General features: G+C 40.2%; 129 protein-coding genes and 5 tRNA genes (2 of these 134 only partly in view). 99 read left to right on the top strand and 35 right to left on the bottom strand.

Features of this window, described 5'->3' with window-relative positions:
- The 7 genes from BWD42_RS04340 to BWD42_RS04310 form a co-directional block, all read left to right on the top strand.
- Positions 1 to 412 carry the 3' portion of a (2Fe-2S)-binding protein gene (locus BWD42_RS04340; RefSeq protein WP_077433483.1) on the top strand. It extends 59 nt beyond the left edge of the window, so 412 of the gene's 471 nt are visible here — the last part of the coding sequence; its start codon lies off the left edge, out of view; its stop codon occupies positions 410 to 412.
- Positions 413 to 438: 26 nt separating this feature from the next.
- Complete coding sequence (locus BWD42_RS04335; RefSeq protein WP_077433481.1) at positions 439 to 2730, top strand: xanthine dehydrogenase family protein molybdopterin-binding subunit; 2292 nt, start codon at positions 439 to 441, stop codon at positions 2728 to 2730.
- Positions 2731 to 2891: 161 nt separating this feature from the next.
- On the top strand, positions 2892 to 3245 hold the full coding sequence (locus BWD42_RS04330; protein ID WP_139351015.1) for a hypothetical protein: 354 nt from the start codon (positions 2892 to 2894) through the stop codon (positions 3243 to 3245).
- 116 nt (positions 3246 to 3361) lie between these two features.
- Positions 3362 to 4009, top strand: a complete 648-nt coding sequence (locus BWD42_RS04325; protein WP_175991948.1) for a PoNe immunity protein domain-containing protein — start codon at positions 3362 to 3364, stop codon at positions 4007 to 4009.
- Positions 4010 to 4047: 38 nt separating this feature from the next.
- Complete coding sequence (gene fdhD / locus BWD42_RS04320) at positions 4048 to 4926, top strand: formate dehydrogenase accessory sulfurtransferase FdhD (RefSeq protein WP_077433475.1); 879 nt, start codon at positions 4048 to 4050, stop codon at positions 4924 to 4926.
- Positions 4927 to 5011: 85 nt separating this feature from the next.
- Positions 5012 to 5362, top strand: a complete 351-nt coding sequence (locus BWD42_RS04315) for a DUF7009 family protein (RefSeq protein WP_077433473.1) — start codon at positions 5012 to 5014, stop codon at positions 5360 to 5362.
- Between the two features lie 34 nt (positions 5363 to 5396).
- A complete protein-coding gene (locus BWD42_RS04310) occupies positions 5397 to 7799 on the top strand; it encodes an FdhF/YdeP family oxidoreductase (protein ID WP_077433471.1) in 2403 nt (800 codons plus the stop codon).
- Here the strand turns inward: BWD42_RS04310 and BWD42_RS04305 are convergent.
- Entirely contained in the window at positions 7787 to 8503 is a 717-nt protein-coding gene (locus tag BWD42_RS04305; protein WP_077433469.1) for an NTP transferase domain-containing protein, read from the bottom strand. The genes BWD42_RS04310 and BWD42_RS04305 overlap by 13 nt on opposite strands.
- A gap of 139 nt (positions 8504 to 8642) precedes the next feature.
- On the opposite strand from BWD42_RS04305, the gene BWD42_RS04300 reads away from it, so the two are divergent.
- From BWD42_RS04300 to BWD42_RS04290, 3 genes are read left to right on the top strand one after another with little or no spacing between them, the layout of a single operon-like run.
- Complete coding sequence (locus BWD42_RS04300) at positions 8643 to 9107, top strand: (2Fe-2S)-binding protein (RefSeq protein WP_077433467.1); 465 nt, start codon at positions 8643 to 8645, stop codon at positions 9105 to 9107.
- A gap of 14 nt (positions 9108 to 9121) precedes the next feature.
- Positions 9122 to 9763 (top strand): hypothetical protein, encoded by a 642-nt coding sequence (locus tag BWD42_RS04295; protein WP_077433465.1) that lies wholly within the window; start codon positions 9122 to 9124, stop codon positions 9761 to 9763.
- A 32-nt stretch (positions 9764 to 9795) separates the two neighbouring features.
- Positions 9796 to 12006: a xanthine dehydrogenase family protein molybdopterin-binding subunit gene (locus tag BWD42_RS04290; RefSeq protein WP_077433463.1), complete on the top strand. Its 2211-nt coding sequence runs from the start codon at positions 9796 to 9798 to the stop codon at positions 12004 to 12006.
- 183 nt (positions 12007 to 12189) lie between these two features.
- On the opposite strand, the gene BWD42_RS04285 is transcribed toward BWD42_RS04290, so the two are convergent.
- The 6 genes from BWD42_RS04285 to BWD42_RS04260 form a co-directional block, all read right to left on the bottom strand.
- Positions 12190 to 12519 carry a YegP family protein gene (locus BWD42_RS04285; protein ID WP_077433461.1) on the bottom strand — a complete coding sequence of 110 codons (330 nt, stop codon included), beginning with the start codon at positions 12517 to 12519 and terminating at the stop codon, positions 12190 to 12192.
- A gap of 356 nt (positions 12520 to 12875) precedes the next feature.
- Positions 12876 to 13118: a hypothetical protein gene (locus BWD42_RS04280; protein WP_077433459.1), complete on the bottom strand. Its 243-nt coding sequence runs from the start codon at positions 13116 to 13118 to the stop codon at positions 12876 to 12878.
- Positions 13111 to 13482: a hypothetical protein gene (locus BWD42_RS04275; protein ID WP_077433457.1), complete on the bottom strand. Its 372-nt coding sequence runs from the start codon at positions 13480 to 13482 to the stop codon at positions 13111 to 13113. The genes BWD42_RS04280 and BWD42_RS04275 overlap by 8 nt, the downstream gene beginning before the upstream one ends.
- Positions 13460 to 14344 (bottom strand): hypothetical protein, encoded by an 885-nt coding sequence (locus BWD42_RS04270; RefSeq protein ID WP_077433455.1) that lies wholly within the window; start codon positions 14342 to 14344, stop codon positions 13460 to 13462. The genes BWD42_RS04275 and BWD42_RS04270 overlap by 23 nt, the downstream gene beginning before the upstream one ends.
- Before the next feature lie 25 nt (positions 14345 to 14369).
- Positions 14370 to 14876: a hypothetical protein gene (locus BWD42_RS04265; protein WP_077433453.1), complete on the bottom strand. Its 507-nt coding sequence runs from the start codon at positions 14874 to 14876 to the stop codon at positions 14370 to 14372.
- 56 nt (positions 14877 to 14932) lie between these two features.
- Complete coding sequence (locus BWD42_RS04260) at positions 14933 to 15373, bottom strand: helix-turn-helix domain-containing protein (RefSeq protein WP_077433451.1); 441 nt, start codon at positions 15371 to 15373, stop codon at positions 14933 to 14935.
- A 94-nt stretch (positions 15374 to 15467) separates the two neighbouring features.
- Between BWD42_RS04260 and BWD42_RS24620 the strand changes: the two genes are divergently transcribed.
- From BWD42_RS24620 to BWD42_RS03985, 57 genes are all read left to right on the top strand, one after another.
- Positions 15468 to 15641 carry a hypothetical protein gene (locus tag BWD42_RS24620; RefSeq protein WP_175991947.1) on the top strand — a complete coding sequence of 58 codons (174 nt, stop codon included), beginning with the start codon at positions 15468 to 15470 and terminating at the stop codon, positions 15639 to 15641.
- A 22-nt stretch (positions 15642 to 15663) separates the two neighbouring features.
- Positions 15664 to 15891, top strand: a complete 228-nt coding sequence (locus tag BWD42_RS04255) for a hypothetical protein (protein ID WP_077433449.1) — start codon at positions 15664 to 15666, stop codon at positions 15889 to 15891.
- A 2-nt stretch (positions 15892 to 15893) separates the two neighbouring features.
- Positions 15894 to 16187: a hypothetical protein gene (locus BWD42_RS04250; RefSeq protein WP_077433447.1), complete on the top strand. Its 294-nt coding sequence runs from the start codon at positions 15894 to 15896 to the stop codon at positions 16185 to 16187.
- A gap of 57 nt (positions 16188 to 16244) precedes the next feature.
- Positions 16245 to 16619 (top strand): hypothetical protein, encoded by a 375-nt coding sequence (locus BWD42_RS04245; RefSeq protein ID WP_077433445.1) that lies wholly within the window; start codon positions 16245 to 16247, stop codon positions 16617 to 16619.
- A gap of 20 nt (positions 16620 to 16639) precedes the next feature.
- Positions 16640 to 16852: a hypothetical protein gene (locus BWD42_RS04240; protein ID WP_139351014.1), complete on the top strand. Its 213-nt coding sequence runs from the start codon at positions 16640 to 16642 to the stop codon at positions 16850 to 16852.
- A 107-nt stretch (positions 16853 to 16959) separates the two neighbouring features.
- The gene (locus BWD42_RS04235; protein ID WP_077433441.1) at positions 16960 to 17898 is read left to right on the top strand and encodes an ATP-binding protein; all 939 of its coding nucleotides are present in this window, start codon (positions 16960 to 16962) and stop codon (positions 17896 to 17898) included.
- Complete coding sequence (locus BWD42_RS04230) at positions 17891 to 18565, top strand: hypothetical protein (RefSeq protein ID WP_077433439.1); 675 nt, start codon at positions 17891 to 17893, stop codon at positions 18563 to 18565. The genes BWD42_RS04235 and BWD42_RS04230 overlap by 8 nt, the downstream gene beginning before the upstream one ends.
- Positions 18534 to 18968: a zinc-finger-containing protein gene (locus BWD42_RS04225; protein WP_077433437.1), complete on the top strand. Its 435-nt coding sequence runs from the start codon at positions 18534 to 18536 to the stop codon at positions 18966 to 18968. The genes BWD42_RS04230 and BWD42_RS04225 overlap by 32 nt, the downstream gene beginning before the upstream one ends.
- Before the next feature lies 1 nt (position 18969).
- Complete coding sequence (locus tag BWD42_RS04220; RefSeq protein WP_077433435.1) at positions 18970 to 19194, top strand: hypothetical protein; 225 nt, start codon at positions 18970 to 18972, stop codon at positions 19192 to 19194.
- Positions 19195 to 19367: 173 nt separating this feature from the next.
- Positions 19368 to 19442, top strand: a tRNA-Ile gene (locus BWD42_RS04215).
- Positions 19443 to 19537: 95 nt separating this feature from the next.
- Positions 19538 to 19666, top strand: a tRNA-OTHER gene (locus BWD42_RS24615).
- Between the two features lie 187 nt (positions 19667 to 19853).
- Positions 19854 to 20189, top strand: a complete 336-nt coding sequence (locus tag BWD42_RS04210) for a hypothetical protein (RefSeq protein WP_077433433.1) — start codon at positions 19854 to 19856, stop codon at positions 20187 to 20189.
- A 3-nt stretch (positions 20190 to 20192) separates the two neighbouring features.
- Positions 20193 to 20708, top strand: coding sequence for a hypothetical protein (locus BWD42_RS04205; protein ID WP_077433431.1), 516 nt, complete (start codon positions 20193 to 20195; stop codon positions 20706 to 20708).
- 26 nt (positions 20709 to 20734) lie between these two features.
- Positions 20735 to 22417: a DEAD/DEAH box helicase gene (locus BWD42_RS04200; RefSeq protein ID WP_077433429.1), complete on the top strand. Its 1683-nt coding sequence runs from the start codon at positions 20735 to 20737 to the stop codon at positions 22415 to 22417.
- Entirely contained in the window at positions 22398 to 22691 is a 294-nt protein-coding gene (locus BWD42_RS04195) for a hypothetical protein (protein ID WP_077433427.1), read from the top strand. The genes BWD42_RS04200 and BWD42_RS04195 overlap by 20 nt, the downstream gene beginning before the upstream one ends.
- Positions 22688 to 25201: a ParB/RepB/Spo0J family partition protein gene (locus BWD42_RS04190; RefSeq protein WP_077433425.1), complete on the top strand. Its 2514-nt coding sequence runs from the start codon at positions 22688 to 22690 to the stop codon at positions 25199 to 25201. The genes BWD42_RS04195 and BWD42_RS04190 overlap by 4 nt, the downstream gene beginning before the upstream one ends.
- Positions 25202 to 25213: 12 nt before the next feature.
- On the top strand, positions 25214 to 25912 hold the full coding sequence (locus BWD42_RS04185; RefSeq protein ID WP_077433423.1) for a ParB N-terminal domain-containing protein: 699 nt from the start codon (positions 25214 to 25216) through the stop codon (positions 25910 to 25912).
- Entirely contained in the window at positions 25909 to 26127 is a 219-nt protein-coding gene (locus BWD42_RS04180) for a hypothetical protein (RefSeq protein WP_077433421.1), read from the top strand. The genes BWD42_RS04185 and BWD42_RS04180 overlap by 4 nt, the downstream gene beginning before the upstream one ends.
- A gap of 1 nt (position 26128) precedes the next feature.
- Positions 26129 to 26884: a hypothetical protein gene (locus tag BWD42_RS04175; RefSeq protein ID WP_077433419.1), complete on the top strand. Its 756-nt coding sequence runs from the start codon at positions 26129 to 26131 to the stop codon at positions 26882 to 26884.
- On the top strand, positions 26805 to 27620 hold the full coding sequence (locus tag BWD42_RS04170; RefSeq protein WP_175991946.1) for an AAA family ATPase: 816 nt from the start codon (positions 26805 to 26807) through the stop codon (positions 27618 to 27620). The genes BWD42_RS04175 and BWD42_RS04170 overlap by 80 nt, the downstream gene beginning before the upstream one ends.
- Positions 27620 to 27985 carry a hypothetical protein gene (locus BWD42_RS04165; RefSeq protein ID WP_077433415.1) on the top strand — a complete coding sequence of 122 codons (366 nt, stop codon included), beginning with the start codon at positions 27620 to 27622 and terminating at the stop codon, positions 27983 to 27985. Before BWD42_RS04170 ends, BWD42_RS04165 begins: the two co-directional genes overlap by 1 nt.
- The gene (locus BWD42_RS04160; protein WP_217699987.1) at positions 27985 to 28470 is read left to right on the top strand and encodes an endonuclease domain-containing protein; all 486 of its coding nucleotides are present in this window, start codon (positions 27985 to 27987) and stop codon (positions 28468 to 28470) included. The genes BWD42_RS04165 and BWD42_RS04160 overlap by 1 nt, the downstream gene beginning before the upstream one ends.
- A 1-nt stretch (position 28471) precedes the next feature.
- On the top strand, positions 28472 to 28846 hold the full coding sequence (locus BWD42_RS04155) for a hypothetical protein (protein ID WP_077433413.1): 375 nt from the start codon (positions 28472 to 28474) through the stop codon (positions 28844 to 28846).
- 3 nt (positions 28847 to 28849) lie between these two features.
- Positions 28850 to 29299, top strand: a complete 450-nt coding sequence (locus BWD42_RS04150; RefSeq protein ID WP_077433411.1) for a hypothetical protein — start codon at positions 28850 to 28852, stop codon at positions 29297 to 29299.
- 8 nt (positions 29300 to 29307) lie between these two features.
- A complete protein-coding gene (locus BWD42_RS04145) occupies positions 29308 to 29628 on the top strand; it encodes a hypothetical protein (RefSeq protein WP_077433409.1) in 321 nt (106 codons plus the stop codon).
- A gap of 27 nt (positions 29629 to 29655) precedes the next feature.
- Positions 29656 to 29949: a hypothetical protein gene (locus tag BWD42_RS04140; protein WP_077433407.1), complete on the top strand. Its 294-nt coding sequence runs from the start codon at positions 29656 to 29658 to the stop codon at positions 29947 to 29949.
- Positions 29937 to 30410: an ASCH domain-containing protein gene (locus BWD42_RS04135; protein WP_217699986.1), complete on the top strand. Its 474-nt coding sequence runs from the start codon at positions 29937 to 29939 to the stop codon at positions 30408 to 30410. The genes BWD42_RS04140 and BWD42_RS04135 overlap by 13 nt, the downstream gene beginning before the upstream one ends.
- 3 nt (positions 30411 to 30413) lie before the next feature.
- Positions 30414 to 30779 (top strand): hypothetical protein, encoded by a 366-nt coding sequence (locus BWD42_RS04130; protein WP_077433405.1) that lies wholly within the window; start codon positions 30414 to 30416, stop codon positions 30777 to 30779.
- 70 nt (positions 30780 to 30849) lie between these two features.
- Positions 30850 to 31302, top strand: a complete 453-nt coding sequence (locus BWD42_RS04125; protein ID WP_139351012.1) for a hypothetical protein — start codon at positions 30850 to 30852, stop codon at positions 31300 to 31302.
- Positions 31289 to 31594, top strand: coding sequence for a hypothetical protein (locus tag BWD42_RS04120; protein WP_077433401.1), 306 nt, complete (start codon positions 31289 to 31291; stop codon positions 31592 to 31594). The genes BWD42_RS04125 and BWD42_RS04120 overlap by 14 nt, the downstream gene beginning before the upstream one ends.
- A gap of 483 nt (positions 31595 to 32077) precedes the next feature.
- Positions 32078 to 32947, top strand: a complete 870-nt coding sequence (locus BWD42_RS04110) for a hypothetical protein (protein ID WP_077433397.1) — start codon at positions 32078 to 32080, stop codon at positions 32945 to 32947.
- A 45-nt stretch (positions 32948 to 32992) separates the two neighbouring features.
- Positions 32993 to 34453 carry a site-specific DNA-methyltransferase gene (locus BWD42_RS04105; RefSeq protein ID WP_077433395.1) on the top strand — a complete coding sequence of 487 codons (1461 nt, stop codon included), beginning with the start codon at positions 32993 to 32995 and terminating at the stop codon, positions 34451 to 34453.
- Positions 34434 to 34670 carry a hypothetical protein gene (locus tag BWD42_RS04100; RefSeq protein WP_077433393.1) on the top strand — a complete coding sequence of 79 codons (237 nt, stop codon included), beginning with the start codon at positions 34434 to 34436 and terminating at the stop codon, positions 34668 to 34670. Before BWD42_RS04105 ends, BWD42_RS04100 begins: the two co-directional genes overlap by 20 nt.
- Positions 34670 to 35134: a hypothetical protein gene (locus BWD42_RS04095; RefSeq protein ID WP_077433391.1), complete on the top strand. Its 465-nt coding sequence runs from the start codon at positions 34670 to 34672 to the stop codon at positions 35132 to 35134. The genes BWD42_RS04100 and BWD42_RS04095 overlap by 1 nt, the downstream gene beginning before the upstream one ends.
- Entirely contained in the window at positions 35112 to 36665 is a 1554-nt protein-coding gene (locus BWD42_RS04090) for a terminase large subunit domain-containing protein (RefSeq protein ID WP_077433389.1), read from the top strand. The genes BWD42_RS04095 and BWD42_RS04090 overlap by 23 nt, the downstream gene beginning before the upstream one ends.
- A gap of 103 nt (positions 36666 to 36768) precedes the next feature.
- The gene (locus BWD42_RS04085; RefSeq protein WP_139351011.1) at positions 36769 to 37389 is read left to right on the top strand and encodes a hypothetical protein; all 621 of its coding nucleotides are present in this window, start codon (positions 36769 to 36771) and stop codon (positions 37387 to 37389) included.
- A gap of 4 nt (positions 37390 to 37393) precedes the next feature.
- Complete coding sequence (locus BWD42_RS24610; RefSeq protein ID WP_175991945.1) at positions 37394 to 37639, top strand: hypothetical protein; 246 nt, start codon at positions 37394 to 37396, stop codon at positions 37637 to 37639.
- Positions 37545 to 39290, top strand: a complete 1746-nt coding sequence (locus BWD42_RS04080; protein ID WP_077433385.1) for a hypothetical protein — start codon at positions 37545 to 37547, stop codon at positions 39288 to 39290. Before BWD42_RS24610 ends, BWD42_RS04080 begins: the two co-directional genes overlap by 95 nt.
- Positions 39214 to 39807 carry a hypothetical protein gene (locus BWD42_RS04075; protein WP_077433383.1) on the top strand — a complete coding sequence of 198 codons (594 nt, stop codon included), beginning with the start codon at positions 39214 to 39216 and terminating at the stop codon, positions 39805 to 39807. Before BWD42_RS04080 ends, BWD42_RS04075 begins: the two co-directional genes overlap by 77 nt.
- Before the next feature lie 71 nt (positions 39808 to 39878).
- Positions 39879 to 40751 carry a hypothetical protein gene (locus BWD42_RS04070; RefSeq protein ID WP_077433381.1) on the top strand — a complete coding sequence of 291 codons (873 nt, stop codon included), beginning with the start codon at positions 39879 to 39881 and terminating at the stop codon, positions 40749 to 40751.
- Between the two features lie 60 nt (positions 40752 to 40811).
- A complete protein-coding gene (locus tag BWD42_RS04065; RefSeq protein ID WP_077433379.1) occupies positions 40812 to 41834 on the top strand; it encodes a hypothetical protein in 1023 nt (340 codons plus the stop codon).
- Between the two features lie 68 nt (positions 41835 to 41902).
- Positions 41903 to 42142 (top strand): hypothetical protein, encoded by a 240-nt coding sequence (locus BWD42_RS04060; RefSeq protein ID WP_077433377.1) that lies wholly within the window; start codon positions 41903 to 41905, stop codon positions 42140 to 42142.
- Positions 42135 to 43283 carry a hypothetical protein gene (locus tag BWD42_RS04055; RefSeq protein WP_077433375.1) on the top strand — a complete coding sequence of 383 codons (1149 nt, stop codon included), beginning with the start codon at positions 42135 to 42137 and terminating at the stop codon, positions 43281 to 43283. The genes BWD42_RS04060 and BWD42_RS04055 overlap by 8 nt, the downstream gene beginning before the upstream one ends.
- A gap of 4 nt (positions 43284 to 43287) precedes the next feature.
- On the top strand, positions 43288 to 43713 hold the full coding sequence (locus BWD42_RS04050; RefSeq protein WP_077433373.1) for a hypothetical protein: 426 nt from the start codon (positions 43288 to 43290) through the stop codon (positions 43711 to 43713).
- Entirely contained in the window at positions 43710 to 44099 is a 390-nt protein-coding gene (locus tag BWD42_RS04045; RefSeq protein WP_077433371.1) for a hypothetical protein, read from the top strand. Before BWD42_RS04050 ends, BWD42_RS04045 begins: the two co-directional genes overlap by 4 nt.
- Positions 44086 to 44655, top strand: coding sequence for a hypothetical protein (locus BWD42_RS04040; RefSeq protein WP_077433369.1), 570 nt, complete (start codon positions 44086 to 44088; stop codon positions 44653 to 44655). The genes BWD42_RS04045 and BWD42_RS04040 overlap by 14 nt, the downstream gene beginning before the upstream one ends.
- Before the next feature lie 253 nt (positions 44656 to 44908).
- Positions 44909 to 45334 carry a hypothetical protein gene (locus BWD42_RS04035; protein WP_077433367.1) on the top strand — a complete coding sequence of 142 codons (426 nt, stop codon included), beginning with the start codon at positions 44909 to 44911 and terminating at the stop codon, positions 45332 to 45334.
- 53 nt (positions 45335 to 45387) lie between these two features.
- Positions 45388 to 45672, top strand: a complete 285-nt coding sequence (locus BWD42_RS04030) for a hypothetical protein (protein ID WP_139351010.1) — start codon at positions 45388 to 45390, stop codon at positions 45670 to 45672.
- Positions 45662 to 46564 carry a hypothetical protein gene (locus BWD42_RS04025; protein ID WP_077433363.1) on the top strand — a complete coding sequence of 301 codons (903 nt, stop codon included), beginning with the start codon at positions 45662 to 45664 and terminating at the stop codon, positions 46562 to 46564. The genes BWD42_RS04030 and BWD42_RS04025 overlap by 11 nt, the downstream gene beginning before the upstream one ends.
- Before the next feature lie 8 nt (positions 46565 to 46572).
- Positions 46573 to 50226, top strand: a complete 3654-nt coding sequence (locus tag BWD42_RS04020) for a hypothetical protein (protein ID WP_077433361.1) — start codon at positions 46573 to 46575, stop codon at positions 50224 to 50226.
- 53 nt (positions 50227 to 50279) lie between these two features.
- The gene (locus tag BWD42_RS04015) at positions 50280 to 50657 is read left to right on the top strand and encodes a hypothetical protein (RefSeq protein WP_077433359.1); all 378 of its coding nucleotides are present in this window, start codon (positions 50280 to 50282) and stop codon (positions 50655 to 50657) included.
- A gap of 94 nt (positions 50658 to 50751) precedes the next feature.
- Positions 50752 to 54852 (top strand): tape measure protein, encoded by a 4101-nt coding sequence (locus BWD42_RS04010; RefSeq protein WP_077433357.1) that lies wholly within the window; start codon positions 50752 to 50754, stop codon positions 54850 to 54852.
- Positions 54852 to 57164 (top strand): hypothetical protein, encoded by a 2313-nt coding sequence (locus BWD42_RS04005; RefSeq protein WP_077433355.1) that lies wholly within the window; start codon positions 54852 to 54854, stop codon positions 57162 to 57164. Before BWD42_RS04010 ends, BWD42_RS04005 begins: the two co-directional genes overlap by 1 nt.
- A gap of 8 nt (positions 57165 to 57172) precedes the next feature.
- Entirely contained in the window at positions 57173 to 57964 is a 792-nt protein-coding gene (locus BWD42_RS04000; RefSeq protein WP_077433353.1) for a hypothetical protein, read from the top strand.
- Positions 57965 to 57975: 11 nt separating this feature from the next.
- Complete coding sequence (locus BWD42_RS03995; protein ID WP_077433351.1) at positions 57976 to 58533, top strand: N-acetylmuramoyl-L-alanine amidase; 558 nt, start codon at positions 57976 to 57978, stop codon at positions 58531 to 58533.
- The gene (locus tag BWD42_RS03990; protein WP_077433349.1) at positions 58520 to 58828 is read left to right on the top strand and encodes a hypothetical protein; all 309 of its coding nucleotides are present in this window, start codon (positions 58520 to 58522) and stop codon (positions 58826 to 58828) included. Before BWD42_RS03995 ends, BWD42_RS03990 begins: the two co-directional genes overlap by 14 nt.
- Positions 58825 to 59583 carry a hypothetical protein gene (locus BWD42_RS03985; protein ID WP_077433347.1) on the top strand — a complete coding sequence of 253 codons (759 nt, stop codon included), beginning with the start codon at positions 58825 to 58827 and terminating at the stop codon, positions 59581 to 59583. Before BWD42_RS03990 ends, BWD42_RS03985 begins: the two co-directional genes overlap by 4 nt.
- 85 nt (positions 59584 to 59668) lie before the next feature.
- On the opposite strand, the gene BWD42_RS03980 is transcribed toward BWD42_RS03985, so the two are convergent.
- The 4 genes from BWD42_RS03980 to BWD42_RS24605 form a co-directional block, all read right to left on the bottom strand.
- Entirely contained in the window at positions 59669 to 60160 is a 492-nt protein-coding gene (locus BWD42_RS03980; protein WP_077433345.1) for a hypothetical protein, read from the bottom strand.
- Positions 60161 to 60236: 76 nt separating this feature from the next.
- Positions 60237 to 60464 carry a hypothetical protein gene (locus BWD42_RS03975; RefSeq protein ID WP_077433343.1) on the bottom strand — a complete coding sequence of 76 codons (228 nt, stop codon included), beginning with the start codon at positions 60462 to 60464 and terminating at the stop codon, positions 60237 to 60239.
- Between the two features lie 54 nt (positions 60465 to 60518).
- A complete protein-coding gene (locus BWD42_RS03970; RefSeq protein ID WP_139351008.1) occupies positions 60519 to 61721 on the bottom strand; it encodes a tyrosine-type recombinase/integrase in 1203 nt (400 codons plus the stop codon).
- Positions 61722 to 61825: 104 nt separating this feature from the next.
- Positions 61826 to 61913: transfer RNA gene (locus BWD42_RS24605), tRNA-Ser, on the bottom strand.
- A 145-nt stretch (positions 61914 to 62058) separates the two neighbouring features.
- On the opposite strand from BWD42_RS24605, the gene BWD42_RS03965 reads away from it, so the two are divergent.
- Both BWD42_RS03965 and BWD42_RS03960 read left to right on the top strand, forming a co-directional pair.
- Positions 62059 to 62529: a GreA/GreB family elongation factor gene (locus tag BWD42_RS03965; RefSeq protein ID WP_139351007.1), complete on the top strand. Its 471-nt coding sequence runs from the start codon at positions 62059 to 62061 to the stop codon at positions 62527 to 62529.
- Positions 62530 to 62603: 74 nt separating this feature from the next.
- Positions 62604 to 63116 (top strand): BON domain-containing protein, encoded by a 513-nt coding sequence (locus tag BWD42_RS03960; RefSeq protein ID WP_077433339.1) that lies wholly within the window; start codon positions 62604 to 62606, stop codon positions 63114 to 63116.
- Positions 63117 to 63203: 87 nt separating this feature from the next.
- On the opposite strand, the gene BWD42_RS03955 is transcribed toward BWD42_RS03960, so the two are convergent.
- From BWD42_RS03955 to BWD42_RS03930, 6 genes are all read right to left on the bottom strand, one after another.
- The gene (locus tag BWD42_RS03955; RefSeq protein ID WP_077433337.1) at positions 63204 to 63929 is read right to left on the bottom strand and encodes a ThiF family adenylyltransferase; all 726 of its coding nucleotides are present in this window, start codon (positions 63927 to 63929) and stop codon (positions 63204 to 63206) included.
- Entirely contained in the window at positions 63926 to 64585 is a 660-nt protein-coding gene (locus BWD42_RS03950; protein WP_077433335.1) for a TatD family hydrolase, read from the bottom strand. Before BWD42_RS03950 ends, BWD42_RS03955 begins: the two co-directional genes overlap by 4 nt.
- 66 nt (positions 64586 to 64651) lie before the next feature.
- Positions 64652 to 65941: an anthranilate synthase component I family protein gene (locus BWD42_RS03945; RefSeq protein WP_077433333.1), complete on the bottom strand. Its 1290-nt coding sequence runs from the start codon at positions 65939 to 65941 to the stop codon at positions 64652 to 64654.
- 3 nt (positions 65942 to 65944) lie between these two features.
- Positions 65945 to 67222 (bottom strand): adenylosuccinate synthase, encoded by a 1278-nt coding sequence (locus BWD42_RS03940; RefSeq protein WP_077433331.1) that lies wholly within the window; start codon positions 67220 to 67222, stop codon positions 65945 to 65947.
- Between the two features lie 129 nt (positions 67223 to 67351).
- A complete protein-coding gene (locus BWD42_RS03935; RefSeq protein ID WP_077433329.1) occupies positions 67352 to 67843 on the bottom strand; it encodes a Fur family transcriptional regulator in 492 nt (163 codons plus the stop codon).
- 77 nt (positions 67844 to 67920) lie between these two features.
- The gene (locus BWD42_RS03930) at positions 67921 to 70140 is read right to left on the bottom strand and encodes a RelA/SpoT family protein (RefSeq protein WP_077433327.1); all 2220 of its coding nucleotides are present in this window, start codon (positions 70138 to 70140) and stop codon (positions 67921 to 67923) included.
- Between the two features lie 150 nt (positions 70141 to 70290).
- Here BWD42_RS03930 and BWD42_RS03925 point away from each other — a divergent pair, with 150 nt between their 5' ends.
- The 3 genes from BWD42_RS03925 (at position 70291) to bshB1 (ending at position 72391) form a co-directional block, all read left to right on the top strand.
- Positions 70291 to 70926 carry a DUF4294 domain-containing protein gene (locus tag BWD42_RS03925; RefSeq protein WP_077433325.1) on the top strand — a complete coding sequence of 212 codons (636 nt, stop codon included), beginning with the start codon at positions 70291 to 70293 and terminating at the stop codon, positions 70924 to 70926.
- Positions 70927 to 71014: 88 nt separating this feature from the next.
- Entirely contained in the window at positions 71015 to 71506 is a 492-nt protein-coding gene (locus BWD42_RS03920) for a glutathione peroxidase (RefSeq protein ID WP_077433323.1), read from the top strand.
- 153 nt (positions 71507 to 71659) lie between these two features.
- A complete protein-coding gene (gene bshB1 / locus BWD42_RS03915; RefSeq protein WP_077433321.1) occupies positions 71660 to 72391 on the top strand; it encodes a bacillithiol biosynthesis deacetylase BshB1 in 732 nt (243 codons plus the stop codon).
- 90 nt (positions 72392 to 72481) lie between these two features.
- Here the strand turns inward: bshB1 and BWD42_RS03910 are convergent, their stop codons facing one another.
- From BWD42_RS03910 to BWD42_RS03895, 4 genes are read right to left on the bottom strand one after another with little or no spacing between them, the layout of a single operon-like run.
- Complete coding sequence (locus BWD42_RS03910; protein ID WP_077433319.1) at positions 72482 to 73291, bottom strand: phosphate ABC transporter ATP-binding protein; 810 nt, start codon at positions 73289 to 73291, stop codon at positions 72482 to 72484.
- Positions 73249 to 74100 carry a PstA family ABC transporter permease gene (locus tag BWD42_RS03905; RefSeq protein WP_077433317.1) on the bottom strand — a complete coding sequence of 284 codons (852 nt, stop codon included), beginning with the start codon at positions 74098 to 74100 and terminating at the stop codon, positions 73249 to 73251. The genes BWD42_RS03910 and BWD42_RS03905 overlap by 43 nt, the downstream gene beginning before the upstream one ends.
- Positions 74093 to 74989, bottom strand: a complete 897-nt coding sequence (gene pstC / locus BWD42_RS03900) for a phosphate ABC transporter permease subunit PstC (RefSeq protein ID WP_077433315.1) — start codon at positions 74987 to 74989, stop codon at positions 74093 to 74095. The genes BWD42_RS03905 and pstC overlap by 8 nt, the downstream gene beginning before the upstream one ends.
- A gap of 1 nt (position 74990) precedes the next feature.
- Positions 74991 to 75971 (bottom strand): PstS family phosphate ABC transporter substrate-binding protein, encoded by a 981-nt coding sequence (locus tag BWD42_RS03895; protein ID WP_077433313.1) that lies wholly within the window; start codon positions 75969 to 75971, stop codon positions 74991 to 74993.
- Between the two features lie 136 nt (positions 75972 to 76107).
- On the opposite strand from BWD42_RS03895, the gene BWD42_RS03890 reads away from it, so the two are divergent.
- The 9 genes from BWD42_RS03890 (at position 76108) to BWD42_RS03850 (ending at position 85101) form a co-directional block, all read left to right on the top strand.
- Positions 76108 to 78213, top strand: a complete 2106-nt coding sequence (locus BWD42_RS03890; RefSeq protein ID WP_077433311.1) for a HEPN domain-containing protein — start codon at positions 76108 to 76110, stop codon at positions 78211 to 78213.
- An 11-nt stretch (positions 78214 to 78224) separates the two neighbouring features.
- A complete protein-coding gene (gene cobA, locus BWD42_RS03885; protein WP_077433309.1) occupies positions 78225 to 78983 on the top strand; it encodes a uroporphyrinogen-III C-methyltransferase in 759 nt (252 codons plus the stop codon).
- A gap of 2 nt (positions 78984 to 78985) precedes the next feature.
- The gene (locus BWD42_RS03880) at positions 78986 to 79564 is read left to right on the top strand and encodes a bifunctional precorrin-2 dehydrogenase/sirohydrochlorin ferrochelatase (RefSeq protein WP_077433307.1); all 579 of its coding nucleotides are present in this window, start codon (positions 78986 to 78988) and stop codon (positions 79562 to 79564) included.
- Positions 79554 to 80255, top strand: a complete 702-nt coding sequence (locus BWD42_RS03875; RefSeq protein ID WP_077433305.1) for a phosphoadenylyl-sulfate reductase — start codon at positions 79554 to 79556, stop codon at positions 80253 to 80255. The genes BWD42_RS03880 and BWD42_RS03875 overlap by 11 nt, the downstream gene beginning before the upstream one ends.
- A gap of 53 nt (positions 80256 to 80308) precedes the next feature.
- Entirely contained in the window at positions 80309 to 81199 is an 891-nt protein-coding gene (cysD, locus tag BWD42_RS03870) for a sulfate adenylyltransferase subunit CysD (protein WP_077435745.1), read from the top strand.
- A 37-nt stretch (positions 81200 to 81236) separates the two neighbouring features.
- Positions 81237 to 82481: a sulfate adenylyltransferase subunit 1 gene (locus BWD42_RS03865; RefSeq protein ID WP_077433303.1), complete on the top strand. Its 1245-nt coding sequence runs from the start codon at positions 81237 to 81239 to the stop codon at positions 82479 to 82481.
- 596 nt (positions 82482 to 83077) lie between these two features.
- On the top strand, positions 83078 to 84409 hold the full coding sequence (gdhA, locus tag BWD42_RS03860) for an NADP-specific glutamate dehydrogenase (protein ID WP_077433301.1): 1332 nt from the start codon (positions 83078 to 83080) through the stop codon (positions 84407 to 84409).
- Positions 84410 to 84508: 99 nt separating this feature from the next.
- Positions 84509 to 84754, top strand: a complete 246-nt coding sequence (locus BWD42_RS03855; RefSeq protein WP_077433299.1) for a hypothetical protein — start codon at positions 84509 to 84511, stop codon at positions 84752 to 84754.
- Positions 84755 to 84762: 8 nt separating this feature from the next.
- Positions 84763 to 85101, top strand: a complete 339-nt coding sequence (locus BWD42_RS03850) for a hypothetical protein (RefSeq protein WP_077433297.1) — start codon at positions 84763 to 84765, stop codon at positions 85099 to 85101.
- Positions 85102 to 85135: 34 nt separating this feature from the next.
- On the opposite strand, the gene BWD42_RS03845 is transcribed toward BWD42_RS03850, so the two are convergent.
- From BWD42_RS03845 to BWD42_RS03835, 3 genes are all read right to left on the bottom strand, one after another.
- A complete protein-coding gene (locus BWD42_RS03845; RefSeq protein ID WP_077433295.1) occupies positions 85136 to 85792 on the bottom strand; it encodes an MgtC/SapB family protein in 657 nt (218 codons plus the stop codon).
- A 62-nt stretch (positions 85793 to 85854) separates the two neighbouring features.
- A complete protein-coding gene (locus tag BWD42_RS03840; protein WP_077433293.1) occupies positions 85855 to 88227 on the bottom strand; it encodes an endonuclease MutS2 in 2373 nt (790 codons plus the stop codon).
- A gap of 20 nt (positions 88228 to 88247) precedes the next feature.
- Positions 88248 to 89006, bottom strand: coding sequence for a DUF4296 domain-containing protein (locus BWD42_RS03835; protein WP_077433291.1), 759 nt, complete (start codon positions 89004 to 89006; stop codon positions 88248 to 88250).
- A gap of 72 nt (positions 89007 to 89078) precedes the next feature.
- Between BWD42_RS03835 and BWD42_RS03830 the strand changes: the two genes are divergently transcribed.
- From BWD42_RS03830 to BWD42_RS03785, 10 genes are all read left to right on the top strand, one after another.
- Positions 89079 to 89771 (top strand): YggS family pyridoxal phosphate-dependent enzyme, encoded by a 693-nt coding sequence (locus BWD42_RS03830; protein ID WP_077433289.1) that lies wholly within the window; start codon positions 89079 to 89081, stop codon positions 89769 to 89771.
- Positions 89764 to 90216 carry a GNAT family N-acetyltransferase gene (locus BWD42_RS03825; protein WP_077433287.1) on the top strand — a complete coding sequence of 151 codons (453 nt, stop codon included), beginning with the start codon at positions 89764 to 89766 and terminating at the stop codon, positions 90214 to 90216. Before BWD42_RS03830 ends, BWD42_RS03825 begins: the two co-directional genes overlap by 8 nt.
- Positions 90217 to 90242: 26 nt before the next feature.
- Positions 90243 to 91034, top strand: coding sequence for a DUF3298 and DUF4163 domain-containing protein (locus tag BWD42_RS03820; RefSeq protein WP_077433285.1), 792 nt, complete (start codon positions 90243 to 90245; stop codon positions 91032 to 91034).
- Positions 91035 to 91059: 25 nt separating this feature from the next.
- Positions 91060 to 92322: an aspartate kinase gene (locus tag BWD42_RS03815; protein ID WP_077433284.1), complete on the top strand. Its 1263-nt coding sequence runs from the start codon at positions 91060 to 91062 to the stop codon at positions 92320 to 92322.
- Entirely contained in the window at positions 92323 to 93510 is a 1188-nt protein-coding gene (locus tag BWD42_RS03810) for a class I SAM-dependent methyltransferase (RefSeq protein ID WP_077433282.1), read from the top strand.
- Positions 93511 to 93556: 46 nt separating this feature from the next.
- On the top strand, positions 93557 to 94546 hold the full coding sequence (locus tag BWD42_RS03805; RefSeq protein WP_077433280.1) for an LLM class flavin-dependent oxidoreductase: 990 nt from the start codon (positions 93557 to 93559) through the stop codon (positions 94544 to 94546).
- 58 nt (positions 94547 to 94604) lie between these two features.
- Positions 94605 to 95414 (top strand): hypothetical protein, encoded by an 810-nt coding sequence (locus BWD42_RS03800; protein WP_077433278.1) that lies wholly within the window; start codon positions 94605 to 94607, stop codon positions 95412 to 95414.
- Positions 95415 to 95417: 3 nt separating this feature from the next.
- Entirely contained in the window at positions 95418 to 96080 is a 663-nt protein-coding gene (locus BWD42_RS03795; RefSeq protein WP_317041790.1) for a DUF1345 domain-containing protein, read from the top strand.
- A gap of 43 nt (positions 96081 to 96123) precedes the next feature.
- Positions 96124 to 96513, top strand: a complete 390-nt coding sequence (locus BWD42_RS03790; RefSeq protein ID WP_077433276.1) for a hypothetical protein — start codon at positions 96124 to 96126, stop codon at positions 96511 to 96513.
- Between the two features lie 90 nt (positions 96514 to 96603).
- Positions 96604 to 97023, top strand: a complete 420-nt coding sequence (locus BWD42_RS03785) for a c-type cytochrome (protein WP_077433274.1) — start codon at positions 96604 to 96606, stop codon at positions 97021 to 97023.
- A 193-nt stretch (positions 97024 to 97216) separates the two neighbouring features.
- On the opposite strand, the gene BWD42_RS03780 is transcribed toward BWD42_RS03785, so the two are convergent.
- Positions 97217 to 97296, bottom strand: a tRNA-Leu gene (locus BWD42_RS03780).
- 182 nt (positions 97297 to 97478) lie between these two features.
- Here BWD42_RS03780 and BWD42_RS03775 point away from each other — a divergent pair.
- The gene (locus BWD42_RS03775; RefSeq protein WP_077433272.1) at positions 97479 to 98435 is read left to right on the top strand and encodes an aldo/keto reductase; all 957 of its coding nucleotides are present in this window, start codon (positions 97479 to 97481) and stop codon (positions 98433 to 98435) included.
- 243 nt (positions 98436 to 98678) lie between these two features.
- On the opposite strand, the gene coaD is transcribed toward BWD42_RS03775, so the two are convergent.
- The 3 genes from coaD to BWD42_RS03760 are packed head-to-tail and all read right to left on the bottom strand — an operon-like array spanning position 98679 to position 100484.
- Complete coding sequence (gene coaD, locus BWD42_RS03770) at positions 98679 to 99155, bottom strand: pantetheine-phosphate adenylyltransferase (RefSeq protein ID WP_077433270.1); 477 nt, start codon at positions 99153 to 99155, stop codon at positions 98679 to 98681.
- 1 nt (position 99156) lies between these two features.
- Positions 99157 to 99696 (bottom strand): 16S rRNA (guanine(966)-N(2))-methyltransferase RsmD, encoded by a 540-nt coding sequence (gene rsmD / locus BWD42_RS03765; RefSeq protein ID WP_077433268.1) that lies wholly within the window; start codon positions 99694 to 99696, stop codon positions 99157 to 99159.
- Positions 99687 to 100484: a DUF3822 family protein gene (locus BWD42_RS03760; protein WP_077433266.1), complete on the bottom strand. Its 798-nt coding sequence runs from the start codon at positions 100482 to 100484 to the stop codon at positions 99687 to 99689. The genes rsmD and BWD42_RS03760 overlap by 10 nt, the downstream gene beginning before the upstream one ends.
- Positions 100485 to 100569: 85 nt before the next feature.
- Here BWD42_RS03760 and BWD42_RS03755 point away from each other — a divergent pair, with 85 nt between their 5' ends.
- The 3 genes from BWD42_RS03755 (at position 100570) to BWD42_RS03745 (ending at position 105118) form a co-directional block, all read left to right on the top strand.
- The gene (locus BWD42_RS03755) at positions 100570 to 101994 is read left to right on the top strand and encodes an ATP-dependent RecD-like DNA helicase (RefSeq protein WP_077433264.1); all 1425 of its coding nucleotides are present in this window, start codon (positions 100570 to 100572) and stop codon (positions 101992 to 101994) included.
- 89 nt (positions 101995 to 102083) lie between these two features.
- Entirely contained in the window at positions 102084 to 104570 is a 2487-nt protein-coding gene (locus BWD42_RS03750; protein ID WP_077433262.1) for a S9 family peptidase, read from the top strand.
- A gap of 8 nt (positions 104571 to 104578) precedes the next feature.
- Positions 104579 to 105118: a hypothetical protein gene (locus tag BWD42_RS03745; RefSeq protein WP_139351006.1), complete on the top strand. Its 540-nt coding sequence runs from the start codon at positions 104579 to 104581 to the stop codon at positions 105116 to 105118.
- A gap of 30 nt (positions 105119 to 105148) precedes the next feature.
- Here BWD42_RS03745 and ruvB read toward each other — a convergent pair whose 3' ends face one another.
- The 5 genes from ruvB to pdxH form a co-directional block, all read right to left on the bottom strand.
- Positions 105149 to 106171, bottom strand: a complete 1023-nt coding sequence (gene ruvB / locus BWD42_RS03740; protein ID WP_077433258.1) for a Holliday junction branch migration DNA helicase RuvB — start codon at positions 106169 to 106171, stop codon at positions 105149 to 105151.
- 12 nt (positions 106172 to 106183) lie between these two features.
- Positions 106184 to 106921 carry a polyprenol monophosphomannose synthase gene (locus tag BWD42_RS03735; RefSeq protein ID WP_077435741.1) on the bottom strand — a complete coding sequence of 246 codons (738 nt, stop codon included), beginning with the start codon at positions 106919 to 106921 and terminating at the stop codon, positions 106184 to 106186.
- A 346-nt stretch (positions 106922 to 107267) separates the two neighbouring features.
- The gene (locus BWD42_RS03730; RefSeq protein WP_077433256.1) at positions 107268 to 108464 is read right to left on the bottom strand and encodes an NADH-quinone oxidoreductase subunit D; all 1197 of its coding nucleotides are present in this window, start codon (positions 108462 to 108464) and stop codon (positions 107268 to 107270) included.
- Between the two features lie 5 nt (positions 108465 to 108469).
- Positions 108470 to 108958 (bottom strand): NADH-quinone oxidoreductase subunit C, encoded by a 489-nt coding sequence (locus BWD42_RS03725; RefSeq protein WP_077433254.1) that lies wholly within the window; start codon positions 108956 to 108958, stop codon positions 108470 to 108472.
- A 1-nt stretch (position 108959) separates the two neighbouring features.
- On the bottom strand, positions 108960 to 109613 hold the full coding sequence (pdxH, locus tag BWD42_RS03720) for a pyridoxamine 5'-phosphate oxidase (protein ID WP_077433252.1): 654 nt from the start codon (positions 109611 to 109613) through the stop codon (positions 108960 to 108962).
- A 156-nt stretch (positions 109614 to 109769) separates the two neighbouring features.
- Between pdxH and BWD42_RS03715 the strand changes: the two genes are divergently transcribed.
- The 3 genes from BWD42_RS03715 to BWD42_RS03700 all read left to right on the top strand — a co-directional run bounded on the left by BWD42_RS03715 (position 109770) and on the right by BWD42_RS03700 (position 112809).
- Positions 109770 to 110333: a YqgE/AlgH family protein gene (locus BWD42_RS03715; protein WP_077433250.1), complete on the top strand. Its 564-nt coding sequence runs from the start codon at positions 109770 to 109772 to the stop codon at positions 110331 to 110333.
- Positions 110334 to 110584: 251 nt separating this feature from the next.
- The gene (htpG, locus tag BWD42_RS03705; RefSeq protein ID WP_077433246.1) at positions 110585 to 112474 is read left to right on the top strand and encodes a molecular chaperone HtpG; all 1890 of its coding nucleotides are present in this window, start codon (positions 110585 to 110587) and stop codon (positions 112472 to 112474) included.
- Positions 112475 to 112735: 261 nt separating this feature from the next.
- Positions 112736 to 112809 (top strand) — tRNA-His (locus tag BWD42_RS03700).
- Positions 112810 to 112912: 103 nt separating this feature from the next.
- On the opposite strand, the gene BWD42_RS03695 is transcribed toward BWD42_RS03700, so the two are convergent.
- On the bottom strand, positions 112913 to 113149 hold the full coding sequence (locus tag BWD42_RS03695; protein WP_077433244.1) for a hypothetical protein: 237 nt from the start codon (positions 113147 to 113149) through the stop codon (positions 112913 to 112915).
- A gap of 122 nt (positions 113150 to 113271) precedes the next feature.
- Here BWD42_RS03695 and BWD42_RS03690 point away from each other — a divergent pair, with 122 nt between their 5' ends.
- Positions 113272 to 114303, top strand: a complete 1032-nt coding sequence (locus BWD42_RS03690; RefSeq protein ID WP_077433242.1) for a Gfo/Idh/MocA family oxidoreductase — start codon at positions 113272 to 113274, stop codon at positions 114301 to 114303.
- Between the two features lie 128 nt (positions 114304 to 114431).
- On the opposite strand, the gene BWD42_RS03685 is transcribed toward BWD42_RS03690, so the two are convergent.
- Positions 114432 to 114496, bottom strand: partial view of a cation diffusion facilitator family transporter gene (locus BWD42_RS03685; protein ID WP_077433240.1) — the 3' end only. It continues 820 nt past the right edge of the window; 65 of the gene's 885 nt are visible here — the last part of the coding sequence; its start codon lies off the right edge, out of view; its stop codon occupies positions 114432 to 114434.

Below are 114496 nucleotides of genomic sequence, written 5' to 3'. Positions count from 1 at the left end.
TATGCCCTTGCTTTGGGTACTCCGTGATATCATTGGTCTGAAGGGGACTAAATTTGGCTGTGGCAAAGCCCTATGCGGAGCCTGTACCGTTCACCTTAATGATACCGCAATCCGATCCTGCTCTTTTCCCATTTCCGCCATCGGGGACGGCAAAGTGACTACGATCGAAGGACTCTCGGAAGCGGGCGACCATCCGGTACAGGAGGCTTGGGAGAAACATGTGGTCCCCCAGTGTGGCTACTGTCAAACGGGACAGATTATGAATGCTGCTGCGTTATTGAAAAAAAATGCCAAACCTTCGGAACAGGATATTGAGCAGGCCATGCAGGGCAATCTATGCCGCTGTGGCACCTATAACAGAATTAAAGCAGCCATCCTGGAAGCGGCCGGTACAACGGTCACGACTGGTTAACCCTTCACCAAAAAAGTAGAGATCGCATGAAAATATTAGCTCCTTTTCAAGAAAGAAAATCCCAAAAGGTAGATTCGGAGGTTTTTAGTGTTTCCCGGAGAGACTTTTTAAAAGCCAGTGGGCTGCTTACGGGCGGACTGGTACTCGGTGTCAGCTTTTTCAGCTGTGACGATAAAGGTAAAAAAGTGACCACAGTGGCCCCTAATGTCTACCTGAGCATTGCTTCGGACGGCAAAGTAACCATTGTTGCCCACCGTTCGGAAATGGGACAGGGTATCCGCACTTCACTGCCGCTGATCGTCGCAGACGAACTGGGTGCCGACTGGAGTAAGGTCGAAATCGTACAGGCCGAAGGGGATGAAAAGAAATATGGCAACCAAAATACGGATGGTTCATTCTCGGTGCGCATGTTTTATAAACCCATGCGTGAGGCGGGCGCCATCGCACGTTTGTTACTGTTACGAGCTGCGGCTAAAGAATGGCAGGTAGGCATCACCGAGCTGGACACCCAAAATGGCCAAGTCATTCAACGTGGGTCGGGCAAGAAGAAAGATTTCGGCGATCTGGTGCAAACAGCCTTATCCCTGCCTATTCCAAAGGCGAATGAAGTCAAACTTAAAGACAAAAAGCATTTTAAGATGATCGGCAAGGAGACGCCAATTATTGACCTACATAATATTGTCACAGGTAAAGCGGTTTTCGGGATCGATGCGGTTGCCGAGGGGATGAAAATCGCTGTCATCAAGCGCTGCCCGGTGGTTGGAGGTACCGTAAAATCCGTCAACGACAGTAAAGCGTTAGCAGTACCCGGTGTGATCAAAGTACTTACGATCAAAGGTGCAGGCTTACCGGCAACCTTATCCCGGCCACTCAGTGGGGTAGCGGTGATTGCCGAAAATACCTGGGCAGCGATCAAGGCCCGCGATCTGCTGGAGGTGGAATGGGAATTCGGGCCCAATGCAGGCTATGACTCGGCCAAGCAGATCGAGGAACTCAAGCAGGTGGTGGCGCAGGAAGGCACGCTACGCCGTAAACGCGGCGATTTCAAAGCGGCCAAAGCCAATGCAAAAAAGGTCATTGAACATACTTATATCGCGCCCTACCTGGCGCACGCTACCATAGAACCACCCTGCGCCCTCGCTATGGTGAAAAACGGGAACTGTGAAATATGGGCATGTACGCAAAACCCTCAGGGCGCCCGTGATGCAGTAGCCAAGGAACTGGGAATTGCGGTGGAAAAGGTAAAAATGAATGTCACACTGCTGGGCGGTGGATTCGGACGGAAGTCCAAACCAGATTTTATCCTCGAAGCGGCGGTACTGGCCAAAGAGTCTGGGCTGCCGATCAAGGTACAGTGGACCCGGGAGGATGATATCCGCCATGATTATTATCATGCACTGAGCGTACAACGTATTGTGGCAACCATCGACAGCCAAAATAAACTAAGCGGCTGGGCGCATCATATTGCCAATCCGTCGATCTCGGCAACCGAAGACCAGGCTGTGGTACAACCCAGCGATGGCGAGCTTATGCTGGGGGCTTCGGATTTCCCCTACAATGTACCGGCCATCAATATTGCAACACATGATGCCAAAGCACATCTGCGTATCGGCTGGCTGAGATCGGTACGCAATATCCCACAGGTATTTGCTGCGGCCACCATGCTGGATGAAATTGCTGAAGCCAGAGGTATCGATCCCATTGCCAATGCCTTGGAACTGCTTGGAGAAGACCGTCATATTACCTTTGACCAAGAACTGATCAAAACCAGCTATCCCAACTATGGTGAGAAGATCAGCGACTATCCATGGGATACAGGCCGCATGAAAAAGGTGATCGAACGGGTAGCCAAGGAGTCGGGCTGGGGAAAAGTAATGCCTGCAGGCAGCGCACTGGGTTTTGCAGCACATAAGAGCTTCCTGACCTATGTGGCCTGTGTGGTAGAGGTACGTGTGGATCAGAACAAGAAAATCAGCATTCCGAATGTATATTATGCGGTCGACTGTGGCTTGGCTGTCAATGTAGACCGAATCAAATCGCAATTTGAAGGCGGCGCGCAATTTTCAGCAAGCCTGGCACTCAAAAGTACCATTACCGTAAAAGATGGTCAGGTGGAACAGGGCAATTTTGATGGTTATCAGATTATCCGGATGCCCGATTCTCCCAAACAGATCCATGTGCATATTGTGGACAGTGATGCCAAACCGACGGGGGTGGGCGAGCCACCGGTACCGCCATTTACACCGGCGCTCTGCAATGCCATTTATGCAGCAACGGGAAAACGGATCTATACCCTGCCTATTGATCTGACGGTATAAGTGTCATGAAAATTGTTTTATCAGACAATTATTCAGGTTTTGAGGTGTTATATTTTATGTCTTTAAAATGAATAAAGCGGATATTTCTTTATTAAATGAAATAATGACACTAATTTAGGCGTACTGAAGCGATATAAATTTGAAAGTTCAATAAAATTTAAATGAAGCAAATATTATTTGTTGTGAGTTGTCTTTTAGTAATGAGCTGCAATTCACAAAAACAGGAAGATCCAAGACTTATCGGTAAGTGGAACGGAGCAGTGAAAGATTCGGAAACAGGCGGTTCCATGGAGAAGATCTCGCTGGAATTCACAAAGGATGGAAAACTCATTCAGCAGTTGGGGCAAGGTGAAACGCAACTTATAATTACATCGACCTACGAAACCGAGCAGGATAAGCTAATCACGGTGGAGACTGCTACAAAAGAGAAAACTGAAGGTATTTTTAGCATAAAGAATGACACATTAACGATTAGTTATGAAGGTGTTGAGAATAAATATATGAAACTTAAGTAAACATGGGCTTTTTCAGCAAAATTTTTGGAAGCGCAGAACCTAACAGTTCATCGCAACCAGTAAGGGCGCAACATAAAAATTTAAAATACTTCGAGAGCGAACTTGAAAGAATTGATTTGTGGATACAAGATGACGATGAAGACTTTCAGTCCTATAAAGAAAAAAATGGCTGTCTGGAAAATCACCATTACATTGAAGCCTGTAGTATCAGGCTTCAAAAAATCCAGCTTATTTATTCCAAAGGCGGGGAACTAGAAGCAATACTTCCTATGCTGGACGAAGCGATGAGCTTTCTCCTTCAGGCAGATCCAAAGGAGTTCAAAAATAACTACCTATTTCTTAAGTGCTGTTCTTTGCTATTTCTGCTGAACAAACTTCAGGATCATTATCCGGGAATACAAACTTTCATAAACATTTGGGAGAACAGCGATACCGAACCGGTTTTTAAACCGCATCGCTTGATATACTTTATCGTGGGTCTTGAGAGCGAGGGCAAAAGTACGAATGATTATCGCCCATTTGTGATATTACAGGACATCATCAACCTTCCTGACAAAGAAGCAGAGGTAGCCATCAAGCAATACCTGAAAAACTGGTATGAGATGCACAAGGAGGAAGCCTGGTACAATTCCCATTTGAGAGAATGGGGCTACAGTGGTTATTGGGCATGGGAAGTGGCTGCTGTTGCCAAAAGAATGGGCCTGGACAACGATACCTTTAAGGACAATGCTTATTATCCGTACGACATGACACATTGGGAATAAGGAGCTTTAACAGTTAGGACGTATAAAAAATCTGCACAATGAAATCTACCGCATTACAGCGTACCACAATAAAACAAATTGACCTCGTCAAAGTAAGCGGTAGGTCGCAGGAACGAATATCAGATAGTATCTCGATAGAGGAGCCCCTGGAGATCCGGATACAAACGACAGTGGCAGGAATAACAGCGCATAAGAATATTTCCGTCACGATGCGTACCCCAGGGCATGATGCCGAACTCGCCACTGGATTTCTCTTTACCGAGGGGCTTATTTCGGAAGCGGGTCAAATCAGGTCGGTGGATCATGTCGATGCATTGTGTGCCCGAAATAGCCATAATATTATTGTGGTAGAACTTTGTGAGGGATTTGCCCCCGAAACAAACAGCCTGGACCGGAATTTCTACAGCAGCTCCAGTTGTGGCGTATGTGGAAAAGGATCAATTGGGGCAATCAAAACAGTCAGTATTTTTAAGGAGCTTATTCCTGAAGCTTTCACGCTGGACTACGAAGTGCTCTACACATTATCAGACCAGCTCCGCGCTGCACAGGGAAACTTTTCCGCGACCGGCGGCATACATGCCGCAGGGCTATTTGACAGGAATGGGCAACTTATCGCCCTGCGGGAAGATGTAGGTCGCCATAATGCACTCGATAAGCTCGTGGGACATGCGCTGATGAACAGTTTATTGCCCTTGCAGAAAACGATATTGCTATTGAGTGGCCGTGCCAGTTTTGAACTTGTACAAAAAGCGGCCATGGCCGGTATATCCTGCATCGCGGCAATCGGTGCCCCCTCCAGCCTGGCAATCGAATTGGCCAAGGAATTTGACATAAGCTTATTGGGCTTTTTGCGGGATCACAGATTCAATATCTATCATCAGGGAAACAATATGACGATTGGCGGGTTAATACCATAGGTTCAGTATGATCTGAAAAGCCCATGTCGGTCGACAAAAAATTAAAAGATAAAATCAGGCAGCAAATTGATAAATAGCTAGAAAGATGAAAATAAGAATCAAGGATAATACAGTCAGGCTTCGGTTGACCAGGTCTGAAATTGATCAGTTAGGTACCCAGGGGGAAGTATCCGGGCGGACCGAATTTATCCAGCAGGATCTTGTTTACAACATTGTCCAGTCAGCTACCGAATCACTTGTAGCCTCTTTTGTGGGCCATAAAATCACGGTCGGTTTATCAGCTGAGATGATCAGGGAATTGGTCCAAACGGAACGGATAGGCTTCGAGGGGCAATCGGGAAAAGTAAAATTGCTCGTGGAAAAAGATTTTGCCTGTATTGACAATACGACGGAAGATCAAAGTGACAATTATCCGAACCCCAATCTCGCATGCTGACTTTAAAAAAATAAGTATCCCAATACCTATCGTCATGGAAGAAAACAACAGAAAGCAAGAACTGGAGCATGATATTCAGGCCGAGCCACAGGCAGAAAACCCTTATAAGCTTCTTGACCTTAAGCTGACCCCCGTGGAAAAATCGGCGGCGGGTATTCCGGCAGTTTTGGCTGCCTTTGCAGATCTTATTGAAGAAAAGACGCTTTTTAGGGGCACCAAAGCCTTATTCAAAATGAATCAGATGGGCGGATTTGACTGTCCGAGCTGTGCCTGGCCCGATCCGGACGATGAACGCTCGCCCATAGGTGAATATTGTGAAAATGGCGCAAAGGCCCTGGCCGAAGAGGCAACCACAAAACGGGTGACGCCAGAATTTTTCAAAAATAATTCCGTCTATGAGCTGGCACAGCTCAACGACTATGAGATTGGAAAAATGGGACGCCTGACGGACCCGATGTACCTAGCCCCGGGGGCAACGCATTACGAACCGATCAGCTGGGAGGGGGCCTTTCAGAAAATTGCCACCCAACTTAATTCCTTGGCCTCACCGCATGAAGCGGCTTTTTATACCTCTGGCCGTACCAGCAACGAAGCTTCTTTTGTCTATCAGCTATTTGCCAAAGAATTTGGCACCAATAATATGCCCGACTGTTCCAACATGTGCCACGAGACTTCGGGTTCGGCACTGCGCCCAACGATCGGCATAGGAAAGGGCACTGTCAAACTCGCAGACTTTTATGAAAGCGAACTGATTGTGATCATCGGACATAATCCGGGGACGAATGCCCTCCGCATGATGAGCGCGCTGGAAAAGGCCAAAAAAAATGGCGCTAAAATTATTGCCATCAACCCCTTACCGGAAGCTGGCCTGATGGGTTTCCACAACCCGCAACAGATCAATGGCATTATCGGCAAGGGCGTAAGTCTGGCCGATCTCTACTTGCCGGTAAAGATCAATGGGGATATGGCGCTCCTAAAAGCACTGGAAATGATCTTGCTGGATCTGGAGCATAAAAATCCCGGAAAAGTACTCCATACCGACTTTATCAAGAATAAGACTACGGGTTTTGAAGCCTTTAGGCAGCAATTTGATGAATCCAAATATACACTTGAACAGCTGGGCCAACTGAGCGGTGTGGCTGTAGCCGACATCCAACAGGCAGCGGAACTGCTGGCTTTCAAAAATAAGATTATTTTCTGCTGGGGAATGGGACTGACGCAACAGCCCAATGGGGTGGATATGATCCGCGAGATCCTGAACATCCTGCTGCTGAAAGGAAGCATCGGGATCAAAGGTGGTGGCGTATGCCCAGTACGTGGGCACAGTAATGTGCAAGGCAACCGTACCATGCTCATTGACGAGAAACCCACGGATGAACAGCTGGATAGGCTGCGACAGTATTTCGGATTCGAACCGCCCCGCGAACACGGCTACGATGTGGTACGCGCTATCAAGGCCATGCACGCCGAAAAGATTAAATTTCTCTTCTGTATGGGCGGCAATTTTCTGTCAGCGACACCTGATACCACATTTACGGCAAATGCATTGCGAAAGCTCGATCTATTGGTCTGCGTATCCACGAAGTTAAACCGCGGGCACCTGATCCACGGCAAAGCAGCCCTTATTTTGCCCACCTATGGCCGTAGCGACAAAGATATTGTCAATGGGAAGGTCCAGATCGTCAGCACAGAAAATTCCATGGGCGTGGTACAGGCTTCCAAAGGTGTGCTGGACGCGGTATCCAAAAACCTTATCAATGAAACGCAGATTGTATGCCGGATGGCGATGGCAACCCTAGGCAACCGCTCCGTTATCGATTGGCAGCGTTATCACGATAGCTATGACGCGGTACGTGATGCGATCGAGCACTGTATTCCGGGTTTTGAAAACTATAATGTCAGGGTACGGCAGAAGGAAGGCTTCTATCTACCCAATGAAGCCCGTGATTCCCAGTCTTTTGTTCGGCAACTGGGTGGTTTAGCACCTTTTACACAAACTGAGCTACCACATAACCAGCTCGCAGATGATGAATATATGATGGCGACAACTCGTACCCATGATCAATTCAACACGACCATCTATGGGTTGGACGACCGCTATCGGGGAATCAAAAATGAGCGTCGCGTGATTTTTATGAATCCGCAAGATATAGCCAAGGCGGGTTTTAAAGCCGGAGACAAAGTGGACCTTTATAACTATGATGATGGAATAGAGCGCGTAGCACCTTTATTCCTGATCGTGTCCTACGCCATTCCGGAGAAGAATACAGTCACTTACTTCCCCGAAACAAATGTCCTTGTACCGGTCAATAATGTGGTCAGGGAAAGCAATATGCCTGCGTCCAAATATGTAAAGATCAAGATCAAAAAACATGATCCGGAGGTGTATAAGAAAGTGGATGAAATGCTTTACCGTGGCGCCCTTCAGCGGCCCTGAATTTTGGCAGCAATCATCGCTTTTACCCTGCTGGCTTCGGCGGGGGTATTGACGTTGGTAAGTACTTTTCCGTCAGGCGCATCGATCCCTGTGACCTGCTGCTGTATCAATAGCTGACGTGGCGATAGTTTATGCGCGCCAACCATCTGCTGAAGGAGGGGATAGGAGGCGGGCTCCCAAATGGCAAACAATGGCTCGGGAAACTGGAGTCGGGGCCCTGTAAAGGCCGTAGCTATTTGTAATGGATCCCGCTGTTGAACCAGATACCCAATCGCGGCACGATCCACCAAGGGTAAATCACAGGCAATGACAAGCCAGGCCTGCTCGGGATGCGCGTCAAATGCGGTCAGTATACCACCCATAGGGCCAATATCCGGATAGTTATCGGGCAGTAGCTCATAGCTGTATACAGCTGCTTCATCCATCATTTCGGACAGCTGCTCCGGGCGACAGGAGATATAAACCTTTTCGCAATAAGCCCGCAACAGATCAACCAGGTGGTAACATTGTTGTTTACCATGCCATTGGATCGTCTCTTTGGGCTTTCCCATCCGTAGGCTTCTGCCACCGATGAGCACAAGGCCATTTAATCTGGGGTATATCGTGTCATTGAAAATCATTGCTGTCGCTGCTAAGTATATCAATTGTATTGAAGTTACGGAATTTAGTTTAATCGTGAAAATGCCGTATTGCTGCAGTAGCATGTGTTGCCCTTTGACGCTGATCTACTTACAGCCTATATGGGCAATATTACCTATTTGTATAATATTTTATCCAAGCTATGGCTCAAATGCTTATTTTTATTGAAGGATCCTGTACGGAGTAACTAAGAATAAACAAATTATGAATAGCATACGAATCAATAAAAAGGAATATACGGTAGACGTAGATAAGGAAATGCCTTTATTGTGGTTCCTGAGAGATTATGTGGGATTAACGGGTGCAAAATATGGTTGCGGAGTTGCCCAATGTGGGGCCTGCGTCGTCCATCTCGACGGGGAGGCTGTACGTGCCTGTGTGACGAAGATGAAACGTGCGATCGGCAAAGAAGTCACCACCATTGAAGGCCTTTCGGAAAATGGCGATCATCCTTTGCAGCTTGCATGGAAAGATGTCGATGTTCCACAATGTGGTTATTGCCATGCCGGACAGATTATGTCAGCAGCCGTACTGCTACGTGAGCGTCCGACCCCCACAGATCAGGATATTGACGATGCCATGGCCGGAAATATCTGTCGTTGCGGCACCTACTCCCGCATCCGTAAGGCAATTCACCAGGCTGCGGAACTCCAGAAACAAAAGGGTTAACCTTAAAAATCGTTATGAAAATAGATAAAGAAAAAAAAGAGATAACTAAGTTTAGGCTTCCTGTAACACTTAGTGTTATCGGGTTATTTCTGATCGGTATCGTCTCCGCATTTTCGGATGATGCGCACTATACAGAAAATAAAGAAATAGCTGTCTTAGTGAAAAAAGATAGTGCGCGATCTGTCCATGCTTTTAAAAAAGTATATGCGGTACTGCAGAGTCCGCGTTGCATGAACTGTCATCCCAGCGGTGATATTCCGTTGCAGGGTGACGACAGCAGGCTTCATGCCATGTTTCCCAAACGCGGTGCCGACGGGAAGGGAATACTGGCCATGAAATGTACGAACTGTCATCAGGCCGAAAATTCCGCAGGTTTAAAAACACCTCCGGGAAGTCCGGATTGGCATTTACCGCCCGCCAACATGAAAATGGTTTTCCAGGGACGTAGTGCCCCTGAACTCGCAAAACAATTGGTAGACCTAAAACAAAATGGAAACAAAGACCTCAAGGCATTGATTGCCCATGCCGATGATGGTCTGGTCAAATGGGGCTGGAATCCCGGAGAGGGCAGAACATTGCCGCCGATAAGCCATGCCGAATTTAAAGAGGCATGGATTACCTGGTTGACTAACGGGGCCTATGCGCCAGCGCAATAAGGATAGGATAAACCAATTTTGAAAAACGAACGATGAAAGCAGATAAAACAACCCTAGATAGAAGGTCTTTTCTAAAAGCCGCTTTGTTGGCTGGCGGTGGATTGATATTGCGGTTTAACTGGCCGGTAGGGAATGCAGTAGCCGCAGAAAAAGATCATACCGCACCCGCTACGTTGAACAGTTATATCAAGATCCACCCTGACGGAAGGGTGACACTTTTTAACCCCAATCCGGAATTTGGCCAAAACGTCAAAACTTCGCTGCCCATGATTTTGGCCGAGGAACTGGATGTTAGCTGGGACAGTGTGCAGGTGGAACAGGCTGATTTTTTTCCGGAACACTTCGAACGTCAATTTACCGGCGGCAGCCAGTCTATCCGAAGAGCCTGGCCCATATTACGGACAGCCGGTGCCACTGCGAGGCAGATGCTGATGCTTGCCGCCGCACAACGCTGGTCTGTTCCACTGGACGAAATCAGCACAGCTACCGGGAGCCTGTATCATAAGCAGAGTAACCTTAAGCTATCCTATGGTGAAGTTGCATCTGCGGCCGCCCAAATTCCGGTACCAAAAAATGTACGGCTCAAAACAGTCGCCGACTTCAAAATTATCGGCTCATCCAAACGCAATGTTGAAATCGACAATATTGTGACCGGCAAGCCTTTATTTACGAGCGATTACAAAAAGGAGGGCATGCTCATTGCGATGATTGTCCATCCGGCTAGTTTTGGAAGAGAAATTACCAGCATAGACGACAGAGCCGTCCGCCAAATGCCAGGAATAAAGGATGTATTTACCATAGAGCCCCTATTAAGGGATTATAAGAAAAATGGTTTCGATGTGTTTAGCTACGGACAGATCGCTGTCATCGTTGGCAATAGCACGTGGGAAGTGATGCAAGCGAAGAAAAAACTGATCCTGCAATTGAGCGGCCCAACAGGCAATGCGCAAAATGGGAAACCTGATTTTTTGGAAAGTACAGGCCGGCATTATGCAGCTATGGAACAGGCCTCGACACAGCCAGCGCAAGTGAAACGGCGCGATGGCGATCCCGAGTCGGCCTTTAAAACTGCGGCCCGCATTATCGAACGTACCTATACAGCGCCTTTTCTTGTGCACAATACGATGGAACCGGTAAGCTGTTTTGCTGATGTCAGGGCTGATCATGCGGAATTGTATGCCCCCATACAGGCACCGGAGTTTATCACCAAAACGCTGTCTGCCCGACTGGGACTACCGAAAGAGAAAATAAAAATTAACCTGGCGCGCATGGGTGGGGGTTTTGGCCTGCGCGCTTATGGACATCATGTGGTCGAAGCGGCAGTTATTTCCCAAAAAATCCAAGCCCCTGTCAAGCTGATGTATACGCGGGAGGATGAAACGACATATGGAATCTACCGACCTAGTTATAGCGCCACCTATAGAGCTGCTTTAGATGAAAACAACCAACTAATTGGTTTTCATATCAAAGCAGGCGGAATACCTGAAAGTCCGTTGCACGAAAACCGATTTCCGGCCGGGGCGATAGAAAATTACCTCGCAGAGACTTGGTCTATACCCTCTGCAATCACAGTCGGGGCTTTTCGTGCACCGGGGTCTAACTTTATTGCCTGTGCTGAACAGTCGTTTTTGGATGAACTGGCCTATGAAATGAAGAAGGATCCCTTGGATTTCAGATTAGAGCTGCTCAAACGTGCGAAGGAACGACCTGTTGGACAACGTAATGACTATGATGCCGACCGTTATGCAGGCGTCATCCAACTATTAAAAGACAAAGCTGCGAACCTGGCAAGACCAGCCAGAACAGGGCGGGGGACAGCGGCTTATTTTTGCCATAATACCTACGCTGCAGCACTGGTGGATATCGGCGTGAAGAACAATGAACCTTATGTCACACAGGCTCTAGCAGTCATGGACTGTGGGATTGTCATCAATAAAGATGCGGCTATCAATATGGCTGAAGGGGCACTCATCGACGGCATAGGGAATGCCCTGTATGGTGAGCAATTATTTAAGGATGGGGTACCCTTAAAAAGCAATTTTAATACCTATCGGATGATCCGCATGCATGAGGCTCCCGCAAAAATCGAAGTACATTTTGTGGAGAACCAGGACAATCCAACGGGTATGGGGGAACCGCTGTTTCCACCGACTTTTGGCGCCGTGGCCAATGCGCTGTTTGATCATACAGGAAAAAGATATTACAGACAGCCTTTTGTGAAACAATCCGGAGAAAAGAGCTAACTAAAAGCATATTCACGTTTGGTTCGTTGAATTGGGCTACCTTAAACCGACCTTCTCTGTGGTGGATTTTAAGATCATAGCTAGAACAATCCGTGCTAAGGATAGAAAGTAATCCTATGATTTAGACGAAGAAGCCCGATCATTGCTACCGGGCTTCTTCATGTAAATCCTCATTTTTAACGGCTAATCAAGATCTTCGATCGTAGCATCTGGCGCATTTGATTTTACAGATTCGATACCATTTTCCATACCACTTGCACTTTCATATAGTTCACTTGTACCGATAACTTGACCATTGGTCGCTTTTAAGTTGAAATAGTGTTTCCCGTTTGTTGAGGTCTTCCTTTCGAATTTATTGTTGTCCTGTGCATTTCTTTTAACTGATTCAATTCCATTTAAACAATTCGCCTTTGTTTTATAACCTTCACTGTTCAGAATGACCTGACCATTTCCGGACTTTAAATTAAACTGGAATTCACCGTCTTTTCTGGTTTTCACTACAAATTTTCCCATTTTTTCCTATTCTAATTTTTTATATGATAAATACAATTTACTTTGTTAATAAAGATAACGTATTAAATTGTTTTTATTGTGAAACAATGATTAAATTCTCCATTGAGCCCATAAGATATCAAAATAGTAGACAAAAGCTTACATCAGCATGAAGTCCCAATCATTAGCTCCCTTTCAAAAGCGGATTATAGTAGTAAAACAAAAATGCCATGAATAACAATTATTCATGGCATTTGTACAATTTGGCGGAAAGGGAGGGATTCGAATTCACGGAACTCTCCGTTTTTATTAGTTTCGACCCATTTTTATGCTTTTTCATGCGTTTTCCAGGAGGGATTTTGGTGCTGTTTTTTGTGCTAGTTAGTTTTGAAATAATGCTTGAACATGGCTCTAAGTCCAAAGCCTAAAGTGGCATTAACAATTGACAACCACCAAACTTGCCCGCATTTATCTTTAATGACACTATATACTATTATACCTAAAACACCCAAGAAAAGTATTGTTAATATGATTACCAATCCAAACTTCACAATTACATCGCCCATCAAACCATATACTTCAACTTTTTCTTTAGTAAGTTCCTTTTTTTCTCTAATCATTGCCCACAAGTTTATAGAAAATTATAGAATCTAAATTAGCCTTATCAAATTGAAAATTTTCTTCTCCTCGGATCTCACAATTTTGACATTCAACATCAAGGTGTTTAGTAGTGTTTCCGTATTCTTCTGAAAACATTATTTTTTTACAATTAGAGTTAGGGCAAATGTAACCGATATGTTTTGTGAGCTTCTTTTCCCTGACGGCCAAATCACAAAAAAATCTTGCAACCTTTGTAGACATACCAAAAAAGCTACGGATATTTTCCACATATATCTTTTTAGGATCTGTGTTTTCAATCGTGGATTGCTTCTTTTCAACCCATTTTCCAATAGAGGTCTTGTCAATTATTTCTAATAATTTCATCGATTACAGCGTTTATCTGATTCAAATTCTTTGGATATATATTGAACGAAAGAGTCCCATTTGTAGCATCACAGATAAAATGTTCCGGAAAATTCTCATCCTCACCAAGATATCTAAAGGTACAGTTCTCTAAAGGATTTCTCATTGTTTCGATGTATGCTTCTGGATATATCTCTTTGTATAAACTATTTTCATCCATTATTTCAGTTGCTCGTGAAGAATCTTTCCTATAAGCAACTTCTCTACTGTCTATAATATCATTTTCCCATAAATGTTTTACACCTCGATTTAAATCTGCCTTACCTGGCCGAACATGGTGATTTTGATCAAAATAAGTTAAAATACTATTTATTGCATCACTGTCATCCGAAAGTTTTTTCGATTTTAGAACCTCAACAGTATTACCTAAATATGCTCTCAGGTTACTTTCAACTTTAGTGAGTTTAATAACAATGTAATTTCCCTTAACGATCACCTGGTAAGGCTGTTTGATTATGAGATTGAGTTCCTGATAATTTCTATTTTCATCTAAAATTCTGATTTCTACTACAATAGAATGATAACCACCTAAAGTTAACACACCATCTACCAACTGTTGGCTTGTGATTTCCAAACCCAATTCGTCAGCAATAACATTATTCCTATGTCTATAAACATTTGCTGTATTATAAACATAAATTGATTGTTTTGTTATATTAACATGGTTGAAAACAAATTCAGATATTGCTTGATCATTAAATCTTGCAATTATATCATTTACTATTTCAGATTGAATTCTTTGTTCAGAATTAAAATTCTCTTTAATATAATGTACTGGGTAAAGACGCAGAAGTCTATTATTTATTGATTGCGGAGTATTCATTTATTATGGTTAATATTATATTTTTTTAATTGGCGTTTTCGGAATTCAAAACAACGAAATTGGTATCTAAATAGAATTTCATATCATTTAAGACCAATGCACCGTAAGAATTTTTTCCTCTCATCTTATGTTTAATCGAATATCCAACCAATACATTCGGTTTCATTGTATCACTCTTTGATAAAATGGTATCATACATTCTTTCAACATACTCAGCTCCTAATTTATAATTGATCTTCAAGACATCATTATTTGACTGTTGTTTGATAAGCTTACCAATACTGTCCACTTGTCGTTCAAATTTTTTGATTTTCTTTAGATACTCAGAGCCTTCTCTAGAGTATTCATACGATCCGAAAGTCGGTTCAAAGCTATGCCACTCAATAGATTCATAGCTTGAAGGATCATTCATATTCTTTTTAAGATATATGGTCGAAGCTTCTATAGCTAATTGCTCCTTGCTTTTGTTTTTGCAAGAAGAAAAAAATTGAGTGATACAAACCATCATCAGCATGACTAATATTCTTTTCATATCAATTAATTGGTCAATATAAATACTAATACTCTCTTATATAGACTATCCAAGCTCTACGCTGTGCCTCGTCTTTTAGTTTGGTTAAGTTCTAATTCTAACCCAGAAACTTTTGCCTTATACTCTTCCAATTCTTTGAGCAACCTTTTTTTATCTTCTCTGAGTTCGGCAACTTGAGTTTCAAGGTTCAATATTAGCTTGTCTTTATCTGCAAAAGAGGTGTTCGCAAAATCGAATTCACTACTATCCTTTGGCGTCAAATATACTGCGCCAACCCCCGTTTCCCACCAATCAATATTAACGTTTAAAAATTTCTCAAGTTTTAAACCTAAATATTTTGGGGGTTCTTTTTTTCCGTTAAGCACCTCAGAAAGGTAGCTAGGCGACATTTTTATCGCTTTTGCGAACAATGCATTTGTCTTAAATTCGCTTTCTTTTATGATTTTTAACAACCTATCAATTTTTTGCGAATTTTTATTTACCTGATTATATGTCATTTATATTTTATTATTCTCAAAATAGAATTATTATTATGATAATTCGCAAAAGAGAATTATATTTGTTTTATAATAATCAAAGATAGCAAAAGAGATGAAAAAGATAGTAAACATTCTAAAATCTCATGGGGTTCAAGTGATCCACAAAGCAGATGGTATTTACGCATTGGAACAGGTAGTTGATGTCAATACCAAGAATTCTACCATTGTTGAACACAAGATCAACGACTGGACCACTGGCGAGGCACTTATTTTCTTAGGCTATTAATCGGATAAAAAGTAAAGTAGATATGCAAGTATTAGAAACACCTGAAAAAATGTCCTGGAGAAAGCGAGTACTCGCTTGGAAGATTGGGCAAACTGCTCCTGTAGCAATAGAATCTGCGTCTGCGGTAAGATCAGAAATTTCAATCTGTAAAAAGAGATTCAATAAGAATCTACGCTTCAAAACTTGGAGTGATACGGTTGATGGCAAAGATGTCGTAATGGTTGAACGCTTACCTGACGCTGAAGCATAATAATGGACAACCAAGCATTGATCGAAATGGCAAAGCAGATTGCGATGCAGCAAGCGGAAATCGACCGTTTGCGATCCATGCTCGATGTTCCAAAGAAAAGCAAAAAGCAGAAGGAAGATGAAACAAAGCAGAGGAGATTGTCGCTCGTAACCAAACTTTATAGGCAGCAACTAGATAAAGCGATGATTAAATACGCTGATAGGATAGAGAAGCTGAATAAAGAAAAGAAGCAATTAGGCTTACCTCTTTTCGATACCAAAGCCATTCTCGAAGAATTGCTTGAACCATTTAAATAAAAAAAGCCTGAGTTCGTACCTCAGGCAAGTGACAACCATATAAAATAGTTGAACAAAATGAACTCGAAAGTAGGAATAATTATCGAAAAACCAAAATTGGAGCTGATCGAAGCTTTTCGCTTCGGGAACTCCCTAACGATCCAATATGGCTACGAAGGAAATGAAGACAGCTATATGGAGATCATGCTCGGCGAATCAGAGGTGAGAGCCTTGATCCCAGCTTCTGAATTAAAACATGAAGTACCGGTATGCTTTGACCCATACAATGGTAATACTGAATACAGCATTTGCCATATCAACATTTGGGATTATGTCTCGGAAAGAGCAGAGGAGGTTGCAGGAGCGTGGTTGGAGCAGAGAGAAAGGCAATTGCTTGCACAGGTAATTGAAAATTCAATTTACACAGTTCGTAAACGATCATTAAACGCATAGTTATGAAAACGGTAACAGTAATGAGAACAATTGAGGCTCCAGTCGATAGACCATCTTTCGCTGAGTGGTTCGCAGAAATCAAAAGAACGGCATTAACACCTCCTTTAAAGAAAGTTTTGACTGAGATGTATCAGTTGAGACAGCTTGGGGCAAATGTTCAGCTATTTACATCCAATAACGATTTAAACGAGAAAAAGATTCATGAAGGATTCTTCAAAACTGACGGTAAGTGAATGGATTTTCAGGATTCTAGTGATAGGAGGGATCCTTTTCAAACTGATCATACTAATCACTTACATAATGAGTAAATAATTTTTAAACCATATAAAGTAAAAACAAAATGAGCTTAATTAAAAAACCATCAGAGTTAACAACTCCAACAACATTGAAAGCACTTCTTTACGGTCAGCCTGGTATCGGTAAAACAACTTTAGCGTTGTCTGCTCCTGATCCTTTGTTATTAGATTTCGACGGTGGCGTCCACCGTGTGAAAGCACAGCATCAAACACCAACAGTACAGATTAAATCGTGGGAAGATGTGCAGCAGGTTCTTCAGGAAGACCTTAGCGACTTCAAAACGTTAGTGATCGATACAGCAGGCAAAATGTTGGATTTTATGTCAGTTTATCTGATCAAAACAAATCCGAAAAATGGTACAGCTGGAGGGCAATTGGCCATCGGTGGCTACGGCGCACGTAAAGCGATGTTCGTTCAATTCCTTTCCCAAGTTTCAATGCTTGGTCTGAATTTGATTTTCGTTGCACATGATGCTGAAGAAAAAGACGGTGAGCAAAAAATTATCCGTCCACTAATTGGTGGTTCTTCAGGCGGTGACCTTATTCGCGAACTGGATCTAGTTGGTTACATGGAGGCAAAAGGGAAACAAAGAACAATTTCTTTTGATGCCTGCGAGAGATTCTATGGAAAGAATACCTGTGATCTTGAGCCTCTGATCAACATTCCGGATGCTACGAATGATCCTAACAATTTAATGTCCCTTATTGTCAAACGCTATGCGGTTGCTGCCCACGAGCGTAAAAAACAAAATGATGAGTTCAATAATCTGATGCAAACCATCAAGGATAACATCGATTCATTCGTCACTGATGCGGGTACGGCCAATGATATGATCCCTTGGATCACTGATGAAGTAGAACACATTTGGAACAGCAAAATGCTAGCGTCACGCTATTTATCAGACAAAGCCAAATCGCTTGGATGTACTTTGAACGCTAAAACCAAATTATTTGAGAACAAAAAAATCGCTGAAAATGCCTAAGTATAAATTTTACGCCACTCTTTTGGATGCCTTCACTTGGTATCTAAAGAGTGAGCAGGAAAACGCCTTTCAGCAGTTTATCGACAAGCTGAACCGTGTACCATTCTATTCAGAAAAAGCAGAAAAAGGAACAGCTTTCAATGAATTGGTAGACAAAGTTGCACATGAAGGAGAGTTATATGTTGCCGATGCCAAAGGGATGGTGCATTATAAAACATTTTCCTTTAATCAACATGTTGTGGATCATTTTGTCTCACTTTGCAGATTCGCGGAACCACAAGTTTTTGTCAAGGCTATCCTGCCTACACGATTGGGAGACGTGGAATTGTACGGATATACTGATGAGGTTCTTGCTGGAGGATTGACGATTGATATTAAATGTACAGATAAATACGATTTTCCAAAGTTCTTACACCACTGGCAACATATAGTTTATCCATACTGCTTCAAAATGAATGGAATGGACATGCCCTACTTTACCTATGAGATAACGGATTACAAGTACGTGTATCATGAGGATTACAAATACAATCATGAACGTGATATGGCTAAGTTAAGATTGCATGTGGAGCACTTGATTCAATTCATAGAACAACATCGTCATCTAATCACTGACTTAAAACTTTTCGCTTTGGATGAACCGGCAATTGCAAGGGAATCTTCTTGATGGAATCAAGAGTGGAAAGGTTTGTCCTTACTGCCATATGAGCACAGAGCTCGTTGACAGTTCCTTGATATATGGCACAAGTTACGGGATGATTTACCTGTGTGCAAAATGTAGAGCATGGGTCGGAGTTCACAAAGGAACGGATGTAGCGCTGGGCAGATTAGCAAATGATGAACTGAGGGAATGGAAAAAATTGGCACACGGGTATTTCGACCCACTTTGGAAAAGAAAGATCGAAAAGGAAAACTGTAGTAAAAAAGAGGCGAGGGGAGCTGCCTATAAATGGCTCTCATCAAAAATGAGTTTATCTCCTGAAGATACACATATTGGTTTGTTCGATGTGGATCAGTGTAAAAAGGTTGTAGAAATCTGTAGGGAGTATCATAAGCGCAAACATTACTAAAATGGGAAAAGCAAAATTATATCACTTCGATAAATCGGGAACTAGACATAATGTTCACGAGGACAAAGATGGAAATTTCGTTATCGGATCCGGAGAAAAAGTAAACGGAAGGGTCACTTCCAATCCAAAAGGGTTTGTTAGTTCGGACTCGAAAAGTGACAATCCTTTTTATGGAAAAGGAAATGGAGAGTGGGATCATTACGCTCACTCTGCTGATGATCTCTAGGTCAATTATTGGTTAGGTTTGGCCAGCATCCGCAGTGAATGCGTGTGACTGGCAAAGTAGCAGGTTAGGTTAGTAATCTTATTCAAATCGTTCTTTATAGCTGCTACTCATTTAAAAACTAAGCAAATACAGGTTAGGGTTATTGGCATATTCGTTCTTTATACCTCTTTGCTTGGGGAAGTCGTCCAGCGGCCAGGACACCGGGGCTAATTACTCTGGAGACGACGGTTCGAATCCGTCCTTCTTAGCACTTTTCATAAATAGGTTAATATATGGCTACCGTGTGGGGATTCTCCCCGTTTCCTCCACGGTTATTTTATGAGAATATGGGGAAAAACAAAATGAGTGGATGGCGGAACTGGTAGACGCACTTATGTTGATAGACATCAGATTTGGAAGTAGGGAAGGACGCTTCTTGAAAAGTATCGAAAGATCAGTAACCCGAATGTCGGTTCGAATCCGGCTCCATTTACGACAGTTAGCGTCTAAGTACTTGGTAGTTCTTGTGCATTCGACTATACGTGAGGTGGTTTAATCCTTTCCACCAGTTTGGTCCAAATATAAAAGGAGGGATAGTTTCAAGACTGCTGGGCGAAAGCCTGACTAGCAAAGTAATCCAGCAGTCCTATTCTTTTTGGCAGCAAGCAATTTTAAACAATATGGAAAACGAGAAAGTAATTTTTGATTTATGGTGTGTGGTCGAGCTCTTCGGCCATAGCAAGATCGCCGGTCGATGTACTGAGCAAAGTGTGGCCGGAAAGAATATGCTAAGAGTTGACGTTCCGGAGACGAATGACAATCCATCGTACACACGACTTTTTAATCACGATGCAATCTATGCGATCAACCCGGTTACAGAGGAAGTGGCAAAATTCGTTGCTATCCAACTTAACGGAAAGCCTATCGACAGTTGGGATATCCGGAAGTTTCAGGAGAAGCTCCTTTCTCATTCGAACACTCCCAATTCAGCAAATGATGACGATTTACCTTATTAAGCTATGAATACAATAGAGATCACAAAAATAAAAATAAAAAATAGCCTCGCTGACGTATGGTACGACGAAATCTATGAGGACAACAATCGTGAGGGTAAGTATGTAAACGGCGCCTATCTGATCCATAAAGATTTTCAGAATGCGATTGATGCATTCAAACCTCATTTTGCTAAACTCCTCGATCTGCGTGAAGGTGATATCATCAAAAAGAAAATTGAAGATTATCACGAGGAGGCATTTGCCAACCTGGTGATATCAGGCATAACTTTCGGAGGCGTCGGTGATGACTTCGGCGTATGTATTGTCGGAACCAAAACAATCCGCGGTGGAAAAGTTATACCTCAAAATACGCCGTTTGAAAAGGTATTTGATGATAACAGCGACTACAAATTCAGAGATCATCTCAATGACTGTATTCTCCGCGCTAAATATGAAGCTGAAGAATATATAATCAACAAGAAGCACAGGATCGGCCAGATGTCTATCGACTATCAGGGACAAGCTGAGGACATGGAGTAATCATTTACCTGTAAAATCATAAAACAATGCAAATCACTGAACAAGGTAAATCTTTCAAGATCACTTTCAAGTATGATCCCAAGATGGTTGAAAACATTAAAAAGTTTCTCCCGGAAAGGAAATATGACCCAATTGACAAAAGCTGGATAGTTCCAGTTCTCTATAGATCTCAAGTGGAAATCTTTGGTAAAGCTTTTGGCTTCCGTTTTGGCGATGAGGAGGATGAGGAAATTCTTACACTTCCACCAATGCCTGAACTGACTATTGATATACCGTTAAAGATGAATCTATTCCCATATCAAAAAACTGGGGTAGCCTATAACATCTCAAGGAACGGATCGATCGTCGGAGATCTTCCTGGTCTGGGAAAAACTTGTCAAGCGATCGCAACTGTAGTAGCTAGAAATACCTTTCCTTGTTTGGTGGTTTGTCCTTCTTCCTTAAAGATCAACTGGCAACGCGAATGGCAGATGTGGACCAACAAGAAAGCTTTGATCTTGGATGATCGTATAAAGCATACATGGGACCAATATTTTCACGCCGGTATGACCGATGTTTTTATTGTGAACTACGAAAGCCTTAAGAAGTTTTTTGTAGCCAAGATCGATAACCCTGGAGTCAATGGTAAAACAGGCAAGAAGAATCCATTGCGGTTGAACCATATCCATTTCTCGAAAAAGAAAGAACTGTTTAAGGCCTTGATCGTGGATGAGGCACATCGAGTAAAGGAAATTACAACCCAGCAGACAAAATTTGTTAAAGGGATATCTACCACTGTAGAGCTAAAGCTTCTATTAACCGGTACGCCGATCGTAAACAAACCAAAAGATATGATATCGCTTTTGGGCATTATTGATCAGCTTCCAAATTTCGGAGGTTATCAAGGCTTCATCAAAAGGTATTGCAATGGACCTAATCAGGCAAGTAACCTGAGGGAGCTTGGGTATAAGCTAAAGTTGAATTGCTTTTACCAACGCAGTAAAAAAGAGGTGCTTGAAGATCTTCCGGACAAAACCCGTCAAGTAGTGCTTTGCGATATCACCAATCAAAATGAATATAAGGCTGCAGAACGTGATCTGATCAACTATCTGAAAAAATATAAAGATGCAGATGCGGAGAAGATCGATAGAGCGGTTCGTGGCGAGATCATGGTTAAAATTGGAATTCTCCGTAATATTTCCGCTCGAGGAAAACTAAAAGATGTATTTGATTATGTAGACGACTTCTTGGAAACTGGAGAAAAACTGATCCTTTTCGCACATCTTAAGGAAATTATTACAGCGGTTAAAGAACGATATCCGAACTGTGTATCGGTCACTGGTTCTGATAAAGCTGAGGCCCGTCAAAACGCTGTGGATAGCTTTCAGAATAATCCTGAAGTAAAATTGATCGTTTGCTCCTTGATGGCCGCTGGTGTTGGCTTGACTTTGACGGCATCCAGTACCGTTGGTTTTATTGAGTTCCCATGGACAGCTGCACTTTGTGATCAAGCTGAGGATAGAGCGCACCGTATTGGCGCACAGTTTAATGTTAGCTGTATATACTTCCAAGGCAGAAAAACGATAGATGAGAAGATCTATTCCATTATCCAACATAAAAGAAATATATCTACAACTGTAACGGGTACCGATGATCAGATCGAAGAGAGTACAGTGGATAATATCATTAACCTATTCAATCAACCGGCTTATGAAACAAATGAGTCTTAAAATCGGAAAACGCAGCACAGGAAAGAAAAAACTTTCCCTGGAGCATAGAAAAATGTTGGCCAAAGCTGAATTGAAAAAGCTTGAAAAAGAAGAGGAGAAACTGGCCAAAGATCGCAAACGATATTATCTCCATAGCAAAGCTCGTCAATTTGGTTTGATGGTATTTGCAACACGGAGACAAATATTGGTCACAGAGGATCTCTCTGAAAAGCAGGCTTACTACTGTCAAAAACTGATGCAGTTCGGATACAATATACAGGAAGCAATATCATGATCAAATCGAAAGAGAAAAACACGAAACCTAAATATTCAGACTTCGGACTGGATGATGTGAAGCGAAACAAAGATAAAGGGAGTGTGGGAACGTATTTCTGTGCCTTTGACGGATGGGATGAAAATTTCGGTGCTCCTGGCCACAACGTTTCTTCGGGCTTCAGCTTTTGCTTTTCCAATTTCTGTATCTGTCCGGATTGCGTGGGTAAATCATTTCTTCCGGAGAATGAAAGTCGCTGGTATGTGGACGATTGCTTTAAGTGCAAAAAGAAAGATGTCACATGCTATCATGATACAGGTGCCGGTGATATCGCCACGATCTGCGAGAGCTGTATGCAATGGGCAGCTGAAGTATTGAAAATTGAAACAAACAAAAAATCATATAATATGGCAAGAAGAAAAATAACAGATCCTGATGGGGCTTTAAAAGAAGCTGTATCCATAAATCAGGGGGACGCGGTTAGGATTCTAACTGGAAAACGGAAAAATAGTACTGGACTAATAAAAGAGATCCGTGAAGATGGGACCATATTCGTTGACATGGATGAAGTTGAAGACAGTGTTTCTTCTCACACCCACATGTGTAAGTCCAAGGATGTCGAAGTGATCGCTGATCCTAGAAGTAGTTTGAAAATAGGTGACACAGTTAAAATACTGAGAGGATCTCATAAAGGTGAATTTGGGACTATCACGGAAAATTACATTCCGGGAATGACTCAAATTGAAGTGGAGACAAATGGGAACAAAGAGAAAGTGTCAATATTCAATAATTGGATGTTACCCGTGTCGCAATTGGGCATAGCTATAGAGGAACTGTTGAGGGAGAAACCAAAAGATGAACATCAGGGTATTAAACTTTTACATATTCCTTTACTTCAGATTTCGGAGGACCCCAACCAGCCGCGTAAAACTTTCGACGATAAGGCTGTTCATGAATTAGCTGAGTCAATCAAAGAACAAGGGGTACTCCAGCCAATATTGGTTCGTCCTGATGCGGATGGTTATATGATCGTTTGCGGCGAGAGAAGATACCGTGCTTCTATAATTGCAGGTTTAGAAACTATTCCCGCTACTGTCCGGAATTTGACTGACAAGGAGGCCTTGGAAATTCAGATCACGGAAAACCTACAACGCAAGGATGTGGATCCGTTGGAAGAAGCAGCTTCTTTTCTGATAATGGCTGAAAAAATGGGATATCAAAATGCTGATATCGCTTCAAAAATCGGCAAGGATGAAAAATTTGTTATCCGGAGACTAAAACTGAATGGTCTTGTTGACGACCTAAAGGATTGGATGCGCAAAGGAGTTCTACCGGTGGGGCATGCAGAGAGATTAGCCACTCTCGAGGCAGTAATTCAGCAAGAATGGTATAGAGAAAGAACAAGGTGGTCAGACGACGTTCCTCGTTATAAAGAACTAGTCTCCTGGATAGAACATAACGTCCAAAAGAAACTGGCGAACGCCAATTTCGACCTCGATGCGGAAAACATTGTAGAAGGAATACCGGCGTGTAATAAATGCACGTCAAACTCTGCTGTCTACAGTTTATTCGGAGAGACTGAGATTGCTATCTGCTCCGACAGACAATGTTATACCAGAAAGGCGGAGGTAACTTATAATAGTTTGTTGGAAGAAGCTTTGGCTGATCCAAAAGTATTTTTTGTCAATGATGCCTATTCGGATAACGAACGGGTAAAATCATTGAGGAAAGATGGCCATGTAGTTTATGATCGGTATGAGATGACTTTATTAGAAGATAAACCTCTGCTTCCACAGTTGCCGAATTTAAATAGAAACGATTATGACTCGGATGAAGAATTTAGAGAGAATCTTGATGAAGCAAATATCGAATATGAAGAAGATCTGCAAGACTACGAGCACAATCTTAGTCTATATAATGAGTCATTATCAAAAGCAACAAAAGCGTTCGATCTGAGCTCAGGGAAGTTCGTCCTAGTAAAAAGCATACGTGTCAAAAGTAAAGATTCCAAAATTGGAGATAGTCGAAACAGCATAGCTGCTCGTGATTTAATTATTGACCTAGAGAATAAGAAAAAACGAGGGCTTGAGCTTGATCAGGAAAAGATCATGAAGAAGATTTTGGAGCATATGTCGGAGAATGTTCCCGATACTGATCTCTCTCCGGAAGAGCTTAAATGTATCTCTGTCGATTATCTAAGCAAAATAGGCTACGGTCAGACAGCTGAAAGCATCAAAAAGAAATTTGGCATTGACAAGTTCTATAGCTATTCAAACGGTAAGGAGTACTTGGATAGTCTTGATTCAGTAGGTAGTGGTGAGGTTGCGAAAATGGTTCGTATTTCTCTGCTCAGCAATCATTCGCAGATTGAACCTAAAAGTATCAACGGAGCGATCGTATTCCATCTTGCAAAATCGTGGTGCCCGGATATTCTCAAAACGATTGAGTTGGAACAAGAGGAGGCCAAGATCAAACGTGAAGCTCGCATAGATGCTCAAATTAAGGAATTGGAGAAAGAATTAGCAAACTAAACAATTACCGTCATGAAAAAGACAAAAGATTACGATCAGTTCTCTACAGTTGCTAGCAATAGGGAAGTTGACAATAAGCATGTTAAGCATCTGATTAAGGCTATTAGAAAGAAAAACCTATTGCATCTTAATCCGATCTTAGTAGATACTAATTTGAATGTCATCGATGGACAACATCGTCTTGAAGCTGCTAGAGCAATGGAAGTTGACATTTATTATATGGTAGATTCTTCCATCAGTAAATCGGATATAGCTGATCTAAACTCCAACAAAAAGAACTGGTCGGTAATGGACTATATAAATTATTATACGGTCGAAAAGAAACCGGGATTCGGAGTTCTTTCAAAATTCATCGCTAACCATCCGGCGATACCTGTGTCCGCTGTTATATCCCTACTGAATCCGTTTGGAATAAGAGATTCCGAAAACCTCAAAAAAGGATATGTCGATGTAAGTAACGAAGCCAAGGCGAATGAGATCGCTGGATTACTTAAATGGCTTAGGAACCATTATGATGGAGCCTATAATGGCTCTGTGATAAAAGTAATAAGAGAAATGTACGAACATCCGGACTTTAAAGTGGAGCTCTTTGAAAAGAAAATTTTGGACCAGCCTCGTAGTCTGGTAAAATGTGTGGGATTTAAGCAGTACAAAGAGATGTTCCTTGAAATCTATAATTATAAACTTTCAAAAAACAAGGTGGAGTTATGAACGAGCTATATTATGGAAGAATATATGAATTCAGGCCGTTCAGGAGATCTAAGCATGAACTTCACAACCATCATCAGCGGAGATTGCTGCTTGAGCTGTTCGTGGAGCAGGTAACGTTTATCGGCATGTATCAGGATAACGCCTTGATCATTGACGGCCAAGGCAGAAAGAGATTGTGTAACCCAAATGATTTAAAAGAACAGCAAGGAGAATAGAATGGCAGGTTATGAAGGTAACGGATATGTTTTGTCAAGATTGTGGTTTGACTTCTGCTTCGAAAATATGGCATTAGTTAATCCTAATCACTCAGCGATGTTCATGTGGTTTGTGGAGCTCAATAATCGTTTGGGATGGGTGGATAAGTTCGCTTCTCCAGCAACCCAAACGATGGCAGCCATAGGTATGAAATCTTATAATACCTATAAAAAAACATTCGATGATTTGGTGAATTGGGGATTCGTAAAATTGATAAAAGCTTCAAAAAATCAGTGGACAGCTTCAATAATTGCCCTATCAAAAAATGATAAGGCACGTAATAAAGCACTTGACAAAGCACTTACGATGCACTTGACAAAGCAGAGTGAAAGCACTTGCAAAAGCACAGATAGTATAAATAAACCAATAAACAAACAAACCAATAAACCAATAAACAATACTGTTGGTGAAAAAAGATTTTCACCACCATCACATGAACAGTTGATTTCTTATTTCACAGAAAAAAAATTGAAGCACTGGGATGAGAATCGATGTATTTCGGAAGCAGTTCGATTTTTTGATTTCTATGATTCAAAAAATTGGATGGTAGGAAAAAACAAAATGACGAAATGGAAGGCCGCCGTTTCGGGGTGGATAAATCGGTCAGTTGATAACAACGGAAAAAATGGAGGGAAGAATGGAAACAACGTTACGACAGGTCTTGGACCAGGAGGGGTCGAACCTGCAAGGAATATTGACACCTATGGAAAATTATAATCATATCACGCTGACTGAAGCTGAGACTTCCGAAGCGTTACGTTTGGCCCGTAAAGCCAAAGACCAGAAGCTGAGGAATGACCCATACTTTGCGAAAGTCAAGGAACCGGCTCACTACAAACAGCTGTCTTATGATGATCTAAAGGCTCAGGTATTGACATTTTTCCTCAATACTGTAGGAGAGGAGTTTGAAGAGGATGATGAAAATAGGGAAGTACTCGACCAGTTGCTATTGTATTTCACTGGAGATCCACTGTTTGAGTCAAAGTATGGATTGTCGCTTAAGAAAGGAATTCTGTTAATGGGGCCGATAGGTTGTGGTAAAACCAGTCTTATGCGAGCCATATCGCACAACGCAACGAATCCCTTTGCGATCAAACGCTGTGATGATATCGCTGGCCAGTTTCAAAAGTATGGCCAAGAAGTAATCACGGGCAATATTCAACCAATTATTGCTTATCCGGACAGAAATTTCGGACACAAGTTTATCGGTTGTTGCTTCGATGATTTGGGCACTGAGGATATCAGCAAGAATTTTGGCAATGCTGCCAATGTGATGGAGAAAATCATCAATGGCCGTTATGTGAATGATACTTTGAAGGCAAAAACCCATATCACGGCCAATCTTACCGCAGATCAGATCGAGGGCTTCTATGGAACACGTGTGAGATCGCGATTGCGCGAGATGTGTAACGTAATTTCTTATTCACCAAAAGCTAAAGACAGGAGAGGATAATGGCTAGTAAACAACACACTTATACAGCTATTGAGGTAGAGTATCTCAAAGCAAACCATAAGATAAAAACGATCCAGCAGCTTGCTGACCACTTGGGTCTTGGTTACAATTCCGTGAGAGGAAAGCTCCAATCTTTGGGGATTAAAGCATGCGCAGCGCTAACAAAGAAACTGAGCAAAAAGGACAAAAAGGTAGCAAGCCGTCCGAGCAAGTATGATGCATTGCACCAGATGCAGAATTACAAGCCTACAAAGCCGGTAAAGGATACAACGACGGGTAAGATCCCACTTAAGATCAGCGATAAACTAACGATTTACATTCGTCCGGATCAGGATCCTGAAGCGATCAAAGCAAAATATAGATAGTGGCAAAGAATAGTTCATTAACAAATTCAGATCTAGAAAAAATGGGATTGGTCGAAGTTGCTCCAAACGTGTTTAAACGAGTCGGAAATGCTGAAAAACGGGAGAAAATTTCCGGTACCCGGCATAAAATTTCCAAAAAGCGCAATAAAGTTGAAAGCAGTCGTGAAAAGATTGATCTATTCATCGAAAGCATCAAGCAGGAACTGGGACTCTTTGTTGTTCCGGAACTGCAGTTTCACGATGAGCGAAAATGGAGATTTGACTATGCCATTCCTGATCATAAGATCGCGATCGAAGTGGAGGGAGGAATTTGGATGAAGGGCGGGGGAGCTCATTCTCGTCCAAAGAACATTCTTCGCGATATGGAAAAATACAATGAAGCCACTGCTCTGGGCTGGAGATTGATTCGAGTCACTCCTCAGCAGCTGAACAAAAGATACACCATAAATCAGATCAAAAAATTATTAAAGTTTAAAACCATATAAAATGCAGTATAGTCCAAAATTAAAACGAGTTATGCAGGAGATCAAGGATATCCTATCTCGAGAAGACATTGCCGGTATTATCATGATTCATGAGCCTGGTTTTTCTGAATATCTAATGAAACTGGATCCGACTTATTCGTGTGCCAAGATTACTCAAGAGGGGATACGCTTGAAAGCAAAGAAGGAAGACCACAAACTGAATCCGAATCAGCAGAAGATACTTGTGGAAAATACTTTCAACATGATTCATAGTTTCAATGCGATATCTTGCCATATCGTACCGCCACTAATGGATACTGAGGATCTGCTAAAATCTAAATTCAAAATAGACATCTCCGGAAGTGGTTTTTCTGACCATTCCACACAAAACAACTAAGCCATGGAACATATCAAAATTACGTCATCGCCAGTCCAAAGGACTTGGGAACTGGACTTCGATTATATTCCAAATACGAAAGAACAGTTCCTTTCGACAATACAAAATGCCCCTGACGAAATACTTCAGGGGTTTGGATTCTGCAAATGGGATACATACAATACAATTGCTCGAGATAACCAAAAGAAGCCAGTTGAGCAAATGGTCAACATGAAATCTATTGGTGGCCCTGATATCTCTATCAATGTGGGACGTGGTAATTCTCCCACTGAAGAACTTGAGGTAGATATGCAGCTTTGGTTGATCCCTGGTGAATGGTACAATGTCATTCCTGAAGGATTCGAATTGACCACCATAACCGGCGAAAAGCATCTTTTCCAAAGGAACCGGACAGACAATGATACAAGGTTCGGTTGTCTTGCTTTTGGTATTCTTAGATCAATAATTAAATAGATTTTGTTATGGTCGAGAACAAAGTATATCACGCTATTATCCTTCGATTGGAGGAATTGGAACATAAGGGAGCTTACAAAGGTAATGCACATCATTTAGCTCAGGATCTTTCCAAGATGGTTGCGATTGAACTTTTGTCGAGTCAGCAAAGGAAGATTTACGACGAATTGGATAAGACACCATTTTGCGCTGTAGATGCAAAATACCTTTCGGATGCAACTGGGTTAAATTCAAAGAATATAGCAAGTCAGATCAAGCAAATTCAATCAAAATCGAATCTTATTGGGATAATTAAAGCAGGGAAGAATTGCAAGTATTATCAATTATAACGAATCAAAAATCTAATAACTTTTAATATGACAGACTTACAAAAAAAACTTAAGGATCGTTGGATAGAGAATGGTTATCCAGTAGAGAAAATTCAAGAGGTATTCAAGTTTATGGAAGATATAAATGAGAATGATCATTCTAACAAATGGGTAGTGGTTCCCAGTATGCATTTTCTGACCTGTGTAAGCGACTTAACCCATAGTTCGCTAAAGTATAGCTTCGAAGAGAAAACAGCTCAAGCAAACCTTGAGTACGATATCGAGTCTGACGTAACATTCGCCTTTTATGAAAAGGAAGGAGTACTGGCATGGGAGAGATAGTGAAAGTAGTTTCGATTAGACAACCTTGGGCGAGCTTTATCGCCCATGGTATAAAGGACATCGAAAACAGATCCTGGAGGACAAATTATCGCGGGCCGATCCTAATCCACTCTTGCGGGCCAACGAAGTTTAATGTTCAGCTCACCGATCCACAGATGAAAGCAGTATTGCCTATAATCAAGGATATTTTCGTTGACGGAGTAAGTGGCAAAATCAATAATGCTATTCCTTTTGGAGCAATAATCGGTAAGGTCGATATCGTCGATTGTGTTATCAATCACCCAAGCATTTGGGCTGAGAAGGTGGCGGTTGACATTTGCCCGGATACCGGATTGTCAATTATCCGTAAAGGACAAAAACCAATTTGGAATTGGGTACTCGAAAATGCTGAGCTCTTTGACGAGCCCATTCTCAACGTCAAGGGCAAACTGTCTCTATGGGATTTTCAATTAAACACATAAGCCATGGTAGATCACAAAGTTTTTAAGGTTGCACAGATCAGGGATCTGCTCAATCAGGTAAATGACGAGACAATAACTTTCAGTCGATTTGTAGAGATCCTAAATGAACAGGCGAATAAAGTATTTGTCAAAGCGGAGCTAATCCTAACGCTGGAAAGTAAAAATGATTGGATCAATAAAGTACCTCGTCGCCTCCCAGATAAAAACCGACACAAAGAGAACTTTCTTTGGATCGATAAAAACGGATGTGTATTCGAACTGGGAGAGGACTTCGCAGCAGCCGAACGGATGGGGACATTTCCCTGTAAGGTTTATCGCACAATAACAGTATCACAATTTGAAAATAGAAAGGAGGGAAATAATGTTTAATGCAAAATTCAAGAAAAAGCTAACGAAGTTCTTCGAGCCATTCATGAAGATCGATGCTAACAAGAGAAAAATGCAGGAATTATCGAATGGTTTTGAGAGTGAAGATGATTTTCAGAGAAACGTTCCAGTTGACCGGATGGACAAAATAATAGAAGTTCTCAAGGATACAATAGAAGTAAAAAAAGGGATTGAGTACAAAACCATCAAGGAAGAGGAAGCAATTCACACATTGGAAGAGCTCAAACGATTCAGAACTCTTCCTAAAGAATTGAAATCTCCCCAGGGATATCGGATCATTCCCTTGCTCCACTTAGATATCTTTAAACTTGGTGGCTGGGGAATCTGTGATGCCTGTAACAAGGATCAGATCGTCTTCATGTATATCGGCGTGCTCAATAGTGCGTATTGTCAAGCGTGTTATGAGGAATGGATCACCATCGCTAAATATTATCCTCAGGATATCCATGTCGAAACCAGAAACATTGAAAGAACATTAAAAGTAATCACCGATGAAAATAATTGATGAAAGACATCTATTTGATGTGAAAATTGGCGATGCACAATTCTATGTGTTAGCCCTAACCATTGTAGCAGCAATGAATGCAGTGGGTGAAGTATATTTGGATCCATTGGCAGAGGAGGAGTCCATTGAGTTTACAGCACAACTGGTTCCAGAGGAAGAAGTGGATAAGATAACATTTATGGATTGTGATCATAGAGAAGAAAAATATCTGTATCGCCGGATTATTGATTACGTTAAAAGTGATATCCAAGTCAGTGATAATCCGAACATCCTGACATCTACTGAATGGTAATGTTCTCAAAAACAGGATATAATTCCGCGTACAATATACATTCTGTTGACAAGCGGTCATTTCTGAGATAGATTTGACCGTATGTTATTCAAACCACCAGCTATTCATAGACGAGGTCTTGATATCGCAAATAACCTAGAAGATCCAGCATTCACATCTAATATCAGAGTATTTTTCGAAGTAGGCCGTATTGGTCACTATTTGACTCTCTTTTCTGATGGGGTGAACTGGCACATTGATTCGGAAGCCAGTATTAGTATTGTATATGGAAGCAAGTTGATTGATTTTATAAGAGATACTTAGTCATCTTGTGTCGGTCAGGAAATAAATTGCAAATTATAACCATCTGTATCATAGTATTATATGTGACATGACAAAAAAAACAGCGACATGAGAAAAATCAATCGTAAAAAACGATATAAAGCCATCTATTGCAGATGGTTTTTTTAATGTTTAGTTTTGGGACAACCTATATAATAATTTATGAACGATATCTTAAAGTCCATCAATCTTAGATTGAGAAATCCATTCATCTTATCATTTAGTATATCATGGATTTTTTTGAACTGGCGCATTGTTGTTGGTTTGCTTTGGTACAATTCTACTACTATAGAAAAATTGGGATACAAAAATTATTATGATTTAATCAATGCTAATTTGGACGCTGCCAGTTTCCAAATACCTCTATTCGTAGCAATGATGTATCCAATATTAATGTGGGGCATACGTTTGTTTCAAACATTTATAGAGAAGTATGAGGTTAAGTCAATTAAGCGTGTGTCTAAAGATGGCTATATAAAAACAGAAAGGTATCTTAAACTGACTGAAAAATATGATGAAAGTGTCGGTAGGCTGTCGGATTTAATAAATTCTGAGGCTGTCATTCAAAACGAAAACACCTCTCTAAAGGAGAAAAACATAGAATTAAAAAGCTCTTTAGATGCTTCTTCTAAAAGCCGGGGTGAGATTGAGAGTGAAATGAAGGCCCTGAAAATAAAGTCAAGTTTAAAAATTTTCAACAGCGAATGGGAAGTAACCATCCGTGATAAATTTAGCAAAGACGAATTTATCAATACAATGATTATCAATGACGGAAAATTTGCTTGGGTAAATCCTTATGATGACGAACGCGTAAAAATGTTCGAAATAATTTATTACGTATTCAACATAGAAACATCCACTTGTACTCTTATTCTAAACGTTTTAAACAATGTTTTTTCCACAAAAATAATTACCTTAAATTTTCTAAAATGGGAAGATGAAAGTAGGAGGCTTGTAAGTTATGTTCCAGAAGATTCTCAAATTTCTGATTCATTTGAATTGACAATGGTTAGACGAATCCATACACCATAAACAGTTTTTTTCTTTTGCAATTCAATATTTCGTACTATTTGCAGTATGCAGACTGACGAAATTAAAACGATACAAAACAAGGTCATTGGTTTGACAAGCGTCAGATGGAATGACCTTGCTACTTTAAGGACTCCCGATCTTAAAGTAGCTTCAGACGAAGGTTTCCAACGTCTAAAAAATTCAATCCTTGATGATGGCTTTATCAAACCGATATACATTTGGGAAGATGGGCCATTTCAATACTGTCTTGATGGTGAGCTGCGGTTGAAAGCTCTACAATCTCTCCTGGTCGATGGTTATTTAGTTCCGGAAAGTCATCCAGCGTTATTGATCGACTGTAATGACAAGAAGGAAGCAGCTAAGTTCACATTGATCTATTCAGCCATTTATGCAAAACTCCAGCAGAAAGGACTGTTTGATTTTATCACTGAGTTTGATCTCAACTTTAAAGAGCTGAAAGAAACCATTCTGTTGCCTGATTTCTCGGAAGAGCGCTTTATGCAGACTTATGATATCGAAGGCATAGTGGATTCCGAAGAAGATGAGGTTTTTGTTGAGGAGGAAGAAATTGTCGTGCAGCCTGGAGATCTCTTCCAGATCGGTGAACATGTAATTGCATGTGGTGATTTTCAAGACAAAGAGCTGATCAATGCACTTTTCGAAAACGGGACGATAAAAGGTCGGATCCTAACCTGTGATCCCCCATACAATTTGCCCACGAATTTCTTTTCTGACCAGGGACACGCTGATTTTGCTATGGCAGCTGGTGAAATGTCGGATACAGAGTTTGCAGAATTTCTTCAGTCATTAATGCAAGTTGCAAAGGAAAATACTGTTGATGGTGCGATCCACTTTATTTTTATGGACTTCAGGCATAGCTGGCACATGTGTGAGGCTGCTCGCAATGTCTACGGATCACCCATACCTAAACAGGTCTGTATATGGAATAAGGACAACTTTGGTAATGGTTCTTTCTATCGAGCCAAACATGAATTATGTTTTGCCTTTCATTCCGGTACCGCTGCGCATTATTGGGAGAAAGATATGCTTGATCATACTGGCTTCTATAAAGATGATCATAAGATGGTTTATATTTTCAAGAATGGCGATAAAGCAAAACATGTCTCACACCTAGAGCTGAAGGACCGGATCCGGACTAATGTTTGGAGTTACCCATCGGCCACCAGTTCCAAAAATCCCGATCGTAAAGAGTTGGAGAATCATCCAACACCAAAGCCAGTGATTATGATCGCGGATTCCATTCTTGATACAACACTTCCTGGAGAGGTAGTAATTGATTTTTGTCTTGGATCAGGGACGACATTGATTGCCTGTGAAGCAACTGACAGGAGATGCCGGGCCACAGATATAGCTCCAAAATATATCCAGTCTGCAATAATTCGCTATTTCAACTATTGCAAGAAACGTGGAATTGTTGGTACATTTAAGCATTTGAATGGGAACCTAACAATAAACGATTTCGATTATGAGCGAACTATCATCTAACGAAAAGCTACAGATCATGAATGATACAAAGCAACTGATTCTGGATTATTTAGTTGAACAAGCTGAAATCAATGCAACAGCATTAAAGTCTTACGAAAACGACACGCTAGACAAATATGATCCCGAGATCAAAAAGATGAGAGAAACGGAAGCGATTAAACTTCGCGACCGGATCTACGAACTCAATAGGCATATTGCCGTCATTAAGCGAATGTAATGGCTAAAACGCAGGAAAAGACTCCAAAATATGAAATTGAAAGACGAATCAGGAACGTTCAGGAATGGATCATGGACGATTATCCCTATGGAGATATCGTCCGTTCAATCGTAAATAAATGGGGACTTTCCGAGCGTCAGGCACAGCGTTACATTAAAACCGCATATGATGAATTCAAGGATAAAGAAGAACTGTCCATTGAGGCAAAAAAGGCCTATTACATCAAAAGGAAGAAGAAGCTTATTCGTGATATGGATCCACGAGTCAAAACCACAGCCTCCGGAGCCCGTGCTATAAACAAAATCCTTGATTCAATGGCCGAGCTCGAAGGTATTAAAATAAATAAGGTACAGTTAACAGGAAAGGATGGAGAGCCATTGATACCTGAGGTTGGAGTCCTACCAGCGGTAGTAATCTTACCAAATAACGGGAGGGATATTGATGATCGAGATACCAAAGGCTAACCAAATAATCAAGCCACAACCCGGATTTCAAACGAAATTCTTATCTTCTCCTGCCGATATCCTGATCGGAGGTGGATCTGCGGGTGGAGGGAAAACCTATGCTGAATTGCTTGAGGGGGTTCGGCATACTAGCAATAGCAAGTTCTCAGCAATGATGTTCCGCCGAACAATTCCTCAGATCAAGAACCCGGGCGGGCTTTGGGATACAGCAAAGGGTATTTATCCACTTTTAGGCGCCAAAGGTAATTCAAATGAACATACTTGGCATTTTCCATCCGGTGCAAAAGTTAAATTTTCCCACCTGCAGCATGAGCACAATATATATGATCATCAAGGTGCCCAGTATCCATTGATCATCTATGATGAGCTGACACACTTTTCTTGGAAAATGTTTACATACATGTTATCTCGTAATCGATCCGCCTGTGGTGTGAGACCATATATTCGCGCGACTTGCAATCCAGATCCTGACAGCTGGGTTGCAGATTTTATTGAATGGTGGATTGATCAAGAAAGCGGATTTCCTATTGCAGAAAGATCGGGGATACTTCGTTATATGACCTCAGTCGGTGATGTACTGGTTTGGGGGGATAGCAAACAGGAAGTGATAGAAAAAGTACCAGCTGATTATTGGGATCGCTTTCCTTCAGATGTAAAACGAACAGACCTTATTAAATCGGTAACGTTTATTCCAGGATCAGTATATGAAAATAAGGAATTGTTAAAGAATGACCCCGGTTACCTCGGAAACCTAATGGCTCTGCCTGCTGATGAACAAGCCAAACTACTAGATGGAAACTGGAAGATCAGGACTGATGGTAAAGCTTTGTTTAACTATGATGCTATTAAATCGTTGTTCAGTAATTTTGTTACTGATACAAAATTCAGATGTATCACCTGCGATGCTGCACGGTTTGGCCGTGACTTCACTGTGATCTTTGTGTGGGAAGGATGGAAGGTTGTCCGGATAATTGTCATGATGTCAACAGATGAGCAGGACATTGTTAATGCTATTGAATCTCAGCGCAAACAATTTGGTATCCCAAAACATAAAGTGCTTATCGATCAAGATGGAGTTGGCGGAGGAGCCGTAGGAGTCGGAGGTTACAAGGGATTTCAGGGGGGGACACCAGCTGTCATTGATCCGGAGACAGGAATTAAGGAATTTTACGCAAATCTCAAAACTCAATGCTACTATCGTTCAGCGGAACTGGTGAATGTTGGTCTGGTTCAAGTCGTTGCTACCAATGAAACGGTGATCATTGTGGATAGGAGTGGGCGGGAACACCGATCGATGAAGTTTAAACACAAAGGAAAGGAAGTTACAATCGTTATGTACATCGAACAGGATCTGCGAGCTATCAAAAAAAAGGATAAAGACTCTGAAGGCAAGAAGCGTATCAATGATAAGATAGAACAAAAAGCAATTCTCTTTGGGAGATCGCCTGACTTTGGCGATAACTTCTGTATGCGAGCTTGGTTTGAGCTAAACTCCATTTCAGATGATTATGGTGTCACTAGGAGAAATTAAAGAACCGAAAAAACTTTTTTTGAAAAAAACTAAATTTTGTTTTTACTTTGAATAGTTGCCAGGGGACGGCATGACGAAAATTTTGAACTTTAATTTTTTAGTTATGTTATTAGAATGTCCCCCTCCAGCAGTTTTAGCGAATATCCCTGCAACAAACTGTCCAATCAAATTTGACCAGATCCAAAAGATCGCTTTTGGTCGAAAAACTACAGATGCCCGTTTTGATACTGAAACCGAAATGATTACCCAGGCAGCATGGACTCCATTGCTCACAGCCGTTGACGCTTCAAAAATTGTCATTAGTCCTTACTTTACCGGTCTGACCATTCCTGTAGGCGAGCCAATTAAAACTGGCGGAAATGACAATACCACCATCAATGGTATTTCCGAGTTACAAGGTGGCCCATCTGTTGTAGTTCCTTTGATCTTCAAAAACATTTCCGCAGAAACTGCTCGCGGCTTGCGTGCTCTTTGCTCCGAAACACAATTACAACCTGGAGAGACAAATCTCGTAGGTTATTTCTTCGCTCGGGACAACAACATTATTTATGATGCTCGTGATAATAAGATAGAGGGATTTGAAATTTTTAACCTATTTGTACCTGACGTTGCTTCGGAAGGTTTTAACGCTAACAACACATACAATTGCTCTTTTGAGCTAAAGTTCGGTTGGTCCGAATTCTTCAAGATGGTAAAAGCCAACTTCAACATCACTAAACTGTAAGATCATGAGCGGACTAACAAAGGTTGAGTTAGTCTCAGATGTTTTGGGAAAGCGTGCTTTCGCAATTGAGCACGCTCAAAACATCCTTGACTACGAAAAGGAAAAAGGATTAAAGAATTGGCAATTATCTCCCGGAAACGGATTCGAACTGGACAATGGCATTATCAAACGAGCAAGTAAAAGAGCTGATAAAGGCTCCAAAGAACGGACTGAAACTTCAGAAAGCGATCCATCACGAGCTGAGGCTTAGTTTCCATAGTACCATTGTTGATAAAAAAGACGATGCAAATGGATATCTAAAAGACTTCATGCTTTGGGTTAAATCTATAGTGACAGCTACGGATAAATATGCCCAATTTGAAAAGCTTCTTACTTTTCCTGTTGCCACGAATGCCTTGATCGATGAGATTTCAGATGAATATGTAAAGGTATTTGATGCTCAGAACAGTTTGATGGATTATACTTTTACCGACTCAAAGTATAAAGAGCTGTTCGATGAGTTTCTTCAGCAAAACAATGATGAGCACTTTTGGAAGAGGGATGTGTTTGGTGCTATTTTCTCTGCAATCAATAGTATTGTCGTTGTGGATCTACCACAGATACAGACTACTGACTATCCGGTACCATATTATTATTTATTGCCTATTGATCAGGTTATCGACTTGGACTACGATTCGATAAACAAGCGATTGAATTATGTAATTTTCCACTCAAAGGGAAATATTGCTGCTTTTGATAATCTGTCCTATCGTCTTTTTCAGACAGGAGCTAATGGTGAGTTTATTCAGATTGTCAATGAACCACACGATTTAGGTTATTGTCCGGCTAACTTCATGTGGCGCGACAATATTGATCCAAATGATTTCTACAACAAACAGAGTCCGCTTAGTTCCCAGCTTGGCGACCTAGATTGGTACCTGTTCTATTCAACAATTAAGAAGAGTCTTGATCTCTATGCGAGTTATCCGATTTACTGGGCATATGAAGGAAAATGTAATTATCGGAATCCTCAGGGAGCGGAATGTGAAGGTGGTTTTACGCACTATACAGACGGCGAAGGAAATTCAAAACCAGTAGCGTGTCCATCATGCGAAGCTAAAAAACTTGTTGGCCCAGGATCATTGTTAAGCGTACCGATTCCGAGAAACTCTAATGAACCAGATCTTCGCGAGCCGGTAGGTGTTGTTTCTGTGGATTCCGGATCTCTGCAATACAATGTCGATGAGCTTGAACGCTTGGAGAACGATATCAAACAAAAGGCCACCGGTAAAATCGACAGTAAGCTCTTGAGCAAAGAGGCTCTGAATGAAGATCAAGTGCGATCGCAGTTTGAAAGCCAAACCAACATTTTGAGATACATCGCTTCAAACTTAGATGCTATCCGATCCTGGACAATGGACACCGTTGGAAAGTTGATGTTCGGGGAAATCTTTGTATCAAGTTCTATCAACCATGGCACTGAGTTCTACCTACAGTCATTGGACGAGCTTACGAAAGAATATAATGCGGCAAAAACGGCCGGTCTGCCACTTTTCATTCTTGCTTCTAAACGTAAGATGCTCGCTGAGCTTCAAGCGAAAAACAATCCAAGTGAACGAGATAATATGGAGGTGCTGCGGTATTTGGAACCCTATCCGGATCTTACGATATCTGACTGTAAGAATTATGGTGTGATGGAAGCGGATCCCGAAGGATATGCCGTCAAACTGAACTTTTCATACCTCATTGATAAGTTCGAATTAGAATTCGGCAGTATAGTCGAGTTCGGTTATGCTCTGCCACTGAAAACAAAAATTGAACGTATAAACGAAAAATTGAAAGATTATGTCAAAATCACAATCAAAAGCTCCACAGGCTCCGGAACAAAGCCAGGAGAACAACAGCCCGGTACTGGAAAATAAAGATCTCAATATCAACAAAGATCAAAATGAAAACAATCAGGATCCTGAAATTCCTGATATGGATGCACCGGCACCGCCAAAAGTGGATACTAACAGTCCAATTTCTGACGACGAAAAGGAAAAAAAGGACGATATCCAGTCTCCTCCGCAAGCTCCACAGGCTCCGGAACAAAGCCAGGAGAACAACAGCCCGGTACTGGAAAATTTCAACCACGAACTTTTGAGAACGGATCCGGAATATGTAAAAGCATTGATGGAAGAGCAACCGGAAAATACGGGCCGGTCAAATGGCGTTGGTATATTCCACGGAAATAAGGACGAGGGTAAAAAATATCCATTGGATTATAATCCTGGAGATAATATTGTTGTTCGTATTGCTCTGGTTGCGTCATCGGGAGGACAAGTTTCGGAGATTCAAAATTCGGCCAGTATCCAAGTTTTTGAACCTAGTGTTTATGAGCACTTAAAAGCAACCGGAGCCTTCAAGGGTAAAGCTGTGTTGATTCTTAACGAATAGCCGTGAGCAGTTTATTTGGTAAATCAAAAAAATATGCCGAATAATTGAATAACATCAATTGACGAATTTTTATGGTAACATTTGAAGACATCCAAGAAGCCCTGAAGGACGAAAGCGTAAAAGGTAAGGTTGTTTCAGCCTTAACTCCAGACGTGCAAAAAGCACTCGAAGCATCGGGAATGATCATCCGTTCGAAAGAACAGGACGAAGCGTATGTGAATGCTAAAGTTGAACCTTTGGTTGAAGTGAAAATCAAAGATCAGATTAAGTCTGTTCATGAAAAGTATGACCAAGATCTTTTGGAATTGACCGGCGATCGGAAAAAACCTGAAGAGAAAACCTATGACTTTCTCAAACGCAAAATTACCGAGATCAAGGCAGCTAAAGGAGGAGAGGGTGTCGACAAAGATAAACTTGAAAGTTTGCAAAAATCATTGGAAAAGATGAAGTCTGATCATGAAGCAGAAATCTCCACCATTCATTCAGGATACTTGAAAAATGAAGTCGGAATGAATGTTCAAGTTGCAGTTTCAGGTTTTAATATTGCTGTTCCGGCTAACTTGACCGATGATCAAAAGGCTGATTTTGTTGCAAGACAAAGAAAAATGATTGCATCAGATTTTCAGTCGGCATTTACTGCTAAAAAGGACAATGAAGGGAATATTGTCTATTACAAGGATGATCAGTTGCAGATCAGCACGAAGGATGGGAAACCTTTGACAGCTGAACAGTTGATCGCCGAAAACTATCAAACATATTTCGCAGCACCTGGCAAAAAACAGGGTGGCGCAGGATCTGGAGGTGACGATGTGAAAGAACTTTCAGCTGCTTCAACTAAACAGGATATTCTTTCTTGGTTGAAAGCCAACAACTACCAAGAGAACACAAAAGATTTCTTGGATAAGTATGAGGAGCTGCAAAAGAAATATGGCATCATCAAATAACCGTCAGGAGGACACGGGTAGGAATTATTAATTAATTATGAATTTTTAGATCGATTAACAATGTTAACTTTAGATCCTACCAAATTACTGGACGCCATTATTGACGTCAAAAATCGCAAATTTAGAAACTGGGAAACACGACTTTCTCGTTATGGGGCATTGTCTGCTTTCATTGATAATACTGATTTATTACTTCCAAAATCGTTGGTCGAGAACACCCGCAAATCCCCGGGACGGCCGCAAAAGATTCCAGTTTTGGACAAAATGAATGTTGAGGTCATTGACAAACGTTCATGTAACATCGTAGGCAATAATGGCGTGTCGAAATTAGCGACACTCTCATGGGTGACCAAAGGTTTCGAAATTGTCACGGCTCCTGCCATTAATGCTGGCAATATGATATCTCTAGAAGAAGATTATGCCCACCAGCTTTTGAATGGTCTAATAGCTGTTTTCGCAGCTTTAGATACGGCTGCTGCGAATGCGCTGGAACTAAATAAGGCTACATCTCTAGCTGCTACAGATTTGGCTACAATCGCTGCTGGTGCTTATCAAATGGACATCAATGATATTTATTTCTATATGGAAGCAATCATGGAGAAGAATGATCTTTATGGGCCATATCTAGATGTAGCCAATACCGAATCGATTGCGTCTTGGAAGAAATACTGGGAGAGTTTCGGTCTAGCAAATGAACAGAACAAAGCTGGAGTAGCTGATCGTTACGTACCATACCGTTCCAATCGTGTAAACCCTGGTGCTACAAATTCCGAAGTTCACTATTTCGCTGCCGAAGGCTCAATCGGTATTTTCAACTGGAATCATTGGGAAGCACAGAACAACGTGGATTTCGGTAATGGTACCAAAGTAACCATCAAGGAAGATCCGGTACAAGGCTTAAAGTGGGCTGTTACAGAGAAAACTGAATGTCGAGATCTTTCTGCAACACATGGACCAGGATATGAGGCCACAATGGTTAAGTCTGAACAATGGATAGCTGATTTTTCTTTTGTTTCTGCCTACAGCTCGGATAATAAAACACCAATTATTAAAGCGGTTGTTCCAAAACCAACTACACCTTAGGATTTGCGTCAATTATTATATGGTTTCCCGGTTCGGATTATCCGGATCGGGTTTTTTGATTTAAAAGTATGTGGATAGAAATACCTGTATTATTTGAAAAAGAAGGCCAGCCTAATTTTGCTGACTTAGGAATTAATGATGTGGCTGAATTGGAAGAAACAAAGGTGATGATGAATATCAGCCATATTGAAGCTTTCAACGCAAGTACCCATGAAGATCAGTCGACTATCCATACAGGAGCATTGGCATATCGCGTAAACCTGAAATACGATGATCTGAAAACTTTAATTCTCGCAGCAAATGGTTAATCAATCTCAAGTTAAAGAATGTCTGAAGAATCAGATCGGGATCAGGAAATCTGCTGATACCAATATACCAGTTCCTTCAGCTGAACTTCAAAACCCTAAGTCGGGATTGTTTTTGAATTCGGTACATGCGTTGATTTCAGTTGACAATATATGGTCTATGATGACAGCAGCCGGGTCGATCAAGCGCGAGAATGGTGTCACTGATACAATGATTTTAAATGAGTATTTGACAAACATCTCAAATGATGCGATTATCAAGTTATCGAATCGTATTTATGTAGAAAAGCAGCTGAATACATATAGCAAGTCAGTCTTTCCAGATACGAAGTTGTATGATTCTCCAGCTTCAGTCCATGACACATTGGAAAAGCAGGGGCGATTTGTTGGCTTTCTTATTGTCGGTACAGCTGCTGACATTTCTTTGGCGATAAAACGATTCTCAACGCAATTCGAAAATGAGAATCCTGGATTGAAATTTTATCTGTACAAAGATGGAGTTAAGGATCCTATTTCAGTGTTGACCGTGGATTGTGTGAAAGAGTATTATCCACAATGGCATGAGGTTGATAATGTTATGCTGCCTCCAAGTGAAAGCTACTTCTTCGGGTATTATGAAGATGACCTAACAGGCCGGGCGTTGAATAAGCGCATATCATTCAAAAAGCCACCCTGTTCATGCGAGCCGATAGAATATGAGTTATGGAAAAAATGGAACAGAAACTTGAATATTCGGGCAATGTATGTTGATTCAAACAGCATAAAATCAGACCGAACTTTATGGGGGCCTGGTAATGAAATTTATGTAGATGATTATTCATGGGGATTGAATTTTGTGTTTTCCGCTAATTGCGATATCACCAGTATTTTTTGTTCGAACAAGCATCTGCTGGTAGATGCTTTAGCTACGCAGACCGGTATTATGATTTTGGAGGAAATGGCGAATTCATCGCGTGACAACCAACAAAAGAATACGCTCAGCCAAAAAGCTTTCTATGCACTTGATAATAAAGAGAACAATGCTACTGGACTACTATCACAGCTTGAGCAAAAGATCAAGGTTATCAATTTGGATTTTGGATCGCTAAATACTGCATGTTTGCCATGCCAAAATTCAGGGATTGTTTTTGGAACTATTTATTGACACTATGGAAGGATTTGAAGCATTGGACAATTTGGTCGCTAGAGTAAAGTCCGGTACAACGAAGGGCAAACTGGATAAATATGTAGGATCTGCTCTCAGAGCGAACAAGGAAGATATTGCAAATTTCAATAAAGAACAGCTTTCTCGAGGAGAGGATTCTGAAGATGGCGACCTGGGAACATACCACGATTTTAATTACAAGAATCGATGGAAGCCTGTGGATTTAAAATTAACGGGCGATTTCCATAACTCCATTAAACCAAAATTTGGAAGCAACTCATTTGAGATGACTTCAAATGACAGCAAGGCAGAAATGCTCCAAGACAAATATGGTGATAGTATTCTCGGTCTTTCGACAGAAGATATCCAAGAAGTGGGTTTGGATATCGTAGGACAAGTTCAGTATGGATTAAAGAATGAAATTTTATGATTAAACATATTCAAACAAAACTTCATAGCGACGATGTGATTGGAAACTGCTGGCCTACTGCCATTGCATGCATTCTTGAATGTCGCATCGATCAGGTACCGAATTTCGAAGAATTATTTCGGGTTCCTGATATGCCTTGGTTTTGGGTTCTTGAAGAATGGCTAAAGTATAAAGGTTACAAATATGTTGGGGGAGGAGACCGACAAGACTATATTGATTTTGACGGATACTATTTTGTCACAGGGAAATCACCCAGGGGCAATTTTAACCATATTGTGATATATAAAGATGGCAAGATGGTACATGATCCTCATCCTTCAGGGGATGGCATTTTAACAGAGGAGTTTTGGGAACATTTAGAAAAAATCAACGATGAGCAGCAATAAGCCAAATATTACCACCATTGATGAACCAGGACTTGATTGGGCCATCCATGATATCCAAGGTATTCTTGCGGATAAATTTGATTGGATGACTGTTTTTCACCGCGCTTATCCGTTCCGTGAATATCGATCAGAAGAAAGGAAAACTCACACAATTCCTAAAGTTTGGGTCGGTATCAACGAATATATGAATGTGCTGCCAAATGATTTTTTGATCGGCCAGGCTTTCTTTTTCGTAACCGACTATGAAAAGAAGATAGAGGCTGATCTTCAGTTTGGGTCTACATTTAGAGCCGAAGTTTCATTGATCGTTTGGGTAAATACAAACAATATCCCTGGGCACACTACTGGACCATCCATAGCTAAACTAAAGAAAGAAATTAGCGATTTATTGGTCGATCATATTTCTGTTGTAAAAATTGAATCAATGACTGACCAAGATGCCGAACAAGTATTTGATGGTTTTACGATTCAGGATGTGGATACACAATATCTGATGCTACCTTACGCTGGCCTTAGGATTAATATGGTTTTACAATATAACTATTCAGCATGTTAAGCTTTACAATTTTACTCGCATTGATCATTGCTACATTAACCTATTGTCTCCATAAATGGGGGTGGTTCTCCTGGTACGAAATGCATAAACCAAAGTTTCTACAATGGTGTGCCAAATGTATTTTTTGTTTTGGGTTTAGGATATCGTTCTTAGTATGTATCTGTGCAGCCTATTTGCACAGTGATCCATTCTTTTTGATTATTCCTTTTGTCACAGCACCTATATCGTTTTTATCCTTTAAATATATGGTTATATGACAGTAGTAGAATTAAACTCAGGCACCAAAGTAAAGATGTATTCTAGTATTAAGGAGATGCCGGTTAAAGTATTCAATATTTTTCAGGGATACATGATCCAAGAGTCGGGTATTGGTTCAACCATGGAGTCGGTCAACGATCATTTCGAGAAATTGGATACTTTCCTTTCAGTGGGTAAAATAGAGGATGCGATTGTGGAGCGCGAAAATTTGCATTATAATATCTATTCTGCACTTGAAGGTATCTCATACAAGTCTCTTGCTTTCGGTTGCTTTATACATGCTATCGATGGAGGACATGTTTCTGACTATTCAACGGAAAATCTTCAGGAAATATTAGGGAAACTTTCGGACCAGGGATTGACAATAGGAATGGTAGAGGAGCAGCTAGACCAAATAAAAAAAAAATTGATATCGAATTAGAAATGTATTTCCCTAAATGGTTTGGAGGAAACGATTTCAATTACTTGGATAACATGATTAAGCTTATAGAAACTCGGATAGAGCTTGAATTGGAAGGTGAGAACGACAATCTGCTCCGGGTATTGAATGAATTGAGTGAGTACTTCATTGATTTTGCAAAACCGAGAAATTTTGGAAGACAAAACAATTTTCTAGTTGATCATGAACTTGGATTTGAAGAGATCCGCTCCAGCATGGAGGAGTCGGGGATCGCGGTAAAGGAACTCACAATATTTGAGTTTTATTCGCGGATAAAACACTTTGAAAAACGCAATGCTGAACTGAAAAATGGAAATTAATAACAACAATTTTTTGCGATGGGCTGAGTACCCTTACGTTAAGGATACTAAGTTTGTTCCCTGTCCTTATCCTACAGAAAAGAACAATCTGCCATACATGCCGGTACTCGTCCCTGGAGAGGTAACAGCGTTTTATGTCAATGTGGCAAACGGAGTAGAATATACAAAAGGTTTCAAGTTAAATTTGATCACTCCGGATGGCACGATAATTCTCGAAAGTATAGCTGCTGTATTATTAGATTCCATTGAAGAAGACCGGTTCAATTTCGTTTGCTATTTGACATGTCCTAATACCACTGTTGGAGTTTATCGTCTCCAGATAAAAAATAGCGACAACACCCTAGACCTACGTTCGAATATGGTTCGGGTCATGACTTCAGGATTCGAAGATAACACGACTATTGTTCGATATAGAAATAACGGGCGCAATCTTTTTGGCTTCAATTGGGTGGTTTTAAAGAATTTCTATCAGCAGTATCGTCTGCATATTTTCCGGATTGATCAACAGCCGGAATACAATATTGAGCAGTATCGTTCATCAACCACAGGAAAGCTAAGAAACCTGAATGGAACAATGGATCGCTTCGTGAAGTTTCAGTCGTATTATTTCGACAAGGGAGCTCACGAGGCTTGCGAAGCTTTGCTGTTTCATTCAGAGATATGGATAAATGGCAAATTATACACTTTCAAAACAGGATATAGCTCCGAACCTCTTATTGCATCAAAGCGGAGCAAGGGAGAGTTCGAGTTATGGGACGAGGGTTTTTCATCCCTGAATTATTGTTCTGGGACTGAAGGATTGCCTTACGATTTTAGATATCTAGCTGACAACCTAGGTCGGCGGATCATAATTAACAAGAATCAAAGAATTATAGTAAAAACCTCAATTTAAGATATATTATGGGAAATTTAGAAGATATCGAATACGATAATCAAACACCATTTATTGTAGACGCTACCAAAGTACGTTCTATAATGGGAATCGATAAAGAAACGGGATTGGTTGGAAATGTTGCTTTCAATCTATTAATCGAGGAATCAAGGAAAGATCTAGTCGTCAATGGAATTGATTTGGATCCAGCAGACTATCCACCTGGAGTATCCTTGCCTACATTTCCGATTGGTTATAAACGTAAAATTACGAATTTGAAACCCGGAACATATTATTGGAATGATGGAACCAACATACATTCTTACACTGTACCTTTAAATAATACAGGGACATTGTTTTTTGATGGAGAGAAAAATCCACCAACGTGGTCATTAACTACTATCCCACAAGCGCAACCCGAAGTAGAAGATAACTTAACATCGGTATCAGGTACTAGAGCATTGAGCGACAAACAAGGAACTATTCTAAAGGAATTTGATTCAACAAACAACAGTATTGTTGTTGAAAAAATACATTTATGGGCCTCTAATTGGTACTGGAATGATGCAGCTGTTGACAAAACCAAAATAACTTTGGCTCGACGTGAAGATATTAAACAGACCAAAGTTGGAAAGTACAATACAGCATTGGCACAATGGGTTATCAAAGACGTTCTTCCCAATTCCCGTGTTTATGATTCTGTAACAAAACGAAATTATCTTACTACCTCAGATGCAACATTAATAGAGCAGTTCAACAGTTATGTTTTATTTTCACAGTCTGTATTATTACTTTATCCTATTTTAAGTTGCATTAAAGATTTAAAATTAAATCTAAAAACCGAGCTCAAAATAAGGGAAGTATCAATAGTTTCATTTACTAGATCAGATACCGGGGCACAGATAATCATTAACCTAAACGATGCAATGTCCGGTACTCTCCCCGTGCAAAATATAGTCTTTAATGTTGTTTATTCTGACCACAATGACAAGGCAAAAATTGTTCTTACCTCAGATAACAATATCTGTAAATTGACCTTAACAGTAGATTTCACTAACACATTAAATTTCACAGCATTTAATGCCCAAACATTAGACAAATCACTTTGGGGCCGTTTTAATGCGACAACTGTACAGGCTCCTTCAAATTCAAGCATCCTTATTGACAACGGCGTAGCTGTAAATGAAATTAGGAGTTGGGCTACAAATTGGTATTGGAATGACCTGACAGATAAAACTAAAACTGTTTTCGCCCGAAGAGAAGATGTGCAGCAGGCGAAAGTAGGTGTATATGATTCTGATTTGGCGACATGGGTAACAAAAAATGTTGAAAAGGGTGCTATCATAATCAACAATTCGACCAGGCGCAGGTTTTTCTTAAACAATGATGCCACATTGCGCGAGATGTTTGATAATTATGCTTTTTTTGAAAACAACACATTACAGCTTTATCCGATTTTAAGTTGCATCAAGGATTTAAAGATAGAAAGAAAACAAGGTCAGCAAGTATCAGAAGCGAGTGTGGTATTATTCAGTAGAGGGGATACAGGCGCCTCTATAATTATCAACTTCAACGACTCCATGTCCGGGACTCTACCTGTTCAGAGTGTCGTTTTTTCTGTCAATTACGCCGATCACACAGACAAGTCAAAAATCGTATTAGTTTCTGACAATAATTTTTGTAAACTGACACTGGTTGTCGATTTCTCGAACGCGCTTAGCTTTTCGGCATTTAATGCCCAGACCCTTGATAAGTCTTTATGGGGGCGTTTTAATGCAATGGCTGTTGGAGCACAGTCAATACCCAATAGCTTATTGAAAAATGTAGAAAGCTATTCTCCATTTTTCGAGAAGAACAGTTTTTCAGGTCCATTGACAAGGGATTATGCGCAGTTTTTTAAAGATATGTTATTCATTTATCCGTACGATCCTGCCGTATATAAATATTTTTTCAGAATTATCAGGAAGAATTATCTAAATGATGGGGAGGCAAATAAGTATCAGATCCATTTGTATCGTCAACCGATCAACGACGTGGCGCTGGTTAACGCAGTTCCAATAGCGACTTTAAATAAAGCAATCATTGACGCTACAGGAGTAGAAACTGTTGAACTTATTCCTTATTCTACTGCACTTAAATCGAAATTCTATGTGTATGTAGACTGGAATGTACTTCCATCAAGTTACAACGGCGTCATGACTTATGAAAACAATTTGTTGACTGACCTCGCCTTTAAAGGTGGTACCGGGGATATTAAATCTAAAATTCATATATCAACTTTCGCAGAAATATCACAATCTAGGCTTGACGAAGTTCAATTGGGCTCAATCACTTTCAAAAAATCATTTTTTAATGCTGAAAAACTGGATGATTACATCTTATCAACGGAAACTGTTTCACCTATTTCCGATAAACTTCGAGGTGTTAAATATGTGAATCTTGGTGCCAATATTAAATTTTTAGGTTGCGATGCAGATAATGTTTACTGGTTTAATAACAAATTGGACAATTCTATTGGTTATTGTTCTACACTCTCTGATGTTTTAAGTTTAAATATAACCAAAGTAAGGTCATTTGATAATTTACCAGTATTATGCCGCCGACTGAACAGTGGGGAACTACTTGTTTTGACGGAAGGAGATTGGGATACTCAAAAAATAGCACAAATTTGGGTATCCTCGTCCAATAGGACAGTTTGGACAATGAAGATGACTTTTGATAATGCGAATAATAGAACTCAATATACCAACGTTTGGGGATTCAGCCAATACGGCAGTAGAATTCTTATTTCGGGTTATGGTAAAAGATATACCGCCGATGAAGATCCTAACGAAGCTAAGAGATATTTTGATTTGAATGATAAAGCCAATTACTCAATATATTACAGTTTTGATGACGGAGCGACTTGGCATAATAGGTTATTCAATCTTGGTAACATGCATCCTTATTGTATCTCAAATCCTCAATACAAACCCTACGCCCACATTCACGCTACTACAATTGATCCCTATTGGGGTGAGCTTATCGTCACGCATGGGGATCTTCCTGTTGAAGATACACCACAAGGGCAACAAAATCGGGTGTTTAGATCGACTAATCTTAAAGAATGGGAACAGTCCATTAGAGACGGGTCGCCTATTGTTCTTCAGTGGACTAGCGATGTATTTAAGAAATTCGGCGGAGTTGGCGTTCTCCCTCACAGTCTTGTTTTCGGGTCCGATGATGTGCCAAATGGAGTTTATACAGCAGCTAGGGCCGACAAGTTTAAGGTTAAAGGGGATCTAGTTTTTACTGAATCGAAATGGTCATATCAACGAGCAAATGGCAATCCAGGAACAGCAGGAGAGTATGGAATTTGGGGAGGTTACTCATTTTATCGTCGCAACAATAATCAGCCCATGTATGTTAGCAATATATATGTTACTGGGATCCTGCCCCAAGATCACAAGCGGTGTCAAGTTCTAGCCACGTGGGACGGGTATAAATTTTTTAAGGTCTGGGAAAGTGACTATGATTTAGTAACAGCTACCAATGTAGTGCTTCCAAATACCTATATGTTCGTCGCTACAGATGACGATAATAACATTCTGATCCAAACAAATGACGGAAGGTTTTCCCCCTTTGTCGGTGAGAAGCCTCAATTCACTGGTGAATTAACCTTGATAGTTGCCAAGGGAATATAACTTAAGAGGTCGACAAATGTCGACCTTTTTTCGTATTTTAGCAACTGACAATTATGTGGTTAATAATTCTGATTTTTGGACTTTTCATTTTCTTTCTGTTTGGATTTATCCGCTCAGCAAGGGGGCTTATGTCTATTGGAAAAGAAGAAAAAGCGACATACTGGGATGGCCCAGCGATGACTGATGAACAACGTTCTGTTCATATGGAATGGGTGAAAGACCACATAAGAAAATTCCCTACTGGCACTTTTGCTTCGAGTTATCCTGAGATTCAGCAAGCTGTGTTAAATGATATGAAAGCGGAAGAGCTTTCAAAAATCTATGAAGAGGCTGATCAGCAATACCGCGCCGGTCTTATTACCAAAGAACAATATGAGGAAGTAGTCGAAGCGATATCCAAGGAGCTTGACATAACTCATTTGCAAAAGTAAATCCCTAACAGTACTTTTGAATATACCATTCTAACGACCAGGAGACGGTCGGTTGGATAGTTTTATTTGTTTAACTATTTAATCGATATTCCCAATGTCCAAAGGTCCCATTAAGTATTCCGATTTTTTCGACGATGATGTAAAGGCAGGTTTGCAGGACCTGAATCAGGTTTTCTCTGAGATTAAAGTGTCAGCTGCAGCAATGAAAAATGTGTTTGTTGCTCAGCTGAAGAAATCAGGACAAGAAGTGGTCAAGATGCAGGCTGAGCTCGAAAAGCTTAAGGAAAAGCTTCAGCAAGTTCAGGTTTCTAATAAAGGTGCTGCCGAAGCTGTCTCAGCTCATGCAAAAGAATCTGAAAAACTCATTGCTAAGCATAAGGAGGCAAAAGCAGCTGTCAACGATCTAACAGCTATCATAGATGTTCATACACTTGGACTTAAAGAATGTAAGGACACAATCAAGGCTCTCGAAAAGGAATACTCAGAGCTAAGCCACGATACTAAAGAGAATAAAGAAAGACAACAGCAGCTGATCGATAAGATCAAACAGGTTTCAGTTCAATTCAACAAACTGAATGGTGATCTCCGGAATGCCAAAAGGAATATAGAGCAGATTGATGGTACCTATAGTGCTCTTTCTCGGGAAACAGAACTTCTAAAAAAGGAGCTACAAAACCTGCCTAATGCCTTTGATAAGGCAACAGGCGCTATTAATAAAAATAACAAAGAGGCTGCTGAGCTCCAAAAACAGATTGAACTTAATGTCAAGGCTCTAAAGAAAATGGACGAGCAGATGGGAATGCATTACCGCAATGTAGGTAATTACTCATCTGCTTTAGCTAAGCTTGGTGGAATTGGTTCTAAAGTATTCGGGTTGCTCGCAACAGCTATTGGATTCGATTCACTCCAACAAGCCGTCACCAAGATCTATGAGATTACGTTGCAACTTGACAGTTTGAATACTGTCATGAAGTATACATCCGGATCTACCGATGAGTTTAATCGGAACATGGACTTCTTGAATAGAACTACTGATCATCTCGGGCTGGAGTTCATGTCGACTAGTAATGCTTTCCGACTATGGACAGGGGCTGCTAAAGAATCAAATCTAACAAGTTCCCAGACTCGATGGATATTTGAATCAGTGGCTAAGGCTACTGCGACAATGCGAATGTCTGCCGATGATACACAAGGGGTATTCCTTGCTCTTTCTCAGATGTTGTCAAAAGGAAAAGTCTCAGCCGAAGAATTACGGGGGCAATTGGGAGAACGTCTCCCGGGGGCATTCGCTATGGCCGCTCAGGCAATTGGTGTCACAGAGCAGGAGCTCGACAAAATGCTGAAAAACGGTGAAGTAGTTGCTTACGATTTCCTGCCAAAATTTGCGGCTCAATTAGATAAAACTTTTGGAAATGAAACCGACAACAAGGTGGTCAGCCTGCAAGGATCTGTTAATAGATTTCAGAATTCTATCACCAAAGTTGTCTCTTCAGCCCAACTGCAAGACTTTCTAATGGGTGCTGTTGATGGCGCAACCAAGTTGACCAACGCTTTCGCTGATCTAATTGCCACGGAACCTGCCGAAGAGCTTCAAAAAGAGAAGTTGTCTTTAATTGCAATGCGGATTGAATTGGATAGTACCAATACTTCAGCCGCCAGACGACGAGAGATCATAGAAAGTTTGAAAGCGACTTATCCAGCTTATCTCGAACAGATCGACGCAGAAAAAGTCACAAATGCAGAGTTACTTCCAATTTTAGATAAAATAAATGATGCGTACGTATTGAGAATTGCCTACCAGGAGCGAGCAACTAAACTGGACAAAGCTGTCAAAGAGGAAGCTGAGGCTATGAATAACCTTTATGATGACCGGCAAACGGTCCTCTTGCAACTAGCCAAAATCCAAGAAGAATTGGCTAATGATGGAATCACCTTTGAGATCAAGGGAAATAACGAACGTGAAAAATCAGCTTACATTTATCAGAATTTAATTTCTTACATCCAGAAAGAGGCAAAAGAGCATCGAGAACTACATAAAGTTCTCGCTTCCAATAAATATGATATACTTATTTCAGGCCTCAATTCGTACAATAATAGTTTGGTTAATTCCAATAGACTTCTCTTGCAAAATAGGAATCTGAGGGTTGGAATTGAAAAAGATCTTAAAAATTTCAGAGAACAAACAGGAATGTTCGATGGCACCAATAATGACGAACAAACGCAGCGTTATGATCTTTCGAAAACATTTCAACGAATTTATGCAACAAAAGTCTATAAAAAAGCAGAGAAAGATGCTTTGGCAAATCGTATAGCTCAAGCCGGGTACGACAAGGAAACTCAGTACGAAATCCTTCAAGAAATTGAACGGCGTGAAAATGATCTGGCTAGCAAGGTAACCGACACCAAAACCAAAACCTCTAAGCAATTGGCTGCTGAAGCTAAAAAACGCTTTAATGAAATGCTTGCTCTTATTCAACAACAAGAGCAAATGGAATTGCTCCAGTTACAAAATTCATACGGGCAACAATTGATTTCCGAAGCTGAATTCGAGAAGCAACGTTTGGAAATACGGAAGAAGGCATTGCTGGAACGCCAAAAACTGTTAAATAGTAGCTCCGAAAAATCACATCTTCAGGAAGCAAAGATGATCAATGATCAGCTGAAAGCGCTTGATGTCGAATATGGAAAATGGAAAAAGGATTTTGACGAGAAACAGCTTCAGAATAAATATGATATTGAACTGGCTAGCCTGGAACAGATATATGCGACTGGTACAATCTTAGAATCTGAATATCAAAAACGTAGAACAGACATTCTCGTTTCGGAACTTGAACGACGCCTGAAGTTAGAAACTGATGCAGTTAAACGTGCTCAATTGCAATCTCAGATCGCTCAAACGAAGAAAGAAGGCGCAGATAAATTTATTTCAGTAAATGGTACTCCAATCCTTAAAACTGAGGCTGAGAAAGATGTAACCGCTAAGGCTTCTAGCGTACAGAGAAAATACGAAACGGACCAGTCCATTCTCAGCTCCCGGGAAACAAAAGGCGAAGATGTTACCATTCAACGGCTATTGAACGAAGCTCAGATGCTCCAAGAACTCCGTGCTTTATACAAATCATATGGCAAGGATGTAACCGACATTGATCAACAGATTGCCCGAAATGTTCTCTCATCAAATGAGCACATTACCCAAAAACAGCTTGAGAATATCGACAAGATCAAGAATGTAATGATGCAGTCTGTTGATGTGATCAGAGACTACTTGGGTGAAGGTTGGGGAAATTTGTTTGGGACACTTGCCGATCAATTGTTCGAATTTGTAAAAAAGGGTAAAATTCAATTTAAAGATCTAGGGGAAGCTGTCGCATTCTATGGTGAAATGGCAAAATCAGTTGGCCAGGTAATTTTTCAATTTCAGATCGATCAGTCTGAAAAAAGGATTGAGGTTCTTGAATCAGAAAAAGAGAGGGTTATTGAATTGGAAACTGCAGGCATTGAGGATGAAAAGGAGAGAGCTAGGGTCAAACAGCAGATTGAAGCCGATTATAATGCAAAGATCAGAGCTGAGAAGAAAAAGCAAGCGCAGGCTGAGCGCAACAATGCACTCTTCCAGATTGCCATTAATACTGCAATGGGTATTACAATGGCTTTGGCGCAACTTGGCCCGATCGCCGGTATTATAATGGCTGCTGTTGTGGGTGGGATCGGTATTGCGCAAGCTGCAATGGTCATGAGCAAACCATTAGCTTATTGGACCGGTACCCGAAACTCCGAAGAAGGTATTGCTGATGTTGCGGAACGTGGCCACGAGATCGTGAAAGATTCCCGCACCGGAAAAATGACATATTATAAAGATCGCACACGAATTTATATTCCGAAAGGATCTCAAGTCTTCAACGCGCGCGAAACTGATAAAATGCTCGAGCGAATGAAGATTGATCGCTACTCAGCCGCCAACCGCGAAATGGCATTGTCTGTACATGAATATAAGCGAAATAATGAAGTTTCGATAATGGCGGAAGCATTCAAATCAGTGAAAATCGATGAAGCAAAATTAGCTGATGCCATCGGAGCCAGAATGTCGGGCTTGCCTATTACCAATTGGACAGTAGATGAAAATGGATTCAGAAAAAGAATCCGAAAAGGAAATACCACCGTAGAAATGTTGAACAAAAGAAACTCTTTAAAATAATGGCTTGTACTTTTTTTAGACTTGAATACTTAGGTGAAGTTTTAGACCTAGAAGATGAGCCAGTGGGGTGGGATTCGATCTCCTTTAAAATCACCCGGGACAAAGATTGGCACGGACTTAATTATGAATATTCTGATGGCGATATCCAATTAGAATTCGATTGTGCTGCCGGTGGCCCATTCATCCAAAGAATTTACGAGGAAAATGGTTTGGATGCTGACATCGCCTTTACTCAAGGTGTAAAGCGTGGAAATATCGAGACAATTGAATTTAGTGGCCGGTTGGTTTTATCAACTTTTAAAAAATTCAAAGGCCGGGTTTCCTGTTCCGTTGAACGGAAGAGTCTTCATGATATCATCAAAGCGCGGTTTGATACCAAAGTTGATTTGATGGCTGAGCTAGATCTCGACCAGAAACCGCTTGCTTCAGCTCCAGTGATTAAAATTGAGACCCACTCAAAAACGATCATGCAATCATTTTTCGCAAATAAAGATACATTAGGTATCACCTCAGAAGGTGGAGGGCAAGGAGAAACGCCGATAATCATTTATCCTTACAGTACGGTTGAAAAGACAAGTATTAAGGGAATCAATCAGAGAGAATTCAATATCTTAGCTACCAACAATCCCGGCTTTCTTTGGAAATCTGAAGTTAATGGAACATTCCAGTTCGATTTGTCTTTCGACTGGTCATTTAATTCAATCCTTCAGAAAAAAAGCATAATTTCTGACCGAGAGTATCGGAATATTGTGGTTAAAACCGTCTTTGAAATCAGGACAGGAGGAGGCAATTCAAAATTTTACTTCGAACAAATAAATGATCAAAGAAGGAAAGTTGATGATGCAAGTTATAATTGCCGTTGCCAATTCAATTATTCTGGATCCCACTTTATTGAGATAGGCGATGAAATAAGGATGTTTACAATTTTCACCTATGAAGCAAGCAATAAACAACAAATTCTTTTTTACGCTAACCTAACTAAAAGTTACATCTCTATTAATGGTAATTCATTCACTCCAAAATCAGAAGTAAAAGGGTTGCTTGTATATGAATCCCTAGACCGAATTCTCAATAGTATAACTAGCATTAAGAATATCCTGATATCTGACTTTTTTGGAAGGGTCTCAAATGGATATCCAGTAGATGGCTGCGGCTCGAAAAGTGGAATATCCAACGGTTTCCAATTACGGGAATTCGTCGAAAACAAAGGGATTGAAATTTCCTTGAAAACGCTCATTGAAAGTCTCTCTTCAATATATTGTCTTGGCATGGCCTATGAATATGACGAGACAGGCAATGAGCGTATGAGACTAGAAAGGCGTGAATTTTTCTATAGAAATAAAGAGATCTTATTCATTGAGTACCCATCAGAATATCAGGAGGAGACAGCACAAGAGCTCGTCTTTAATAATATCGAAATTGGTTATGAAAAATATCCGGATGAAGGCGAGCAGATCCTTGATGAATTTAATACAGTTCACGAATACACTAGTCCGATCAAAAGGCATGACAATAAATTTTCACAGATATCAAAACTTGTTGCTTCAGGATATGCAATTGAGTTGACCCGTCGCGAACGATATTCATCTGAGGGCATAAATAAAACATCTACAAAATATGATGACGATTGTTTTCTTATTGCCCTTGGGAACTTTAATGGTTCGGATTATCAGACTGAAAAGAATGAAAATATTTATGCAGATCCTTCAACCCTGATCGATCCCAGCACGGCCTATAATCTAAGGTTTTCACCGAAACGAATGTTGCTAAATTGGGCGAAGTGGCTCAATGGAGGGTATATGTACAAAGATGGATCTGAATTGATAAAAAACACCTTTGTCAAGCAAAATGGAGAGCTCTTCACCAAAACAATTGTCAATAGGAACTGCGATATTGATCTATTAGATGTTCCGATCACAGAATCTGATAATATTGCATTGGCAGAATTTGGAGACCGGGAGCGAATATTTATTCCTGATTGGGTGACGTTTTATGCTCGGTTGTCAAAGGAAGAGATCACAAAGATTAAAAATGCTATATCCAATAAGAGCCAGCTGGGAGACAACTATGGATATATTTCCACCCTAGATCTTGACGGCAATCGGGTGAGCGGTTGGATCTATGAAATGGAATGGTTTCCAACATCCGAAAAAGTTTTTTTTAAACTTTTGAAATATAAAGTACTTTTGAATAACACCGTCCCACCAGACCAGGAGAATTGTCAGGACTATGCGGATTGGACCTTTGAAGATTTCGAAAATAGTACCGTTGGTGCTTGGATCGAAAGCTGTAGGTTCGAAGACTTTAACTGACAAATTCTATGGCAATTCAAAAAATCAATTCTTCGGATAAGATACAATCCGGTTTTCGTGCCAAATATAACGCAGCCGTAGATGAGATATGGACCAGTGTTGCCGATCAAGGCGACGGTACCCTAAAAATTACCAAATTCTCCGGAGCTACATTGATCGTCAGTTTAGCTTCGTCTTTCTATACAAAAACAGAGCTGCAGAACTTGATTACGGGAATATCCCAGGCGACAACTGAAACTGCGGGCGTCTTGAGGATTGCGACTGAACAAGAGGCTATAGCAGGTACTAGTCTTATCACGGCCATTACCCCGGCCACATTACGTGCTGTGCTAGATACATTAAGTGCTGCTGTAATACTTTTGGGTAAATGGATCAATAATACAACCTTTCAGGATTTAGATGATATTCCATATACTCCGGAGGAATTAAAACTTTATTGGGATGTTTTCTCCAATCAATTTTACGCATGGAACGGTTCAGCCTATGCAATTACGAATCAAGGATTACAACTTGGAGAAACTTCTTCTTCAGCTTATCGTGGTGATCGGGGTAAAGATGCTTATGATCATAGTCAAGTGACCGGAAACCCACATAATACGGCGATCGAAGATATTTTCGGACTACAATCTCAGCTGGATGAAAAAGCAAAACTTTCAGATGTATTAAATCTATCCAACGCAATACCTCCAGCTAATGCAACTGATCCTGGAGTGAAAGGGGAGGTGCGAATATCAACAACCTACATATATGTTTGTGTCGCAACTAATACTTGGGCCAGATCACCACTTTCAACTTGGTAAAATTTAGACCTATGGCAAAATTATATTTAACAGCAGGGCACCATTTCAAAGACTCAGGTGCAGTAGCGAATGGCTATCAAGAGAATAATCTAAATATCGAACTACGTGATCTTATGGTTTCCGAGTTCAAAAGGAAATATCCCAGTATTGAGGTCTGGACTGATAACGATTCCGATACTCTTTCTCAAGTGATCACAAAAGTAAAAAACCAAGCGACCAGCCAGGATTATTGGATAGAAATACACTTTGACGCTGCGGATGTTCTCTCAGCCTCAGGTACGACGGCGTTAATCGCTAACGATGCCCGAGAGAAATCACTGTCCTTAGCTAAAGATCTTTCGAGTGTTTGTGCCTTGACACTGGATATTAAAAACCGTGGTGTTAAATCTGAAAGTGAGTCTCATCGCGGTAAATTGGGAATGCTGCATACGGCGGCATCAAGCGTGCTTTGGGAGGTAGCATTTGTTTCCAACAAATCCGACATGAAACGTTTTGAGATGGAGAAGTTATGTCTTGCTGAGGCTGCCGTCAATGTGATAGCAAAGCGGTTTAATTATGGTATTAGCTAAAACTGTGATGGCAGAACAAACGATACAAAAGTTTACCCTGAAAGAATGGGTGAGGCATCCAACCACGATACTTCTTACCATTGTTACTGCTGTAGCTTGGGGAGTGCTATGGATCTATGTCAACAGTCAGCTCTCCCAGGTTGACTATTTAAAAAAACGCATAGAGAAACTCGAGGGGCAGGTCGACAAATATACAAATACCATCATGTTCAAGGATGCCACAGAGAAGGAGTTGAAGGGAGTAATAATTGATCAAAAAAGAGAACTTGATAGTCTGAAAGGAGGTGTAAGATGAAAAGAACATTATTTGAAATCGTATTAGGATTAGTAGTCCTGATACTTGCATTGTTGTTGATTCAACAAGTAAATAAGCCAAAGCGGTCTACCATTGAGCAGAAGGCAAAGGAGATGGTATCTGCTGAAGTGGAACGAGTGAATACCAAAATCGATAAAATGGGCATGCAACATGCGGTCACAGATGAAAAAGAGAAGATCGTCTCCAGCCTCTCAAATCTCGATGATAGTTCACGCTATTGGAAGGAGAGATTCCTGGAGCAGGCAGGCATCAATGAAAAAAATGTAAAACTGATGACCACCTATGAAACCACTATCAAAGGAATGAAATTGTCAGCTTCCCGGACAGACACGGGTTTCTATTATTCGGACAAATGGGCCAATATCCAGTATGTTCGTCCGAAAGATACAGCTGACAACGGCCATTTCAATTTTTCCTATAATGCTGAGATAAATTATGCTGAATACTGGAAGCGCAGCCATTTTCTTGCTCCTAAAAAACATTATATTGATTTTTGGATCAATGATCCTCGTGCAAAGATCAATGGAGTGAAGCGGTTGCAAATTGAATCTAAGGAACCTAAATTTAGACTGGAGAGTAGCTCAATGGTGCTATACGATGGGCAGACTCATATTGGTGGCGATATCGGTGTAAGTCTAGGGAATGTCCGAGTTGGGACAAGTTATCTCTATAATGCGGCCACTGGAGAATGGAAACCTTATTTTTATGGAAAATACAAATTGATTGGCTTTTAAAACTATTTTTTCTCGTAGCTGTTTTAATAGTCCTCCATTTATAAGAATAGTTAGCGAAAAGGTCGAGATTCAGGTTCTCGGCCTTTTATTTTTTTATCTTTTTTAGCCAAGGTATTTCTCCATTTTCTATCATTTCTATTATTATATCAACCTCGGGGCTTCCGAACCATTGAGCAGTCAAATTTACCCTAAGATCGTGTTTCCAACCATGATATTTACTGTAAGTCAGATGTCCTAGATCAATATTGTTTACAAGAAGAGAATAGGCATATTCCTGTGCAACATATTCCATATTGTAAATTGATACTATCTGTCGCTGCCCGTGATAATAACAAAGTCCGAGTAAATTTTTCTCATACCTCAGTATAAAAGAATCTATAATAGTATTGGAAAGATCCTCGGCTAATTTTCCTTCACAAAGTTCCCACCATTTGAAATGCTGCTTAAAAGTATATCTCTCTCCCTTTTTTCCATAAACATAGTATTCCTTGGTAATTTTTTCGATCTGCGATTGATCTTCAACTTCGTAAGGCAGGTACAACATCCTACCTTGATAGAATATTTCAAGAGTTTCCATAGCCTCAATAATACTAATAATATTAGTATTATTGCAAGGGGTAAAACACGGGAAAAAGTTAAATTTTCTCTCCGTGTTATTTTTTTAAATAATATCTCCTGGTAGCAATTATAGCACCTAAATGAAAATAGGTTTTTGCATTGTAGGCACTTTTTAGGTTCTTCAGTAATTTTTCGATGGACGAAAGACTGAAGGGATCAAGGTTTCTATTTTTGAGATCATCAGATATCTCCTGCTGGGACATACCGGCTAACAGTCCTTTAATGACCTCCTCTTGAAATTCTTCTTTTGATAATTTGACCATATCTCTAATGTAAACACTAAGTATTGTTGTAGTGGATGGTTATCCGTAAAGTTGTTAGAAATCAATCGTTTTACCCTTCATCACCGAGTTGTCAATAACGAGATCTCTTTTATAGGCTTCAAAAGCAGTACGATCTCTGTGCCCTGTTAACGTCATAACCTGATTATCATCAAAGCCGGCTGTGATCAATGAAACGACACGTGTATGTTTCCATGAATATAGAGTATAATTTTTGTCTAAGCCTAACTTTACTTTAATCGGCCTATATTTCTCCCTAAAATATTCATTGAACGTTTTCTTAGGAGAAGGTCTTTTGCCACTTCCAAACACATAATAATCCAAAGGCATTTTATCAACCTCCATTTCTTTGATCAGCGAAAAGAGCTCATTGGAGATCGGTACAAATCTGTCACCGGTTTTCCCTAATCCTCCAGCGACTTTTATTTGTCGAGCATCAAGGTCAATATGCATTATCTGAAGATGCCTAATTTCATTAGGTCTCATACAGCTATAAAAGATCCATCTTACATATCTGTACAATTCGATATCTTTCTTAATTTCTTTCTTTATTAACTCAGCAACCTTAGGAGCATAATATCTATTTTTTTCCGCGATAGCGTTCTTATCCTCTAGATATCCGAGGTCAATGTTATATTTAATTTCTTTATTTCTTCTTCGCTCCAGTCTAGGTAATCTGGTAAACAAGGTCACAATCCCATCAATGTAATTGTTGTATGTCCGTGCAGACCAGCTAAACTTTTCATTATACTGTTCCAGAAAATCAAGTATTATGTCTTCATCCACTTCGCAAGCCTTCATGTCAATTTCGTTTTCAGTAAACCATTTGAGCAAAGTATTAGTTTGTGACTTATATTTCTTAACCGTAGTATCTTTTAGATTTTTAAGCTGACAATATTTTATAAAGTTCTCAACAGCTTCTTTCATGTTCCAAGCGTCTGGAAGGGATTGTTCCTTGTTAAGCTTTATTTCCGTTTCTTCAGCAAATATCTTTGATTCTGTTCGAATCTCTGCAAGAAAAGGGTTGTATCCACTTTTCAAAGCTTCCTCGATATCATCCCTAAGTTCCTGGGCAGCTATTTCCTTTTCTTGAAGATCATGAATATAATTTATGCCATCACGTACATAAAACTTTTTGAACGCACCGATCTGTCCCGGTATCTCGTATTCATATACGACTCTCCAGTCACCGGATTTGGCCCTTATTATACGTGGAATTTTGTAAGATGAAGCTCTCATAAAACGTTTCCTCCTTTGGTTTGATTTTGGTGCTGTTTTTGGTGCTGGTATAACACTTAAAACAGAAAAACCGTTTTTAACAGCGTTAAAAACGGTTTGTTTTGCGGAAAGGGAGGGATTCGAACCCTCGATACAGTCATCCCGTATACAGTCTTTCCAGGACTGCTCATTCGACCACTCTGACACCTTTCCGTGTTTCAGTGCACAAATGTAGTCATTTTTTGCTTTATTGCAATACCTGGACTCTTTTTTATAGAACGATTTATCGCTATATTATTGATCATAAGCGCGTTGTTTTTATATTTTTTTGAATAAAACATATTTCTTATTTTTCAGAATGACAAATAACTATTTCGAGATAAAAGAGAAAGTTTTAGAAATCGCTATCCAACGGACGAATGATCGCATCGCCATGATAGAATCGGCATTGGAAACTGCCAGGGATTCAAGTAATGACGACACAAAAAGTAGCGCAGGGGATAAGTATGAAACCTCACGGGAGATGATCCAACAGGACATCAACCGATATCAAGGGCAGCTACTTGAAGCAAATAAAGATTTAATGCAGCTCACGAATATTAAATCAACAATAGGGGATAAAACTGATTTTGTCAAATTGGGAAGCCTTGTTAAAACAAATGTAGGATTCTACTTTATTGCTTCGAGCATTGGTGCCCTAAAAATTGATCATCACAATGTTTTTGTTATCTCCGCGGCATCGCCGATAGGCCAGCTGCTCCTGGGAAAGAAGGTAGGCGATAGCTTCCTCTTTAACAAATTAAATCAGACGATAGCTGCGCTTTACTAACTATCCAATTGGTGGCAAGCTAAACAATATGTGCTAATAATTGTTTTTAATATTAGACGAAATAAAACGATACGATGAGATTAAACAGGTTACTTTTGATATTTTCATTTGGTGTTTTACCTTTTTTTCACGCATGCCGGTCTCCGGAAACCGATGATAAGCTAAAGTCGAAAATTGAAGCAGCTTTAGCGGATAATCAGGGCATAACGGTGGATGTGGAAGAAGGTAATGTGACGTTGAACGGGCAGCTGGGATCGGACTCATTAAAACAGGTTGTGGAGAAAAAAACAAAGATCGCTGGCGGTGAAAATATTAAATCCATCCACAACAATATTATGGTAAATCTTCCTGAACCGGAAGACGCTCGTGAAAAATATCACGAAATAGTGGAAGGTGCAGTCGATTCTACCCTCACTCGGGATGTAAATCGGGTGTTGGAAGATTTTCCGACCATTACAGCGCAGGTCAGGGGGGGAATTATTATTGCAACAGGCAATATTGAAAAGACAAAAATAGATTCTTTAAAGAAAAGACTGGAACACATCAAACCCAAAGGAATTGATATGAAAGGTGTAAGTGGTCGATAATTTTCTTATTTCTATTAAAATATAAAAGCTATCCATCTGTTGATGGATAGCTTTTATTATGTATGCATATGTTTATTTGCTACAAATTTAAACATTTTCCATTAAATCCCGAATAGCTACTGAGGCAATAGCTCCACCAAATGCTGCAGGTAGATAAGACATTGTTCCATAGGCCGACTTTTTGAAATTACTTCCATCGGTATATAACAGAGAACTTTTATCGGGCAATTCCGTAGAAAAGGCAACTTTAACACCATCACGGATACCGTGCTTACGCAATTTCTTACGAATATGCTGAGCCAGTTTACAGTTGTAGGATTTACTGATGTCTGCAATTTCTATTTTCGTTGGATCAACTTTACCACCAGCGCCCATTGAGCTCACAAATGGTATTTTGGCCTCCAATGCTCTCCGGATAAAGAATAATTTGGGCGTAATGCTATCTATCGCTTCCACACAGTAGTCCGGAGCTAAATCCAACAAAGCGGGTATCTTTTCAGGAATAATAAAGTCCTGGATGACCGCTAAGTCCAATTCCGGATTAATAGCCAGTAGACGTTGTCTCATGATCTCAGCCTTTGCCTCACCATGGTTTGTGGCAAGTGCTGGCAGCTGTCTATTTCTATTGGATGGATCTACCGTATCACCATCTATGATAGTCATCTTACCAACCCCTGCACGACAGATAAATTCAGCCGCAAAGGATCCCACACCGCCTAGACCAAGGACCATCACATGGGAATTCGCTAATTTTTCCAAAGCTGCCCTACCAACCAGTGCTTCGGTGCGTGACAGCCAACTCAAATCTTTCATTTTTTTAATACAATCTTATAATTATGATATAATGCCTGCTTGAGCACCTCTATCGGAATAGATCGGACTTTTGCGACATATTGATATAGCGTAGCAACCTGGGTTGCTGTATAGGTATCTGTTTCCAAAAATAAATGTTCTAACGGGATGTTTCTTAGCACTTCGTCCTGACTGCCATTCAAACAATGAGTTCCGATCGAAAGATAATATCCCCTATCTAGCAGCTGCTTGGCTAAGGTCCAATTCTTGCGATAACCATGGAAGATAACAGGTAAATGAAATTTTGCTTTTAATAAAGAAGCCAAAACTTCCTGAAAGGCACGAACGCAGTGAATGATCAAGGTTTTTTGAAAAGCAATAGCCAATAGAATCTGCCGGTCAAAAACCTGCTGTTGTACGCCGAAAGGGACAGCACCATTTTTATCCAGACCGCATTCGCCTACCGCCACAACATTCGCTCTCTGTATAACCGTCTGCATCAACTCTAATGCTTCCTGTGTATTGCCATCGATATACCAAGGGTGTAGACCAATAGAACAATCGCCCTCAATGATCGTCTCATTGTGATTCAATGCTATATTTACAACAGATAGGGTAGAACCATCCTGTATCGCATTGGGCCGATGTGTATGAATATCAATATAGGGAATCTGCATTGTCAAAGCACAAAGGTCGAAAAAATAGTTGAAGCAAAAAATATTCTCTACAAAATTAGTATAGTTTTATTGTTCCAACCTGCTGTTGAGCGCCTGTAAGATTGCAGAAGCCTTTAAAAGACATTCCTGATACTCTTGCTCTGCTAATGCCTGGTTGGTAACGGCCCCACCTGTATGGAAGGAGAGGTAATTTTCGCGCTGATTGTATAGAAGTGAACGGATCACAACATTGAAATCAAATTCATCAGAAACCGTATCAAAATAGCCTATCGAGCCTGCATAGACACCTCTTTTGGAGCTTTCAATCTGATCACAAATGCGCATAGCAGCAATCTTCGGGGCACCTGTCATGGATCCTGCAGGGAAGGTATGTCTAAATACATCCATATTAGACACCTCAGGGTCTTGCATACAGGTAATCGTAGATATCATCTGGTGTACCTGTTTAAAAGACTGGATTTCGAACAAACGTGTGGCTTCAACGGTTCCGGGCAGAGCGCTTCGTGTTAGGTCATTTCGGACGAGATCCACAATCATCACATTTTCGGCAATCTCCTTCTGTGACTGGAGCATACGATGAATGATATCCTGATCTTCCTGTTCCGTACACCCTCTTTTAGCAGTACCTTTGATAGGCTGGGAGATCAGCTTGCCTTTTCTTTTTGCCAAAAATCGTTCGGGGGAAGCGCTCATGATAAAATGGGAGCCAAGTTTAAAAAAGTTGCTGAACGGTGTAGGTGATATAGCGTTCAATTTTAGATAAACCTCGATCGGAGAAATATGTGCATTCTCAGCGAAAAATTCCTGACATAGATTGACTTCATAGATATTGCCGCGCTGAATATGCTGTTGTACTTTATCAAAAGCAGTAAGATATTCTTCTTTTGTCCACCGGGACTTTATGTGAACAGCTACAGGCGTATCTGTGCGTGGGATTATGGTATCGTAGATGGACTGATAAACTGCTGCGGGATCATCCGCCTGGATCTTCACCTGCCTCTCCGTTATACTGACCGTAATTGCCGGAACAAAAAAATAGGCGGCCGGAAATCCGAGTCTATCTTCTGCGCTAGTCTGTAATACTTCAATCTCATTTTTGAGATCATAGGATAGAAATCCAGGTATAAAACCATATTGATGCTTTCCCAGGAACTGTTGCAATTGGTCGAGGACGTTATCATCCGCACAAAAAGAATGTAAGGCTTTCACCGCCAGCACGCTCTCGAATCGTCCCCACTGGTCTGGCGACCCATTGCTATTAAAGAAAGAAATTTCATCAAATTGCCCTGACCAGTGCAGGGCTTTTTGATGAAATTTATCTTTAGAATCGAGAAGATCAAAACTTTCGATCCGCATATTTTATTTTGATAAAGCCAATGTTTGTTTACGATCTGGACCTACCGACAAAATCGTGATAGGAACTTCGAGAGCTTTCTCTAAATAAGAAATATAGTTACTTAATGCCTCAGGAATCTCAGCCTCAGAAGTGATACCGGTCAAATCTTGTTTCCATCCCTGGATTTCTTCCAAGATTGGTTCTGCCTGATGTGTGATAATCTCATATGGCATATAATCGATCACTTCACCATTATATTTATAATGTGTACAAGCGTAGATCTTATCGAAGGTATCCAATACATCGGCCTTCATCATGATCAGATCGGTTACACCGTTCAACATGATCGCATACTTCAATGCTGGGATATCAATCCATCCTGTACGACGGGCACGTCCTGTTGTAGCGCCAAACTCATGACCCAGTTGACGTAGTTTTTCACCAGTCTCATCATGAAGTTCAGTAGGGAAGGGACCTCCACCTACGCGGGTTGCATAAGCTTTGAAAATACCGTATACCTTACCAATTTTATTGGGAGCGATACCAAGACCGGTACAAGCTCCAGCAGTAGTTGTATTTGATGAAGTAACAAATGGATAAGAACCGAAATCCACATCTAACAGGGTACCTTGAGCGCCTTCCGCCAATACGCGTTTGCCTTCTTTCAGATACTGATTAACCAAATGCTCTGAATCCACATGCGGAATGGCCTTAATGAATTCAATTGCTTCCAAAAACGCTTTTTCTTTTTCACTGAAATCAGGAATTTCCCCATAGTGAGAAAGGATATTCAAGTGTTTTTCTTTCAACTTTTGGTAACGCTCCTGAAAATCTGGAAGTGTCGTATCACCTACACGTAAACCGTTTCTGCCAGTCTTGTCCATGTAGGTTGGACCGATACCTTTTAATGTAGACCCAATCTTTCCAGCACCCATTTTCGATTCTGAAGCAGCGTCCAATAATTGGTGTGTCGGCAAAATAAGGTGTGCTTTGCGCGCTAATACCAAATTGCCTTTACCCACCGGATCAAAACCAGCTGTCTTAAGGTTGTCTAATTCTCTTTTTAGGATAATCGGATCGATGACGACTCCATTACCAATAAGATTTAGTGTACCTTCATTGAAGATACCAGATGGAATTGTGTTGAGCACGAATTTTTTGTTATCAAATTCCAACGTGTGTCCGGCGTTAGGGCCGCCTTGGAAACGAGCGATTAAATCGTATTTTGGACAAAATACGTCTACGATTTTACCTTTACCCTCGTCACCCCATTGTAAGCCCAAAAGCACATCAACTTGCATAGCTTTTAAAGTATAGTAATTAAAATGTTATTAATAAAAATAGACTCATTAAAAAAATAAAATGTTCAGGAATTTTTCTCCTGAACATTCCTGAACAAATGTACTATTATATTTAACAAAAATATAAGATTAATTTGAAATAGCTTCTTGAGCTACGCTTTCTTCTTTTTTATTTTTTTCCTGACATTCCTGACACACACCGTATAAATTTAAAGAATGGTGCTTGATGTCAAACTTCAATAAGTCTCCCATAAGACTCTGGATCTGATTGATACGTGGATCGCAAAATTCAACAACCTTATTACATTCGATACAAATCACGTGATCGTGTTGTTTGAAGCCATAAGATTTTTCGAATTGAGCCATGTTACGGCCAAATTGATGTTTGGTGACTAAATCACAAGACACCAGGAGTTCGAGGGTATTATAAACTGTAGCACGACTGACCCTGTATTTTTTGTTCTTCATATGGATATACAAAGACTCCACATCAAAGTGATCAGTACGTGAATAAATCTCCTCCAAGATCGCATAACGTTCCGGAGTTTTTCTTAGATTTTTATTTTCTAAGTATGCTTCAAAGATTTTTTTTACAGTTGCAAAATTTTCAGCTTGATTCATAGTAAAAATATTCTTGTACAAATTTACCAATTTAGATTGACATTTGATAGTAATTCTAAATTGTGATATTCATTTGATTAATTTTCAGATTCATAACGATTTACTCCTGTTATACCTCTTACTTGTTTGAGATTTTTCATCAAGCTCTCCAATTGCTGCGTGTCATTGACATACACCATGATATTTCCGTCAAAAATACCATCGTTACTGGATATGGACAGGGAGCGGATATTGACTGCAAACTCCTGGGAAATAACAGTAGTAAGTTTGTTCACCAAGCCAACATCATCGATCCCCACGATATGCAAACCTGTCAGAAATGCAGAGTCTTTTGTAGAAGCCCATCGTGCCTTTAGGATACGGTATCCGTAATTGGCCATTAATTTAGATGCATTGGGACAACTGGTACGGTGAATCTTGATCCCATCATTGACAGTCAGAAAGCCAAAAACATCATCCCCCGGAATCGGATTGCAACAAGGTGCTAGGGTGTAGTCAACTTTTTGCATATCATCCCCAATAAGAATGGTATCGAATTCTTTTTTATTTATTTTCTCTACCAGACCACCAATATGGCTATTAAACTGGTTACCAGAAGGTGACCCCACATTGATTTCAACGGCTTTCTCATGGGCCACGTACTCCCGCAATTGTTTGATATCAACAATTCCTTTTGCTACATTATAAAAAAGATCCTGAGAACTTGGATATTTCAGATAATTAGCAATCTTGTTGATATTATCGGTATTGTAGGTTACTTTCAACGACTTCAATTTACGCTCAAGGATTTCCTTGCCATCCTCTGCTACTCGCCGTTTTTCTTCTTTAAGGGAAGACCTAATTTTTGATTTGGCTTTTGCGGTAACAACAAAATTAAGCCAATCTTCTTTTGGTGACTGCTTGCTGGAAGTGATAATCTCCACCTGATCTCCGTTCTGTAAAACATGGCTCAATGGAACCAACTTATGATTCACTTTGGCTCCGATACAACTTGCGCCTATATCGGAGTGGATCTCAAAAGCAAAGTCCAAGGCCGTTGCATTGTTGGGCAATTGGATTAATGTGCCTTTTGGTGTGAAAATAAATATCTCGTCTGAGAACAGGTTCATCTTGAAGTCATCCACGAAATCCATGGCATTCTGGTCAGGACTGCTGAGTACATCACGTACTTTTTTGATCCATTGATCCAGACCTGAATCGGAATTGGACTCTTTGTATTTCCAGTGTGCCGCAAAGCCTTTCTCCGCAATTTCATTCATCCGTTTGGTCCGAATCTGTACCTCTACCCATTGGCCTTTAGGTCCCATCACTGTAGTATGCAAGGATTCGTAACCATTTCCTTTGGGGGAGGAAATCCAATCGCGCAAACGGTCCGGATTGGGGCGATACAAATCTGTAACAATAGAATACACCTTCCAACATTCGGTTTTTTCCTTCTCATCCACCGCATCGATAACAATACGAATGGCAAATAAATCATATACCTCTTCAAAAGGGATTGATTTTTTACGCATCTTGTTCCAGATCGAGTGGATAGACTTGGGTCTTCCAAATACAGCCGCTTTAATCCCTTGCTCTTCCAGAATTTCTTTAATAGGACCTATGAAATCACCGATGAATTTCTCGCGTTCAGCTTTTTTCTCATTCAGTTTACGGGCAATAAATTTGTAGGTATCCGGATCTGTAAACTTCATGGATAGATCTTCCAATTCGGATTTAATGGCATACAGCCCCAGGCGATGTGCCAAAGGGGCATACAGGTAACTGGTTTCGGAAGCAATCTTTAGCTGCTTATCCCTTGCCATAAATTCCATGGTCCGCATATTATGCAGCCTGTCAGCCAATTTGATAAGGATAACACGCACATCATCTGCAAGGGTAAGCAGCATTTTACGGAAATTCTCAGCCTGCATCGAACTATTGGGATCGAATATTCCGGAAATTTTAGTTAATCCATCAATAATGCGACGAACTTTCTTTCCGAACATTTCCTCGATTTCGTCCAAAGTTACATTGGTGTCCTCAACAACATCATGAAGCAAAGCGCATACAATGGAGGTCGTTCCCAGTCCGATTTCCTCCGCAGCTATTTGCGCCACCGCAATAGGATGATAAATATAAGGTTCTCCTGATTTGCGCCGCATTTCCTTATGGCTATCCAATGCCAAATCAAAAGCTTTACGAATCTCTTGCTTATCACCGCGCTGTAACGTAGGCTTACAAGCGCGCAATAATGCTCGGTAGCGTTTTCTTATCTCTTTGTTTTCTGCCTCTATATCAATCACATAATCTTTCATAAACGTTGCAGGTAAATGATGTTTTTTTGAGTATTTTTGTTTAATTTAGTTAATGTATTTCGAATACGATTATCAAGCTAACTTATTTTGTAATAAATTTACCAAAATATAATAGCATTGACAAATTAAAAGAGTTATCCAGTCATTCAGATGAAGACAATAGTAGGTGGTTTGTTGCTTTTTCTTCTTGGGACTTTGTCGGGTATGGCACAGACTCAGTCTCTTGTTCTTCCATTGTATGGTGAAGGAGCCCAGGAGACAGTGACTGATTATATGACTACAACCTTGCCTTCGGGGGAGGTATTACCTTGGTTTCCCATTCCTGAAGTGGTTATTATCAGAAAAAGGGTATGGTCCAGTGAGGAAGCCCGACGGGAATATTTACGCTTTAGAAGAAATGTATTAAAGGTGCTTCCCTATGCAATCTATGCGCAAAAAAGGTATGATAAGTTAGATCGTGACCTAGCCATGACGTCCAACAAAAAGGAACAAGAGATCTTGGTGGAGAGCTGTGAGAATGATGTGAAACAAATGTTTAATAGGGAAATTAAAAACATGACAATTTCCCAAGGTAAAATCCTTATAAAACTAATAGACCGCTATACAGGTCATACCGGTTATGAAATGGTGAAGGAAATGAAAGGGGGAATCTCCGCATTTTTTTACCAGGGGGTTGCTAAAATTTTCGGGCATAATCTAAAATCAACATACGATCCAAAAGAGGACTTTGAAATCGAAAATATTATCCGTGAATTTGAGAAGTCGAGACCCAAACCGGTGATGTAAGGGCTCCTTTATATCTAGAGACATCATTTACGAAGGTATTTTAAGAGCGAGGATGGAGATCGTCATGTAGCACCTAAATTAAAACAATATGAAAACGATCTATGACTTTGATGCTTTGCAATTCAATGGAACCACGAAATCTCTTAGCGATTTTGAAGGAAAGGTTTTGTTGGTCGTCAATACAGCAAGTCAGTGCCTGTTCACAAGGCAGTTTAAATCGCTGGAAAAGCTCTACCAGAAGTATAAGGAAAAGGGATTTGAGGTACTGGCATTTCCGTCCAACAATTTTCGGAACCAGGAACCCCTGACAGGCACTACATTAGAGACTTTCTGCAGGATAAACCAACAGGTCAGTTTTCCAGTATTTAAACGTAGCCATGTCATCGGTACCTATACGACTCCCTTATACAGCTTTCTATCAAATAAAGCGGAGAACGGCCATATAAATAGCAAACCTTCCTGGAACTTCCACAAATATCTAATCAACAGACAAGGGGAAGTTGTCGATTTCTATTACCCCACGACTTCGCCATTGTCAAGTAAAATTTGTCGTAATATCGAGCGGCTTTTAGCGGAGTAAGCCACAAACTTCCTACCTTTGGCCTCGGCTCACAAACAGTACATCCCATATGTATAGATTGTCTTTAAGATGACCGTTAATACAGCAGATGAACTGTAAGTTTTAATCGATTTTGCTAAGCTTGGAGCCTTTAAAAAGAATAAAAAGATAAATATGCTAAAACTAGATTTACTTGTCATTGCCGTACATCCCGATGACGCAGAATTAGGAGCCGGCGGAGTAATGGCAAAATATGTAGCCGAAGGAAAAAAAGTAGGAATTGTAGACCTGACACAAGGTGAGCTGGGTACACGTGGTACAGCCGAAACCAGAGCCCAAGAGGCAAAAGATGCAGCAGCTATCCTAGGATTGGCGGCACGCGAGAACCTTGGCCTGAGAGATGGATTTTTTGAAAATGCCATAGCGGAAAAAATGGCAATTATAACTGCGATAAGAAAATACCAGCCTGAAATCGTCATCACGAATGCGATCACAGATCGCCATCCCGATCATGGCAGGGCAGGGCAACTTGTCACTGAAGCCTGCTTTCTTTCTGGCTTAAGAAAAGTGGAGACCAGAGACAGTAATAACCAGACTCAAGAAGCTTTTCGCCCGCGGCTAGTATTGCAGTTTGTGCAGGATTATTATATTAAACCCGACGTGGTCATTGATATTACGGATTACTATACCGTAAAGGAAAAGTCAATCCTGGCCTACAAAACACAATTTTATACCGGTGAAAATATCAATCCCGACGAGCCACAAACGTACATCTCCAATCCAGATTTTATGGAATCTACTGCTGCCAGAGCGCGAGAGTTTGGCCGTTATATCCAGGCAAAGTATGCTGAAGGGTTTACATCTAAAAAGATATTGGGGGTCGATGACTTGTTTGACCTAAGATAACGAATTGGCAAGAGCTTGTAAAAGAATAAAAGTCGAAGAGCCATCCAGTATAAATCTTCGACTTTTATTAAGAATGAATGGGGAATTCTATCAAGAGATAAAACCTTTTACATATTGTTTTGTGATCTCATGCTGCGGATTTAACAACACTTGTTCAGTAGGGCCAAATTCAAGGATTTCGCCTCCATAAACAAAAAGGATATAGTCCGATACTCTCCGGGCCTGCCGCAAGATATGCGTCACCAGAACAATGGTATAATCCTGTTTTAATTCGATCAATAATTCTTCAATCTTTGCTGTAGATAATGGATCCAATGCAGAAGTCGATTCATCGCCGAGTATAATTTCAGGCTCCACTGCAAGTCCCCTCGCCAAACAGAGCCGTTGTTGCTGTCCAATCGAAAGACCGCTTGCAGACTGTCCCAAACGGTCTTTGACCTCATCCCATAAGGCTACATTCCGCAACTGCGTCTCCACAATCTTGTCCAGTTCTTTTTTATTCTTGATGCCATGTATACGCGGACCATAAGCAACATTATCGTAGATAGACATTGGTAGCGGATAAGGCTTTTGGGACAATAGCCCCATTTTCTTACGAATGTGTGTTACCTCGGCATCCTTACCATAAATATCCTCACCATTAACAAGTACTGACCCCGTGATTTCGACACCTTTTGTATCGTCAACCAGTCGATTAAGTGTTTTCAAAAGCGTGGTTTTACCACAACCTGAAGGGCCGATAATGGAGGTTACACTATTATTGGGTAGGGCAAGATTAATATTCTTTAAAATATGTCTCCCATCGATATATACATTGAGATCCTTGATCTGAATGTGAGGATCAGTCAAAGGACTGTTTAACGACGATTCTTTTGTTTCGATTGAAGGATATGCGTGCATACGACGATAATTAAAATAATGATTGTTAAAACCAAGGCGGAAGCATATGCCCGTCCCTGTACCTCAGGAATTGGACTACTTAGCTGAAAAAATATAGCCAAAGGAAGTGTTGCTGCGGGCTCGTCAATATATTTGGGCAAATTGTCGCTGAATCCAGTTGTCAATAATACACCAGCAACATCACCAATAGCTCTCCCGAAAGCCAATAGAATGGCTGTCAATAGTCCGGCACGAATACTCCGCAGCATGACCTTTGCAAGTTCCCAACGTGTTGTACCCAAGGAAAGGGTGACATTTTTCAGGTCTTCAGGAATCGTTTTGATCAGCTCGTCTACTGTGCGCACGACAATAGGGATCGTTAATAACGTCACCGTGATGATACCACCCAATAGGGAAGCCCTAATGCCAAAATAAACCATAATCCCAAAACCCACAGCCCCATAAACAATAGATGGAACACCATAAAGCACATCAAACAAAAGTTTTGAGAACTGCGTTATTCGGGATTTTGTCCCCAAATAAATATTGAGATAAAGCGAAATCGGAATGCCGATCAAAGCGGATAGAGCGGTCGCTACACCCGCTAGGTATAATGATCCTAATATGGCATTTAGAATTCCACCTTCTTTGCCGATGTAAAATCCACCTTTGGGCAACTGGCTAACCATCTCCCAATTGAGATAGGGAAGACCTTTATAAAGTATCGTGCCTACAATGAAAAATAGCGAAGCAGTTACTGTAATTCCCGATAAATGCATAAAGCCTTTTGCGATCTTTTCGCTCAATAACCTTCTCTTGGTATTATCCATCTAAACCTCCTTCAAGACGCCTCAATATCAGACGTGATATTAAATTGAAAACAAATATGATGACAAATAGCAATAGTGCTGAAAACATCAATGCAGACTCATAAAGTGGAATGGACATCATCTCACCAAAATTGTTAGCGATTAAGGCCGGAATGGGATACCCTGCGTCAAATATAGATGTAGGCACCTTGGGCACGTTTCCACAAACCATTAATACGGCAATCGTCTCTCCAAAAGCCCGAGAGGTAGACAAGACGATAGCGGCAATGATACCGGGTTTGGCTTTTTTGAGAATAACATGTTTTATGGTATCCCATTTCGTTGCTCCCAAGGACAAAGAAGCTGCTTTCAATTCATATGGAATTGTTTGGAGCACTTCAACCATAATCGAAATCATAATCGGAAAAATCATGACCGCCAATACAATCCCCCCAGCTAAGACCGAATAGCCTGATGTCACCACACCAAAAACCGGAGCAATATAAAGCTGGATCAAGGGAACTATAAATAACACGCCCCAAACACCATATAATACCGGCGGTATGGCTGCCAAAACATTGACAAGAGGCAGCATCATATTTTTCAATGCGTCAGAAGCATATTCAGTCAGATAGACTGCTGTCAAAATACACAGTGGTATTGCAATAGCCAGCGATATCAATGTGACAGCGAGCGTACCCGCGATAAAAGGCAGAAATCCAAATGAACCCTTCATTGGCGCCCATACCTTATCTGTCAATAACTGAAATACATTGCTATATTCAAACAATGGGATGGATTTTACGGTTAAACCAACCGCAATAATCAGCACAACTGACAGCGATATCAGCAGCAATATGAATGTGGAGCGCTTTACTAAAGTATCCTTGACTAGACGTATATTGAGCATGTTATAACTTTTTTAGTTCTTTATTGATCAGTGTTTCAGTTAAAGGCACATAACCATTTTTTAACAGCTGTGATTGCGCTTGTTTTTGCAGCACAAATGAGATAAACTCCTTCAAGAGCAGTGACTCTGTTTTATTCCGTGTAACAAATGTCAGCTCACGGGCCGGTGGAACAGGGTATCGGCCTGTCGCAACTGCTTCAGTCAGGTCTGATAAAGACCCATAGAATTGCTCATCTGCTTCAATCTGTCCATTTTTGTTCAAATCCAATGGCAACACATCAATACGATCAAATACTTTGTTTGTCTTTAAATTATAGACATAATTAATATTATTGAAACCTATACCAAATACATCATCTTTAATGGCCTGGGCGATGCCCGGATCGCCGAAGATGCCAACACCTTGTAGGTCTTCCTGTTTATGTCCAAAAAACTTGGCCCAGGTTTCTGCAGCTCCTGCAGCATCCGAACGTACATACACATTAATCGGATCTGCGGTAAATTGAGAATCAATCTGATTCCATGTCTTAAATTTTCTACTGACAAAAATACCCGCAAGTTCCTCTTGTGTTAAGCCTCTTTTCAACAGCGCTTTATAATTCGGATTACCGGGGTTTAATGTGCAAATCACGGCATCTTTAGCAACGACAATGGGAACTGCACCTTTTTTTATCTCTTGGGCATGTAGATCCCTTGACACAAGGCCAATGTCTACCATGCCTGTTAGCACATCGGCAATTCCTTTGCCCGCACCACCTGCAGATATATTAAAACGCACATTTGGATGAATCTTTTTAAAATCTTCACTCCAGATTACCGCTAGCGGGTAGAGGGCAAAGGCCCCGGATAATGAAATATTTCCTTCAAATCCACGCTCTTTACTATATCCATTCTTTACCTTTGGAGCGCAGGATGTGACTTTAAATACCGTTATAAAGCTAAAAATCAGAAGTATCAAATATCTATTTATCGTTACACCCATTAGTCTACAGGTTTAGTATATTAAATTTTATAGGGCAAATATATATTAATTTGGTAGATATTATAGAATATTAAAAAAATATTTTTACATTTGACATCGAGAAAAGAATACTAAATCAATAGATTTTATTTGTTTTATGCAAAGCTTCCGTACAGAATTAGAAAATCCAGTCGTGGAAAAGGAGATTATTGAACTTGAAAAAAAGATTCGATTATTTCACGAAGGTAAGATCGCTGATGAGAAATTTAGATCACTGCGTCTCGCCAGAGGTGTATATGGACAAAGACAACCAGGGGTTCAGATGGTTCGTATCAAACTTCCATTTGGAAAAGTTACTTTTAAGCAATTGATCAAAATCGCGGCAATATCAGATGAGTACGCGAGCCGCAACCTGCACTTGACTACACGTCAGGATATTCAGATTCATTATGTCAGTCTGGATCGCACACCAGAACTTTGGTCAAAATTAGCCGAGGATGATATTACCTTAAGGGAGGCCTGTGGCAATACTGTTCGCAACGTAACGGCTTCACCAACTTCGGGTATTGATCCGAAAGAACCCTTCGATGTTTCACCTTACGCCCAGGCTACATTTGAATACTTTCTACGTAATCCAGTCTGTGCGGAGATGGGTAGAAAATTCAAGATGTCGTTTTCGGCAAGTGCAGAGGATACTGCTTTTTCCTATATCCATGACTTGGGCTTTATTCCAAAATTGAAATATATTGATGGGGTAGAAGTGCGCGGTTTTAAAGTGCTGCTCGGTGGTGGACTAGGGTCGCAACCATTTTTGGCGTCTTTAACAAATGAATTTCTTCCGGAAGATGAACTTATCCCATATATAGAAGCGACGCTAAGAGTGTTTGACCGATATGGCGAACGCAACAACCGTAATAAAGCACGTTTTAAATATCTTATTCAAAAACTTGGCCTGGAAGAGGTACTGAATTTAATCGAAGCGGAAAAAATCGCTACAAAAGTAAAGACTTCCCCTATTGACCGGACGAAAATTGAACAGCCCTTGCCTCCAGATGACAGCCAGGTAGCTGCCTTGGACCTAGATACAGATCTAAACTATCAGATATGGAAGAATACGAATACATTTGGACAAAAGCAGGAAGGTTATTATGGTGTCTATGTACGGGTTTCAACAGGTGATATAGGTACTGATAAAGCGCGGGCATTGGTCGCTGGATTAAAAAATCTCGTTGCGGATGACATACGGATAACCCAAAACCAAAGCCTGCTCTTGAAATATGCCACGGAGAAATCATTACCGCATATATATCAATTGCTCAAATCACTTGATCTAGCCCAGGTCGGCTTTGATAGTACAGCGGATGTAACAACATGCCCAGGGACAGACACCTGTAACCTTGGTATCTCCAATAGCACCGAAATGGCCCGGGTCATTGAATCCTATATCGCTGAATTTCACCAGGATTTTGTCTTCAACAGGGATTTGAAAATTAAGATCTCCGGCTGTATGAATTCCTGTGGTCAACACGGACTGGCACATATTGGCTTCCACGGCAGCTCGGTTAAAGCAGATGGCAAGGTCGTACCTGCTGCACAGGTTATGCTTGGTGGCGGTACAATCGGTGACGGCGAGGGTAGAGTAGCGGAACGGATTATCAAAGTACCAACCAAACGGGTATTGCATGTCGTTGATTTAGTGCTAAACGATTACAAGAAGAATGCTGAAGACGCTGAGAACTTCCATGCCTATTACGACAGACAGGGTAAAAATTACTTTTACAATCTATTAAAACCGCTGTCGGATCTGACGACGCTTGCTGAAGATGAATTTGTGGATTGGGGCCATGAAGGGACTTTCCAAACAGCAATAGGTGTGGGCGAATGTGCCGGAGTGGTGATCGATTTGGTGGCAACATTGATCTATGAAGCAGAAGAAAAATTGCAATGGGCAAACGAGACCTTTCAGGAAGCGAAATTCTCTGACGCTATTTATCATGCATACAATGCCTTTGTTCAGGCAGCGAAAGCTTTACTATTAGATAAAGGTATCAGCGCGAGCACGCAAAATACAGTCATCAACGAGTTCCAAACACATTTTGTGGAATCTGGAGAATATAATTTTAGCCAAACATTCCCAGAACTTGTTTTACAAATCAGTAAAAACGAACCAACTGAAGGCTTTGCAACGGGCTATCTTCAAGAAGCCACCAAGTTTATCAATGAGGTTTACCAACGTAAAAATTTAACGCCTGTATTGGCATAGGAGGGAATGGAATGTCGATAGAAGCAAAAGTAACTTTAGTAGGCGCAGGGCCGGGAGATCCGGAGTTGATTAGCCTAAAAGGCATCAAAGCGATCCAGAAAGCGGATGTTATTTTATATGACGCCCTGGTCAATGATGAATTATTGGATTATGCAAAAGCAGATTGTATAAAGATTTATGTTGGAAAACGTGCCGAACAGCTTTCGACATCACAAGATGAGATCAATCGTCTACTGGTTGACTATGCGTTAAATTATGGACATGTGGTGCGTCTGAAAGGCGGGGATCCCTTTGTTTTCGGACGAGGTGGTGAGGAGATTGATTATGTGGCGCAATACGGTATTGAAACGGCAGTCGTACCGGGTATTTCGTCAGCGATTGGCCTGACAGGATTACAACAAATCCCATTAACTTACAGAGGGATCAGTGAAAGTTTTTGGGTAATAACAGGTTCAAAATCTGATGGTAGTTTATCCAACGACCTACAGCTAGCTGCAGCTTCCAATGCGACCGTAGTCGTTTTGATGGGTTATGGAAAATTAGCGGAGATTGTGAACATTTATAAAGATAAAAATCTTCATAATCTGCCAATTGCCTTGATTCAGAATGGCTCGTTGCCTAATGAAAAGGTTGTGTTAGGTACAATTGATAATATCCTCGACGAGTCTACTGAAAAGAGAATCGGAGTGCCAGCTATTATTATTATCGGTGAAGTGGTCGCCAAACACAGGTCGTTTCAACAGATTAAAGAAAAAGCGCTTGCATTATAAAGATGAATCACCTATTTCCCATATTCGTCAAGCTTGACCAGGTCCATACTTTATTAATTGGAGGAGGAAAAGTTGCGCTGGAAAAATTCCAGGCACTGATCGCCAACGACGAGACATTGCAACTGACAGTTGTCGCGAAAGAGATCGTTCCGGAGTTTAAGCAATTGCTCGAGATTTATCCCCATGTGCAACTTTATATCCGACCATTTGAGGCGAGTGACATTGAAAATAAACAACTTGTTATTGCTGCGACAAATAATATGGAGCTGAATGATGAGCTGCGTAAGCTAACATCCCTTCATAATATTCTTTTTAATGCGGCGGATAAACCAGATCTCTGTGATTTTTATTTGGGATCTATTGTTACTAAAGGTAATTTGAAAGTAGCGATTTCCACCAACGGCAAATCACCAACGATCGCAAAACGGGTTAAGGAACTGCTCAACGATCTGTTACCCGAGGAAATCGACGAAACACTTTCACTGATGAGCGAATATCGTGAACAGCTGAGAGGAGACTTTGAATTTAAAGTCAAGAAACTGAACGAACATACCAAAAATATATTACGTCATGAACGTTAAGGAAATTAAAGAAATTATTGGCGGTAAAAAAGGGGCGGAAATGCTACAGGTAATTGCGTCATTGTATCCCTCAGAAGTTGTTTTTTCAACTTCCTTTGGGATAGAAGATCAGATTATTACTGAATGGATCGGCAAAAATAATATCGGAATCGATATTTTCACACTCGATACCGGCCGACTGTTCAAAGAGACATACTCCTTATGGAGCCGTACACTCGAACGATATCAATTAAATATCAAAACATATACACCGGATACCACATTACTGGAAGATTTTATCAGTAAAAACGGACCAAATTCCTTTTATGAATCTGTTGAAAACCGTAAGGAATGTTGTCGGATCAGGAAAATTGAACCACTACAACGCGCGATTAAAGGAAAGAAAATTTGGATTACGGGTATCCGTTCCGAACAATCAGCTAATAGGCATGATATGGATTTTATAGAATATGATGAGGTTAACGATATCATTAAAATCCATCCTTTATTTGACTGGACTTTTGAACAGGTGAAAAAGTATTGTCAGGAACAATATATACCCTATAATGTCTTACACGACAAAGGCTTTCCGAGCATAGGTTGCCAACCCTGTACAAGGGCTATTCAGGAAGGTGAGGATTTCCGGGCAGGAAGATGGTGGTGGGAAGATCAGAGTAAAAAAGAATGTGGTTTACATGCGGTTAAATCTTGATCCTGAAAATTGTACATCCAAATTCATTAAATTTAATTTTATTATTTCAAAAAATGGACTATTTAGATCATTTAGAAGCGGAAGCAATATATATATTAAGGGAAGTCGCCGGACAATTTGAAAAGCCAGCGTTATTATTCTCAGGCGGAAAAGATTCCATTACTTTGGTTCATTTGGCAAAAAAAGCATTTAGGCCAGGTAAATTTCCTTTTCCATTGGTTCATATCGATACAGGGCATAATTTTCCCGAGACAATTGCTTTCCGGGATTCCATAATTGAAGAGATCGGCGAAAAGCTAATTGTCGGTTATGTACAAGAAAGCATAGATCAGGGCAAGGTAGTTGAGCAAAAAGGCAAAAATGCAAGCCGTAACGCGCTTCAGACGGTAACCTTATTGGATACAATCTCCAAATACGGTTTTGATGCCTGTATCGGTGGCGCTCGTCGGGATGAGGAAAAAGCACGCGCAAAAGAACGTATTTTCTCAGTTCGTGATGAATTTGGGCAATGGGATCCGAAAAGACAAAGACCAGAACTATGGAGCATTTTTAATGGCAAGATCAACAAAGGCGAAAATGTGCGCGTCTTCCCAATTTCAAACTGGACGGAGCTCGATGTCTGGAATTACATCAAGCGCGAGCAAATAGCCTTACCATCCATTTATTTTAGTCATGAACGGGAAGTAATTACCCGGAATGGGCAATTAATGGCGGCTGCACCCTTTTTGAATATTGATGATGAGGATGTTGTTGAGACTAAATCTGTTCGTTTCAGAACTGTGGGCGATATGACCTGTACCGCGGCAGTAGATTCCACCGCCAAAGCACTCGATGATATCATCGCGGAAATCAAGGCTTCGACAGTTAGTGAACGTGGAGCACGTATGGATGATAAAGTATCTGAAGCAGCAATGGAAGAGCGTAAAAAACAGGGTTATTTTTAATTCTTCAACCCCAATTTAATACTTGATATTGACAACAATGAATATATTGAAATTTATAACAGCTGGTTCGGTAGACGATGGTAAAAGTACCTTGATAGGTCGACTGCTATATGATACCAATTCTATTTTGGACGATCAATTGGAAGCGATACAACGCGCGAATAGGAAAAATGACGATGGAACCGTAGATTTAGCGATCTTAACGGATGGACTAAAAGCAGAACGTGAGCAAGGAATAACGATCGATGTTGCCTATAAATATTTTCAGACAGATAATCGAAAATACATCATCGCAGATGCTCCTGGACATATCCAATATACGCGAAATATGGTTACCGGTGCTTCAAATTCCGAATTGATTATCATCTTAGTTGACGCACGGAAGGGAGTCATTGAGCAAACAAAAAGACATTCCTTCATTGCTAAATTATTAGCAATGAAACAAATACTGGTTTGTGTTAATAAAATGGATATGGTTGACTATAGCGCCACTGTTTTTGAACAAATCAAACATGATTATCTACAATTGGCTGCCAATCTAGGACTTCAGGATGTTGACTTTATCCCAGTATCCGCATTGAAGGGGGATAATATCGTTCATAAATCTGATCGTATGCTCTGGTATTCAGGAGAATCACTCTTGGATTATTTGGAAAACGTTGAAATCCATGAAAATCAGGCCGCGAATTGGAGATTCCCGGTGCAATGGGTTGTAAGACCACAAACGGATGATCTGCATGATTATAGGGGATATGCTGGCAGAGTGTTGGGAGAGGGGCTTGCTGTTGGCGATCAGGTGATTATTTATCCTTCGGAAACATATAGCACTGTAAAAGCAATAGAATTTAATGGCCTACAACTTGAGCGTGCAGAAAATGGACAGTCAGTTATTCTTCATTTAACGGATGATGTGGATATCAGTCGCGGCGATACAATTGCAAACGTTGAAAAGCAACCAAAATTTGAACGTAATATTCAGGCAAATGTATGCTGGTTTGATAACAAACCTTTGGATACGGAACAGATTTACTTGGTTCAGAGCCATAGTAAACTCACAAAAATAAAGATAGTTGATGTGCTTTATAAATTTGATATCAATACACAGGAAAAAGTTTTTGATGAAACTATCAAGCTTAATGATATTGGCCGGATAGCTATTAAATCAGCAGAAAATCTTGTGTTTGATCTGCAAGCCGAAAATTCTGCAAATTCACAAGCAATCATCATCGATCCAAGGACTAATCTAACTGTTGGCGCTTTGATGATACAGGCTGTTGATTAATTATATTTTTAATCTGTAAATATTCAACCTAAATATTTATTAAGGAATCTGGGTGAAAAGCTCGGATTCCTTTTTTTATATAAAGTATGTAAGTCTATAAATCTTTTAGATCCCGCAATGTCTATTGTTATTATAATTTATATTATGTTAAATAATAATTCTTTTAAACCTCCCTGTTTCACAACATACTTAATACAATTGTATTGAAATATTACCATAGCCATTTTTATTCTTCTTTCCAATCGCGTCTATATATGTCCAAACCAATCCAATTGAATAACTTATGGTTAATTCATAAGCTTTTATAAAAATTAAAATTTATTACGACCAGAATTACATAATAAAATGCTATATTTTATGTATTTCGTTGTAAAAACGAAAATGATTCTTTTTTTTAACCGTATTATCGAATAAAATACTCAAATGATCTAATTTTCACTAAAAATCGCTACAGTCAAACACAAACAAGCATATTATAAAGAATTTGAAATTTCATTATACCAACTAAATTTTTGTAAATAATGAATGAAAATTGGTTTTTTATTAAAAAACACATAAATTAGTGCCAGCCAAAGGGAAATTTTACTAATTAAAACATGTCAAAAAATTTTAACGAGTTCATTGCGAGCGTTGAGAAACGCAATCCGAATGAACCAGAATTCTTACAAGCTGTAAAAGAAGTTACAGAGGATCTATTTCCTTATATCACAAACAATCATCCTGAATTCTTCGATCAAAAGATTCTAGAGCGCCTTACTGAACCTGAACGTATTATCTCTTTTCGTGTAACCTGGTTGGATGACAATCATGAAGTGCAGGTAAACCGTGGGTATCGTGTACAGATGAATAGCTCCATTGGTCCATATAAAGGCGGACTTCGCTTCGCTCCTTCTGTGAATCAGAGCATCTTGAAATTCCTGGCTTTCGAGCAGGTTTTCAAAAACAGTTTAACAGGCTTACCAATCGGTGGCGGTAAAGGAGGTTCTGATTTTGATCCTAAAGGCAAATCAGATAATGAAATTATGCGTTTTTGCCAAAGCTTTATGACTGAATTATACCGCCATATTGGCGCGGATACAGACGTTCCTGCTGGGGATATTGGGGTTGGCGGTCGTGAGATTGGCTTTCTATTCGGACAGTTTAAGCGTCTTCAGAACAATTTTACTGGAGTTTTGACCGGTAAAGGTGAATTGTGGGGCGGTTCTTATATCCGCCCGGAAGCTACTGGATATGGTCTCTTATATTTCGTAGACTGCATATTTAAGCATAAGGGACAATCGCTACAAGGAAAAGTAGCTACAGTGTCAGGTGCGGGAAATGTTGCATTCTACGCGGTTGAAAAAGCAATGCAATTAGGTGCAAAAGTAATTACCGTGTCCAATAGCCTAGGTACATTATATGACCCAGATGGTTTTGATACTGAAAAAATGGCTTTTGGGGCAACTTTAGGTCGCAATTTGGATCAATACCCTGCCCGTTATCCAAATGCACAATTTTTACTTGGACAAAAGCCTTGGCAATTTAAATGTGATATCGCATTACCATGTGCGACACAAAATGAACTGGATGAGTCTGACGCAAAAGCACTAGTGGCAAATGGCTGTATTTGCGTAGCAGAGGGTGCTAATATGCCTTCTACTGCCGAAGCCATTAAGGTCTTCTTGGATGCTAAAATCAGTTTCGCTCCCGGAAAAGCGGCAAATGCTGGCGGAGTTGCCGTCAGTGGCTTGGAGATGTCTCAAAATTCGATCCGTACACAATGGGGTACTGAAGAAGTAGATAGTCGCCTAAAAACAATTATGGGAAGCATTCACGAGACTTGTTTGAAATATGGCAAAGAAAGCGACTTTGTTAATTACTTAAAAGGTGCCAATATTGGCGGCTTTATTAAAGTAGCCAACGCCATGAAAGCTCAGGGAGTAGTATAATCAGCCTTTTTCTAATCATATCATAATCCTGAACGCTCAAATGTATTTCATTTGGGCGTTTTTTTATACTTTTATGGTAATTTTAAAACAAGAGATTACATGAGATTAATAGCGGAACTCCCCCATCCTGATTGCAAGATTTCCATTTTTGGAATGAACCAGAAATTCATTATCAAATTTGAACAGGGAAATCTGGAGCAATCCTATAAAATTGCAGAAGTTGATATCATAGGCGGCGTAAATGGTGTCTTTGAATTACTTGATGAGGAATTTCTTAAAAGTGTGTTAGATCAGTTTGCTTTAATGCGTCAATCATTTAACAGTGCTTACAGTAGATACGAATAGTAGCAATTATGTTAAACTATCTTTATTTCGCAGCATTTTGGACTTGCCAGATTGTATCCTCTATCCTATTTAAACTAGGTGGAATTCATCCAAAGTATAAATGGGCTGCGTTGATTATTGGAAATATTATTTTGCTTTCCGCAAGCTGGTTTCTTATCCAACTTTTTAAAAATGTCTCGCAGCCTATAGTTATTGCATTGTGTTCAGGCGGGACTTTTTTAACTGTCCAGCTGGCCATGGCGTTGTATTTCAAAAGCCCACTTAGTTGGCAGCAGGTAGTCGGTATGTTTGTTATTATTGTGGGTATGGTAATGATCACCTTTGGTGGCAAAGACCAGACAGCTTAACAGTTTGATTTTATCCTGAAAAAATTGATGGGTTTTATTTATTATAATAAAACTCATCAATTACAAGTGAACTTGCGAGCTGTTGATTAAAACGGTCTAAATCTGTCATTTTTCCGGAAATATCATACATTACTTCCAGTTTTCCACTAATTTTCTCGATTACACGGCGTGAAGCTTTAATTTTAAAATCCATCGCCATTTGTTCAAACTCATGTAGATGATAAAATTCATTCGAACTAAATTTGATATGTAATGAACGCACTAGATAGTAACGCGATAATAATACTTCTATCCGTTGGAAAAGCGCAAGGATAAGCACCATAAAAATGGCGAAGGAGATTGCATAAACTAATTCGCCCAATCCGGCAAACATTCCAATCCCGGCTGTGGCCCAGATAACAGCTGCAGTAGTTAGGCCACTGACTGATAATTTACCTTTAAATATAACTCCTGCTCCTATAAAACCGATACCTGTAACGATATTGGCAGCAACCCGATCCGTACTATTGCCAATAAATAAACAGGATACAATCGTGAACATGGCAGAGCCAAAGCAGATCAGTACCACTGTACGGAATCCAGCCGATTTATTTCTGTATTCACGCTCAAAGCCGATTAAACTGCCACACAAAATCGAAGTTAGGGCATTTAGTAAAGGCTTACTACTCAAAAAATCAATAATGCTTTCCATTTTAAGTGCTGTTGGACGATAATATAAAAAACTCCCATTTAAATAATGGGAGCTCTCTTTTCCTATAAATAAGCGTAGGTTATTCCATCACCACCGCGGTCTTGATGTTCATCCTCAAACCGGCTGACATGGCTGTATTTACGTAAATAGTCCCGAATGAATTTTCGCAAAATACCGTCCCCTTTGCCATGAATAATTTTTAAGGATGGATAGCCTACCATAACGGCCCTATCCAGTACTTTTTCTAATTCATGCAGTGCATCTTCAGTTCGCATACCACGGAGGTCAATCTCCGGATTAAAATCCGCTACCGTTCCAGCCGATAACGACTTCGATAAACTTTTAGCGGATTTCTTATTTTCTCTCCCTTCGAGCTTAATGACATTTTTTCGTTTCTGTACTGTACGCAATTCCCCCAGGGCAAGAATCAAATTGTTTTTTGCTATTTCAACAATCTGTGCTTCAGCGCCATTGTCAATGATTTGCACCCAGTCGCCTATACTTAGTTCCGAGGAATCTGTTGTTTTTTCTTTTATGACTTGCTTAGCCGCCTGTTCTTTCGGTAAAACGGCTTTTAAAGCCCGATCCAAATTGTTACGTAATTCACGGGTTTTCTCCTTGTCAGCTTTCACTGACTTAATCTGCGCAACCGTATTCTCAATTAATTTATTGGAATTTTTGATAATTTCCTGTGCTTCCTCTTTCGCTTTTTTCAGGATAACCCGCTTATTCTCTTCCAGATAACTTTGTAGCTCTAAATATTCCGATTTAAGAGATTCAAGTTCTTTTTCTCTTTTATTAATGGCAACTTTCGTGTCAAATACTTCCTTCTTTTCCCGTTCAAGATCGATCAACAGGGTGTCTACCTTTTTCTGTTGCACACCAATTTTGCCTTTGGCAGATTCAAGAATTTCTCTGCCTAAGCCTATTTTCTGAGCGATTTCAAAAGCATAAGAACTGCCCGGTTTGCCGACCTGAAGGATATACATCGGGCGCATCTCACGGTTGTCGAATAACATGGAAGCGTTCTCCAGCCCTGAGGTATTGCTCGCGAACACCTTTAAGTTTGAGTAGTGTGTTGTTACCACGCCCCGGATCTGCTTTTTATTCAACGCTTCCAATACGGCTTCGGCAATCGGCCCACCAAATAAAGGGTCCGTTCCAGTACCGAATTCATCAATAAGCACCAACGTGCGTCCATTGGCAAATTCTGTAAAATACTTCATTTTAGACAAGTGCGCACTATAGGTACTGAGATCACTTTCGATAGATTGATCGTCACCAATATCAGCAAAAATTTGCTTAAAAACTCCGATTTTCGTTGTTGGTTCAGCGGGGATCAATAAACCCGATTGCGCCATGATCTGTAGTAAACCCACTGTCTTCATACAGACAGACTTACCACCGGCATTTGGACCAGATACGACGATAACACGTTGCAACTGATCGATCTGTATGTTTAATGGAACTACAGTGCCTTTATGATGTTCGTTGAGCAGCAATAACGGATGACGAGCATTAACCAAGTTGATTTCAGCTTCTTTAGATAGTTCAGGCATCTCCGCCTCGATGTCCAAGGCAAAAAGGGCTTTAGCCCTAACGAAATCGACTTTAGTCAATAAGCCATGATAAGACAGTAATAACGGAAGATGTGGACGTACTTTATCCGTAAGTTCCACGAGTATCCGGATAACCTCCCTCCTGCGTTCAAACTCAAGATCCCTAATTTTATTGTTGAGTTGAAATACTTCTTCCGGCTCAATATAAGCAGTTTGCCCTGTAGCGGATTCATCGTGAATTAGCCCTTTAAGTTTCCTTTTGTTTTCAGCCAAAATAGGAATACATAGCCGCCCATCGCGCACAGTCAAATTGCCATCCGCTGTCCAACCGTTGTCCTGTGCATTTTTGAAAATACTGTTTATGCGTTTAAGGGCATCTTGTTCCGCGCGTTGTATTTGCTGGTTGATCTCAAGCAGTAAGCGGGAAGCATTATTTTTGAGTTTTCCGCGCTCGTCGATGACCATTTCAATATCACGAATGATTCCTTTCTCTATCGGTAAATGCTCGAATAATACCTCGAGATTCGGATAGAGACCTTCCCTTTCGTTAAAATAGCGGATGATGGCATAAACAGTTTTCAGGGACAACAAGACCCTGAAAAATTCTTCTTCAAGAAGAAAAGCACCTTCCACCCGCGCCTTTTCAATAATGGACTTTAAGGGGAAAAAATTTTCGACTGGAAATGCTGCATCGTTGACAAGAAGATCTTTGAATTCACTCGTCTGCCTTAAAAAACGATCTATTTGATCAAAGCGAGTTTGGGGTTGAATTTTTTCGACCAATTCTCGACCTGATTCGCTCAGGCATTTTTGTTTTATTTTATCTTTTATCTCGAAAAATCCGAGCTTATCTATCGCATTTAATGGATATACCATAAAATTATATTCTTTGATGGTTAAAGTTTTGACACAGGCTTTAAGGTCTGTGGCGGAGTAAGAAGCGGTTCTGCGGGCTTCTGCTCCATTTGTTTTGGTAACCTTGCAGTGTCCTTTGCTGCCGTGCCAGGTGTTGTTGGCTGGGACACAGGATTCCCTGTCGAAGTAGGTGCCGCTGATCCAATTGGTAAGATTGAACCACCAGTAGATAGCTGATTCATTAAATAACTATCCAAACTAACACCTGTTTTCTGCTGGAAATTTTTGTTAAACAATAACGAAGCCTCTTTAAAACTGAACTTTTCCTTACTTGGTTTGTAATGGATAAGAGCATCAATACGTTCCTGATACTGTTGCTGTTGTCGCATCACGCGACTTGTACTATCCTGGATCCGTGCATTGACAATAGAGTCTCTTGTACGGATAGAATCCTGCTTTTTGCGTTCGATATCCGTATAAAATTTATTCTCTTTGTTCAGGTTATCCTCCACTTTCTTGTAAATAGCCGACATGACCTCCGCATCTTTACCATAATAGTCCAGGTTCCTCTTAAAAGACACAGAGTCCAGTCCGTATTTATCAAAAGTTACCTGGTACAAAGGCACCATCACTTTGCGTGCACTATCAATGGGCAAGATATTGAGATATGAATCTATCAATTGAATTTCTGTCAAAGCATCTACAAATTTGCTTTGTGAGATAATATCCTTCTCTTCTGGTCTGACACATGAACCAAATAAAAAAATCACAGCAAGTAGATTCAGTATTAATCGTAGCATTTCGTAGTTTTGTACAAATTTACAAAAAGCACCGACATTTGGCACTTTTTACATCATCAAACTATATCGGAAATGAGCATTGCGAGTAATTTAGAAGCTTTAAGATTGGAAACCGAAGCGAAGGGCGTTCAGCTTGTAGCGGTTTCAAAGACAAAGTCCAATTCAGAAATCATGGAAGCCTACGCGGCTGGGCAACGTATTTTTGGTGAAAATCATGTTCAAGAATTAATTGAGAAAGCAGAGCTTTTACCCGAAGATATTCAGTGGCATATGATTGGGCATTTACAAACCAATAAGGTAAAATATATTGCGCCGTTTGTTAGCTTAATTGCTTCTGTAGACTCCTTAAAACTTTTAAAGGAAATTAATAAACATGCATTAAAGGCGGATCGTATTATCGATTGTTTATTGCAGGTTTATATTGCCGATGAGGACACCAAATTTGGTTTAGATCATGCGGAACTGATTGAGTTGCTCCGCGATGAAGAATTCCTCGGACTAAAAAATATCCGTATTTGTGGACTGATGGGAATTGCATCCAATACAGACAATGAAAAAGTCGTAAAAGCGGAGTTCTACGAACTAAAGATGTTATTTGATGGGGTTAAAGCCAGCTTCTACCGCAAAGACGATTATTTTAAAATACTTTCCATGGGAATGTCATCGGATTACAAATTAGCGATTGAAGAAGGTTCCACTATGGTTCGTATCGGAAGCACAATTTTTGGCAAAAGAGTAATTAAACATTATAAAAACAATGACTAAACCAATTATACGCGCTGCAATAAAATCCGACTGCCCACAGATGCTGGAGCTAATCAAAGAATTAGCCATCTATGAGAAAGCGCCAGATGAAGTAACCGTTTCCCTCGCGGAGTTTGAAGAAGCGGGATTTGGAAAAAAACCTATCTGGGGTGCGTTTGTCGCGGAAGTTGACGAAGAAATTGTTGGAATTTCATTATATTACGTCAGATACTCTACCTGGAAAGGAAGGAGACTTTACCTAGAGGATTTAATCGTTACCGAAAAAATGCGCGGTCTAGGCATAGGCAAACAACTGTTTGACAGAACACTTGCCTACGGAAAAGAATGTGGCTATCATGGAATGGTCTGGCAAGTTTTGGATTGGAACGAGTCTGCCATAAAATTTTATGAACGATACAAAGCTGATTTTGATTCGGAGTGGATTAATGTGTCGATCACTTATTAAAAATTAACAGGGGAAAAATCAATTCAATGCGGTATTATCTCTTTTTGAAAATTCTATTTATAGGTTGCCTATTTTATTCATGTCAGAACAAAGGCGCTGCCCCCACTATTAAACAACTTGGGGATACTCTTGTTTATCACAGAAAAACGGTTGATGAGCATAGTAATTATTTTCTAAAAGGAGATGATCAATTGGATACCACCTATTTTCGGGCAAGTTATCCAGTCTTCGAAGAAATTAAGATCAACACCCTGATTTCTTCTATTGTTCATCTGGAGGGAGATACCAGCATGGAAGAAGCCGCTCATCGTTTTATCAATGCCTATAATGAATATGTAGATGATAACAATGGTAAATCCACGGCGACCTGGAATCGGGATCTCCAGGTAGATGTTGTAGCAAATACGCCTGCATATCTCGCTATAAGAACCAAACAGGAAGAGTATACCGGCGGAGCGCATGGCGATCATGTAACGTTATACTCGAACTTTGATCGACAGTCTAATAATCCAATTACAATTGATGACATCATTCGCAAGCAGGATAAAGACAGGTTCATTAACATTGCCGAACAATGCTTTCGTAGACAGGAAGGATTGAATACGGATGATTCCTTGAATGGAAAATATTTTTTTGAAGATGGTAAGTTTTCACTCGCAGATAATTTTACATTTGAGAAAAACGAACTCTTATTCTACTATAATATTTATGAAATTAAATCTTATGCTGAAGGTGGCACGGAGTTACGTATTCCTTATACAACTTTTAAAGATCTAATCTCAGAAAAAGGATTACATTATATTAATAGCATCAACTAGCAATCAACTAAACTCAATAAAATAAATGCAGGTTTTTAAATTTGGAGGAGCATCAGTAAAGGATGCGGAAAGTGTCAGAAATTCAGCGAAGATTATTTCGAAATACAAAGGTGAAGCTTTGTTGGTCGTTATATCTGCCATGGGTAAGACAACAAACCTTCTGGAAAAATTGACCCGGGAATATTATAATCATACAGGCTTGCAGTTTCAGACCCTTGAAGAAGCCAAAGCATTCCATTTTCATATTCTTCATGACCTATTTCCCAATGCTGAGCATCCTATTTTCGATGAAATTTCCAACTGTTTCGTCGAGATTGAATGGATTTTGGAGGAGGATCCACAAGACTCTTATGACTACCTCTTTGACCAAATTGTGTCGATGGGCGAATTGATCTCTACCAAAATCGTGGCTGCATATGTAGCTTTTATTGGTGAAAAAGTCAAATGGTTGGATGCACGCGACTATATCCTAACCGATAATACCTTCCGCGAAGCCGTGGTGGATTGGAGTAAAACAGAAGAGAAAATCCGTGCCGAACTTCCTTCCATATTAGATGAATATATTGTCATTACACAGGGGTTCCTTGGTTCTACATCGGAGAATTTCACCACAACTTTAGGCCGCGAAGGTTCCGATTATTCTGCGGCTATATTTGCGTCATGTTTAAATGCTGAAAATGTAACAATTTGGAAAGACGTCCCAGGCGTTCTCAATGCTGATCCGAAATGGTTTGAAAAAACTGAACTGATTCCTGAACTATCTTATACCGATGCTATTGAACTTACCTATTATGGTGCGACAGTAATCCACCCGAAAACGATCAAACCATTGCAGAATAAAAAAATTGCTTTAAATGTGCGCTCTTTTGTTGACCCAGATTCTCCGGGAACAGTCATTAGAAGTACAAATCAGACGTTACCGGTTCCTTCGTTTATATTTAAAGTAAATCAGATTTTTGTCTCAATTTCACCACGGGATTTTTCATTTATCGTGGAAGATAACCTCAGAGATATCTTTAATCTTTTCCACCAACATCGCATCAAAATCAATATGATGCACAATACGGCCATCAATTTCACCGTCTCAGTGGACGATACCGGAAAGAACGTGGTGGATTTAATTAACGATCTTGAACAGCGGTTTAAAGTTACCTATGAGTCTGGCCTAGAACTAATCACGATCCGTTACTATAACCAGGAAACCATCGAGCGTGTTCTTGTTGATAAAGAAGTGATCAGTGAGTTAAAGGATAGATATACTTGCCAGCTTCTCGTTAAGAAAATATAGATGAATACATTAATTCTTCAAAAGGAGGTACAGCTGTTTTTGGAAAAACACCTAAAAGAGTCTCCTGCTAAAATAGCTTTAAAGAAATCTCCTTTTGAAGGAATATCGTCTTCTGAACTAGCTGCACAGCTGGATGGTAAGCAGCGTGCGGGGACTAAAATCCCATTATGGACGACAACTCCTGGAATCTATTTTCCCGCAAAACTGAATCTGGAACAATGTTCATCTGAAAAAACAGCACTATTTAAAAGCTCGCTTATTCAAGAAGGCACACGTTTAATTGATGCAACCAGTGGTTTTGGCGTTGACAGCTTTTATTTTTCGACACGTGCAAAACAAGTCATATCCTGTGAGCTCAACTCGGATCTTGCGCAGATTTCATCGCATAATGCCAAGGTCTTATCTGCGACAAATATCGAGGTTATAGCGACAAATGGTGTGGATTACATATTTAATAGCCCACAGGAATACGTTGATTATATCTACCTAGATCCTTCGCGCAGGGTTCAGAATAAGAAAGTATTTCTGCTGGATGAATGTGAACCTAATTTGGTGGAGCTACAGCATTGCTTTTTTGAACGGTCTCATATTATTATTAGCAAGCTCGCTCCATTATTGGATATTTCTTCAGCATTAGGTATGTTGAATCATGTAAAGGATGTGTATGTTGTTTCCTTACAAAATGATTGTAAAGAACTTATTTTCATTCAAAAGAAAGATTTTGAAGGTGAGCCGGTCATTCATGCCGTCCGACTGTTCAAAGAGGAACAACAGGTCATCTCCTTTACTTATTCGGAAGAACGCAGTACCCTTGTGGAGTACAGTGCGCCTCTATCCTATCTTTATGAGCCAGATGTAGCCCTGACCAAGGCTGGTGCTTTTAAAACAATTGCCTCTCTTTTTGGAATAAAAAAACTACATAAAAATACACATTTGTATACTTCGGATCGGAAAATCCCAGATTTCCCAGGCAAAATATTTAAGATAAAAGAGGTTGAATCTTTTACAGAATTCAAGAAAAACAAAACTCCGTTACAAGCTGATATTATCGCAAAAAATTTTCCCTTAAAAACGGAAGAGATAAAAAAGAAATTTAAGATTAAAGACAGCGGCGACAGCTTTAGCTTATTCACCACAGTATTGAATGATCAGCTAATTGTCATACATACACACCGAATTATAGAATAGACAATTTCATTACAATTGTCCTATTTCTTCTATGTAATTTTAATGTATGGATAAAATCGTATTATCAGCATTAGATTTAGCTCCCATCAAAAAAGGAGAAAATACCGCCAGTGCAATTGATCGCAGTGTAAAAATTGCACAACATATCGAACAACTGGATTTTCAAAGAATCTGGGTCGCCGAACATCATAATATGGAATATATTGCAAGTTCGGCCACCTCCTTACTTATACAACATATTGCTTCCAATACAAACCGAATCAGAGTTGGTTCAGGCGGAATCATGTTGCCCAATCATGCTCCCTTAGTGATTGCGGAACAATTTGGCACCTTGGAAACATTATTTCCGGGTCGGATCGATCTTGGTTTAGGCCGTGCGCCGGGTACGGACCAATTGACTGCTATGGCTTTACGAAGAAATAATCTAAATACTGCGTTCCAATTTCCGCAGGAGGTAAAAGATCTCCAGCTATATTTTAGTTCCGATAATTATGATGCAAAAGTACGTGCATTCCCCGGTGAGGGACTGGAAATCCCACTATATATTTTAGGTTCCAGCACGGATAGTGCTTACTTAGCCGCTAGCTTAGGGCTTCCCTACGCTTTCGCCACGCATTTTGCTCCAGCGCAATTTGCCTCGGCGAGTATGATTTATCATCAGAACTTTGTACCCTCGAAGGTATTGGATAAACCCTATTTTATTTCCTGTGTCAATGTGATTGCTTCCGATACTAACGAAGAAGCCGAGTTTTTGTCCACGAGCTTTTTTAATTTATTTGCCGGCATTGTAACGAATACAAGAAAACCGTTATCTCCGCCTACAGAAGAGGTCATTTATAAGGGAATTCCAGCCATCGAACAAGCTGTACAGAGCATGGCTTCCTGTGCCTTTGTCGGAGATAAAAATAAGATCGGTCCTGAGATAGAAAAATTTGTTAAAGATCATAAAGTCGATGAAATTATGGCTACCTCCTATATCTTCGACGATGAAAAATGCCTAAAATCGTTTTCTTTACTTCAGAAAGCACTCTCCTAAAAAATCTTCAGGTTTTATATACCGTGAATTTTATATATTTAAATAAAATTCACGGCATATGAAAAACTATTCTGTTTTTACTTTACTATTTACACTACTTTTTATTCAAGCTTGTGATAGCCCCTCTACAAAAAAGGGAAACACTGCTCTAGATTCGACTGTGACGAAAGATGACACATCTTTGATATCGAAAGACAGTGCCAGGTTATCCGTAGCTGCTACATCCGACAGCTCAAAGGGACAGATTTTTTTAGTACGCAGTTATCGGATCTGGGAAAAGGAAGATCCAACCGCAGTATTGAACAATGATTGGTTTGATCTTTACGAGCTCGAAGGAAAGTATTATTTGGACAAAGTGGATTATGAAGTCAAGGATGGTTATGATGAGTGTGCTCAGGTCCCCTCAAAAAGTGTTGAGTCGAAAAGAAACTCCCTTTTGTTCTTAAATATAAAAGGGTTGAAAACAGGAGCATTGGAGAACTTAAAGATAAACCACTCAGAAATATGGCCCAAGGAATCCGTGGAATATAATTTTAGAAAGCAGCATGTTATACTCAAAGGGTCGGGAGATATAAAATCCACCGAAGTACAGACCGACGAAAAAGGACATGAAAAAATATTTCACGAAGTAGCCCATTATAAGCTCAATGCAACCTTTGGAGGAAGGAATGAATTGACATTATTTCAAAAAGATCAATATGAACATGTATTTATGTCCACGCAGTTTGTCGGCGATATAGATCGAGACGGACAATTGGATTTTATTTTTTCCAATCCAAGTCACTACGAGGAAGAGGCGCTCCTATTGTTTCTTTCTAATGGTGGAAATCCATTGATTTTCGAGGCAAATGAGCAATTTGATTGTTAATCTATGACCATGGGAAAAATAAAAACAGTCCTACATCAAATGAAGTCCATTCATCGGGCTTTAATAGCAATTTGCGCCTTTATCCTTACATATCTGCTCTCCCCGATTAAAACCTTGCCCTTGCTAAGCCTGGTGTTAAGCTGGTTTGGATTTTGTGTTTCTTATATACTGCTTTCTTGGTATACATTTTATACAATGCCTGTGTCTTCAATCACGAAAAAAGCACAACAGGAAGACGGCAGCCGACTTTTTGTATCCCTTTTTATTATACTAGTTACCATCAGTTGTTTTATTTCAGTCCTAATGATTATTATATCAAGTAAGAGTAAGCAACTTGACGACTCCTATATTATTACCATTTGCATGCTTGCCATGGTGGCTTCGTGGTGCTTGGTCCATACAATATATACTTTTCATTATGCTCGTCTGTACTATGAAAACGGTTCCGATGGTAGTGGCCTGGAGTTTCCGGGGAATGATAAGCCAGACTATTTGGACTTTGCTTATTTTTCTTTTGTTATGGGCTGTACATTCCAGGTTTCTGATGTGGGTATCTCGTCAAAAAAAATTAGACGTATCGTCTTATTTCATGGCTTACTCTCCTTTACATTAAATACTTTTGTTGTCGCATTGACGATCAATATCATTTCCGGTCTGATCAATTGAGTTTTTGATCCAAAAACCGTATTTTAGTCCAAAATATATACACATGAAGTTTTTCCATCCATTAGTCGCGCTTGTTTTATGCCTTATTACAGTTGTTTCATGTAAAAAGAATGAAACTTCCGATGGAGAAACAACAGACGCCTCTGGAAGTTTTATCGGTAGAGTCCAATTTCAGAGCAGCTCGTTGTCGGTTGATCGATCCAATCGATTGATCCGTATTCAGCGCGAGGGAAATCCGGAATCTTATAAAATTGAGTTTTTTACCGGGGTTCCGAATATTACGGGTGTGCGCTTTACTAAGGTGAACGACAGTACCTGGATCTCCAACGATACCGCCAAACTAAAAGATGTGAGAATCCAGGGAAAACTGTTAAAAATAGATTACCAATTGGAAGGTCAGTCCTGGACGGTTACAGAAGCTATTCGTAAATAATAATCAATCTAAATTGTCATAATAATTTCATTTTTCATTGTTTAAGTATTCCATAATGCTTACATTTAGTTAAGCATAAGGAAAAGAGAAATGAAACACATAAAAAAGATTGGAGCTATTGCTTCTGTATTTGCTATAGCCATTGCCTTGAGTGCATTTAGTTTCCAACAGGAAGAGCCACAGGAAGATCCTAAACCCACAAATCTGAAAGTTCTCCCAAAAAACATTTCGCATGACGAATTGATCGCAACAATGAAAGAGTTTAATGTTGCATTAGGTGTCAAATGCGGATTTTGCCATGCGCCTTCAAAAGAAGATCCTAAAAAGATGGACTTTGCGAGCGACGAAAACCCTAAAAAAGAAGTTGGCCGCGCAATGATCAAGATGACACAAAAGATTAATAAAAAGTATTTCAATCACAGTTGGGACAGCTCTCCAGCTAAAGCGATTTCCTGTAAAACTTGTCATGGCGGTAAAGCCGAGCCAGAGATGGTATTAGCGAAAAACTAATCAAACTATATATTTTACGTAACACCATCGGATTCCTACCCGATGGTGTTTTTTTATTCGTTCAATCTTATTCGCTGAGTTTTATTTTTGTTGTTTTCGAATGCGATTTTGCATTTAGCGTATCGAAAACATGTTCTGTCAGAGGGAAAATTAAAATAAAAAAGGCTTTTCATATTGAAAAGCCTTTTTGTTGTACCCGGAGCCGGAGTCGAACCGGCACGGTTTCCCACTGGTGTTTGAGACCAGCGCGTCTACCAATTCCGCCATCCGGGCATATCCGTTTGGGATGATGCAAAAGTAAGGAAAGTTTTTATTTTTCCAAAGCCCCCTCTATTACTTTTCCTAAACTACCTGAAAATGAATCAGAAATTTTTTATAAAATTATTTATAGTGCCGGTTCGAAGGTTTAACTGGCATTTTTTTATTAGTTTTAAAAAGGAAATAATAGGCAACTCATGGAAAAGGTTAAGTTAGGAAATAGTGAAATTGAATTTAAACCGATCATTTTTGGCGGGAATGTATTTGGTTGGACTGTCGATGAGCAACAGTCCTTTGCTCTTTTGGATGCATTTGTCGATATGGGCTTTAGCTTTATAGATACGTCCAACAACTATTCTCATTGGGTACCCGGCCACACCGGATCAGAGTCCGAATCCATCATTGGGAAATGGATCAATAAACGGGATATCCGGGATAAAATTCAAATTGCCACCAAGGTTGGTGGTCGTCGAGCCAGCAATGACAAGCCCAATTTAAAAAAAGAACACATTATAAAGTCGGTTGACGAATCGCTCATGAGATTACAAATCGACACCATAGATCTTTATCAGTCACATCATGATGATCTTTCAACGGCAATAGACGAAACGCTTGAAGCTTACCAACAATTGGTACAGGCAGGTAAAGTAAAATGGATTGGAGCCTCCAATTTAAGTCCCGAGCGTATTAAAGAGTCCTTACTGATCGCAGAACAGAACAATCTCCCTGCCTATATTTCCATTCAGCCCGAATATAATTTATATGACCGCTCAAAATATGAGCAAGATTATGAACAGCTCGCACTCGAAAATCATCTAGGTGTGATCACTTATTATTCTTTGGCCAGTGGATTTCTTTCAGGAAAATATAAGTCAGTGGATGATATTAAAAATGCGAAACGCTCTGATGCGCTAAAAGGCCGGTTTAATGACCGAGGACTTCGTATTCTCGACGCCTTAGCCCAAGTAGCCCACAGTCAACAAGTCGCGATGCCTACAATTGCGCTCGCATGGATTCTGCATCGGCCTTCAGTAAGCGCGCCCATCGTAAGCGCTACTTCTCTGCAACAGCTTGAAGAATTAACCCATGCAACCAAGATAAATTTGTCTTCCGAAGAAATGTCTCTATTAGATACGGCTAGTGCCTATGAATAAAGCTGACCCAGATACTCTAACATACTGACGATAAGTCGCTTAACCCCAACCTTATCATCATTCAGAATATTATTTGGCACCTATATGGCTAAAATCGTCACATTAACGACCCAAAACTAAACATACGATTCACAATAAGATACATAAAACACTGTTTTTCAATTAAAAACAAATGAGGGCAAAATAAAATTTTGTCCGCATTTCGTTAAAAAACATATGTGTTTAGCGCCTAATTACGAACTATTACGGCTTCCTCTCATTTAACAATGTAAGCACTTCTGTGGGCACCATCGCCCTAATATCCCCTCCATTAAACCATACATCCCGCACAATAGTTGAAGATATATGCGCTTTCCCAGTCCTACTCATCAAAAAATAACTTTCAACAACCGGGTTTAACAACAGATTATTTTGTGCGATCGCATTCTCAAATTCAAAATCTCCTGTATTTCGCAAACCACGTAATATAAATTTAGCACCAACTTTCTGGCAGAAATCCACAGTCAAACCATTATACTTCACCACTTCGATTACATTGACATCCCGAAAGACCTCTTGTATGCATTTGACCCGTTCATCATGATCCAACATGCCCTTTTTATTTACATTATACCCAACAGCGATTATGATTTTATCAAATAACGGCAAAGCTCGTTCAACTAGATCCTGATGGGCTAACGTGAAAGGATCAAATGAGCCTGGAAAAACAGCAATTTTCATACTATAAAGAATTTGTGTAAAATGAAAAAGATGAATACCCGTACTTTCTGGTTTCTATAAAATTCGGATGCTCTTCCATTTGCCTTGTAGATGGATGTTCTACAATAAGAAGCCCATTATCATTTAATAGATTGTTTTCGAGAATCAATTTTGGCAGTTGAGGTAGCTTTGGAATATCATAAGGCGGATCTGCAAAGATTAAATCATAGGTACTTTTGCAGCTGGTAATAAATTTAAAAACATCCGCTTTCTTGGCTTTTATCTGCTCCAGCTTCATTTTTTTTACTGTGTCCATAATGTATTGTACACATTTAAAATGTAAATCGACCGAATCCACATGTTCCACTCCTCGTGAAGCTAACTCAAAACTAATATTCCCCGTTCCAGCAAAAAGATCAAGGCAATTTAAGCCATCGAATTCTAAGCGGTTCTGCAAAATATTAAACAGAGCTTCCTTCGCGATATCTGTGGTTGGCCTTACCGGTAAATTGCTGGGTGGATTCAGCCTTAGACCACCGATTTTACCTCCTATTATTCGCATAATATTGAATCAAATAACACATTATATGCTGTTAAATTACCACTGACCTCCTGATCTGCAAAAGCTACTTTTGTTTTTAGATCCAATATTTCAACATCTCCCGCATAGGATGCAATTCGTTTATAATACGATTCATTGGGCACCTCACCGGAAAGGAGTACCTTATCAATTGACCCGCCAAGGTTAAATTGACTCAATATATTCAACACATAATAACTAATATCATCCAGATTATGGATTTCAAAGCTATTGTAAAGTTGGAAAACTCCATTTTTGAATAGGTAAAAGTCAACAATAGTATCAGCGACGAAATGTAGCCCCAGCACACTACCCCTAATTGCTATACGTTCCTGCGCCCGGTCCAATACAACTGCAAACTCAGGAAGAATAACAGCATCCGGAAACAGTCTAAGCCAACGATTCAAAAGCAACTTATCAAATTGATATAAAGCAACAAAGCCAAGGTTATCTAAATGGTAAATAAATGTATTTTCAAGATCTGAAGTCCCCAGGAACTGTACATATTGCGCAATATTATCCTCCTGAAAGACCTCTTTAGGTATAAATGTAAAACTCTGGTGCGGAATAACAATCCGAACGAACCGAAAAGGTAAACTCATTATTCTTGTCGCATCTAAGATTGGCTCCTCCGAAGGGTATTCTATCAGTATCGGCACTACTGACTTCTTATCGACTACCGCTAACACATCTTTTTGAAAGCCAGCCTTTACCAAAAGATTATACTCAGGTAAATAATGAATGTTAAATTGTTTTGAAATATAATTCATTCGCTGAATTGTAAAAATAAAAACTTGTTAAAGCAAAAATAGCTTTTTCTGAAGGATAAGACAAACCTTTTAAATAACTTTGGGGGTGTTCATCAAAAACCTGTTAATACAACAATTCCCTTGGCAACCGACTGCACAGCAGCTGGAAGCATTCGAGTTATTGGAAGAATTTCTGCTCGCATTTGACAAGCAGTCCTGTTTTGTCCTTAAAGGCTATGCCGGGACCGGAAAAACAACATTAATAGCAGCATTGGTCAAAGTATTGCCTGTGCTAAAAAAACGTGCTGTGCTTCTGGCCCCCACAGGGAGGGCCGCCAAAGTGATGAGCTATTATTCCGGACGAAAAGCACTGACCATCCACAAAAAGATTTATCGAAAGAAATCCGCCATCTCCTTTCAACTGGACTTTACATTAGCAGAGAATTTACACGAGGACACCCTATTTATCGTCGATGAAGCCTCGATGATTTCCAATGAATCGGTAAGTGTATTTTCAAAAAGCCTCTTAAATGACCTTTTCAGATATGTACAATCCGGCAAAAATTGCAGCCTCCTGTTCGTTGGTGATACTGCCCAATTACCGCCGGTGGGTTTATTGGACAGCCCCGCCTTGAACCCCAATTATCTTGAACATGAATTTCATCTCTGTGTGTATCCCTACGAATTGACCACTGTGGTCCGACAGGCTCAAGATTCGGGAATATTGTACAATGCAACAAAAATACGGAACGAGATCATATCCGCTGAGGAAGGACAGCTTGACTTTCCTTTTCCAAAATTCATAACAAAAGGATTTAAAGACCTTTACCGCATGACAGGAGAACGATTGATTGAAGGGATAAATTACGCTTATGATAAATATGGCATTGAAAATACCATGATTATATGCCGTTCAAATCGCTCAGCTAACCTATACAATCAGAATATCCGCAATAGAATACTTTTTAGAGATGAAGAATTAACGGGTGGAGATTACATCATGGTGGTGAAAAACAATTACTTCTGGCTACAGGAAAACAATATGGGCGATGGTTTTATTGCAAATGGTGATATGGCTAAAGTCCGGAAGGTAAGTAATATCCACGAGCAACATGGCTATAGATTCGCGGATGTTACACTCGAATTTGTGGATATTGATGAAATCGAACCCATTACCTGCCGTGTTATCTTGGATAGTCTTTATACGGATGGCCCCAACCTCCCCTATGAAAGTCAAAAAAATCTGTATGAAGAGATTGGTATGGACTATGCAGATATTTTAGATAAGAAAGATCGACTGGAAGCCATTAAAAAAGACCCCTATTATAATGCACTCCAGATTAAATTTGCATTTGCAATTACCTGCCACAAAGCACAAGGTGGCCAATGGCCGATTGTTTTTGTTGACCAGGGCTATATCAATGATGAAATGTTGGATCTTGAATTTCTGCGTTGGTTGTATACCGGCATTACTCGGGCAACAGAGGAACTTTTTTTGGTAAATTTTAATGAAAACTTCTATCCATCATAGGATTATTACATGAATCATTCGTATGACTGTATAATATTGAATATTTTAGTGGCCAAAACCAAGATTACACAATTATCTATATTTATTTGATGCATAAGTTCTATTTTATTTTTGCAGCCAGTTTATTACCCTACTTTAGCTCGGCGCAGCAGATTCCGGAGCATTCGGTAAAACCTAACTATCAATTAGCTGCCAAATTTTCCCCAGAGAAATTAAAAAAAATGATTTTCTCGACGACCATCAAACCAAACTGGATCAACTTCTCAGATCGCTTTTGGTACGATTACGCAAGTCCACAAGGCAAAAATTGGTATATCGTCAATCCATCACTTAAAAAGAAAGAACCTCTTTTTGATAGCGAAAGCGTTGCTGCACAAATAACAAAGATTGTCAAAAATCCCGTTGATGCACAACACCTGGACTTACAAGGCTTAAGATTCACTAAAGATGAAAAAAAGATCAGATTCCAGGTTCAGAGCACGAAAGATACTCTGAAGTCCAAAGATGAGATTGAAAAACTTAAAAACAAGTCAGACACAACAAAGAAAAAGCTCTTTTATTTGGAATATGATTTCGCATCGAAAACAGTAACCGAAATCAGCGATTCTACAAAGGTTAAAGCTCCACTGGCTTGGGCAAGCTTTTCTCCGGACACCAATACGATCTATTTCGCCAAAGACTTTAATCTGTATTGGATGGACAAGGCCAACTATCTCAAAGCAGTCAAAAATGAGAAGGATAGTACGATTGTCGAGCACCAGATCACGAAGGATGGCGTACAATATTACGCTTGGGGTGGCGATGAATATAGTACTACCACGGGCGACGAAAAGGACAAAGACAATGAAACGAAACGTAAACGCGTATGGATAAGCTGGTCACCGGATGGCCGCTATTTTACTTTGACCAGAAAAGATAACCGGTCGTTGCGACCTTTGTGGGTGATCAACAATGTTGGTTCAGCCCGTCCTACCCTGGAGACTTATAAATACCAAATGCCGGGCGAGGTTGATTCAACTGAAACTGAATTCTATATCTTTGAAGCAGCAACAAAGACCCCACGCCGCATAAATATAGACGCTTTTAAAAACCAGACCATTTCCAACTGGACCAAAACCCCGGACAAAAATTCATATAAGGAAGATTATTATATTAACTACTGGCTGGGTAACAACGAAGAATTTTATATTTCACGCTCCAGCCGTGATTTAAAAAGAATAGATCTCCTAAAGGTAAATGTAAATGGAACTGTAAACCCTATTATTCAGGAACGATCCAATGTGTATCTGGATGTTCAAAAACCGCTTTTGACCGAAAATGGCAAGCGATTGGTTCACTGGTCAGAAAGAGATGGATGGGGACATTACTACTACTATGACACGAATGGTAAGCTTCTTAATCAAATCACTAAGGGAAGTTTTCACTGCGAAGAAATTACAGGGATAGATCCGACGACACAGACGCTGTTTTTCACGGCGTCTGGCCGCGAGAAAAATGAAGATCCCTATTACCTCCACCACTATAGCGTCAGTTTGAACGGAAATGGAATTAAACTTCTGAATCCCGGAAACTTTGATCATCAGATTGAAATGAGCGAGTCGTCCAAATATTTTGTAAACAACTCTTCAAGAGTGAATACAGTGCCAGAATCTGTGTTATTGAACAGCAATGGACAAAAGATCATGACTCTCGAAAAGGCCGACCTTTCGCTTTTATTTGCTGCGGGCTATAAATTCCCCGAACCATTTAAGGTAAAAGCCGGAGATGGCACGACGGACCTCTATGGCGTTATGTACAAGCCTTTTGATTTTGACAGCACAAAGACCTACCCCATTGTAGAATATGTTTATCCAGGGCCACAAACAGAGGCTGTCAATAAATCTTTTGGACGTAGCATGGACCGAATCGACCGATTGGCTCAATTTGGCTTTATCGTAGTCACTGTCGGTAACCGAGGTGGTCACCCATCCCGTTCACAATGGTACCATACCTATGGTTATGGCAATCTGCGTGATTATGGATTGGAAGACAAAAAGGTGACAGCGGAACAGCTTGCTGACCGTTATAAATTTATCGACATCAATCGTGTAGGTATCACAGGCCACTCTGGCGGTGGATTTATGTCCACAGCAGCTATGCTTGTTTACCCAGACTTCTTTAAAGTTGCCGTATCCGGAGCCGGCAACCATGAGAATCAGATTTATAACCGCTGGTGGAGCGAGCGCCATCATGGCGTCACAGAAAAAGTATCGGCAAAAGGCGATACCACTTTTTCATACCAGATCAATAAAAATACGGAATTAGCCAAGAATCTAAAAGGAAGGCTCTTGATAGCGACTGGCGATATTGACAACAATGTGCATCCTGCAAACTCGATTCGGATGGTAGACGCACTGATCAAGGCAAATAAACGATTTGATTTCCTGCTCTTACCCGGTCAAAGACATGGATTTGGTGATATGACAGAATATTTCTTCTGGAAAATGGGTGATTATTTCGGTCAATACCTATTGGGGGATTCAAAAATGAACGAAGTCGATATGACAGAGATGAACAGAGAAAAACCTCAAAAGTAAGCGGGTTTATGACCTACACCGACAAAATAAAGTTTTTATCCGTTACCTTAAGATCATTTGAGGTAACGGATTTTTCTTTAGATATGCTCGCGGGCATTAGCCTTCAGGATTTGCTCAGCCTTTCTCTGGAAAAAGATAAAAAGATTTCTTTCCGGGCCGCATGGGTATTCGAAACAATTGTACTAAAGGATACAACTTTGCTACAAGGGCTTTTACCGCAATTCTTTGATAATTTGAAAAACCAGAAAAATTGGAGCTGTCTGAGAAGCTATAGTAAAATTTTGATATACCTGACTTATAAAAAGAATAAGAGCTATCTTCTTGATGACAAGACCGAAGAACAACTCATTGAACACGCTTTTCAATGGATGATAGACCAGAAATGCCCTGTTGCTGTTTTGGTCAATTGCTTGGATATCTTAAATAATCTGAGCAAGAAACATCCTTGGGTAAAAGAAGAACTCCTTGCGCAGATAAGTCATTTTCAAAAGATAAAACCTAGCCCGGCCTTACTAAGCCGTACAAACCGAATCCTCCAAAGAGGCTGAGCAACGCACTTTTTTAATAATTCGTGGAAATTAAAACAAGGTATTCCCTTTTGGATTAGCTGTACGACCGAGGTGTCTATAGGCAGCTTCAGTACATTCACGTCCTCTCGAAGTACGCATAATATAACCTTCCTGAATCAAAAAGGGCTCGTACACCTCTTCGATTGTCCCCTCATCTTCTCCTACAGCTGTAGCAACAGTTTTAAGTCCTACAGGCCCGCCTTTGAATTTATCAATGATTGTTGTCAAGATCTTATTGTCCATTTCATCGAGGCCATTTTCATCCACGTTCAGTGCATTCAGCGCGTATTTCGCAATTTCTTGGTCGATACTTCCATTTCCCTTTATCTGCGCAAAATCTCGTGTACGACGTAATAATGCATTGGCTATCCTTGGTGTGCCCCTACTCCTACGCGCTATTTCATAGGCACCTTCGTCAGAAATCGGTGTATTTAGGATATGTGCAGAACGAAGCACGATGGTGGTCAATAGCTTTGCATCGTAATATTGAAGCCGAGAATTGATCCCAAAACGCGCACGCAATGGAGCTGTTAGCAGACCCGACCGCGTCGTTGCTCCAATAAGTGTAAAAGGATTCAACGAAATCTGCACGGAACGGGCATTAGGGCCTGTTTCCAGCATGATATCGATCTTAAAATCCTCCATCGCTGAATAAAGATACTCTTCCACCAAAGGACTTAAACGATGGATCTCGTCGATAAACAGTACGTCGCCCTCCTCCAGATTTGTCAATAGCCCCGCCAGATCTCCCGGCTTGTCCAATACAGGGCCTGAAGTAATTTTTATACCCACCCCCATTTCATTCGCAATAATATGCGAAAGGGTCGTTTTCCCCAGTCCCGGAGGACCATGTAATAAGACGTGATCCAACGCTTCTCCTCGCAATCGCGCAGCTTTCACAAAAATATTTAGATTCTCCAATATTTTTGCCTGCCCCGTGAAATCTTCAAAAACCTGAGGACGCAATGCCCGTTCGATATCGCGATCGGTATTGCTCAAACGTTCAGGATTTGGATCTAAATTCTCGTTCATCAACCAATAACATTAATTTCTATTATACCTTTTCCCAAGACTTCCCAATTTCAGCTGGATCACACCAAAAAAAGCCTCCTTAAAGATACTTGTACTCATTTTGGACGTACCCTCAGTTCTATCCGTAAATATAATAGGAACTTCCACAACATCAAAACCATATTGAATGGCCGTAAACTTCATCTCAATCTGGAAAGCATAACCTACAAATTTAATTTTGTCTAAAGGAATAGTCTTCAAAACCTCCCGTGTAAAACAGACAAAACCAGCCGTAGCATCCTGAATTTTAATTCCAGTAATAAAACGTACATATACAGATGCAAAATAGGACATCAATACACGGCTCATTGGCCAGTTGACAACATTTACGCCTTTAATATACCGGGACCCTATACTCATATCAGCACCATCCACACAGGCTTGTCTCAAACGGATCAAATCCTCCGGATTGTGACTGAAGTCCGCATCCATTTCAAAGATATACTGATAATGCGCTCTCGCTAGTCCCCATTTAAATCCATGGATATAGGCGGTCCCTAAGCCCAATTTTCCTTTCCGTTCTTCTATAAATAAACGGTCAGAAAACTCATTCAACTGTAAATTTTTTACGATATCCGCCGTACCATCAGGTGACCCGTCGTCTACAATCAGAATATCAAATGCGTGTGATAAGGAAAAAACTTTGCGAATAATCTTTTCAATATTTTCCTTTTCGTTATATGTTGGAATAATTACTAAACTCTCCGCCACTTTCAATTATTTAAGACCAGTAAAGGTAACAATTTAAGCCAAATTCTTAGAGAGAATTTGGCTTAAATTGTTACAAAAAGCATCCTTGGAAGGAATAGCAACAGTACTGCCCCGCACTGAACAATAAAGTATCTGATGGTCAAAACAAGATGGCTAACAAAAGAAAAGCCCGCTACTATGGGAGTAACGAGCTTTCATTAACCAATTATAAACTTAAATTATGAGACTGCAAATATGGAGAATATTGCTTATATATGCAAATTTTAATGCGTTTTCATGCAACATTTTCAATACAAAGTCTCAATTTATAGCAAAACCATTTGACAGTATGCATAATTCTGCAATTTTATCGATCGACTTCTCCGAGAACAATATCAATTGATCCCAGTATGGCGATAAGATCAGCAATTAACACCCCTTTTCCTAACTCGGAAATCACGGAAAGGTTGTTGAAACTTGGCCCGCGTGATTTTACGCGTAAAGGAATATCAGATTTTTCTTTGGTTACAAAATAAAAACCGAGTTCGCCCTTCGGATTTTCTGCACGCACATAGTAATCCTGTGCTTTTAAATTCACTTTTTTTGGAACGAGCGCGCGGGGATCAAAATCCGGAGTGCGTTTAAAATCTTTCTGTAGCCGCTCAAGACATTGTTCAACGATACGAACGGACTCATGCACTTCATCTACCCTAACTTTATAGCGATCCCAGCAATCTCCCACGCTACCCATCCCCCCTTTTCCCACTGGAATCTCAAAGTCTATCTCCGGATAAACGGAATAGCCATCAATTCGCCTCAAATCCCATTTAATGCCAGATGCGCGCAACATCGGACCGGAAACACCATAATTGATAGCAACATCAGCAGGTAAGACACCGATATTCGCAGTCCTAGATATAAATATCTGATTCTGTGTCAGTATCTGATCCAATTCAACCAATTTCGGTTTAAAATAGTTAATAAATTCTGCACAACGCGCTTCAAAACCAACAGGAAGGTCATAAAAAAGACCACCGACCCAGATGTAATTATATAACATACGCGATCCGGATGCCCATTCCAACATATTCATAATATGTTCGCGATCTCTAAAACACCATAGAAAGGGAGTTGTAGCACCAATGTCGATACCGTAGGTACCGATTGCAATCAGGTGTGATGCAATACGATTGAGTTCGCAGACCAATACCCGAATATATTCTATTCTTTTGGGAATTTTACTATCTAGCCCCAACATGCGCTCCACCCCCATGACAAATGCATGACTATTGTTCATTGATGCCAAATAATCTAGTCGATCGGTAAATGGAATTGTCTTCGCATAGTTTAGAGACTCAGCGTGCTTGTCAAAGCATCGGTGCAAATAGCCCAGATGCGGAACGACTTCCTTGACAATTTCGCCGTCCGTGATCAACTGCAAACGCAATACACCATGTGTTGAAGGGTGCTGCGGCCCCATATTCAAGACCATCTCCTGCGCTGAAATTTCCGTAAGATGCCTTTCATAACGATCTAATGCCTCTTTATACTTTGGATTTGCCATACAGATCAATTTATGTTAATGCCATGATATTTCTCAGCCTCCTGATAGTCCTTTCGAAGTGGATACCCCTCCCAATCATCGGGCAGGAGAATCCGTCGCAGGTCGGGATGTCCAGCGAAATAAATCCCCATCAGATCAAAAGCTTCCCTTTCGTGCCAGTCCGCCGTACGCCAAATTGAAGTAACCGATGGAATTTCAGGTAACTCATCCAATGAACGGTTGCCCTCCAGTTCCACTTTTAAAACCAGTGTATGTTGATAAGGTAGGGAACTCAGGTGATAGACAACTGTAAAGTGATCTTCATAATCTACTGCTGTAATATTGCTCAAAAAGTCAAAATAAAGACCTTCAGCATCCTTAAGAAATGAGCATACAGAAATTAGGTCCTTTGTATGGATAAACAAAGCTGGCTGTAGGCCCGCAACCTCCTCTTTCATTATTATTGAATCTCCCAATGAGGAAACCAGTTGTAATTTAATCTCTTCAAATGTCATATTATGGAGCTAGACGCGTGATTTTCCAAGAATCTGATACCTTTTTATAGACGATGCGGTCGTGAAGACGACTAGCACGCCCCTGCCAAAATTCGAAATAGATGGGTTTTAAATTATACCCCCCCCAATGTGCTGGCCTGGGGATAAGCTCATCATTGCCATATTGATCCAAAAGTTCTTCGACTCTACTCTCCAGAAAATTCCGGTTTGGGATCTCACGACTCTGCGGTGATGCTAAAGCACCTATGCGACTACCTTTGGGACGCGATTGAAAATATTCATCCGAATCCGATTCATTCACAAATTCAATAACTCCTTCAATGCGGATTTGTCGTTGTAACTCGGGCCAGAAAAATAAAAGCGCCGCATGCGGATTGTCTTTTATATCCTCTCCTTTCCGACTTTCATAATTGGTAAAGAACACTAAGCCACCATCTGAAATATCTTTTAATAACACAATCCTTGATGAAGGCAAATGTTGTGACGACACCGTGGACAATACCATCGCATTGGGTTCAATCACCTCACTATGTATTGCCTCATCAAACCACTTTTTGAACTGGCGGATGGGATCATGATCCACATCCGATTCAGAGAGGTTACCCAATACGTAATCTTGTCTGATCGCTGCAATATCTTTATGTTGAATGGACATAGAAATCTATTTTTATATTCGTACAAACTTACTAAAATCATTGCTTTTTCTCTATAAACTTAGTAGAAATTACCAAAAACGTTTTTTTTGGCATAGATCTCGCATACGTTAAATAAAAAAGGATTTATTTACAATGTACACTTAATTCTGTATCCTATGTTTAACGAATTAGATCCACAAAAAGGAAGTTTATTAATCTCGGAGCCATTTATGCTGGATCCCCGGTTTTTAAGGTCTGTTATCCTGTTATGCGACCATAACACGGAGGGAAGTCTGGGTTTTGTACTGAATAATAAGACCAATGTTCAAATTGGCCAATTATTGGAGCCAATACCAGCCTGTACTTTCCCGATCTATCTTGGCGGACCGGTGGCACAAGAAAGTCTTTTCTTTGTACACAGCCGATTTGATCTTCTACTGAGCGGCGAAGAAGTGGCACCGAATCTTTATTTTGGTGGTGATGAAGAAAAGCTTATTGACGCCATTCGGCAGGATCAGATTAAATATGATGAAATTAAGTTTTTCATTGGCTATTCCGGTTGGTCGAGTGGTCAATTGGACAATGAAATTAAGGGAAATAGTTGGGCCGTTCAAAATAAATACCATCATGATATTATTTTTGAAGGAAATGGTGAACTGCTTTGGAAAGATGCCATTATCGGCCTTGGGCCAAAATACGCCCATGTCGCAAATTTTCCACGCAGCCCAGAATTAAATTAAGCTATTTGTAAATCAAAACCGTTCTGTTTTTGATCAAATACTCCATATTTGCTTACTTCTCACGTGAGCTTCAATATCTTTTCCTATTTAAATCAGCTGCTTGACAGTGATTCGAATTCGGTGACTTCCGTATTATTGAACGTTTATGACAAAATGAATGAATTTCTGCCATCCTGTCCTACTATCGCCATTTGGAACACGGATTGTACACTCATCAACAAAATCATAAAATTAAATATCGACATAAAATTATGAATCCAGAAAAAGGTAGTATTTCAATCCACACGGAGAACATATTTCCCGTAATCAAAAAATTCTTATACTCAGATAATGAGATTTTCTTGCGCGAACTGGTATCTAATGCAGTTGATGCTTCCCAAAAGATCAAACGTTTGGCATCTTTGGGGCAATACAATGGCGAAACAGGTGAATTAATCGTAGACGTCAAGTTTGATGAGGCGGCAAAAACCATTACGATTTCGGACAACGGTATTGGTATGACTGCCGAGGAAATCAAAAAATATATTAATCAAATCGCCTTTTCTGGTGCAACAGAGTTCATGGAGAAATTCAAGGAAGCCAATGATGCAAACGAAATTATCGGTCGCTTTGGTTTAGGTTTCTATTCCGCATTTATGGTGGCTGACACGGTAGAAATTCAATCCCTATCTTATCAGGATGGAGCCGAACCAGCACATTGGACATGTGACGGCAGTACCTCATATGAAATTTCTACAGGAACTAGAACAACACGTGGTACAGATGTTATTCTGCATGTCAATGACGAGTCCACTGAGTTTTTGAGCCAAGCACGTCTACAGGATATCTTAGATAAATATGCAAAGTTCCTTCCGATCCCTATTCGTTTTGGCACAAAGACAAGCTCTGAGCCAGATGGAGAAGATGAGGAGGGTAAACCAAAATATAAATCTGTAGAAGTTGACAATATCATCAACAATACAAATCCAGCATGGACGAAGGCTCCTTCCGAATTAAAAGATGAGGATTATCTCGCATTTTACCGCGAACTATATCCATATTCCATGGATGAACCATTATTTTGGATCCACCTTAATGTAGACTATCCATTTAATCTGACGGGTATACTTTACTTCCCTAAAGTGAAAAATGAGCTTGAGATCCAACGCAACAAGATCAAGCTTTACTCACGTCAGGTATTTATCACGGATGAAGTAAAAGATATCGTACCTGAATTCCTGATGTTGCTTCACGGGGTAATTGATTCACCGGATATCCCATTAAATGTATCGCGCTCTTTCTTGCAGGCCGACAGCAATGTCAAGAAGATCAATAGCTACATCACCAAAAAAGTGGCTGATAAATTAAATGAAATATTCAAAACTGACCGTAAAGGCTTTGAGGAGAAATGGACAGATATCGGCTTGTTTATCAAATATGGTATGCTAAGCGATGAAAAGTTCGCAGAGAAAGCTAGTGACTTCTGTTTGGTAAAAAATACCGGTAATGAGAGCTTTACCATAAAGGAATATTATGAAAAGGTAAAAGATATCCAAGTTGATAAAGACGGTAACATCATTTACCTATATACACATGATCCTGCACAGCAAGATGGCTTTATTCAAACGGCGTTAAACAAAGGATATGATGTACTGGTACTCGATGGACCGCTCGACACACATTTTACATCTTACTTGGAGCAAAAGGGTGGCGAAAAAGTTCAACTTAAACGTGTAGATGCAGACGTAATTGATAAACTTATTCAAAAAGATGAAAAGATCGAACTTTCATTATCTGAAGAAGAGTCCAAAAAAACTTTGGAAGTTTTTGAAAAAGCGATCGCTCGTCAGGATATGAAAGTTGAGGTAGATGCTCTCCGTGAAAATGACCTACCTGTATCCGTTACCATAGATGAGTTTATGCGCCGTATGAAAGATATGGCAAAAACTGGCGGTGGTATGAATTTTTATGGTTCATTGCCGGATAATTATAAAGTAACGGTAAATGGTAATCACCCTTTAATCAAAAGAATTTTATCTTCTTCTGATGAAGAAAGTGCGAAATTGGCGAAACAAGCTTTCGATTTAGCGCTCTTATCGAGAGGGTTGTTATCAGGTGCGGATCTAACATCGTTTGTAAAAAGAAGCGTTGAAATGATTTAATACAGCGAAAAACCGTATAAAAAAAGCAATCGCCCAAATTGGACGATTGCTTTTTTTATGCATTTTAATTTCATAATCCAACAAACCATGCGCCTAATTTCAATAAAATTCTCAAATCGGGATTATTAAACCATTAGCATCGTTTTTTATTAAAATTTAATAAACTAATCTTCACCCAGTTGGCCTTAACCGCGGTTTTTTTTTATTCAAATATTTGGAGGGAATAGGGTTTAATCGTACTTTTGTATCATCAAAATCACGGTAGGTATAGCTCAGTTGGTTAGAGCACTAGATTGTGGTTCTAGGGGTCGTCGGTTCGAGCCCGATTACTTACCCAAAAGGGCAAATCAAAATATATTGGTTTGCCCTTTTTTATTCTTCTACCTTCCATAATTTTATTCGACCGCTTTTCATTTAAACGCTCTTTCTGTATAATTTTTACCAATAAGTATTCTCTGAAGTCGTGTGGATTTGCCCGCGAAAGGCTACTCCTTGAATACGCGCTGTGGCAAGTTCATGCAAGATGTCCTTTTGTACCGTAGCATCTAACATAATCCTTAATATTCTGTACAACAGCTTTAATGAAAAAGCGTACCACATAAATTCATAGGCTGGAAAAAAACTGCCATAATGTGATTTTCTGAAAGAAATCAGTATATATTTAGTAGAATCCATAAAATAAAAGCGCGATATGCTTATATTTATACCTGACCTTTCCTGGGTCTGACAGTTAGTAGAATTGATTGTAGAAGAATGTTCAACAGCAAATAATCTTGCATCAACCAGATCAGATACAAATGAAAAATACGAAGATCAATACCGGAATTTTAAGCTTTGGTATGTCGGGACGTGTCTTCCACGCGCCTTTCATCCACTGCAATCCGCATTTTAACTTAGTTGCCGTTGTCGAGCGCACACAGAAAATAGCGCAGGAACTTTATCCCGAAATCAAAAGTTATGATACCGTGGCTCAATTATTGGCAGACGACACAATAACACTTGTCATTGTAAACACACCGAATCATACACATTTCGAGCTTGCGACAGAGGCTTTAAAAGCAGGAAAACATGTCCTGATCGAGAAACCCGTAGTTGAAAATATAGCACAGTTCAACCAACTTTCCGAAACCAGTAAAAAAACCGGACAGCGCATTTTCTTCTATCAAAACAGACGTTATGATAGCCATTTTCTCGATGTAAAGAAAGTGATAGAAAGTGGCGATCTTGGCAAGTTAACAGAAGTGTCTTTTCGCTTCGACCGTTATAAAATAGAATTAGGCCAAAAATATTTCAAGGAAAATAACCAGTACATCTCAAGTGGACTTACATACGATCTAGGCCCACATATTATTGATCAGGCAATTTCACTCTTTGGAAAACCATTAAAATTCAGTAAAACAACGGCAGTTAATCGACCTGGCTCCCAAGTTGCGGATTACTTCCATTATCATTTACGTTATCCCGATGAGCTGAACGTATTTCTAACAGGGAGTCTCGCTGTGGCCGAGCCTCTACCCGCTTTTATTGTACATGGTACGAAAGGTAGTTTTATAAAAACGATGGCTGATGTACAAGAGCAGCAACTAATAGATGGCATGCTTCCCGATAATCTGGCCTACGGAGTTGAACCAAATGGCAGTGCGGGTAAGCTAGTGACTGTAGATAGCACAAATCAAAAACATATTTCTTACCCCGCCCCACATAAAGGAGATTACAATCTGTTATTCAACGCCATCTATGAGAATCTTGCACATGATGTCGAATATCCGATTACAATAGATCACATCAGATGGCAGATTGAAATGTTATCCGCTGATGACAACCTGTAATATGTGCTTATTGAGTAACCTGAAATTATAAGACAAAAATAACTGCGTTTTATACAAAAACCATCCCAATGCTCTTGGGATGGTTCGCGACAGGTTACGAATATGTGGCTCCCATCAAGCCTAGCATTTCAATTTGTGTATGCGCTCGGTTCGATATGAATCATCACATGACCGAGATCAGGTATATGTTCAG

Origin of the sequence: Sphingobacterium sp. CZ-UAM (assembly GCF_002000245.1) — a bacterium.
Taxonomy (GTDB): Bacteria; Bacteroidota; Bacteroidia; order Sphingobacteriales; family Sphingobacteriaceae; genus Sphingobacterium.
Note: the sequence above shows the minus strand (reverse complement) of the source record. Positions and strands in the feature narration are given on the sequence as shown.

Bases quoted from the DNA above. Each gene is read 5' to 3' on its own strand.
- BWD42_RS04335 (WP_077433481.1), top strand. From the start codon at position 439: ATGAAAATATTAGCTCCTTTTCAAGAAAGAAAATCCCAAAAGGTAGAT.
- BWD42_RS04330 (WP_139351015.1), top strand. From the start codon at position 2,892: ATGAAGCAAATATTATTTGTTGTGAGTTGTCTTTTAGTAATGAGCTGC.
- fdhD (WP_077433475.1), top strand. From the start codon at position 4,048: ATGAAATCTACCGCATTACAGCGTACCACAATAAAACAAATTGACCTC.
- BWD42_RS04315 (WP_077433473.1), top strand. From the start codon at position 5,012: ATGAAAATAAGAATCAAGGATAATACAGTCAGGCTTCGGTTGACCAGG.
- BWD42_RS04310 (WP_077433471.1), top strand. From the start codon at position 5,397: ATGGAAGAAAACAACAGAAAGCAAGAACTGGAGCATGATATTCAGGCC.
- BWD42_RS04305 (WP_077433469.1), bottom strand. From the start codon at position 8,503: ATGCTACTGCAGCAATACGGCATTTTCACGATTAAACTAAATTCCGTA.
- BWD42_RS04300 (WP_077433467.1), top strand. From the start codon at position 8,643: ATGAATAGCATACGAATCAATAAAAAGGAATATACGGTAGACGTAGAT.
- BWD42_RS04295 (WP_077433465.1), top strand. From the start codon at position 9,122: ATGAAAATAGATAAAGAAAAAAAAGAGATAACTAAGTTTAGGCTTCCT.
- BWD42_RS04290 (WP_077433463.1), top strand. From the start codon at position 9,796: ATGAAAGCAGATAAAACAACCCTAGATAGAAGGTCTTTTCTAAAAGCC.
- BWD42_RS04285 (WP_077433461.1), bottom strand. From the start codon at position 12,519: ATGGGAAAATTTGTAGTGAAAACCAGAAAAGACGGTGAATTCCAGTTT.
- BWD42_RS04280 (WP_077433459.1), bottom strand. From the start codon at position 13,118: ATGATTAGAGAAAAAAAGGAACTTACTAAAGAAAAAGTTGAAGTATAT.
- BWD42_RS04275 (WP_077433457.1), bottom strand. From the start codon at position 13,482: ATGAAATTATTAGAAATAATTGACAAGACCTCTATTGGAAAATGGGTT.
- BWD42_RS04270 (WP_077433455.1), bottom strand. From the start codon at position 14,344: ATGAATACTCCGCAATCAATAAATAATAGACTTCTGCGTCTTTACCCA.
- BWD42_RS04265 (WP_077433453.1), bottom strand. From the start codon at position 14,876: ATGAAAAGAATATTAGTCATGCTGATGATGGTTTGTATCACTCAATTT.
- BWD42_RS04260 (WP_077433451.1), bottom strand. From the start codon at position 15,373: ATGACATATAATCAGGTAAATAAAAATTCGCAAAAAATTGATAGGTTG.
- BWD42_RS24620 (WP_175991947.1), top strand. From the start codon at position 15,468: ATGAAAAAGATAGTAAACATTCTAAAATCTCATGGGGTTCAAGTGATC.
- BWD42_RS04255 (WP_077433449.1), top strand. From the start codon at position 15,664: ATGCAAGTATTAGAAACACCTGAAAAAATGTCCTGGAGAAAGCGAGTA.
- BWD42_RS04250 (WP_077433447.1), top strand. From the start codon at position 15,894: ATGGACAACCAAGCATTGATCGAAATGGCAAAGCAGATTGCGATGCAG.
- BWD42_RS04245 (WP_077433445.1), top strand. From the start codon at position 16,245: ATGAACTCGAAAGTAGGAATAATTATCGAAAAACCAAAATTGGAGCTG.
- BWD42_RS04240 (WP_139351014.1), top strand. From the start codon at position 16,640: ATGAGAACAATTGAGGCTCCAGTCGATAGACCATCTTTCGCTGAGTGG.
- BWD42_RS04235 (WP_077433441.1), top strand. From the start codon at position 16,960: ATGAGCTTAATTAAAAAACCATCAGAGTTAACAACTCCAACAACATTG.
- BWD42_RS04230 (WP_077433439.1), top strand. From the start codon at position 17,891: ATGCCTAAGTATAAATTTTACGCCACTCTTTTGGATGCCTTCACTTGG.
- BWD42_RS04225 (WP_077433437.1), top strand. From the start codon at position 18,534: ATGAACCGGCAATTGCAAGGGAATCTTCTTGATGGAATCAAGAGTGGA.
- BWD42_RS04220 (WP_077433435.1), top strand. From the start codon at position 18,970: ATGGGAAAAGCAAAATTATATCACTTCGATAAATCGGGAACTAGACAT.
- BWD42_RS04210 (WP_077433433.1), top strand. From the start codon at position 19,854: ATGGAAAACGAGAAAGTAATTTTTGATTTATGGTGTGTGGTCGAGCTC.
- BWD42_RS04205 (WP_077433431.1), top strand. From the start codon at position 20,193: ATGAATACAATAGAGATCACAAAAATAAAAATAAAAAATAGCCTCGCT.
- BWD42_RS04200 (WP_077433429.1), top strand. From the start codon at position 20,735: ATGCAAATCACTGAACAAGGTAAATCTTTCAAGATCACTTTCAAGTAT.
- BWD42_RS04195 (WP_077433427.1), top strand. From the start codon at position 22,398: ATGAAACAAATGAGTCTTAAAATCGGAAAACGCAGCACAGGAAAGAAA.
- BWD42_RS04190 (WP_077433425.1), top strand. From the start codon at position 22,688: ATGATCAAATCGAAAGAGAAAAACACGAAACCTAAATATTCAGACTTC.
- BWD42_RS04185 (WP_077433423.1), top strand. From the start codon at position 25,214: ATGAAAAAGACAAAAGATTACGATCAGTTCTCTACAGTTGCTAGCAAT.
- BWD42_RS04180 (WP_077433421.1), top strand. From the start codon at position 25,909: ATGAACGAGCTATATTATGGAAGAATATATGAATTCAGGCCGTTCAGG.
- BWD42_RS04175 (WP_077433419.1), top strand. From the start codon at position 26,129: ATGGCAGGTTATGAAGGTAACGGATATGTTTTGTCAAGATTGTGGTTT.
- BWD42_RS04170 (WP_175991946.1), top strand. From the start codon at position 26,805: ATGGAAACAACGTTACGACAGGTCTTGGACCAGGAGGGGTCGAACCTG.
- BWD42_RS04165 (WP_077433415.1), top strand. From the start codon at position 27,620: ATGGCTAGTAAACAACACACTTATACAGCTATTGAGGTAGAGTATCTC.
- BWD42_RS04155 (WP_077433413.1), top strand. From the start codon at position 28,472: ATGCAGTATAGTCCAAAATTAAAACGAGTTATGCAGGAGATCAAGGAT.
- BWD42_RS04150 (WP_077433411.1), top strand. From the start codon at position 28,850: ATGGAACATATCAAAATTACGTCATCGCCAGTCCAAAGGACTTGGGAA.
- BWD42_RS04145 (WP_077433409.1), top strand. From the start codon at position 29,308: ATGGTCGAGAACAAAGTATATCACGCTATTATCCTTCGATTGGAGGAA.
- BWD42_RS04140 (WP_077433407.1), top strand. From the start codon at position 29,656: ATGACAGACTTACAAAAAAAACTTAAGGATCGTTGGATAGAGAATGGT.
- BWD42_RS04135 (WP_217699986.1), top strand. From the start codon at position 29,937: ATGGGAGAGATAGTGAAAGTAGTTTCGATTAGACAACCTTGGGCGAGC.
- BWD42_RS04130 (WP_077433405.1), top strand. From the start codon at position 30,414: ATGGTAGATCACAAAGTTTTTAAGGTTGCACAGATCAGGGATCTGCTC.
- BWD42_RS04125 (WP_139351012.1), top strand. From the start codon at position 30,850: ATGCAGGAATTATCGAATGGTTTTGAGAGTGAAGATGATTTTCAGAGA.
- BWD42_RS04120 (WP_077433401.1), top strand. From the start codon at position 31,289: ATGAAAATAATTGATGAAAGACATCTATTTGATGTGAAAATTGGCGAT.
- BWD42_RS04110 (WP_077433397.1), top strand. From the start codon at position 32,078: ATGAACGATATCTTAAAGTCCATCAATCTTAGATTGAGAAATCCATTC.
- BWD42_RS04105 (WP_077433395.1), top strand. From the start codon at position 32,993: ATGCAGACTGACGAAATTAAAACGATACAAAACAAGGTCATTGGTTTG.
- BWD42_RS04100 (WP_077433393.1), top strand. From the start codon at position 34,434: ATGAGCGAACTATCATCTAACGAAAAGCTACAGATCATGAATGATACA.
- BWD42_RS04095 (WP_077433391.1), top strand. From the start codon at position 34,670: ATGGCTAAAACGCAGGAAAAGACTCCAAAATATGAAATTGAAAGACGA.
- BWD42_RS04090 (WP_077433389.1), top strand. From the start codon at position 35,112: ATGATCGAGATACCAAAGGCTAACCAAATAATCAAGCCACAACCCGGA.
- BWD42_RS04085 (WP_139351011.1), top strand. From the start codon at position 36,769: ATGTTATTAGAATGTCCCCCTCCAGCAGTTTTAGCGAATATCCCTGCA.
- BWD42_RS24610 (WP_175991945.1), top strand. From the start codon at position 37,394: ATGAGCGGACTAACAAAGGTTGAGTTAGTCTCAGATGTTTTGGGAAAG.
- BWD42_RS04080 (WP_077433385.1), top strand. From the start codon at position 37,545: ATGGCATTATCAAACGAGCAAGTAAAAGAGCTGATAAAGGCTCCAAAG.
- BWD42_RS04075 (WP_077433383.1), top strand. From the start codon at position 39,214: ATGTCAAAATCACAATCAAAAGCTCCACAGGCTCCGGAACAAAGCCAG.
- BWD42_RS04070 (WP_077433381.1), top strand. From the start codon at position 39,879: ATGGTAACATTTGAAGACATCCAAGAAGCCCTGAAGGACGAAAGCGTA.
- BWD42_RS04065 (WP_077433379.1), top strand. From the start codon at position 40,812: ATGTTAACTTTAGATCCTACCAAATTACTGGACGCCATTATTGACGTC.
- BWD42_RS04060 (WP_077433377.1), top strand. From the start codon at position 41,903: ATGTGGATAGAAATACCTGTATTATTTGAAAAAGAAGGCCAGCCTAAT.
- BWD42_RS04055 (WP_077433375.1), top strand. From the start codon at position 42,135: ATGGTTAATCAATCTCAAGTTAAAGAATGTCTGAAGAATCAGATCGGG.
- BWD42_RS04050 (WP_077433373.1), top strand. From the start codon at position 43,288: ATGGAAGGATTTGAAGCATTGGACAATTTGGTCGCTAGAGTAAAGTCC.
- BWD42_RS04045 (WP_077433371.1), top strand. From the start codon at position 43,710: ATGATTAAACATATTCAAACAAAACTTCATAGCGACGATGTGATTGGA.
- BWD42_RS04040 (WP_077433369.1), top strand. From the start codon at position 44,086: ATGAGCAGCAATAAGCCAAATATTACCACCATTGATGAACCAGGACTT.
- BWD42_RS04035 (WP_077433367.1), top strand. From the start codon at position 44,909: ATGACAGTAGTAGAATTAAACTCAGGCACCAAAGTAAAGATGTATTCT.
- BWD42_RS04030 (WP_139351010.1), top strand. From the start codon at position 45,388: ATGATTAAGCTTATAGAAACTCGGATAGAGCTTGAATTGGAAGGTGAG.
- BWD42_RS04025 (WP_077433363.1), top strand. From the start codon at position 45,662: ATGGAAATTAATAACAACAATTTTTTGCGATGGGCTGAGTACCCTTAC.
- BWD42_RS04020 (WP_077433361.1), top strand. From the start codon at position 46,573: ATGGGAAATTTAGAAGATATCGAATACGATAATCAAACACCATTTATT.
- BWD42_RS04015 (WP_077433359.1), top strand. From the start codon at position 50,280: ATGTGGTTAATAATTCTGATTTTTGGACTTTTCATTTTCTTTCTGTTT.
- BWD42_RS04010 (WP_077433357.1), top strand. From the start codon at position 50,752: ATGTCCAAAGGTCCCATTAAGTATTCCGATTTTTTCGACGATGATGTA.
- BWD42_RS04005 (WP_077433355.1), top strand. From the start codon at position 54,852: ATGGCTTGTACTTTTTTTAGACTTGAATACTTAGGTGAAGTTTTAGAC.
- BWD42_RS04000 (WP_077433353.1), top strand. From the start codon at position 57,173: ATGGCAATTCAAAAAATCAATTCTTCGGATAAGATACAATCCGGTTTT.
- BWD42_RS03995 (WP_077433351.1), top strand. From the start codon at position 57,976: ATGGCAAAATTATATTTAACAGCAGGGCACCATTTCAAAGACTCAGGT.
- BWD42_RS03990 (WP_077433349.1), top strand. From the start codon at position 58,520: ATGGTATTAGCTAAAACTGTGATGGCAGAACAAACGATACAAAAGTTT.
- BWD42_RS03985 (WP_077433347.1), top strand. From the start codon at position 58,825: ATGAAAAGAACATTATTTGAAATCGTATTAGGATTAGTAGTCCTGATA.
- BWD42_RS03980 (WP_077433345.1), bottom strand. From the start codon at position 60,160: ATGGAAACTCTTGAAATATTCTATCAAGGTAGGATGTTGTACCTGCCT.
- BWD42_RS03975 (WP_077433343.1), bottom strand. From the start codon at position 60,464: ATGGTCAAATTATCAAAAGAAGAATTTCAAGAGGAGGTCATTAAAGGA.
- BWD42_RS03970 (WP_139351008.1), bottom strand. From the start codon at position 61,721: ATGAGAGCTTCATCTTACAAAATTCCACGTATAATAAGGGCCAAATCC.
- BWD42_RS03965 (WP_139351007.1), top strand. From the start codon at position 62,059: ATGACAAATAACTATTTCGAGATAAAAGAGAAAGTTTTAGAAATCGCT.
- BWD42_RS03960 (WP_077433339.1), top strand. From the start codon at position 62,604: ATGAGATTAAACAGGTTACTTTTGATATTTTCATTTGGTGTTTTACCT.
- BWD42_RS03955 (WP_077433337.1), bottom strand. From the start codon at position 63,929: ATGAAAGATTTGAGTTGGCTGTCACGCACCGAAGCACTGGTTGGTAGG.
- BWD42_RS03950 (WP_077433335.1), bottom strand. From the start codon at position 64,585: ATGCAGATTCCCTATATTGATATTCATACACATCGGCCCAATGCGATA.
- BWD42_RS03945 (WP_077433333.1), bottom strand. From the start codon at position 65,941: ATGCGGATCGAAAGTTTTGATCTTCTCGATTCTAAAGATAAATTTCAT.
- BWD42_RS03940 (WP_077433331.1), bottom strand. From the start codon at position 67,222: ATGCAAGTTGATGTGCTTTTGGGCTTACAATGGGGTGACGAGGGTAAA.
- BWD42_RS03935 (WP_077433329.1), bottom strand. From the start codon at position 67,843: ATGAATCAAGCTGAAAATTTTGCAACTGTAAAAAAAATCTTTGAAGCA.
- BWD42_RS03930 (WP_077433327.1), bottom strand. From the start codon at position 70,140: ATGAAAGATTATGTGATTGATATAGAGGCAGAAAACAAAGAGATAAGA.
- BWD42_RS03925 (WP_077433325.1), top strand. From the start codon at position 70,291: ATGAAGACAATAGTAGGTGGTTTGTTGCTTTTTCTTCTTGGGACTTTG.
- BWD42_RS03920 (WP_077433323.1), top strand. From the start codon at position 71,015: ATGAAAACGATCTATGACTTTGATGCTTTGCAATTCAATGGAACCACG.
- bshB1 (WP_077433321.1), top strand. From the start codon at position 71,660: ATGCTAAAACTAGATTTACTTGTCATTGCCGTACATCCCGATGACGCA.
- BWD42_RS03910 (WP_077433319.1), bottom strand. From the start codon at position 73,291: ATGCACGCATATCCTTCAATCGAAACAAAAGAATCGTCGTTAAACAGT.
- BWD42_RS03905 (WP_077433317.1), bottom strand. From the start codon at position 74,100: ATGGATAATACCAAGAGAAGGTTATTGAGCGAAAAGATCGCAAAAGGC.
- pstC (WP_077433315.1), bottom strand. From the start codon at position 74,989: ATGCTCAATATACGTCTAGTCAAGGATACTTTAGTAAAGCGCTCCACA.
- BWD42_RS03895 (WP_077433313.1), bottom strand. From the start codon at position 75,971: ATGGGTGTAACGATAAATAGATATTTGATACTTCTGATTTTTAGCTTT.
- BWD42_RS03890 (WP_077433311.1), top strand. From the start codon at position 76,108: ATGCAAAGCTTCCGTACAGAATTAGAAAATCCAGTCGTGGAAAAGGAG.
- cobA (WP_077433309.1), top strand. From the start codon at position 78,225: ATGTCGATAGAAGCAAAAGTAACTTTAGTAGGCGCAGGGCCGGGAGAT.
- BWD42_RS03880 (WP_077433307.1), top strand. From the start codon at position 78,986: ATGAATCACCTATTTCCCATATTCGTCAAGCTTGACCAGGTCCATACT.
- BWD42_RS03875 (WP_077433305.1), top strand. From the start codon at position 79,554: ATGAACGTTAAGGAAATTAAAGAAATTATTGGCGGTAAAAAAGGGGCG.
- cysD (WP_077435745.1), top strand. From the start codon at position 80,309: ATGGACTATTTAGATCATTTAGAAGCGGAAGCAATATATATATTAAGG.
- BWD42_RS03865 (WP_077433303.1), top strand. From the start codon at position 81,237: ATGAATATATTGAAATTTATAACAGCTGGTTCGGTAGACGATGGTAAA.
- gdhA (WP_077433301.1), top strand. From the start codon at position 83,078: ATGTCAAAAAATTTTAACGAGTTCATTGCGAGCGTTGAGAAACGCAAT.
- BWD42_RS03855 (WP_077433299.1), top strand. From the start codon at position 84,509: ATGAGATTAATAGCGGAACTCCCCCATCCTGATTGCAAGATTTCCATT.
- BWD42_RS03850 (WP_077433297.1), top strand. From the start codon at position 84,763: ATGTTAAACTATCTTTATTTCGCAGCATTTTGGACTTGCCAGATTGTA.
- BWD42_RS03845 (WP_077433295.1), bottom strand. From the start codon at position 85,792: ATGGAAAGCATTATTGATTTTTTGAGTAGTAAGCCTTTACTAAATGCC.
- BWD42_RS03840 (WP_077433293.1), bottom strand. From the start codon at position 88,227: ATGGTATATCCATTAAATGCGATAGATAAGCTCGGATTTTTCGAGATA.
- BWD42_RS03835 (WP_077433291.1), bottom strand. From the start codon at position 89,006: ATGCTACGATTAATACTGAATCTACTTGCTGTGATTTTTTTATTTGGT.
- BWD42_RS03830 (WP_077433289.1), top strand. From the start codon at position 89,079: ATGAGCATTGCGAGTAATTTAGAAGCTTTAAGATTGGAAACCGAAGCG.
- BWD42_RS03825 (WP_077433287.1), top strand. From the start codon at position 89,764: ATGACTAAACCAATTATACGCGCTGCAATAAAATCCGACTGCCCACAG.
- BWD42_RS03820 (WP_077433285.1), top strand. From the start codon at position 90,243: ATGCGGTATTATCTCTTTTTGAAAATTCTATTTATAGGTTGCCTATTT.
- BWD42_RS03815 (WP_077433284.1), top strand. From the start codon at position 91,060: ATGCAGGTTTTTAAATTTGGAGGAGCATCAGTAAAGGATGCGGAAAGT.
- BWD42_RS03810 (WP_077433282.1), top strand. From the start codon at position 92,323: ATGAATACATTAATTCTTCAAAAGGAGGTACAGCTGTTTTTGGAAAAA.
- BWD42_RS03805 (WP_077433280.1), top strand. From the start codon at position 93,557: ATGGATAAAATCGTATTATCAGCATTAGATTTAGCTCCCATCAAAAAA.
- BWD42_RS03800 (WP_077433278.1), top strand. From the start codon at position 94,605: ATGAAAAACTATTCTGTTTTTACTTTACTATTTACACTACTTTTTATT.
- BWD42_RS03795 (WP_317041790.1), top strand. From the start codon at position 95,418: ATGACCATGGGAAAAATAAAAACAGTCCTACATCAAATGAAGTCCATT.
- BWD42_RS03790 (WP_077433276.1), top strand. From the start codon at position 96,124: ATGAAGTTTTTCCATCCATTAGTCGCGCTTGTTTTATGCCTTATTACA.
- BWD42_RS03785 (WP_077433274.1), top strand. From the start codon at position 96,604: ATGAAACACATAAAAAAGATTGGAGCTATTGCTTCTGTATTTGCTATA.
- BWD42_RS03775 (WP_077433272.1), top strand. From the start codon at position 97,479: ATGGAAAAGGTTAAGTTAGGAAATAGTGAAATTGAATTTAAACCGATC.
- coaD (WP_077433270.1), bottom strand. From the start codon at position 99,155: ATGAAAATTGCTGTTTTTCCAGGCTCATTTGATCCTTTCACGTTAGCC.
- rsmD (WP_077433268.1), bottom strand. From the start codon at position 99,696: ATGCGAATAATAGGAGGTAAAATCGGTGGTCTAAGGCTGAATCCACCC.
- BWD42_RS03760 (WP_077433266.1), bottom strand. From the start codon at position 100,484: ATGAATTATATTTCAAAACAATTTAACATTCATTATTTACCTGAGTAT.
- BWD42_RS03750 (WP_077433262.1), top strand. From the start codon at position 102,084: ATGCATAAGTTCTATTTTATTTTTGCAGCCAGTTTATTACCCTACTTT.
- BWD42_RS03745 (WP_139351006.1), top strand. From the start codon at position 104,579: ATGACCTACACCGACAAAATAAAGTTTTTATCCGTTACCTTAAGATCA.
- ruvB (WP_077433258.1), bottom strand. From the start codon at position 106,171: ATGAACGAGAATTTAGATCCAAATCCTGAACGTTTGAGCAATACCGAT.
- BWD42_RS03730 (WP_077433256.1), bottom strand. From the start codon at position 108,464: ATGGCAAATCCAAAGTATAAAGAGGCATTAGATCGTTATGAAAGGCAT.
- BWD42_RS03725 (WP_077433254.1), bottom strand. From the start codon at position 108,958: ATGACATTTGAAGAGATTAAATTACAACTGGTTTCCTCATTGGGAGAT.
- pdxH (WP_077433252.1), bottom strand. From the start codon at position 109,613: ATGTCCATTCAACATAAAGATATTGCAGCGATCAGACAAGATTACGTA.
- BWD42_RS03715 (WP_077433250.1), top strand. From the start codon at position 109,770: ATGTTTAACGAATTAGATCCACAAAAAGGAAGTTTATTAATCTCGGAG.
- htpG (WP_077433246.1), top strand. From the start codon at position 110,585: ATGAATCCAGAAAAAGGTAGTATTTCAATCCACACGGAGAACATATTT.
- BWD42_RS03695 (WP_077433244.1), bottom strand. From the start codon at position 113,149: ATGGATTCTACTAAATATATACTGATTTCTTTCAGAAAATCACATTAT.
- BWD42_RS03690 (WP_077433242.1), top strand. From the start codon at position 113,272: ATGAAAAATACGAAGATCAATACCGGAATTTTAAGCTTTGGTATGTCG.